101 protein-coding genes, 1 other RNA gene and 1 pseudogene (1 of these 103 only partly in view) are annotated in these 114,538 nt (G+C 67.5%); 68 read left to right on the top strand and 35 right to left on the bottom strand.

The window, feature by feature from the left end; genetic code table 11:
• Positions 1–21: 21 nt before the first annotated feature.
• The 5 genes and pseudogenes from C1930_RS16350 (at position 22) to C1930_RS16330 (ending at position 2,757) form a co-directional block, all read left to right on the top strand.
• Positions 22–483, top strand: coding sequence for a YbaN family protein (locus C1930_RS16350; RefSeq protein WP_108757088.1), 462 nt, complete (start codon positions 22–24; stop codon positions 481–483).
• Complete coding sequence (exbB, locus tag C1930_RS16345; RefSeq protein WP_108757087.1) at positions 470–1,180, top strand: tonB-system energizer ExbB; 711 nt, start codon at positions 470–472, stop codon at positions 1,178–1,180. Before C1930_RS16350 ends, exbB begins: the two co-directional genes overlap by 14 nt.
• A 7-nt stretch (positions 1,181–1,187) precedes the next feature.
• On the top strand, positions 1,188–1,613 hold the full coding sequence (gene exbD / locus C1930_RS16340) for a TonB system transport protein ExbD (RefSeq protein WP_108757794.1): 426 nt from the start codon (positions 1,188–1,190) through the stop codon (positions 1,611–1,613).
• Positions 1,610–2,330, top strand: a pseudogene (locus C1930_RS20660) (energy transducer TonB). Before exbD ends, C1930_RS20660 begins: the two are co-directional and overlap by 4 nt.
• A gap of 160 nt (positions 2,331–2,490) precedes the next feature.
• Positions 2,491–2,757, top strand: coding sequence for a hypothetical protein (locus tag C1930_RS16330; protein ID WP_234412683.1), 267 nt, complete (start codon positions 2,491–2,493; stop codon positions 2,755–2,757).
• Positions 2,758–2,855: 98 nt separating this feature from the next.
• Here the strand turns inward: C1930_RS16330 and C1930_RS16325 are convergent, their stop codons facing one another.
• On the bottom strand, positions 2,856–4,883 hold the full coding sequence (locus C1930_RS16325) for a sodium-translocating pyrophosphatase (protein ID WP_108772200.1): 2,028 nt from the start codon (positions 4,881–4,883) through the stop codon (positions 2,856–2,858).
• A gap of 294 nt (positions 4,884–5,177) precedes the next feature.
• Here C1930_RS16325 and C1930_RS16320 point away from each other — a divergent pair, with 294 nt between their 5' ends.
• Positions 5,178–5,681: a hypothetical protein gene (locus tag C1930_RS16320; RefSeq protein WP_108750626.1), complete on the top strand. Its 504-nt coding sequence runs from the start codon at positions 5,178–5,180 to the stop codon at positions 5,679–5,681.
• Between the two features lie 59 nt (positions 5,682–5,740).
• Here C1930_RS16320 and C1930_RS16315 read toward each other — a convergent pair whose 3' ends face one another.
• Positions 5,741–6,997, bottom strand: coding sequence for a 6-phosphofructokinase (locus C1930_RS16315; RefSeq protein WP_108757084.1), 1,257 nt, complete (start codon positions 6,995–6,997; stop codon positions 5,741–5,743).
• Between the two features lie 136 nt (positions 6,998–7,133).
• Between C1930_RS16315 and C1930_RS16310 the strand changes: the two genes are divergently transcribed.
• From C1930_RS16310 to C1930_RS16300, 3 genes are all read left to right on the top strand, one after another.
• Complete coding sequence (locus C1930_RS16310) at positions 7,134–7,697, top strand: adenylate kinase (RefSeq protein ID WP_108750628.1); 564 nt, start codon at positions 7,134–7,136, stop codon at positions 7,695–7,697.
• A gap of 329 nt (positions 7,698–8,026) precedes the next feature.
• Complete coding sequence (mpl, locus tag C1930_RS16305) at positions 8,027–9,391, top strand: UDP-N-acetylmuramate:L-alanyl-gamma-D-glutamyl-meso-diaminopimelate ligase (RefSeq protein ID WP_108757083.1); 1,365 nt, start codon at positions 8,027–8,029, stop codon at positions 9,389–9,391.
• Positions 9,388–9,966 carry an LON peptidase substrate-binding domain-containing protein gene (locus C1930_RS16300; RefSeq protein WP_108772199.1) on the top strand — a complete coding sequence of 193 codons (579 nt, stop codon included), beginning with the start codon at positions 9,388–9,390 and terminating at the stop codon, positions 9,964–9,966. Before mpl ends, C1930_RS16300 begins: the two co-directional genes overlap by 4 nt.
• Before the next feature lie 558 nt (positions 9,967–10,524).
• Here C1930_RS16300 and C1930_RS16295 read toward each other — a convergent pair.
• On the bottom strand, positions 10,525–12,519 hold the full coding sequence (locus tag C1930_RS16295) for a bifunctional DedA family/phosphatase PAP2 family protein (RefSeq protein ID WP_108757081.1): 1,995 nt from the start codon (positions 12,517–12,519) through the stop codon (positions 10,525–10,527).
• Positions 12,520–12,604: 85 nt separating this feature from the next.
• On the opposite strand from C1930_RS16295, the gene C1930_RS16290 reads away from it, so the two are divergent.
• Together C1930_RS16290 and C1930_RS16285 are read left to right on the top strand one after the other, a co-directional pair.
• Positions 12,605–13,267 (top strand): serine/threonine-protein kinase, encoded by a 663-nt coding sequence (locus tag C1930_RS16290; protein WP_108757080.1) that lies wholly within the window; start codon positions 12,605–12,607, stop codon positions 13,265–13,267.
• The gene (locus C1930_RS16285; RefSeq protein ID WP_108757079.1) at positions 13,264–13,770 is read left to right on the top strand and encodes a DUF2867 domain-containing protein; all 507 of its coding nucleotides are present in this window, start codon (positions 13,264–13,266) and stop codon (positions 13,768–13,770) included. Before C1930_RS16290 ends, C1930_RS16285 begins: the two co-directional genes overlap by 4 nt.
• A gap of 201 nt (positions 13,771–13,971) precedes the next feature.
• Here the strand turns inward: C1930_RS16285 and C1930_RS16280 are convergent, their stop codons facing one another.
• Positions 13,972–14,652, bottom strand: a complete 681-nt coding sequence (locus tag C1930_RS16280) for a hypothetical protein (protein ID WP_108772198.1) — start codon at positions 14,650–14,652, stop codon at positions 13,972–13,974.
• Positions 14,653–14,759: 107 nt separating this feature from the next.
• On the opposite strand from C1930_RS16280, the gene C1930_RS16275 reads away from it, so the two are divergent.
• The 3 genes from C1930_RS16275 to C1930_RS16265 all read left to right on the top strand — a co-directional run bounded on the left by C1930_RS16275 (position 14,760) and on the right by C1930_RS16265 (position 17,796).
• Positions 14,760–15,578: an NAD(P)-dependent oxidoreductase gene (locus C1930_RS16275; protein WP_108763472.1), complete on the top strand. Its 819-nt coding sequence runs from the start codon at positions 14,760–14,762 to the stop codon at positions 15,576–15,578.
• A gap of 97 nt (positions 15,579–15,675) precedes the next feature.
• Positions 15,676–16,683, top strand: a complete 1,008-nt coding sequence (locus tag C1930_RS16270; protein WP_108772197.1) for a YiiG family protein — start codon at positions 15,676–15,678, stop codon at positions 16,681–16,683.
• Between the two features lie 162 nt (positions 16,684–16,845).
• Entirely contained in the window at positions 16,846–17,796 is a 951-nt protein-coding gene (locus C1930_RS16265; protein ID WP_108772196.1) for a YiiG family protein, read from the top strand.
• 42 nt (positions 17,797–17,838) lie between these two features.
• On the opposite strand, the gene C1930_RS16260 is transcribed toward C1930_RS16265, so the two are convergent.
• Entirely contained in the window at positions 17,839–18,711 is an 873-nt protein-coding gene (locus C1930_RS16260) for an ion transporter (RefSeq protein ID WP_108757076.1), read from the bottom strand.
• A gap of 63 nt (positions 18,712–18,774) precedes the next feature.
• On the opposite strand from C1930_RS16260, the gene C1930_RS16255 reads away from it, so the two are divergent.
• Positions 18,775–20,001: an acetylornithine transaminase gene (locus tag C1930_RS16255; RefSeq protein ID WP_108772195.1), complete on the top strand. Its 1,227-nt coding sequence runs from the start codon at positions 18,775–18,777 to the stop codon at positions 19,999–20,001.
• Positions 20,002–20,226: 225 nt separating this feature from the next.
• Here the strand turns inward: C1930_RS16255 and C1930_RS16250 are convergent, their stop codons facing one another.
• On the bottom strand, positions 20,227–20,835 hold the full coding sequence (locus C1930_RS16250; RefSeq protein WP_108772194.1) for an HAD-IA family hydrolase: 609 nt from the start codon (positions 20,833–20,835) through the stop codon (positions 20,227–20,229).
• A gap of 103 nt (positions 20,836–20,938) precedes the next feature.
• On the opposite strand from C1930_RS16250, the gene azu reads away from it, so the two are divergent.
• Entirely contained in the window at positions 20,939–21,388 is a 450-nt protein-coding gene (gene azu / locus C1930_RS16245) for an azurin (RefSeq protein ID WP_108750995.1), read from the top strand.
• A gap of 110 nt (positions 21,389–21,498) precedes the next feature.
• On the opposite strand, the gene hemL is transcribed toward azu, so the two are convergent.
• Both hemL and thiE read right to left on the bottom strand, forming a co-directional pair.
• Positions 21,499–22,788: a glutamate-1-semialdehyde 2,1-aminomutase gene (hemL, locus tag C1930_RS16240; protein WP_108757073.1), complete on the bottom strand. Its 1,290-nt coding sequence runs from the start codon at positions 22,786–22,788 to the stop codon at positions 21,499–21,501.
• Positions 22,789–22,804: 16 nt separating this feature from the next.
• Positions 22,805–23,431: a thiamine phosphate synthase gene (gene thiE / locus C1930_RS16235; RefSeq protein WP_108757072.1), complete on the bottom strand. Its 627-nt coding sequence runs from the start codon at positions 23,429–23,431 to the stop codon at positions 22,805–22,807.
• A 34-nt stretch (positions 23,432–23,465) separates the two neighbouring features.
• Between thiE and C1930_RS16230 the strand changes: the two genes are divergently transcribed.
• The gene (locus C1930_RS16230; protein ID WP_108757071.1) at positions 23,466–23,690 is read left to right on the top strand and encodes a rubredoxin; all 225 of its coding nucleotides are present in this window, start codon (positions 23,466–23,468) and stop codon (positions 23,688–23,690) included.
• A gap of 35 nt (positions 23,691–23,725) precedes the next feature.
• On the opposite strand, the gene C1930_RS16225 is transcribed toward C1930_RS16230, so the two are convergent.
• The 8 genes from C1930_RS16225 to C1930_RS16190 form a co-directional block, all read right to left on the bottom strand.
• On the bottom strand, positions 23,726–24,571 hold the full coding sequence (locus C1930_RS16225) for a SirB1 family protein (protein ID WP_108757070.1): 846 nt from the start codon (positions 24,569–24,571) through the stop codon (positions 23,726–23,728).
• Between the two features lie 365 nt (positions 24,572–24,936).
• On the bottom strand, positions 24,937–25,383 hold the full coding sequence (locus tag C1930_RS16220; protein ID WP_108750990.1) for a DUF192 domain-containing protein: 447 nt from the start codon (positions 25,381–25,383) through the stop codon (positions 24,937–24,939).
• A 21-nt stretch (positions 25,384–25,404) separates the two neighbouring features.
• The gene (rpiA, locus tag C1930_RS16215; protein WP_108754044.1) at positions 25,405–26,052 is read right to left on the bottom strand and encodes a ribose-5-phosphate isomerase RpiA; all 648 of its coding nucleotides are present in this window, start codon (positions 26,050–26,052) and stop codon (positions 25,405–25,407) included.
• 22 nt (positions 26,053–26,074) lie between these two features.
• The gene (locus C1930_RS16210) at positions 26,075–26,554 is read right to left on the bottom strand and encodes an EVE domain-containing protein (protein ID WP_108754043.1); all 480 of its coding nucleotides are present in this window, start codon (positions 26,552–26,554) and stop codon (positions 26,075–26,077) included.
• Positions 26,551–27,144, bottom strand: a complete 594-nt coding sequence (locus C1930_RS16205; protein ID WP_108754042.1) for a 5-formyltetrahydrofolate cyclo-ligase — start codon at positions 27,142–27,144, stop codon at positions 26,551–26,553. Before C1930_RS16205 ends, C1930_RS16210 begins: the two co-directional genes overlap by 4 nt.
• Positions 27,145–27,227: 83 nt before the next feature.
• Positions 27,228–27,413: non-coding RNA, 6S RNA (ssrS, locus tag C1930_RS16200), on the bottom strand.
• A gap of 97 nt (positions 27,414–27,510) precedes the next feature.
• On the bottom strand, positions 27,511–27,807 hold the full coding sequence (locus C1930_RS16195) for a cell division protein ZapA (protein WP_108750986.1): 297 nt from the start codon (positions 27,805–27,807) through the stop codon (positions 27,511–27,513).
• Positions 27,804–28,025 carry a TIGR02449 family protein gene (locus tag C1930_RS16190; protein WP_079223080.1) on the bottom strand — a complete coding sequence of 74 codons (222 nt, stop codon included), beginning with the start codon at positions 28,023–28,025 and terminating at the stop codon, positions 27,804–27,806. The genes C1930_RS16195 and C1930_RS16190 overlap by 4 nt, the downstream gene beginning before the upstream one ends.
• Before the next feature lie 151 nt (positions 28,026–28,176).
• Between C1930_RS16190 and C1930_RS16185 the strand changes: the two genes are divergently transcribed.
• Both C1930_RS16185 and C1930_RS16180 read left to right on the top strand, forming a co-directional pair.
• Positions 28,177–28,725: a UPF0149 family protein gene (locus C1930_RS16185; protein ID WP_108750985.1), complete on the top strand. Its 549-nt coding sequence runs from the start codon at positions 28,177–28,179 to the stop codon at positions 28,723–28,725.
• A 5-nt stretch (positions 28,726–28,730) separates the two neighbouring features.
• A complete protein-coding gene (locus C1930_RS16180; protein ID WP_108757791.1) occupies positions 28,731–30,053 on the top strand; it encodes an aminopeptidase P N-terminal domain-containing protein in 1,323 nt (440 codons plus the stop codon).
• 508 nt (positions 30,054–30,561) lie between these two features.
• Here C1930_RS16180 and pepQ read toward each other — a convergent pair.
• The 7 genes from pepQ to rph form a co-directional block, all read right to left on the bottom strand.
• The gene (gene pepQ, locus C1930_RS16175; RefSeq protein ID WP_108772193.1) at positions 30,562–31,893 is read right to left on the bottom strand and encodes a Xaa-Pro dipeptidase; all 1,332 of its coding nucleotides are present in this window, start codon (positions 31,891–31,893) and stop codon (positions 30,562–30,564) included.
• A 75-nt stretch (positions 31,894–31,968) separates the two neighbouring features.
• Entirely contained in the window at positions 31,969–32,343 is a 375-nt protein-coding gene (locus C1930_RS16170) for a PilZ domain-containing protein (protein ID WP_108754040.1), read from the bottom strand.
• The gene (locus C1930_RS16165) at positions 32,340–34,625 is read right to left on the bottom strand and encodes a DUF1631 family protein (protein WP_108772192.1); all 2,286 of its coding nucleotides are present in this window, start codon (positions 34,623–34,625) and stop codon (positions 32,340–32,342) included. Before C1930_RS16165 ends, C1930_RS16170 begins: the two co-directional genes overlap by 4 nt.
• A gap of 105 nt (positions 34,626–34,730) precedes the next feature.
• Positions 34,731–35,963: a radical SAM family heme chaperone HemW gene (gene hemW / locus C1930_RS16160; RefSeq protein WP_108754038.1), complete on the bottom strand. Its 1,233-nt coding sequence runs from the start codon at positions 35,961–35,963 to the stop codon at positions 34,731–34,733.
• Between the two features lie 27 nt (positions 35,964–35,990).
• Positions 35,991–36,587, bottom strand: a complete 597-nt coding sequence (rdgB, locus tag C1930_RS16155) for an RdgB/HAM1 family non-canonical purine NTP pyrophosphatase (protein WP_108772191.1) — start codon at positions 36,585–36,587, stop codon at positions 35,991–35,993.
• Complete coding sequence (locus C1930_RS16150) at positions 36,584–36,973, bottom strand: VOC family protein (RefSeq protein ID WP_108772190.1); 390 nt, start codon at positions 36,971–36,973, stop codon at positions 36,584–36,586. The genes rdgB and C1930_RS16150 overlap by 4 nt, the downstream gene beginning before the upstream one ends.
• Positions 36,970–37,695: a ribonuclease PH gene (gene rph / locus C1930_RS16145; protein ID WP_108750979.1), complete on the bottom strand. Its 726-nt coding sequence runs from the start codon at positions 37,693–37,695 to the stop codon at positions 36,970–36,972. Before rph ends, C1930_RS16150 begins: the two co-directional genes overlap by 4 nt.
• 128 nt (positions 37,696–37,823) lie before the next feature.
• On the opposite strand from rph, the gene C1930_RS16140 reads away from it, so the two are divergent.
• From C1930_RS16140 to recG, 6 genes are all read left to right on the top strand, one after another.
• On the top strand, positions 37,824–38,684 hold the full coding sequence (locus tag C1930_RS16140) for a YicC/YloC family endoribonuclease (protein WP_108750978.1): 861 nt from the start codon (positions 37,824–37,826) through the stop codon (positions 38,682–38,684).
• Positions 38,681–39,346 carry a guanylate kinase gene (gene gmk, locus C1930_RS16135; RefSeq protein WP_108772189.1) on the top strand — a complete coding sequence of 222 codons (666 nt, stop codon included), beginning with the start codon at positions 38,681–38,683 and terminating at the stop codon, positions 39,344–39,346. The genes C1930_RS16140 and gmk overlap by 4 nt, the downstream gene beginning before the upstream one ends.
• A 110-nt stretch (positions 39,347–39,456) precedes the next feature.
• Positions 39,457–39,756: a DNA-directed RNA polymerase subunit omega gene (rpoZ, locus tag C1930_RS16130; RefSeq protein WP_108750976.1), complete on the top strand. Its 300-nt coding sequence runs from the start codon at positions 39,457–39,459 to the stop codon at positions 39,754–39,756.
• Between the two features lie 105 nt (positions 39,757–39,861).
• A complete protein-coding gene (locus C1930_RS16125; protein ID WP_108750975.1) occupies positions 39,862–42,018 on the top strand; it encodes a bifunctional (p)ppGpp synthetase/guanosine-3',5'-bis(diphosphate) 3'-pyrophosphohydrolase in 2,157 nt (718 codons plus the stop codon).
• A gap of 150 nt (positions 42,019–42,168) precedes the next feature.
• Entirely contained in the window at positions 42,169–42,555 is a 387-nt protein-coding gene (locus C1930_RS16120; RefSeq protein WP_108772188.1) for a RidA family protein, read from the top strand.
• Between the two features lie 7 nt (positions 42,556–42,562).
• Positions 42,563–44,674, top strand: coding sequence for an ATP-dependent DNA helicase RecG (recG, locus tag C1930_RS16115; protein ID WP_108757065.1), 2,112 nt, complete (start codon positions 42,563–42,565; stop codon positions 44,672–44,674).
• Between the two features lie 414 nt (positions 44,675–45,088).
• On the opposite strand, the gene C1930_RS16110 is transcribed toward recG, so the two are convergent.
• Positions 45,089–46,417, bottom strand: coding sequence for a Fic family protein (locus C1930_RS16110; protein ID WP_108772187.1), 1,329 nt, complete (start codon positions 46,415–46,417; stop codon positions 45,089–45,091).
• A gap of 219 nt (positions 46,418–46,636) precedes the next feature.
• Positions 46,637–47,047 (bottom strand): hypothetical protein, encoded by a 411-nt coding sequence (locus tag C1930_RS16105; protein ID WP_108772186.1) that lies wholly within the window; start codon positions 47,045–47,047, stop codon positions 46,637–46,639.
• A 701-nt stretch (positions 47,048–47,748) separates the two neighbouring features.
• Between C1930_RS16105 and C1930_RS16100 the strand changes: the two genes are divergently transcribed.
• From C1930_RS16100 to C1930_RS16055, 10 genes are all read left to right on the top strand, one after another.
• Positions 47,749–48,687, top strand: coding sequence for a nucleoside hydrolase (locus C1930_RS16100; protein WP_108754032.1), 939 nt, complete (start codon positions 47,749–47,751; stop codon positions 48,685–48,687).
• An 88-nt stretch (positions 48,688–48,775) separates the two neighbouring features.
• Positions 48,776–49,018 (top strand): type B 50S ribosomal protein L31, encoded by a 243-nt coding sequence (locus C1930_RS16095; protein WP_079223041.1) that lies wholly within the window; start codon positions 48,776–48,778, stop codon positions 49,016–49,018.
• 296 nt (positions 49,019–49,314) lie between these two features.
• Entirely contained in the window at positions 49,315–50,592 is a 1,278-nt protein-coding gene (locus C1930_RS16090) for a citrate synthase (RefSeq protein ID WP_108754031.1), read from the top strand.
• A gap of 344 nt (positions 50,593–50,936) precedes the next feature.
• Positions 50,937–52,001, top strand: a complete 1,065-nt coding sequence (locus C1930_RS16085) for a hypothetical protein (RefSeq protein ID WP_108757062.1) — start codon at positions 50,937–50,939, stop codon at positions 51,999–52,001.
• A 428-nt stretch (positions 52,002–52,429) separates the two neighbouring features.
• Positions 52,430–52,933: a CS1 type fimbrial major subunit gene (locus tag C1930_RS16080; protein WP_108757061.1), complete on the top strand. Its 504-nt coding sequence runs from the start codon at positions 52,430–52,432 to the stop codon at positions 52,931–52,933.
• Between the two features lie 55 nt (positions 52,934–52,988).
• Positions 52,989–55,709 (top strand): TcfC E-set like domain-containing protein, encoded by a 2,721-nt coding sequence (locus tag C1930_RS16075; protein ID WP_108772185.1) that lies wholly within the window; start codon positions 52,989–52,991, stop codon positions 55,707–55,709.
• The gene (locus C1930_RS16070) at positions 55,706–56,839 is read left to right on the top strand and encodes a CfaE/CblD family pilus tip adhesin (protein ID WP_108772184.1); all 1,134 of its coding nucleotides are present in this window, start codon (positions 55,706–55,708) and stop codon (positions 56,837–56,839) included. The genes C1930_RS16075 and C1930_RS16070 overlap by 4 nt, the downstream gene beginning before the upstream one ends.
• Positions 56,840–56,856: 17 nt before the next feature.
• Complete coding sequence (locus C1930_RS16065) at positions 56,857–57,555, top strand: pilus assembly protein (RefSeq protein WP_108772183.1); 699 nt, start codon at positions 56,857–56,859, stop codon at positions 57,553–57,555.
• Positions 57,556–57,622: 67 nt separating this feature from the next.
• On the top strand, positions 57,623–62,536 hold the full coding sequence (locus C1930_RS16060; RefSeq protein ID WP_108772182.1) for an ESPR-type extended signal peptide-containing protein: 4,914 nt from the start codon (positions 57,623–57,625) through the stop codon (positions 62,534–62,536).
• Positions 62,537–62,539: 3 nt separating this feature from the next.
• Complete coding sequence (locus C1930_RS16055; RefSeq protein WP_159093627.1) at positions 62,540–63,343, top strand: hypothetical protein; 804 nt, start codon at positions 62,540–62,542, stop codon at positions 63,341–63,343.
• Between the two features lie 38 nt (positions 63,344–63,381).
• Here C1930_RS16055 and C1930_RS16050 read toward each other — a convergent pair whose 3' ends face one another.
• The gene (locus tag C1930_RS16050; RefSeq protein WP_108754023.1) at positions 63,382–64,026 is read right to left on the bottom strand and encodes a hypothetical protein; all 645 of its coding nucleotides are present in this window, start codon (positions 64,024–64,026) and stop codon (positions 63,382–63,384) included.
• Positions 64,027–64,656: 630 nt separating this feature from the next.
• Positions 64,657–67,077 (bottom strand): penicillin-binding protein 1A, encoded by a 2,421-nt coding sequence (locus C1930_RS16045; protein WP_108772180.1) that lies wholly within the window; start codon positions 67,075–67,077, stop codon positions 64,657–64,659.
• Positions 67,078–67,296: 219 nt separating this feature from the next.
• Here C1930_RS16045 and C1930_RS16040 point away from each other — a divergent pair, with 219 nt between their 5' ends.
• The 16 genes from C1930_RS16040 (at position 67,297) to C1930_RS15965 (ending at position 84,343) form a co-directional block, all read left to right on the top strand.
• The gene (locus C1930_RS16040; RefSeq protein ID WP_108754021.1) at positions 67,297–68,355 is read left to right on the top strand and encodes a pilus assembly protein PilM; all 1,059 of its coding nucleotides are present in this window, start codon (positions 67,297–67,299) and stop codon (positions 68,353–68,355) included.
• Complete coding sequence (locus C1930_RS16035; protein ID WP_108772179.1) at positions 68,355–69,257, top strand: PilN domain-containing protein; 903 nt, start codon at positions 68,355–68,357, stop codon at positions 69,255–69,257. Before C1930_RS16040 ends, C1930_RS16035 begins: the two co-directional genes overlap by 1 nt.
• Entirely contained in the window at positions 69,254–69,919 is a 666-nt protein-coding gene (gene pilO, locus C1930_RS16030) for a type 4a pilus biogenesis protein PilO (RefSeq protein WP_108757055.1), read from the top strand. Before C1930_RS16035 ends, pilO begins: the two co-directional genes overlap by 4 nt.
• On the top strand, positions 69,916–70,452 hold the full coding sequence (locus C1930_RS16025) for a pilus assembly protein PilP (RefSeq protein ID WP_199911376.1): 537 nt from the start codon (positions 69,916–69,918) through the stop codon (positions 70,450–70,452). Before pilO ends, C1930_RS16025 begins: the two co-directional genes overlap by 4 nt.
• A gap of 21 nt (positions 70,453–70,473) precedes the next feature.
• The gene (locus tag C1930_RS16020; RefSeq protein ID WP_108772178.1) at positions 70,474–72,450 is read left to right on the top strand and encodes a type IV pilus secretin PilQ family protein; all 1,977 of its coding nucleotides are present in this window, start codon (positions 70,474–70,476) and stop codon (positions 72,448–72,450) included.
• A gap of 164 nt (positions 72,451–72,614) precedes the next feature.
• Positions 72,615–73,640 (top strand): MoxR family ATPase, encoded by a 1,026-nt coding sequence (locus C1930_RS16015; protein WP_108757053.1) that lies wholly within the window; start codon positions 72,615–72,617, stop codon positions 73,638–73,640.
• Positions 73,641–73,648: 8 nt separating this feature from the next.
• A complete protein-coding gene (locus tag C1930_RS16010; protein ID WP_108757052.1) occupies positions 73,649–74,563 on the top strand; it encodes a DUF58 domain-containing protein in 915 nt (304 codons plus the stop codon).
• A complete protein-coding gene (locus C1930_RS16005; protein WP_108757051.1) occupies positions 74,560–75,009 on the top strand; it encodes a DUF4381 family protein in 450 nt (149 codons plus the stop codon). The genes C1930_RS16010 and C1930_RS16005 overlap by 4 nt, the downstream gene beginning before the upstream one ends.
• Entirely contained in the window at positions 75,006–76,010 is a 1,005-nt protein-coding gene (locus C1930_RS16000) for a VWA domain-containing protein (RefSeq protein WP_108750954.1), read from the top strand. The genes C1930_RS16005 and C1930_RS16000 overlap by 4 nt, the downstream gene beginning before the upstream one ends.
• Complete coding sequence (locus tag C1930_RS15995) at positions 76,007–77,809, top strand: VWA domain-containing protein (RefSeq protein WP_108772177.1); 1,803 nt, start codon at positions 76,007–76,009, stop codon at positions 77,807–77,809. Before C1930_RS16000 ends, C1930_RS15995 begins: the two co-directional genes overlap by 4 nt.
• Positions 77,806–79,503: a BatD family protein gene (locus C1930_RS15990; RefSeq protein WP_108772176.1), complete on the top strand. Its 1,698-nt coding sequence runs from the start codon at positions 77,806–77,808 to the stop codon at positions 79,501–79,503. Before C1930_RS15995 ends, C1930_RS15990 begins: the two co-directional genes overlap by 4 nt.
• A 57-nt stretch (positions 79,504–79,560) precedes the next feature.
• The gene (locus C1930_RS15985; RefSeq protein WP_108772175.1) at positions 79,561–80,880 is read left to right on the top strand and encodes a dicarboxylate/amino acid:cation symporter; all 1,320 of its coding nucleotides are present in this window, start codon (positions 79,561–79,563) and stop codon (positions 80,878–80,880) included.
• A gap of 77 nt (positions 80,881–80,957) precedes the next feature.
• A complete protein-coding gene (locus tag C1930_RS15980; protein WP_234412681.1) occupies positions 80,958–81,380 on the top strand; it encodes a hypothetical protein in 423 nt (140 codons plus the stop codon).
• 126 nt (positions 81,381–81,506) lie between these two features.
• Positions 81,507–83,504 (top strand): transketolase, encoded by a 1,998-nt coding sequence (gene tkt, locus C1930_RS15975; RefSeq protein ID WP_108772173.1) that lies wholly within the window; start codon positions 81,507–81,509, stop codon positions 83,502–83,504.
• Between the two features lie 330 nt (positions 83,505–83,834).
• A complete protein-coding gene (locus tag C1930_RS20580) occupies positions 83,835–84,026 on the top strand; it encodes a type II toxin-antitoxin system RelE/ParE family toxin (protein WP_325051537.1) in 192 nt (63 codons plus the stop codon).
• Between the two features lie 11 nt (positions 84,027–84,037).
• A complete protein-coding gene (locus C1930_RS15965; RefSeq protein WP_108750948.1) occupies positions 84,038–84,343 on the top strand; it encodes a HigA family addiction module antitoxin in 306 nt (101 codons plus the stop codon).
• Between the two features lie 24 nt (positions 84,344–84,367).
• Here C1930_RS15965 and C1930_RS15960 read toward each other — a convergent pair whose 3' ends face one another.
• The 3 genes from C1930_RS15960 to C1930_RS15950 form a co-directional block, all read right to left on the bottom strand.
• On the bottom strand, positions 84,368–84,916 hold the full coding sequence (locus tag C1930_RS15960; RefSeq protein ID WP_108772621.1) for an NADAR family protein: 549 nt from the start codon (positions 84,914–84,916) through the stop codon (positions 84,368–84,370).
• Positions 84,917–85,043: 127 nt separating this feature from the next.
• A complete protein-coding gene (locus tag C1930_RS15955) occupies positions 85,044–86,996 on the bottom strand; it encodes an acetyl-CoA hydrolase/transferase C-terminal domain-containing protein (RefSeq protein ID WP_108772172.1) in 1,953 nt (650 codons plus the stop codon).
• 34 nt (positions 86,997–87,030) lie between these two features.
• The gene (locus tag C1930_RS15950; RefSeq protein WP_108772171.1) at positions 87,031–87,588 is read right to left on the bottom strand and encodes a flavin reductase family protein; all 558 of its coding nucleotides are present in this window, start codon (positions 87,586–87,588) and stop codon (positions 87,031–87,033) included.
• A 118-nt stretch (positions 87,589–87,706) separates the two neighbouring features.
• Between C1930_RS15950 and C1930_RS15945 the strand changes: the two genes are divergently transcribed.
• Genes C1930_RS15945 through C1930_RS15935 form a run of 3 tightly spaced genes read left to right on the top strand, consistent with a single transcriptional unit; the run spans position 87,707 to position 89,890 of the window.
• The gene (locus tag C1930_RS15945) at positions 87,707–88,072 is read left to right on the top strand and encodes a BlaI/MecI/CopY family transcriptional regulator (RefSeq protein WP_108757042.1); all 366 of its coding nucleotides are present in this window, start codon (positions 87,707–87,709) and stop codon (positions 88,070–88,072) included.
• Entirely contained in the window at positions 88,065–89,318 is a 1,254-nt protein-coding gene (locus C1930_RS15940; RefSeq protein ID WP_108772170.1) for a TonB family protein, read from the top strand. Before C1930_RS15945 ends, C1930_RS15940 begins: the two co-directional genes overlap by 8 nt.
• A gap of 8 nt (positions 89,319–89,326) precedes the next feature.
• Positions 89,327–89,890, top strand: a complete 564-nt coding sequence (locus tag C1930_RS15935; RefSeq protein WP_108772169.1) for a hypothetical protein — start codon at positions 89,327–89,329, stop codon at positions 89,888–89,890.
• A gap of 57 nt (positions 89,891–89,947) precedes the next feature.
• Here C1930_RS15935 and C1930_RS15930 read toward each other — a convergent pair whose 3' ends face one another.
• Together C1930_RS15930 and C1930_RS15925 are read right to left on the bottom strand one after the other, a co-directional pair.
• Positions 89,948–90,748 (bottom strand): MBL fold metallo-hydrolase, encoded by an 801-nt coding sequence (locus C1930_RS15930; protein ID WP_108772168.1) that lies wholly within the window; start codon positions 90,746–90,748, stop codon positions 89,948–89,950.
• 9 nt (positions 90,749–90,757) lie between these two features.
• The gene (locus tag C1930_RS15925) at positions 90,758–91,576 is read right to left on the bottom strand and encodes a S1/P1 nuclease (protein WP_108757789.1); all 819 of its coding nucleotides are present in this window, start codon (positions 91,574–91,576) and stop codon (positions 90,758–90,760) included.
• 126 nt (positions 91,577–91,702) lie between these two features.
• Here C1930_RS15925 and C1930_RS20345 point away from each other — a divergent pair, with 126 nt between their 5' ends.
• Positions 91,703–92,830: a GGDEF domain-containing protein gene (locus C1930_RS20345; RefSeq protein WP_159093626.1), complete on the top strand. Its 1,128-nt coding sequence runs from the start codon at positions 91,703–91,705 to the stop codon at positions 92,828–92,830.
• Between the two features lie 288 nt (positions 92,831–93,118).
• Here C1930_RS20345 and C1930_RS15915 read toward each other — a convergent pair whose 3' ends face one another.
• Positions 93,119–93,748: an OmpW family outer membrane protein gene (locus C1930_RS15915; RefSeq protein WP_108757037.1), complete on the bottom strand. Its 630-nt coding sequence runs from the start codon at positions 93,746–93,748 to the stop codon at positions 93,119–93,121.
• A 193-nt stretch (positions 93,749–93,941) separates the two neighbouring features.
• Between C1930_RS15915 and gap the strand changes: the two genes are divergently transcribed.
• From gap to C1930_RS15875, 8 genes are all read left to right on the top strand, one after another.
• Positions 93,942–94,946 (top strand): type I glyceraldehyde-3-phosphate dehydrogenase, encoded by a 1,005-nt coding sequence (gap, locus tag C1930_RS15910; RefSeq protein WP_019660012.1) that lies wholly within the window; start codon positions 93,942–93,944, stop codon positions 94,944–94,946.
• A gap of 128 nt (positions 94,947–95,074) precedes the next feature.
• A complete protein-coding gene (locus C1930_RS15905; RefSeq protein ID WP_108757036.1) occupies positions 95,075–97,729 on the top strand; it encodes a DUF2339 domain-containing protein in 2,655 nt (884 codons plus the stop codon).
• The gene (locus C1930_RS15900) at positions 97,726–99,102 is read left to right on the top strand and encodes a DUF3999 domain-containing protein (protein ID WP_108772166.1); all 1,377 of its coding nucleotides are present in this window, start codon (positions 97,726–97,728) and stop codon (positions 99,100–99,102) included. Before C1930_RS15905 ends, C1930_RS15900 begins: the two co-directional genes overlap by 4 nt.
• Positions 99,103–99,736: 634 nt before the next feature.
• Positions 99,737–100,912, top strand: a complete 1,176-nt coding sequence (locus tag C1930_RS15895; protein ID WP_108772165.1) for a phosphoglycerate kinase — start codon at positions 99,737–99,739, stop codon at positions 100,910–100,912.
• Positions 100,912–101,580, top strand: a complete 669-nt coding sequence (locus C1930_RS15890) for an HAD hydrolase-like protein (RefSeq protein ID WP_108772164.1) — start codon at positions 100,912–100,914, stop codon at positions 101,578–101,580. Before C1930_RS15895 ends, C1930_RS15890 begins: the two co-directional genes overlap by 1 nt.
• Before the next feature lie 263 nt (positions 101,581–101,843).
• The gene (pyk, locus tag C1930_RS15885; protein WP_108753995.1) at positions 101,844–103,310 is read left to right on the top strand and encodes a pyruvate kinase; all 1,467 of its coding nucleotides are present in this window, start codon (positions 101,844–101,846) and stop codon (positions 103,308–103,310) included.
• Between the two features lie 199 nt (positions 103,311–103,509).
• Positions 103,510–104,514 carry a class I fructose-bisphosphate aldolase gene (locus C1930_RS15880; RefSeq protein WP_108753994.1) on the top strand — a complete coding sequence of 335 codons (1,005 nt, stop codon included), beginning with the start codon at positions 103,510–103,512 and terminating at the stop codon, positions 104,512–104,514.
• 124 nt (positions 104,515–104,638) lie between these two features.
• Positions 104,639–105,679: an ABC transporter substrate-binding protein gene (locus tag C1930_RS15875; RefSeq protein WP_108772163.1), complete on the top strand. Its 1,041-nt coding sequence runs from the start codon at positions 104,639–104,641 to the stop codon at positions 105,677–105,679.
• Positions 105,680–105,685: 6 nt separating this feature from the next.
• Here the strand turns inward: C1930_RS15875 and C1930_RS15870 are convergent, their stop codons facing one another.
• On the bottom strand, positions 105,686–106,282 hold the full coding sequence (locus C1930_RS15870) for an O-acetyl-ADP-ribose deacetylase (RefSeq protein ID WP_108753992.1): 597 nt from the start codon (positions 106,280–106,282) through the stop codon (positions 105,686–105,688).
• An 890-nt stretch (positions 106,283–107,172) separates the two neighbouring features.
• Entirely contained in the window at positions 107,173–108,132 is a 960-nt protein-coding gene (gene cysK / locus C1930_RS15865; protein WP_108757031.1) for a cysteine synthase A, read from the bottom strand.
• 207 nt (positions 108,133–108,339) lie between these two features.
• On the opposite strand from cysK, the gene C1930_RS15860 reads away from it, so the two are divergent.
• The 5 genes from C1930_RS15860 to C1930_RS15840 all read left to right on the top strand — a co-directional run.
• Positions 108,340–109,323, top strand: a complete 984-nt coding sequence (locus tag C1930_RS15860; protein WP_108751644.1) for a LysR family transcriptional regulator — start codon at positions 108,340–108,342, stop codon at positions 109,321–109,323.
• 673 nt (positions 109,324–109,996) lie between these two features.
• Positions 109,997–110,434: a DUF2946 family protein gene (locus tag C1930_RS15855; protein WP_108772162.1), complete on the top strand. Its 438-nt coding sequence runs from the start codon at positions 109,997–109,999 to the stop codon at positions 110,432–110,434.
• 71 nt (positions 110,435–110,505) lie between these two features.
• The gene (locus C1930_RS15850; protein ID WP_108772161.1) at positions 110,506–112,572 is read left to right on the top strand and encodes a TonB-dependent copper receptor; all 2,067 of its coding nucleotides are present in this window, start codon (positions 110,506–110,508) and stop codon (positions 112,570–112,572) included.
• Between the two features lie 298 nt (positions 112,573–112,870).
• Positions 112,871–113,977: an efflux RND transporter periplasmic adaptor subunit gene (locus C1930_RS15845; RefSeq protein WP_108772160.1), complete on the top strand. Its 1,107-nt coding sequence runs from the start codon at positions 112,871–112,873 to the stop codon at positions 113,975–113,977.
• Positions 113,974–114,538 carry the beginning of an efflux RND transporter permease subunit gene (locus tag C1930_RS15840; RefSeq protein ID WP_108772159.1) on the top strand. It continues 2,561 nt past the right edge of the window, so only the first 565 of its 3,126 coding nucleotides appear in the window; its start codon is at positions 113,974–113,976; its stop codon lies off the right edge, out of view. The genes C1930_RS15845 and C1930_RS15840 overlap by 4 nt, the downstream gene beginning before the upstream one ends.

The raw sequence follows: 114,538 nt of genomic DNA, 5'->3' as shown, positions 1-114,538 counted from the left end.
GCCTCTGCAGGCCAGCGCCTGATGCGCTGGCTGTGGTTCGCACTGGGCTGGCTGATGGTGGGCCTGGGGGTGATCGGCGCGCTGCTGCCGGTGATGCCCACCACCATCTTCCTGATCCTGGCGGTGGGCTGCTTTGCACGCAGTTCGCCGAAGTTCGAGCAGCGCCTGCTGGCCCACCCGCGCTATGGCCCGTCACTGCGCCTGTGGCGTGAACAGGGCGCGGTGTCGCGCAAGGGCAAGGCCTTTGCCAGCGCCGGCATGGCGGTGGGCTTTGCCGTGTTCTGCTGGGGTGCACACCCCTCCTGGCGCCTGCTGCTGGGCGTCGGCCTGTTCTTCGCGGTCAGCGCGGGCTATGTGCTCAGCCGCCCGGCGCCGCGCCCCGATCCCACGCCGCGCCTGCAGATGGACGCGGCCGACCTGCGTGCCGGCCGCCGCCGCGCCGCCCCTGCTGCTGATGGACGTAACGACGATGCTGCCTGCTGACCTGGCCCCGATGGCCCCCACCGCGCTGACTCCCTGGGCCATGTATCTGGCCGCCGATGTGGTGGTCAAAGCGGTGATGATCGCCCTGGCGCTGGCCTCGCTGGCCACCTGGACCGTGCTGCTGGCCAAGGGCTGGGAACTGCAGCGCCAGGCCCGCGCGCTGCGCGCCGCGCGCACTCAGCTGCTGTCTGCGCCGCAGCTGCCTGCAGACCCGCATGACGACGCCACGCTGGGGCAGGGCACGGCCGCCGCCATGCTGCTGGCCGCCCGCACCGAACTGCAGTTGTCCGCCGGGTTGGCGGACCGCGCAGGCATCAAGGAACGCGTGGCCTCGCGCCTGGATCGCATCGAACTGGACACCGCGCGCGTGCAGCGCCGCGGTATCGGCGTGCTGGCCAGCATTGGTGCAGTGGCCCCCTTCGTGGGGCTGTTCGGCACGGTGTGGGGCATCATGAACAGCTTCATCGGCATTGCCCACAGCAACACCACCAACCTGGCCGTGGTGGCACCGGGCATTGCAGAGGCCTTGCTGGCCACCGCGCTCGGCCTGGTGGCCGCGATCCCGGCGGTGCTGGTCTACAACCACTTCAGTCGCGTGCTGGCCGGCCTGCGCGGCCTGCTGGGCGATCTGTCGGCGGGCGTGCAGCAACTGGTCTCGCGTGATCTGGACCGCGCTGCGCAGCGCGGCATCGGTTGAGGCGGGCATGGCGATCAGGACCGCGTCCGAGCGTGACGATACGCCGGAAGAAGCACACGAAATCAACGTCACGCCCTTCATCGACGTGATGCTGGTGCTGCTGATCATCTTCATGGTGGCCGCACCGCTGGCCACCGTGTCGGTGCCGGTGCAGTTGCCGACCAGCAGCGCGCAGGCCGCGCCCAGCGAGCAGGCGCCGGTGTATGTGACCGTGCAGGCCGATCTGTCGCTGCGCGTGGGCGAGCAGGCGGTCACGCGCGAGGGTCTGGCAGCGGCGCTGCAGGCCGCGACCGAGGGTGACACCGGGCAACGCATCCATCTGCGCGCCGACACGAAGGTGGCCTACGGTGAACTGATGGCCACGCTGGATGCGCTGCGCGCTGCCGGCTACCTGAAAGTGGCGCTGGTCGGACTGGAGCACGGCGCGCGATGAGCGGACTGCGGCGCTGGGCGACCAGCCTGGCGATCGTGTTGCTGGTACATGCGCTGTTGATCGGCGTGGCCTGCTGGTGGGCGGCACGCGCATCGGTGCAGCCCAGCGTGGCGGCGCCGGCGGCATTGATGCTGGAACTGGCGCCGATGGCACAGGCCCCGCCCGTGCCGCCGCGCGAGGTGGCCAGCGGGCCGCTGCAGCAGCAACAGCAGCGGCAGGCAACGAAGCCGGTGCAGCACGAACAACCCCCAGGTGCCTGTGCAGCCGCAGGGCGATCTGCCGCCGCCGCGCGTGCCGCAGCCGCGCCCGTCGCCGGACACCGCCGATGCCAACGTCGCCCAGACCAGCGCGCCGCCGCAGGTCGCCGCCGATGCGGGGGCGCGTTACGCCGCGCCGCAGACCACCGCGGGGCAGCCCAGTACCGCCAACGCGACCTGGCAGGGTCTGCTGCTGGGCCACCTGCAGCAGCACCGGCGCTACCCACGGCAGTCCGAACGGCTGCGCCAGCAGGGTGTTGCGTATGTGCGTTTCGCGGTGTTCCGCGATGGCCAGGTGACCGCGGCGCGTATTGAACGCAGCAGTGGCCACGCGCTGCTGGACCAGGAAACGCTGGACACCGTTGCGCGCGCCAGCCCGGTTCCGGCGCCGCCGGCGGACGTGGCCGGCGACCCGGTGCAGGTGATGGTGCCGGTGTCGTTTTTCCTGCGCGGCCGGTAGCCGCATCCACGCATGGCGTGGATCTACTACGGGGTCGGATCCCTTTCCGCAGGAAAGGGCTCTGACCCCATCCGGAACCACTATCATCGCCCCGACCGTCAACGGATGACCGGAGGCTGCAATGACAACACGGACGCTGCGGGTACTTGCCTGGTGCAGCGTGGTCTTGGCCGCCTGCGTGGCCTTTGTTTCGCTGGCACCGTTCACGCCCGCCGTCATCTTTACCTGGCCGCTGCTGGTGTTTGCTGCGTTCTGCATCTGGCGCGGCGCGCGCCTTCCCGGCGTGCTCTGTGCGTGGCTGGCGTCGCTGGCCTTCATCTCCAGCCCGCACAGCACCTATGACGGGTGGGACAAGCCCATCTATCTGTGCTGGGGAATTGCCGTGGTGGTGATTGTTGCCATGCGGTTGCGAAGGACCGGGTCGTAGAATCGAGCTTGATCGACGCTGCCGGGCGTGGATCGACGGCGGGGTCGGAGCCCTTTCCTGCGGAAAGGGATCCGACCCCATCCACGCATGGCGTGGATCTACAGCAGCGGCACCAGCAGCAGCGCCACGATGTTGATGATCTTGATCAGCGGATTGATCGCCGGCCCGGCGGTGTCCTTGTACGGGTCACCCACGGTATCGCCGGTCACTGCGGCCTTGTGTGCCTCGCTGCCCTTGCCGCCGAAGTGGCCATCTTCGATGTACTTCTTGGCGTTGTCCCAGGCGCCGCCGCCGGTGGTCATCGAAATGGCCACGAACAGGCCGGTCACGATGGTGCCGATCAGCAGCCCGCCCAATGCGCGTGGCCCCAGCAGCAGGCCGACCACCACCGGTACGGCCACCGGCAGCAGCGAGGGCACGATCATTTCGCGGATGGCCGAGCGGGTCAGCATGTCCACCGCCTTGTCGTACTGCGGCTTAGCGGTGCCCTGCATGATGCCGGGGATGTCGCGGAACTGCCGGCGCACTTCCTCCACCACCGCGCCGGCTGCGCGGCCGACTGCCTCCATCGCCATCGCGCCGAACAGGTAGGGAATCAGGCCGCCGATCAGCAGGCCGATGATCACCGTGTGGTCGCTCAGGTCGAAGCGGAATTCCTGGCCCGGATTGGCTGCCTGCAGGTTGTGGGTGTAGTCGGCGAACAGCACCAGCGCGGCCAGTGCCGCCGAGCCGATCGCATAGCCCTTGGTGACGGCCTTGGTGGTATTGCCCACCGCATCCAGCGGATCGGTGATGTCGCGGATCTCCGAGGGCAGCTCGGCCATTTCGGCAATGCCGCCGGCGTTGTCGGTGATCGGACCGTAGGCGTCCAGGGCCACGATCATGCCGGCCATGGACAGCATCGCGGTGGCGGCGATGGCGATGCCGTACAGGCCGGCCAGCGCGTAGGCGCCCCAGATCGCGGCACAGACGGCCACCACGGGCAGGGCGGTGGATTTCATCGAAATGCCGAGGCCGGCGATGATGTTGGTGCCATGGCCAGTGGTCGAGGCCTGCGCCACGTGCTGCACCGGCTTGTACTGGGTGCCGGTGTAATACTCGGTGATCCACACGATCAGGCCGGTCAGCACCAGGCCGATCAGCGCGCAGCCGTACAGGGCGATCGGCCCGTGCACGTTGTCGCTCATCAGCCCGGTGGTGATCGGATAGAACGCGATGGCTGCCAGTACGCCGGACACGATCACGCCCTTGTACAGCGCGCCCATGATCGAGCCGCCGGGCTTTACCTTCACGAACAGCGCACCGATGATCGACGCGATGATCGACACGCCGCCCAGCACCAGCGGGTACAGCACCGCATTGGCGCCGGCTTCGCTCAGCATCAGGCTGCCCAGCAGCATGGTGGCGATGACGGTGACCGCGTAGGTTTCGAACAGGTCGGCGGCCATGCCGGCGCAGTCGCCCACGTTGTCGCCCACGTTGTCGGCGATCACCGCAGGGTTGCGCGGGTCATCCTCGGGAATGCCGGCTTCCACCTTGCCGACCAGATCGGCGCCGACGTCGGCGCCCTTGGTGAAGATGCCGCCACCCAGCCGCGCGAAGATCGAGATCAGCGACGAGCCGAAGGCCAGGCCCACCAGCGCGTGCAGGGCCTGGTCCATCGGCAGCCCCAGCCGCAGCAGCAGCGCGTAGTAACCGGCCACGCCCAGCAGGCCCAGGCCGACCACCAGCATGCCGGTGATCGCGCCGCCACGGAACGCCACGTCCATCGCCGCGCTGATGCCGTGGCGCGCCGCTTCGGCCGTGCGCACGTTGGCCCGCACCGACACATTCATGCCGATGTAGCCGGCCGCACCGGACAGCACCGCACCGACGGCAAAGCCGATCGCCGTGTACCAGCTCAGGAACACGCCCACCAGCACGAACAGCACCACGCCGGCCACGCCGATGGTCAGGTACTGGCGGTTCAGATAGGCGCGTGCGCCTTCCTGGATCGCCGTTGCAATGGCGACCATGCGTTCGTTGCCGGTGGGTTGGCGCAGGATCCAGCGCGCCGAGACGATGCCAAACAGGATGGCGAGGACAGCGCAGCCCAGCGCCAGTGACAGCCCATGACGTTCCAGCATTAGACCCCTCCGCAGATTGGATGATGAGCATCCAGTGGCGATGAACTTCACCACGAAGGGGACGACGGGCTGCAGCCTGGAACCAACCCGTGCCGACCATGGCGGTCGTCCAACGTATGGCGGTGTTCAGCATTCCCTGGTGCCCGCAGTATGCGTCCCTCTGCGCCCGGATGGTAGCGCCGGGCCATGCCCGGCGAGCGCAGCGGCGCGCGTTGTGACCCGCAGGCCGCCGCCCTTTGCACCCCGTTAAGCCACGCTCTGCAAGCCTGCGCACAGTCCCGTAGGAGAACTTCCATGCGCCTTCCCCTGTTGATGATCGCCGTGCTGGCCCCTGCATTGCCGGCGCTGGCGGCCGAAACCCCGGAACTGCAGCGCGCCGTGGGTGCACCGCAGGCCGTGGGCGCCACGCACACGCTGCGGCAGATTCCCGAAGCCTGTGCGCGGCTGGAAGGCGCCTTCACCGGGCAGGCGGCCGAGCCGTACCGCTTCGCCGCGGTGCGCACCAGCGAGCAATGCCAGCCGCGCGCGCGCTTCGTCGATTACGCCAAGGCCCAACCCAGTGCGGACAAGGGCTGGAAGCTCAATGATGTGATCCGCGTGCCCAATGCCGCCTGCCCGGCGCAGCAGGCCGTGGTGCGGGTGTGGCGTCTGCCGGTGAACAACACCCAGGCGCTGGATGGCCAGGGCCAGTCGCGCATCTATCTGGAAGAGGCAAAGAAGCAGGCGGCCGCCGGCAAGATTCCGCAGGTGACGATGTTCGCCGCGCAGCTGCAGATGGAAGGCAAGGCCTGCCCGTAGACCGCGGGGTCAGAGCCCGTTGCAGGCAACGGGATCCGACCCCGGTTCGGTACGGGTTTCTAGCCTTCGAACGCGGGCAGCTTCTTCTTCACCGCCACGTTCTTCAGCGTTACGTACTTGGGCAGGCCATCGCTGCCATAGGGCAGCGGCGCTTCGCCCTTGATCAGCGGCGACAGGTAAGCGCGCGCCTTGGCGGTGATGCCGAAGCCATCGCGGCGGATGAAGCCGGCCGGCATCTTCTTTTCATGGTTGGCGATCTTCGACAGCGGCGCTGCTTCGATCTTCCAGCGGTACGGCGCATCGCTGCTGCGCACGATCACCGGCATCACCCCGTTCTGGCCCTTCAGCGCCAGCTGCACGGCCGCCTTGCCCACCGCCTGCGCCTGTTCCCAGTCGGTCTTGCTGGCCAGGTGGCGGGCCGAACGCTGCAGGTAGTCGGGCAGTGCCCAGTGCACCTTCAGGCCCAGCTGGTCCTTCACCCGGCCCGCCAGGTGCGCGGCCACGCCGCCCAGCTGTGAATGCCCGAACGAATCCTTGCTGCCGCCGGCATCGGCCACGAAGCGGCCGTCGGCGGTGGCGATGCCTTCGGAGGCCACCACCACGCAGTAGCCCACCCGTTCCACCACCGCCTTCACCTTGGCCAGGAACGCGGCCTCGTCGTAGGCGCGCTCGGGCAGCAGGATGATGTGCGGGGCTTCGTCCTCGCCATTGCCGGCCAGGCCGGCAGCGGCGGCCAGCCAGCCGGCATGGCGGCCCATCGCCTCGTAGATGAACACCCGGGTGGAGGTCTCGGCCATGGCCGCCACGTCCAGCGCCGCCTCGCGCACCGACACGGCGGTGTACTTGGCCGCCGAACCGAAGCCGGGGCAGGTATCAGTCACCGCCAGATCGTTGTCGATGGTCTTGGGCACGCCGATGCAGGTCAGGTCATAGCCCGACGCCTTGGCCAGCTGCGAAACCTTCAGCGCGGTGTCGGCCGAATCGTTGCCGCCGTTGTACAGGAACCAGCGCACATCGTGGGCGCGCAGCACCTCCAGCAGGCGGTCATAGCGGGCGCGGTCGGCGTCGAGGGATTTCAGCTTGAAGCGGCACGAGCCGAAGGCGCCGCCCGGGGTATGGGCCAGCGCGCGGATGGCCGCGGCACTTTCCTTGCTGGTGTCGATCAGCTCTTCGCGCAGGGCACCGAGGATGCCGTTGCGCGCCGCCAGGACCTTGATGCCCTTGGCCCGGGCCTGCTCGATCACCGCCGCCGCCGAGGCGTTGATGACGGCGGTGACACCGCCAGACTGGGCGTAGAGGAGGGTGCCGTTGCGCATGCTTCTACCTGCTGGTACGAGGGGACATTGCAGGGACATTACCCGGATGCGGTAAAGTGGCGCTATTGCGGTGCAGCGATACCGGCCCGTCCGGTGCGCGAACCTTCTTTGTTTTCAACACGTTGGAGTCAGGTCAATGCGATTGGTTCTGTTGGGACCGCCCGGTTCGGGCAAGGGGACGCAGGCGACGCGCCTGAAGGAAAAGCTGGGCATCGCCCACATTTCGACCGGTGACATGCTGCGCGCTGAAATCGCCGCGGGCTCGGAACTGGGCAAGCAGGCCAAGGCGGTGATGGATGCCGGCAACCTGGTGTCGGACGACATCCTGCTGGGCATGCTCGAATCGCGCCTGACCCAGGCCGATGTCGCCAAGGGCTTCATCCTGGACGGCTACCCGCGCAACGTGGCCCAGGCCAACGCGATGGACGGCCTGCTGGCCAAGATCGGCAAGCCGCTGGATGCGGTGGTGCAGCTGGACGTGGCCACCGAGCTGCTGGTCGAGCGCATTGCCGGCCGTGCCCAGGAGCAGGGCCGTGCCGACGACAACCCCGAATCGGTGCGCCAGCGCCTGCAGGTCTACAACGACCAGACCGCCCCGGTGGTCGACTTCTACGCCGGCCGTGGCACCCTGGCCCGCGTCGATGGCGTGGGCGAGCTGGACGAGATCGAAGCCCGCATCCTGGCAGCGATCCAGCACTGAATCCGTCGGGCCGGCCATGCCGCCGGCTCCTTCGGGTACAAAAACACAGGCCTGATCCTTGCGGATCAGGCCTGTGTCGTTTCATAGGCGCCAGCGGAAGGCTTGCTCAAGGCCCCGCAGCATGAGCTCCCTTGGGGATGGCCTCTTGGGGAGTAGGACCGGTTCGGGTACTGCGGCTGGCGTTCTGAATTGTGTACGGGTTCACATAACATCGCTATCAGGAATTCCCCGACAGACGATTGGACTTTTCTCATAGTGGATGTAGGACTTGTCTGACCCTGATGCTGACAATGGCCCGATACAGCCGTGATCGGTCACAATCCCCGCTCATGAGCAACGTACATATCCTTGCAATCGCCGGCACCTTCATGGGCGGCGTGGCCGCGCTGGCGCGGGAACTGGGCCATGCGGTCAGCGGCAGCGACCAGGCCATCTACCCGCCCATGTCCACCCAGCTGGAACAGCTGGGCATCACCCTGGACCAGGGCTACCGGGCCGACAGCGTGCCCGCGGGCACCGACCAGGTCGTGGTCGGCAACGCCCTGTCGCGTGGCAACCCGGCCGTGGAAGCGGTGCTGGACCGGGGCCAGCGCTACATCTCCGGCGCGCAGTGGCTGGCCGAACAGGTGCTGCCGGGCCGTGACACCCTGGCCGTGGCCGGCACCCACGGCAAGACCACCACCACCACCATCCTCACCTGGCTGCTGGAAAGCGCCGGTCGCGCGCCGGGCTTCCTGATCGGGGGCGTGGCCGAGGATTTCGGTGTATCGGCGCGGGTAGGCCAGGGCCGCGAGTTCGTGGTCGAGGCCGACGAGTACGACACCGCCTTCTTCGACAAGCGCAGCAAGTTCGTGCATTACCGGCCGCTGGTGGCGATCCTCAACAACCTTGAGTACGACCACGCCGACATCTTCCCCGACGTGGCCGCGATCCAGCGCCAGTTCCACCATCTGGTGCGCACCGTGCCCGCGCGCGGTCGCCTGATCGTGAACGGCGAGGACCGCTACCTGGCCGAAGTGCTGGCGATGGGCTGCTGGACCCCGGTCGAGCGCTTCGGCTTCGAACCGTCGCTGGAATGGCATGCCGAACTGCTGGCCGCCGATGGCAGCGCCTTCCGCGTGCACCACCGCGGCCAGCCGCTGGGCGATGTGCAGTGGTCACTGCTGGGCCGCCACAACGTGCTCAACGGGCTGGCCGCGCTGGCCGCCGCGCATGCCGTGGGCGTGGCCCCGGCCGAGGTCATTCCGGCCCTGGCGCGCTTCAGCAGCGTCAAGCGCCGCATGGAAGTGATCGGCAGCCACGACGGCATCACCATCTACGACGACTTCGCCCACCACCCGACCGCGATCGCCACCACCCTGGAAGGCCTGCGCGCCAAGGTCGGCGATGCACGCATCGTGGTGGCCATGGAGCCGCGCAGCAATTCGATGCGGCTGGGCGCCCATGCGCAGGCGCTGGCGCCGTCGCTGGCGCTGGCCGACGAAGTAGTGTTCCTGCACCGCCCGGAACTGGCCTGGGACGCCGCCGCGGTGATCGCTGCGGTGCGTGGCACGGCGCACGCGGTGCCCGATACCGATGCGCTGCTGGCCCGCCTGCAGGCCGACGTGCGCAGCGGCGACCACGTGGTGTTCATGTCCAACGGCGGCTTCGACGCCGCGCCGCGCCGGCTGCTGGCCGCGCTGCAGGGCCGATGAGCACCGATACCGCGCTGCCGCTGTTCCCGTTGCACACCGCGCTGGTGCCGGGCGCGGTACTGGGCCTGCGCGTGTTCGAACGGCGCTACCTGGACCTGGTGCGCGACTGCGGGCGCAGCGGCGAAGGCTTTGGCGTGTGCCTGATCCTGGACGGCCAGGAAGTGGGTGAGCCGGCCACCCCGGCCGCCTACGGCGTGCAGGTGCGCATCGAGGATTTCGACGTGGGCGCCGATGGCGTGCTGCAGCTGCGGCTGCGTGGCACCCGCCGCTTCCATGTCGAGCGCACGCGGGTGCGTGACAATGGCCTGGTGGTGGCCGACGTGCGCTGGTGCGACGAGGATCCCGATGACGAGCTGCGGCCGCAGCACGCGCTGCTGGCCACCGTGCTGGGGCACATCATCGAGCAGGCCGGCGAGACCTATGCACCGGCCACGCCGGCGCTGCTGGACCAGGCCAGCTGGGTGGGCTGGCGCCTGGCCGAACTGCTGCCGCTGGCCGAACAGCAGCGCCTGCAGCTGCTGCAGCTGGACGATCCGCACCAGCGCCTGCAGCAGTTGCTGGGCTGGATGCCGTAAAGCCCTGCATTTGGTAGGTGCGCACCTTGGTGCGCACGCTCTGCGTGCCATCCACGCATGGCGTGGATCTACCGGATGCCGTAATGCCCTGCATTTGGTAGGTGCGCACCTTGGTGCGCACGCTCGGCCTGCCATCCACGCATGGCGTGGATCTACCGGATGCCGTAAAGCCCTGCGTTCGGTAGGTGCGCACTTGGTGCGCACGCTCGGCGTGCGATCCACGCATGGCGTGGGCCTACCGGATGCCGTAAAACCTTGCATTTGGTAGGTGCGCACCTTGGTGCGCACGCTCGGCCTGCCATCCACGCATGGCGTGGATCTACCGGATGCCGTAAAGCCCTGCGTTTGGTAGGTGCGCACCTTGGTGCGCACGCTTGGCCTGCCATCCAGGCAAGGCGTGGATCTACCGGATGCCGTAAGCCCTGCATTTGGTAGGTGCGCACCTTGGTGCGCACGCTCTGCGTGCCATCCACGCATGGCGTGGATCTACGCCGCCGGGCATGGCCCGGCGCTACCCCGCAGAACCGCGGTAGCGCTGGGCCATGCCCGGCGGATGCATCACGGCTGCGTCTGCAACCTCAACACCGGCAACCCGGTTTCGCTGTGCACGTCTTCGCGCTGCGGCAGGCCCTGCACGGCATCCTTCACCGCGTTGAACGCCGGATCGACGCCGCGCACCGGGTGCCACATGCCGATCCACTCGAAGTGCCGTTCATAGCGCAGCGTCTGCGCACTGCCCAGCCACAGCGGCACCGCGCCAGGCTGCAGCTGCATCGGCGCCGGCCACAGGCGCAGCACGTAGCGCTCTTCCGGGCGCGCGCCCTGGCGCACCATCAACAGCGCTTCCACCCGCGTATCCAGCGTGGCCGGCAGCACCGGCAGCTGCTCGGCGCCGGTGTTCTTGTCCAGCATCAGCAGTGCTTCTTCCCAGCCGGCCTGCGCCTGCACCCGCCAGCCGCGGGCTTCAAGCTGGGCCTGCAGCGGTGCCAGCGGGCCAGCCACCTGCACATCCAGCGGCCAGCGCTGGTCATCGTCGAATTCATTGCGGCGCGCCGGCAGTGTCGCCCAGCCCTGTTGCCACCAGGCCTGCCGATCCATCGCCAGCGGTGCCGGCAGCGCCGGTTCAAAGCGCTGCAGCTTCACCGGAATATTGCGCGGCGCGTACCACATGGCCGCCAGCGCGAACACGCCGTAGAACAGCCAGGCCACCGGCTTCACCCAGAACGAGCGGTTGAAGCGGCGGCGGTAGGCGATGCCCAGCACCAGCAGCCAGAACGTGCCGAACAACATGCCGCCGATCACATCGCTCAGCCAGTGTGCGCCCAGGTACAGGCGGGCAAAGCCGATCAGGCTGACCACGATGCCCGACACCAGGTAAGGCCACACGCGCGTGCGCCCGGGCATTTCGCGTGCGATCAGCACGGCGAAGAAGCCGAAGGTGATGGTGGCCATGGTGACCGACACTGACGGGAAGCCGAAGCCACTGCTGGCATCCAGCGGGCGCACCACGTCCACCGTGGCGCCCAGCAGCATGGTCAGGGCCAGGCCGAAGGCCAGCGCCGCCAGCCAGTGCGCGGCGGCCATCCAGCGCCGGCGCCACACCAGGTAGCCCATGCCGGCGGCGGTGGCCGGCAGCAGTACCTGCCAGGCACCCAATGAAGCCAGTGCGGCCATCGGGTAGTCGGCCAACGGGTTGCGCAGGGCCAGCATGGCCTGGTGCACCCACAGATCGACGGCAAGCGGCTCGCCGTGCGCCACCACCACCGTCAACAGTGCGAACCAGCCCCAGCCCAGCACCAGCAGCATCAGTGCCAGCATGGCCAAGGGCACCGATTCGCGGCGCTTGGGGTCCAGCACGCCCACGGTGTAGCGGCCCAGGGTGGGATGGCGGTTGGACCAGTCCAGCAACCGGGCCAGCCAATGGTCCATGCGCGCGGCCGACCAGCGGTAGCCATACAGCACCAGCGCCCAGACCACGCCCATCAGCACCACCAGCAAGCCGATGACCACCACCAGCCGGCCGGCGACGGCGGCCACCGCGTCATAGGCTTCACCCAGCACCCAGCCGGGCGCCAGGAACAGCAGTGCCCAGGAAATGCTGGCGATGCCGCTGGCCTGCACGTAGCGGCTGGCCGGCATGTTCATCATGCCGGCGATGGCCGGCACGAATGGCCGGATCGCGCCGACGTAGCGGGCCACCAGGATGCTTTTGAACGCATTGCGGCGGAACAGGTTCTCGCCGCGATCCAGCAACTGTGGGTAACGGCTGAACGGCCACACGCCGCGCAGGCGGTCGCCCCAGCGGCGGCCGATCCAATAGCTGATGCCGTCACCGGCGAAGGCACCCAGTGCCGCCGCCGCCACCGCATACGGTCCTGAGATCTGCCCCAGGCCGATGAACACACCCACCGCGAACAGCAACGGCAGCGCCGGCACGATCGCGCCCAGGATGATCACCGCATCGCAGAAGGCGATCAGAAAAATGACCGCGCCCGCCAGTACGGGGTGAGCGGCAATCCACGCAAGCGTGGCGTCGATCCATGAAGAGTCCATTGCACGATTATAGAGGCGTGAAGGTGACTGGTTCCCAGCCGCTTCGTGACCGTTTGCAACCACCGCCATCGCCTAGAATGGCAGCATGCCGTACACGCCCGACGCTCCATCACACGCTTTGAAGGCCGACAGCTTCGGCCGCATCCTGCTGGTTGAAGGGCCGCAGGGCCGTTTCGTACGCCGCGATCTGCGCGCCACGCCGCTGTGGCTGCGGCTTCCCGCCTGGTGGTTGGCCCGTCGCGAAGCGCGCGCGCTGCAGTACATTCACGGCATGGCCGACGTGCCGCAGCTGCTGGCCTGGAACGGCCACCACCTGGACCGCAGCTTCATGGCCGGCGATGCCATGTACCAGCGCCCGCCACGGGGCGACGTGGCCTGGTTCCATGCCGCGCGGCGCCTGCTGCAGCAGCTGCACCGCCGTGGGGTGGCGCACAATGACCTGGCCAAGGAAGCGAACTGGCTGGTGACCGAGGACGGGCGACCGGCGCTGATCGACTTCCAGCTGGCGGTGATCGGCCACCCGCGCTCGCGCTGGATGCGCCTGCTGGCCCGCGAGGACCTGCGTCACCTGCTCAAGCACAAGCGCATGTACTGCCGCCAGTCGCTGACCCCAGTGGAAAAGCGCGTACTGAAGCGCACCTCGTGGGTCCGCGAGCTGTGGTTCGCCACGGGCAAACCGGTCTATCGCTTTGTGACCCGGCGCATCCTGCATTGGGAAGACAACGAGGGGCAGGGGCCCAAGCCGTGAGCGCGGCGCGTGTACGGACCACCGTGCCCGGTGCAGGCAGCGTGCTCGGTGGGCAGTTGGCCGGCGCCGATTTCGTACATGCCTGCCAGGCGCACACCCGGCGCGACGGGCGCACGGCCCTGCAGGCCTACCGCGACATGGCCGCGACCATTCCCGCCTGGTTCGATGGGCTGATGGCCCTGCGCAACCGCGGCATGGCCCTGCTGGGCATGAAGGACCTGGGCTCGCTGCGTGCGGTGCAGGCCGCCGCAGCCCCGCGGCCGGGCCAGCGCCTGGGCATCTTCACCCTGCAGTCGCTGGATGACGATGCCATCGTGCTGGAAGACGACGACCGCCACCTGCGCGTGCAGCTGGCCCTGCAATGGCAGGGCGATCTGCTGGAAGTGGCCACCGTGGTGCATACCCACAACGCGTTCGGGCGTGTGTACATGCTGCCGGTCGCACCGGTGCACCGCCTGATCGTGCCGTACCTGCTGCGCCGGCAGGTGCAGGCGTACCGCTGACGACGCACTCCGGTAGCGCCGGGCCACGCCCGGCGTCACTGTAGATCCACGCCATGCGTGGCGGTTCGGTAGATCCACGCCATGCGTGGATGCAGTAGTAGATCCACGCCATGCGTGGATGGTTCGGTAGAACCACGCCATGCGTGGATGGTGCAGCAGTCGAGCAAGCTCGACTCTACCGCCTGTCGCGGCCCGGCGATGTCATGGGGTGGCAGGTACCAGCTGCTGGCCGATGAAGTTGCGCTGCCCGTCGAAGTCGTAGCCGATCTGCAGATGGCCCACGTCGGGGCAGGCATGGCAGTCGCGCAGTGGCGTGCGGTACAGCAGACGGATGCCGCCGCCGTCCAGCGGCGCGGTGCCGGCGGCCTGTGCCGGCGGGAACGGGGTGGCCTGCGGGTTGGCCTGCAGCACCGCCTGCACGCCTGGGTCGGCACGCAGCGCATCATCCAGCTGCACGGCATCCACATCGATCCGCTTGCCGGACGCATCGACCAGGCGCGTGCCTTCGTTGGTATTGGCGCGGAACGGGTAAGCCACCGTGGCCACGCCCAGGCCATCGTGCTCATGCCAGGCGGTCACGTAGGCCAGCTCGCCGGCGCTGGACAGCTGGCCGGCTGCGGCAACGGCATCGGCACTGGCCCCGCCATCGCGCATGGCCTTGGCCAGGCAGTCGCGGGTGGCCGCGGTGTCGCCCTGGCGGCAGGCATTCAGGTCACCATCCCACACCACCGCTTCGCTCCAGCGCAACGACCCATCGGCGGCCTTGGCGGCAGCAGGCGCGTCGTCGCCGGCCGATGCAGCGCCGGATTCCGGCGGGCGACCCTGGCAGGCGGCAAGCAGGGCCAGGCCCAGGGCAGGCAGCAGCAGACGGGAACGGCGCATGGCGTACACCTCGTGCGTTGACCGGGGCGCCAGTATCGTCAACGTGCGGTGAACTCCGCGTCGGCGCGGCATACTAGCGGCTCATTGCATACGCTGGAGTGTGGAACGTGGGCAGTCTGCAGGGCAAAACCCTTTTCATCACCGGCGCCTCGCGTGGCATCGGCCTGGCCATCGCACTGCGCGCGGCGCGTGACGGCGCCAACGTGGCCATCGCCGCGAAGTCGTCGGTACCCAACCCGAAGCTGCCGGGCACCATCCACAGCGCCGCCGAAGCGGTCACCGCCGCCGGTGGCCAGGGCCTGGCGCTGAAGTGCGACATCCGCGAAGAAGACCAGGTGCAGGCCGCCGTGGCCGCGGCCGTGGATACCTTTGGCGGCATCGACATCCTGGTCAACAACGCCAGTGCCATCTGGCTGCGCGGCACCTTGGACACGCCGATGAAGCGCTTCGACCTGATGCAGCAGGTCAATGCACGCGGCAGCTTCCTGTGCGCGCAGGCCTGCCTGCCGTACCTGCTGCAGGCGCCCAATCCGCACATCCTGACCCTGGCGCCGCCGCCCAGCCTGGACCCGAAATGGTGGGCGCCGCATACCGGCTACACCCTGGCCAAGATGGGCATGAGCTTCGTCACCCTGGGCCTGGCCGCCGAGTTCGGCCCGCAGGGCGTGGCGGTGAATGCGCTGTGGCCGCGCACCGTCATCGCCACCGATGCGATCAACATGATTCCCGGCGTGGATGCGGCCGGCTGCCGCACGCCGCAGATCATGGCCGACGCCGCGCATGCGGTGCTGGTGCGGGAAGCGGCTGGTTTCCACGGTCGCTTCCTGCTCGATGACGAGGTGCTGGCCGAAGCGGGCGTGACCGATCTGTCCGGCTATGCGGTCGATCCATCGCGCGCCCTGCTGCCGGACCTGTTCCTGGACTGACCCGCGGCAGCCGATCTGCGGCAGGCGTCAAGGATCGCGCCTGCCACGCGTCGCTAGAATGTTCGGCTGGAACCGATTTCAACAAGGATGTGATTGCATGAAAACGCCACTGCGCTCTGCGGCGCTGGTCGCTGCCCTGTCGCTGGCACTGGTCGCCTGCGGCAAGTTGCCCGGCGCTGCAGGCCCTGCCGAACACAACGGCCATGCCGATGCCGAGGACGCGTCGGCCGATGTATCGGACGCCGACGCGGCCGAGCTGGCAATGACCACCAAGCTCAACGCCTATATCGACTGCTACAACGATGTGGACAGTGGCCTGCACCAGGGCATCGACTACTACACCAGCTGGATGGCCGACCCGAAGGCCGGCCCCAGCGGTCGCGAGGATCGCCCGATCGGCCCGCCGGACCTGACCGCCGCCGATCTGAAGAACTGCGACACGAAGATCGCCAGCGCACGGGCTGCGCAGCCGCCGCTGCCGGTGCTGGATGCCGCCGCCCAGCAGTACCTGGACAGCCTGCATGCGCTGCAGCCGCTGGCCCATGCAGGCCACGACTATTATTCGCGCGAGGACTACCAGGACGATGACTTCGCCCGTGGCAAGGACATGCATGCGCCGCTGATGACCGCGCTGATGACCTTCGCCGAACACAGCCAGGCGTTCAGCAACGCGCTGGAAGCGCAGAACATGGCCGAGCAGAACGCAGCGCTGGAGGCAATGAAGCAGCGCGGTGAACTGACCCGCGAGTACTACCGCATGGCGATGATGCGCGACGCCAAGGCGCTGATCGACGTGATGGCCGAAGACCGCTTCGACGTCGCCCAGGCACAGACGTTGCTGGATGCGTTCAACCGCATTTCCGACGAAGCACATGCCGCCGTTGGCGAACAGGAGCCGGGGCGCATGCAGTGGAACAGCTTCGAGCATGAGGCGGAAGTGTTCCGCCGCGATGCGAAGTGGCGCCTGGAGCGCGTGTCCGGCAAACGTCCCTTCACCGACATCGAAAAGAAGTGGCTGGCACAGGGCTCGGACATTCCCAGCGGCTCGCCGGGGAAACTGCTGCAGACCTACAACACGCTGGTGGACGAGAGCAACCGGCAGTAATCGGTTTCCAGTTGACGTATATGGCACAGCCAAATGCGTCAGCTCCATGCGTGATCCCCGCAGCGCCCGCGTTTGCGAGCAATCGGGTGCAATCCAGGTGCAGCGCAGCCCGCGACCGGGCACGCTGGCGCCTCGTTTTTCTGTGTTGCCTGAGGAGTTTCCATGCGTGTTTCCCGTGTTTCCGTCCCCGTGCTGCTGGCTGGCGCGATGATCGGTCTTGCTGCCTGCAGTCCCGGCGGCGGCGCTCTGGTTGCCGATTCGAGCGTGGACAAGATCAATGCCTACATTGCCTGCTACAACGGCGTCGAAGCACCCGTGCGCGAGGGCTTCCAGACCTACACCGGCTGGATGGCCGATGCCGCCGCCGGCCCCACCGGCAAGGAAAAGCAGCCCCGTTCGCCGGGCAAGGTGCCGTCGCACCGGGTGGAGTACTGCGCACAACCGCTCACCGCCGCATTGGCGTTGACCCCGGCCACGCCGATGGACGCATTGGTGCGTGACTACCAGCAGTCGTTCCAGGCGCTGAACGTGCTGGTCGAACAGGCCGATGGCTACTTCAGCCGCGAGGAGTACCGGCGCGACGGTGGCGAGGGCCTGCGCACCCAGCACGGGCCGTTGATGCAGGCTTACGCAGGGTTCTTCGAGGCCAGCGACGCGCTGGATGTTGCACTGGAAAAGAGCGAGCAGGAGCGCCGTGCCGTGCAGCTGCAGCAGATCGAAGACAGCGAAGGCCGGTCGTTGGCCTACTACCACCTGCGCATCGTCGGCGACGGCAAGCAGCTGGCGCTGGCCTTCCAGACCGAGGCGCCCGACCTGCCGGCGCTGCGCACGCGCCTGGCCGAGTACCAGAGCCTGATCAAGGAAATCCAGGCGGCTGGGGTGGGCAAGGACAACCCGATGTGGGGCCATGTGCAGCGTTCGGCTGACAAGCTGGTGCGCAGCGCCGGGCGCGGGGTGGAGCGCCTGAGCGAAGGCAAGCCGATCACCGCCGAAGCGCTGGCCGCCGAGCGCAAGGCTTCCGGCAGTTGGCTCACCTCTGATCCGGAAGGTGCGCAGTCGACCATCATGGACGCGTACAACGATCTGGTCACCACCGGCAACCGCATGCGCTGACCAGAACGAGGGGCAGCGCCGGGCCATGCCCGGCGGCTGCGATCAACTGTTGAAGGTATCGGGAATGGCGTGGCCGCAACGGCGGCAATGCCGCGCATCGGGTTCATGGCCTTCCAGCCCGCAGTGCGGGCAGCCACGGGCGTCGCGGCGCGCGGCCAGTTCGGCTTCGCGCATGCTGCTGGCCAGTTCGGCGGTGTAGATGCCGGTGGGCACGGCGATGATGCTGTAGCCGATCAGGATCAGCACCGAGGTGACGAAACGGCCCAGCACGGTCTGCGGCACGATGTCGCCGAAACCGACCGTGGCCATGGTCACCACCGCCCAGTACATGCTGGCCGGGATGTTGCTGAAGCCGTGCTCAGGGCCTTCGATCACGTACATCAGGGTGCCGGCGATGATGGTGATGGTGATGACCGTGAACAGGAACAGCAGGATCTTGCGCCGGCTGCGCCACAGCGACTGCAGCAGGATGCCGCTTTCTTCAATGTAGCGGGTCAGCTTCAGGATGCGGAACACGCGCAGGATGCGCAGCGCACGCACCACCAGCAGGCTCTGCGCGCCGGGCACGAACAGCGACAGATAGGCGGGCAGGATCGACAGCAGGTCGATGATCCCCCAGATGCTGACCGCATAGCGCAGCGGGCGTTTCACCACCGCCAGGCGCAATAGGTACTCGATCGTGAACAGGGCGGTGAACACCCATTCGATCACGTACAGCCCATCGGCCCAGGCCACGTGCAGGTGCTGCACGCTGTCGATCATCACCACCAGGATGCTGGCGATGATCGCCACCACCAGGATCAGGTCGAAGTTGCGCGAGGGCCGGGTGTCGTGCCGGTAGATGATGTCGAACCAGGTGCGGCGCCAGCCGGACGCGGTGGCGGGGTTCAGTTGGGGGGCGGAAAACGGTCGCATCGGTGCATTGTGCCGCAGGGGCTGGGGGGCGAGAATGGGGGTTCCTGAATCGTGCCCACTGCCATGACCGCCGCTACCGATCCGCTGATCTCCCTTTCGCACTACTACCTGCCGGTCTACAAGCCCCGCCAGGTGGTGTTGGAGCGAGGCCAGGGCGCCCGCGTGTGGGACAGCCAGGGCCGTGAATTCATCGACCTGGCCGCCGGCATTGCCGTGTGCGGCCTGGGCCATAACGACCCGGACCTGACCGCCGCCCTGGTGGAACAGGCCAGCAAGCTCTGGCACACCAGCAACGTGTTCTACAGCGCACCGCCGCTGCACCTGGCCGAAGAACTGGTGAAGGCCAGCCGCTTCGCCGAGCGCGTGTTCCTGTGCAATTCCGGCGCCGAAGCCAATGAAGTGGCGATCAAGATGGTGCGCAAGTGGGCGTCCAGCCAGGGCCGCCCGGCCGACAAGCGCGTCATCATCACCTTCCGCGGCAGCTTCCACGGCCGCACCCTGGGCGCGGTGACCGCCACCGCCCAGCCGAAGTACCAGGAAGGCTACGAGCCGCTGCCCGGTGGCTTCCGCTACATCGATTTCAACGATGAAGTGCAGCTGGAAACCGCGATGGCCGCCGGCGACGTGGCCGCGGTGATGCTGGAGCCGATCCAGGGCGAGGGCGGGGTGATGCCGGCCAAGTCTGGTTTCCTCAAGCGCGTGCGCGAGCTGTGCGACCAGCACAACGCGCTGCTGGTGCTGGACGAGATCCAGGCCGGCATGGGCCGCACCGGTACCCTGTTCGCGCATTGGCAGGACGATGTGGTGCCGGACATGGTCACCCTGGCCAAGGCCCTGGGCGGCGGCTTCCCGATCGGCGCCATGCTGGCCGGCCCGAAGGTGGCCGAAACCATGCAGTTCGGCGCCCACGGCACCACCTTCGGTGGCAACCCGCTGGCCGCTGCGGTGGCGCGGGTGGCGCTGCGCAAGCTGGGGTCGGCCGAGATCGCCGCCAACGTCAGCCGCCAGTCGAAGGCGCTGCGCGATGGGTTCGCCCGCATCAACGAAGAGTTCAACATCTTCAGCGATGTGCGCGGCCGTGGCCTGATGCTGGGCGCGGTGCTGAACAAGGATTTCGCCGGCCAGGCCGGTGCCATCCTGGACCACGCCGCCGACCAGGGCCTGCTGACCCTGCAGGCCGGCCCGGACGTGCTGCGCTTCGTGCCGTCGCTGAACATCACCGATGAAGAAGTGGCCGAAGGCCTGAAGCGGCTGCGCGCGGCCATCGCCGCGTTCGTCGCCACGCGCTGAGCTGCACGTCCTGATGATGGGGTCAGAGCCCTCTCGTACGAGAGGGATCTGACCCCGGATCATCGCAGTGCAGGGGGCGGATCCCTCTCCAGCGGAGAGGGCTCTGACCCCGGATCATCGCAGTGCAGGGGTCGGATCCCTCTCCAGCGGAGAGGGCTCTGACCCCGGATCATCGCAGTGCAGGGGTCGGATCCCTCTCCAGCGGAGAGGGCTCTGACCCCCGGATCAGCGCACCCCGTAGCGCTTCAACACCTTCCCCAGCCCGCGCCCGTCGCGCACGGTTTCGGCATGCAGCCCGGCCGCGCGCGCGCCGCGCACGTTGACGAACAGGTCATCCACGAACAGCGTGTGGCCTGGATCGGCATCCAGCCGCTGCAATGCGCGCTTGAACACCGCCGGGTCCGGCTTGCGGCCGCCCAGCATGCCGCTGCACAGCACCCGCGGCTGCAGGCGCGGGTGCAGGTCCGGCAGCAGTTGCGGCAGCACCTGCGCCATCAGGGGTCCGTTATTGGTCAGCACCGCCAGCGGCAGGGCGTCATCCAGGGCCAGCAAGCGCTGCACCACCGCCACCTGCGGCCGGCACGCGGCCCGGCGTGCGGCGATCCAGGTCGGCACATCCACGCTGACATCCAATGCGTGGCCCAGCTGTGCCAGATAGTCCTCGGTGCTGACCTGCCCGGCGTCGTAGGCGGTTTCCAGCCCACTGTCGAACAACGCGGCCTGCACCTGCGCGGTGCTGCGCTGCAGGGTCTGCGCCAGGTACAGCACGCGGCGCGCGCGCTGGTACTGCAGCAGCACGCCATCCACATCCAGCAGCAACAGTCGAATCTCCATGCCTGCAGCATGCCTCAGCGTGTGCACGGCATGCGACACCCTGTCGCAGCTCGTGCGCGCGGTCACTGCCTAGAATGAAGGTGAACCTGCAGGAGACGTGTTGATGAAAGCTTGGGGCGTGGCAATCGGACTGGGTGCGCTGCTGTTCGCACCGGCGGCAATGGCGCGGGTGTGTGCGGTGAGCATCGACAGCACCGACCAGATGACCTTCAGCAGCCGGCAGATCAAGGTGGCAGCCGACTGCAGCGAAGTGGACCTGACCCTGCGCCACACCGGCAAGCTGGCGGCCACCGCCATGGGCCACAACTGGGTGCTGACCCGCACGGCCGACTACCAGCCGGTGGCCCTGGCCGGCATGCGCATGAGCCTGGCCGACAGCTACCTGCCCAAGGCCGACAAGCGGGTGCTGGCGCATACCAAGGTGATCGGTGGCGGCGAGACGACGCGCGTGCGGTTTTCCACCAAGGGCCTGCAGAAGGGCGGTGATTACACCTTCTTCTGCTCGTTCCCGGGGCACTTCGCGATGATGAAGGGCAGCTTCGTCTTCGGTTGATATTCTTCGTGCCAACCAAGGTTGGCACCTACCAGGCCCAGGTAGATCCACGCCATGCGTGGATGGGTGCCCAAGGGTGCCAACCAAGGTCGGCCCCCACCCGAGACCGCTTACCCCTTCGCGGCCTTGAACGCCACGCGTGCGGCGGCCAGCGTGGCCTCGATCACCGCATCGTCGTGCGCGCTGGACATGAACCCGGCTTCGTACGCCGACGGCGCCAGGAACACGCCCTGTTCCAGCATGGCGTGGAAGAAGCGGTTGAACGCCGGAATATCGCAGGCCGTGGCCTGGGCATAGGTCTCCACCTTTTCGCTGGTGAAGAACAGACCGAACATCGCGCCCACCTGGGTGGTGGTCACCGCCACGCCGGCTTCGGCGGCCGCCGCTTCCAGGCCGGCACACAGGCGCGCGGTGCGCTCGGCCAGGTCGGCATGGAAGCCCGGCTGCGATACCAGGTCGAGCATGGCGAGGCCGGCGGCCATCGCCACCGGATTGCCGCTGAGCGTGCCGGCCTGGTAGATCGGGCCGGCCGGTGCAATCTGCTGCATCAGGTCGCGGCGGCCACCATAGGCACCCACCGGCATGCCGCCGCCGATGATCTTGCCGAAGGTGGTCAGGTCCGGGGTGATGCCGTAGTGCGCCTGCGCGCCGCCCAGGGCCACGCGGAAACCGGTCATCACTTCATCGAAGATCAGCAGCGCACCGTGCTGCGTGCACAGCGCACGCAGGTGCTGCAGGTAACCCTCGCGCGGCGGAATGCAGTTGGCGTTGCCCACCACCGGTTCGATGATGAGCCCGGCAATCTCGCTGCCCTGCGCCTCGAACAGCGCGGTGGCCGCTTCGAAATCGTTGTAGGGCAGGGTCAGGGTCAGTTCGCTCAGGCCCGCCGGTACGCCCGGCGAGGTCGGCACGCCCAGGGTCAGCATGCCGCTGCCGGCCTTGACCAGGAACGAATCGCCGTGGCCGTGGTAGCAGCCTTCGAACTTCACGATACGGTTGCGGCCGGTGGCGCCGCGCGCCAGGCGGATGGCCGACAGCGTGGCTTCGGTGCCCGAATTGACCATGCGCACCATTTCGCACGACGGCACCAGCCGGGTGATGGTCTCGGCCATGGTCACTTCTGCCGCGCACGGCGCACCGAAGGACAGGCCGTTGTCGATCGCCCGCTTCACCGCCTGGCGCACGGCCGGGTGGTTGTGGCCGACGATCATCGGGCCCCACGAGCCCACGTAGTCGATGTAGCGGTTGCCGTCCACGTCGTACAGGTAGGCGCCGTCGGCGCGTTCGACGAAGAACGGTTCGCCGCCCACCGACTTGAACGCGCGCACCGGCGAATTGACGCCGCCCGGCAGCAGCTGCTGGGCGCGGGAGAACAGGGCGTGGGACTGGTCGTGGTTCATGGGGCTTTCCTGGGCATTACGCGAACTGGGCGAGGAAGGCGCGCTGGATCGCGACCGGGTCCGGTGCGGCATAGATGCCGCTGACCACGGCCACCAGGTCGGCGCCGGCGTCGATGATGGGACCCACATTGTCCGGGGTCAGGCCACCAATGGCCACCCGCGGCACGCCCAGTGCGGCGGTTTGCCGCAGCAGGTCGGTGTGGGCGCGGCTGCTGGTGATCTTCGTGGTGGTGGGGAAGAAGGCGCCGAAGGCCACGTAGCTGGCGCCCGCGGCCACGGCCTTTTCGGCGTTGGCCACCTGGTCGTAGCAGGACGCACCGATGATGGCGGCCGGGCCGAGCAGGGCACGCGCGCTGGGAATGTCACCGTCGGTGCCGCCCAGGTGCACGCCGGCCGCGCCCACGGCCTGCGCCAGCGCCGGGTCGTCGTTGATGATCAGCGGCACGCCGTGTCCGGCGCACAGCGCCTGCAGGGCGGTGGCCTGTTCCAGCCGCAGCGCATCGCTGGCGGTCTTGTTGCGGTACTGCAGCCAGGTGGCGCCGGCGGCCAGCAGCGGCGCGGTGCGTGCCAGCAGGCGCGCGGTATCGGCCTCGTCCGGGGTGATCAGGTAGACGCCGCGGGGCGCCGGGGAAGCTGCGTTCATGGATGGCTACCGGTAGAAGGGCCGCGGTGGGACAATGACGGCCAGTGAATCCAGCCTTGATTATCCGATGAGCGATGCCACCCCCACCACCTTGCGCACCTGGATGTGCGTGGTCTGCGGCTTCATCTACCGTGAGGCGGACGGGCTGCCGGAAGAGGGCATCGCCCCGGGCACGCGCTGGGAGGACATTCCCGAGACCTGGACCTGCCCCGATTGCGGGGTGACCAAGGACGATTTCGAGATGGTCGAGATCGATTGATTGAGGCGCCGCCGGGCATGGCCCGGCGCTACCGGTCAATGCAACCGCGGCATCGGCCCGCCCAGGTCGATCAGCTTCTCGCGCAGCCACTGCGCATCGCTGGCGTCCGGGTTTCGCTTCAGGTATTGCCCCAGGTCATGCCGGGCGCCGGCCAGGTACTCCAGCTGCAGATAGGCCAGGCCACGGTCGCGCAGGGCATCGTCCTGTTCCGGGGCCAGTTTCAGCAGTCGGTCGGCGCTGCGCGCGGCACGGTCCCATTCGCCGGCTTCGGCATAGACGCCATGCAGGTTGCGCAGCATGCGGATCAGGATCGCCCGGCTCGGCGCCGGATCCAGGATCTGCGCCAGCACCTGGTCATCCGGCGCCTGCCCGCCCAGGTGTGACTTGGCGCGTTCGCGCAGCTCGTCCACGTCCAGCGGGCGACCGCCATTGAACGGGTCCATCACCAGCACCCCGTCGTCCACGGGCAGGCGCACCAGGAAATGGCCGGGGAAGGACACCCCGTCCAGCGGAATGCCCAGCCGCCGGGCCACTTCCATCTGCACCAGGGCCAGCGAAATGGGATTGCCCAGGCGCCGTTCGAACACCTGGTTGAGGTAGCTGTTGCGCGGGTCGTAGTACTGCTGGTGGTCACCGCTGTAACCCAGCTCGTCGAACAGGTGGCGGTTCACCGCGGCCATCTTCATCGGCCAGCGCTCGATCGTGTCCACTTCGGCGCGCAGGTGATCGACATGGCTCTGCACCAGCGCCTCGTACACGCCGGGTTGAAGATCGGGGTATTCATCGCGCGCGATCAGCAGCGCGGTCGGCAACAGTGGCAGCGCCTCGTCATCGAGGTCGGCCAGTGCATCCCAGTCGGGGAGTGTGATCCGGTCCTGCATGGCCACAGACTGGCGGCAATCGCAGGCGGTTTCAAGCGGTGCGGCGTGAATTCCGCATGTCGTTGTTCCCCATCCACGCATGGCGTGGATCTACCGTCAGATATCGAAATCAATCTGGGGTCGGAGCCCGTTGCGCAGCAACGGGGTCCGACCCCGTGCCGTTCCAACAGATCGCGGGAACCTGTCGAAGGCGGGGTGGGTCCGGTGGCGGGGGTGTCCGCGGCATGGATGCCGCGGCCAAGGCTACAGGGACGTACTTGCGCCGTCCCCCGCCACCGGACCCACCCCGCATCCCTCGAAATGCACGAATTTGACGTTGCCGTTGATGTTGATTCGGCGGGTGCCGGGCGCAGCCCGGCGGTCCGTCAGTTCTCGATGCCCGGGCCGAAGGTCAGTGCGGTGCCGTCCTTCAGCTTCAGCTTTTCCGCCTGGCCCGCATTGAGCTCCAGCACGTAGCGGGCCGGGCCGCTGCTGGGGTAGGGCGGGCAGCGGTCGCCGGCCGAGCAGGGCGGCACATCGCGCTGCTGGCTGACCAGCCGGCGCTGGCTGTCGAAGTACAGGATGTCCAGCGCGATCCGGGTGTTCTTCATCCAGTACGCCTGCATCTCCTCCTGCTCGTGCACGAACAGCATGCCGTGGTCGGCCGGCATCTGGTCGCGGAACATCAGGCCGCGGGCGCGGGTGTCATCGTTGGTGGCCAGCTCGACTTTGTAACGGGCGCCGTCCAGCTCCACCCAGTGGCGGGCGGCATCGGTGGCACAGCCGGTCAGGGCCAGCAGCGGAAGCATCAGCAGCGAACGCAACAGCGACATCATCAGAGTCCTTCGCAGGGGTCAGAGCACGACCGGCGGTTCACCGCCGACAATCACCACATCGGCGCGGCGGCGCGCGAACAGGCCCACGCAGACCACGCCCGGCAGCTGGTTCAGCTCGCGCTCCAGCTTTTCCGGATCGGTGATCTGCAGGTTGTGGATGTCCAGGATCTGGTTGCCGTTGTCGGTCACCACGCCCTCGCGCCAGGTCGGCTGGCCGCCGGTCATGTCGCGGATCTGTCGGGCCACCAGGCTGCGCGCCATCGGAATCACTTCCACCGGCAGCGGGAAATTGCCCAGTACCGGCACCTGCTTGCTGGGATCGACGATGCAGACGAAACGCTCGCTGGCCTCGGCGATGATCTTTTCGCGGGTCAGCGCCGCGCCACCGCCCTTGATCAGGCACTTGCCCGGATCGCACTCATCGGCGCCGTCCACGTACAGCGACAGGTTGCCGGTGTGGTTCAGCTCGATCACCTCGATGCCGTGCTGCTTCAGGCGCGCGGTGCTCTGTTCCGAACTGGACACCGCGCCCTTGATGCGGTGCTGGATGCGGGCCAGCGCATCGATGAAGTAGGCCACGGTGGAACCGGTGCCGACCCCGACGATCATGCCGTCTTCGACGTATTCGATGGCTTTTTCAGCGGCCAGGCGCTTGGCTTCGGACATGGGAAAACTCTCAGGCAGGGAATCAGGATTTCTTTTCCAGCGACAGCAGCAGCTTCCACTGCGGGGCCGTCACCGGGAACACCGACAGGCGGTTGCCCTTGGCAACCAGCGGGAAACCTTCGCCAAGTTCGTCGGCGTGCAGCTTGATCTCGTCCAGCGCGATCACCTGCGGCAGCTTGCGGTCGAAGGCCACGTCCACCAGCATCCAGCGCGGGTTCTCGCGCGTGCTCTTGGGGTCGTGGTAGTCGGATTCCGGGTCGAACTGGGTGTCGTCCGGGTAGGCCGGGCTGGCCACGGTGGCCAGGCCGACGATGCCGGGCACCTTGGTATTGGAGTGGTAGAACAGGATGCCGTCGCCCACCTGCATGCCGTCGCGCATGAAGTTGCGCGCCTGGTAGTTGCGCACGCCGTTCCAGGGCTCGACCTTCACCTTGGCCAGGTCATCGATGGAAAAAGCGTCCGGTTCGGACTTCATCAGCCAATAGCGCTTGCGGGCGGTCATGCGTTCACGGGGGCAGCGGAGGGGAACAGGGTGCCGTCTTCGGTGCAGATCGCATCCACCGGCACGTCCCACGACGCCACCGGCAAGGACTCGACCTGCTGCGCGGCGAACGCGGCACCCACCAGCCAGGGCGGTGCCGGCCGGTCGTGGCGGAAGGCGAAGCTGCGATCATACCAGCCGCCCCCCATGCCCAGCCGCCGGCACTGCGCGTCGAAGCCCACCAGCGGGGTGACCACCAGCGCCATCTGGCTGGCGTCCAGGGTGTCGGCCACGGCCACATCGGGCTCGGGAATGCCGTAGCGGTTGCTGGTCAGGGGCTGGCCCGGCCGCCACGGCGCAAAGCGCAGCACATCGCCGGCCAGCACCGGCAGGCAATAGGCCACGGTGTCAGGCAGCTGCAGTTGCCAGCGGTGCAGGGCGATCTCGCCATCCAGCGCCCAGTAGCCGGCCACGGCGCCTTCGCGCGGGGCGAAGGGCAGGGCCAGCAGGGCGTCGGCCAGCGATTCGGCAGCCGCAATGCGGATGGGCGCGGAAAGTGCGCGGCGGCGTTGCCGCAGGTCGTGGCGCAGGGCCTGGCGCGGGTCGGTCATGGCAGGTGGCGGCAGGAAACAGCGGCCATTGTGCCGGAAAGAACAAGGGCGACGCCCGAAGACGCCGCCCTTGCTGGAATATTGCATTCTCCGCAATGTCGATGCATGCGAAACGACCTTGAACCCGGGGGCTCAAGTGGGAACGCTGGAGAACCATCGGGCTTCCCGCTACAAGGCGGACCTGCACTCCCGGCGCTGTCGCGCTCCCGGTGTCGTTCTTAAGGGACAAGGCGAATGTTTGCACATGCCGTCGAGTACCGCAGAGAACGCGTGGCCATTATAGCCAGCGTGCACGATCTGGATAGGCCGTTCGTCGGCAACAGTCCGTGCCAATTCAGATATGAGAAGACGCGTTGTGCGCGTTGCTCACACGCTGCTATCGATCGCGCGGTCCAGGCGCCGGTTCAGATCGGCCAGGGTCTGCTGCAGGGCCACCGCTTGGCGCGCGTTCTCGTCGCGCAGCAGTTGCAGCTCGTGGGCCAGATTCAGTGCGGCCAGCACCGCCACCCGATCAACAGCGGCCATGCGGTTGCTGCCGCGGATTTCGCGCATGCGTGCATCCAGCAGGCGCGCGGCGGCCATCAGGCTGTCGCGTTCATCGCCGCCCACGCCCACGGTGTATTCACGATCGAGGATGCGGACACTGACCGGTTCTGCGCTCATGTGTGCTGCTCCAGGGATTTGAGCCGGCTGATCATCGCTTCCACCCGCGAGCGGGCCTGTTCGTTCTTGGCCAGCAGGGTGGACCGCTCGGCCACCAGCTGTTCCTGCTGGTGGCGCAGGCTGCGGTTCTCCTCGGCCAGGCGCTGGTTGCGCTCCAGCAGCGCTTCCACGCGGGCGGCAAAAGCCTGCAGCTGGGCAAGGGGGTCGGCGGGTTCCATGCCGCACGATAGGCAAGCCGGGTAAGGGCGGTCAAGCGTTGTCGCAGCAGGGCCGGACTGCCACGAGGACGACCCGGTTGGGTTGCTACACTACAGGGCTCACGGGCGCGCGCGTGCGCGCCCCGGGTTTCCCTTACGAACGAGCCGCACGATGACCGAACTTCCCTCCGTCGACGACGTTTCCCGCGCCAGCCAGGAACTGGGCCTGGGCGCCACCGCTGCCGAGCTGCATGGCGGCCTGTGCGGCTGGCTGGCCGCCGGCGGCGCCCCCGGCAACGACTGGCCGGCCCGCGTGCTGGCCGACGACAATCTGGCCCCGGTCGCCCCCGGCAGCGCGCTGGCGCAGCTGCTGGAAGCCACCATCAAGCAGCTGGAAGACCGCGATTTCGCCTTCGAGCTGCTGCTGACCGACAACGACGACGTGGCCGCGCAGGCCGATGCCATGTTCAGCTGGACCCGTTCGTTCCTGGGTGGCTTCGGCCTGGGCAGCGGCGGCCGCCGTCCCACCCTGTCCGAAGAGGGCGAGGAAGCGCTGACCGACATGGCCAGCCTGGCGCGTGCCTCCAGCGAGGATTTCGAAGCCGGCGGCGAGGACGATGACGAGGCGCTGTCGGAAATCGAGGAATTCATCCGCGTGGCAGTGCTGCTGCTGCACGGCGATGTGGTGCTGGCCGCGCGCCACCGCCAGCGCCTGAACTGATGGATATCAAGCAGCGCACCGGCATTGCCGCCGGCGAGTACAAGCGCCGCCGCCGCCAGCTGATGGACATGGCCGGCGACGATGCGATCCTGGTCCTGCCGGCGGCCTCGGAGAAGGTGCGCAGCCTGGATACCCATTTCCCGTTCCGCCAGGATTCGGATTTCCAGTACCTGAGCGGCTTCCCGGAACCGGAGGCCGTGCTGGTGCTGATTCCCGGCCGCCGCCACGGCGAGGCCATCCTGTTCTGTCGCGAGCGCGATGCCGAGCGCGAGGCGTGGGATGGCAGCCGCGCGGGCCAGGACGGGGCGGTGGCGCACTACGGCATGGACGATGCCTACCCGATCGATGATCTGGACGACATCCTGCCGGGGCTGCTGGAAGGGCGCTCGCGCGTCTATTACCACTTCGGCCGCGAAGCGGATTTCGACCTGAAGCTGATTGGCTGGGTGAACCGCGTGCGCTCGCAGGTGCGCCACGGCGCGCAGCCGCCGCACGAGTTCCTGGAACTGGGGCACCTGCTGCACGAGCAGCGCCTGTTCAAATCCGGTGCCGAAGTGGCGTTGATGCAGCATGCGGCGCAGATCAGCGTGCGTGCGCACCTGGCGGCAATGCACGCGGCCAAGGCGGGCATCCACGAGTACGAACTGCAGGCCGAACTGGAGCGGGTGTTCCGCGCCAGCGATGCCGTTCCCGCGTACTGCAGCATTGTCGGTGCCGGTCGCAACGGTTGCATCCTGCATTACCGCGACAACAATGCGCGCTCGCGCGACGGCGAACTGGTGCTGATCGATGCGGGCGCCGAATACCGCGGCTACGCCAGCGACATCACCCGCACCTTCCCGGTGAACGGCCGCTTCACTGCCGAACAGCGTGCACTGCACGATCTGGTCGGCCAGGCGCAGGCCGCCGCCATGGCGCAGGCGCGCCCGGGCGTGGCCTACGAGACCGGCCACCTGGCCGCCGTGCAGACCCTGACCGAGGGCCTGCTGCGGCTGGGCCTGCTGAAGGGCACGCTGGAAAAGAACCTGGCCGAAGGGCTGTACCAGCGTTTCTACCGGCACAAGACCGGGCACTGGATCGGCCTGGACGTACACGATGTGGGCGACTACCGGCTGGCCGGCGAATCGCGCCTGCTGGAGCCGGGCATGGCCTTCACCATCGAGCCGGGCCTGTATATCGGCGTGGACGACACCACGGTGGAGCCGCGCTGGCGCGGTATCGGCATCCGCACCGAGGATGACGTGCTGATCACCGACGACGGTCATCGCGTGCTGACCGAAGGCCTGGCGCGCAGCGCCGACGAGATCGAAGCGGTGATGGCGGGTTGAGCGGGACTGCGTAGAGTCGAGCTTGCTCGACTGAAGCAACGGCAACGGCCAAAGCAAGAGCGGCATTCCGTGGGATGGCGGGGCACTGCGGGTTTGCGGGGACGCCGCAAACTCGCAGTGCCCCGCCTTCGACAGGTGCACGCGGCTGTTGGTAGGTGCCGACCGTTGATCGGCACATCTGTCAGGTATCGAATGAATCATCCACGCATGGCGTGGATCTACTGGCGACGGCAGTTGTTGGTAGGTGTCGACCTTGGTCGACACAGAGCGAGCGCAGCGAGCGACCCGCTTCTGCTCTTCTTTTTTCTTTTCCGTGGCTGGACGCGCACGGAAACTGTCAGAGGTGGGGCGGGGTGGGTTCGCGGGGGTGTCCGCGGCATGGATGCCGCGGACAAGCCTCCAGGGATGGATTCACGGCGTCCCCCGCGAACCCACCCCGCCCCGCCAAGCGCGCATGACGCCAGTCGACTGACAGTCGACTTTACCTGTGAGGTCAGCCACGAGGGGCTCAGCCGTTGGCTGCCGCAAACGCCGGGCGGGTCAGGTTGTCCGCGTCGCCTTCGGTGCACAGCACTTCGTCTTCGATGCGGATGCCACCGTAGGGGCGGAAGAAATCCACGCGGTCCCAGTTGATCGCATCGCCATGGCCGGCCGCCTTCACTTCGTTCAACAGCATGTCGATGAAGTACAGGCCCGGTTCGATGGTCACCACCATGCCCGGCTCCAGCACGCGGGTCAGGCGCAGGTAGGGGTGGCCGGCCGGGCGCTCGATGCGGCCGCCGTCTTCGCCGGCCGCGAAACCGGCCACGTCGTGTACCTGCAGGCCGATCAGGTGGCCGATGCCGTGCGGGAAGAACGCGGCGCTGACGCCGGTTTCCAGCGCGGTCTGCGGCGAAACCTTGATCACGCCGAAGTCCTTCAGCACGCCCATCAGCGACAGGTGCGCGTCCACGTGCAGCTGCTTGTAGTCGAAGCCGGCACGCACGGCCGCGCACATCTGCTGCTGGGCCGCGTCCACCGCTTCGATCATCGCGGCGAACTCGTCGTGGCCGTGCGCGGCGTAGGTGCGGGTGATGTCGCTGGCGTAGCCGAGGGCGCTGGCACCGGCATCGATCAGGAAGCTGCGCAGCGGCTGCGGTGCCTTGCGGCCCAGCTCGGTGTAATGCAGCACGGCCGCGTGTTCGTTCAGGGCCACGATGTTGCCGTAGGGCAGCTCGTTGGCATCCTGGCCGACGGCCTGGCAGTACGCCATGTGGATGTTGAATTCGTCGGCACCGTTGCGGAAGGCGGCCTCGGCCGCGCGGTGGCCGCGCACGCCCAGCACCTGCGCCTGGCGCATCAGGGCCACTTCATACGGCGTCTTGTAGGCGCGGTGCCATTCCAGGTAGTTCACCACCGGCGCCGGGTTGTTCGGCACGTAGGCGCCCAGCGCGCTCTGCGGCTCACCCAGTATCGCGCAGCGGGCCGGGTTGGCCGGCAGCAGGGCCAGCGCCTCGTCCGGCGTGCGGATGATGTGGATGTCGAAGTGCTCCACCCACCAGCCGCTGGGGGCATCGGGCACCACGTGCCAGTAGTCGAAGGGCTGGTGGAAGATCACCGCCGGGCGCTTGCCCGGGGTGAACACCACCCAGCTGTTGGGCACGCGGGTGAGCGGCAGCCAGGCCTTGAACTGCGGGTTCACCGCATAGGGGTAATCACGATCGTCGAACACCTGGTAATGCAGGGTGCCGCTGGGCACCACCAGATGGTCGAAGCCGCCGCGCGCCAGCGCCTGTTCGGCGCGTCGGCACAGCACGGCCAGGTGGTCGGAATACAGGGCGCCGGGGTCTTGCTGGATCATTGCGGTGGCTCGACACGGAAAACGGCCTTAGATTCTGCCGCATACGGCGAAAAACCGCTGTGCCGGAACCGGCACTCAGCCTGTCGAAACCGGCGCCTGATCGTTGTCCTCGCCGATCCAGCCGCGCAGCAGCTGGCGGTGCTCGCGCGACAGGGTCAGGAAACGGAAGCCGGCCCAGTGCTGGCCCGGCACGTGCGCCGGTTCGCTCCACAGCAGGTGCACGCCTACGTCGATCGTTTCATTGCGGCCATCGCCCAGCGCCAGCGGGAAGCGCAGCTGGTACAGCGCATCCTCGCGCAGGCCGGTGCTGGCCAGCATCAGCATGCCGGTTTCGGAAACATTGCCCAGCCGGCCGATCACGGCGTCGCGCATCTGGTCGGTGACCGGCACCAGGTCGGCTACCTGCCGGCGCGGGGCGCGGCGGGTATCCACGGGCGGTTGCGTGCTCATGCCTTGGGCTCCGGGTTCAGGCGGCTGGCCAGCGAACGCAGCGCCGACAGGCTGGCCTGCCAGGCGCGGTCCACCAGACGGCCCTTTTCTTCGGTGACCAGCTGGGCCTGGCCGCCGGCCATCTGTCGCGCCAGCGTATCCAGCGTGGTTTCGCCGATCTTCTGGCCACGGGCGTTCACCAGCAGTACGTGCCCGGTCAGCAGGCTGTACCAGGACAGGCGCTGGCGCCGTTGCGCACCGTCGCCCACGTCGATGTCGAACCAGCTGCCGAAGGGCAGGGTGACCAGCTGCTGGTAGCAGGCCTCCTCGCTGTCGCTGCGCGCGCTGCGCCCGGCGTCGGCCTGGCTGTCGGCGCTGCCGTCGTTCTGTTCGCCCAAGCGAGCACGTGCCTTCAGGCGCGCGCTCAGTTCCGTGCGCGAGGTGCTTTCGTCTTCGCCGCCCGGGGTTGCCAGGCGACGGGCCACGGCGGCGGCTTCGTCGGCGTGGTAGCCCACCTGCAGCAGCGCCGCTTCCACATCGGCGGCCAGCGGTGCGTCGGTGATGCCGGCCGCGCTGGCCGGTGCGGCGGTGACCGTGGCGATGCGCTCGGTCTGCTGCAGGCGCTCGCGCCATTGCGGCGAATCTTCGCCGTGGCGCAGCCGGGTAAGGGTGAGGGCATCGGCCCAGGCCTGGCGCAGCAGGGTCTGCACGAAGCGCGGCGGCTGCGTGGCCTGGCACCACTGGTCGATCTGGGTGGTGGCTTCGCGCCGGGCCAGTTCCAGCCGTTCCTTGCCGCGTGCGGCTTCCACGTGGCGGCGTTCGGCCAGTTCGGCGCGGTGTGCGGCGGCGCGCTGGTGCTGCTGGATTTCTTCGTTGGCGGCGGCAAACGCTTCCGGCGTGCGCGCATCCTGGCCCAGCAGGCCCTGCACGCTCTGCGCCAGCCGCTGCAGCAGCTGCGGGTCCACGTCGTCGTCGCCCAGCCAGCGTGCGCCGGCTTCGGCCACGGTGTTCAGCAGTTCGCGCGCCGGGTGTTCGTCGCGCACGAAGAAGGCCGGGTCGGCCATGGCGGCGCGGGCAAGCGGTACCTGCAGGCGCGCCAGCAGGGCCGCCGGTACCGGGTCGGGCCGTTGTTGCTGCTGCACCTGCTGCAACAGCAGCCGCAGCAGGTCCAGGTTGTCGCGGTCGTGCCCGGCCAGTTGCGCCTGCGCGCCATGTTCGCTGCGCAGTTGGGCCAGCAGGGCGCCCTGCAGGTCGGTCACGCTGGTGGCGGCGCTGGCCTGCCCCTGCAGGCGTGCCAGCACGGCATCCACCGCGGCGGTGGGCAGCGCGGCCGGTTCCAGTGCCAGCGGCTGCGCCGGCAGGCGGCGGGCCTGCTGCAGCAGTTCGTGCAGAACGGTGTTGGCCGGCACGGTCAGCCCGGCGGCCGCCGCATCGGCGCCGGCAAAGGCGTCCTGCATCAGGTTCGACCACGAACCGGCCGGTGCCGACCCACCCCAGCCGGTCATCGGGGTCACCGTGCGCGGGGCAGGGCGCCCACTGCGTTCGTGACCGACCGAACGGGTGATCACCCGACGGGTGGCCGACGAACGCGCCAGGTAGGGGGTGTAGACCAGGCCGGGCAGCACGCCGTGCTGGGCCAGCAGCGCGTTGGCGCGGTCCAGGGTATCGCCCAGCCGTTCCAGGCACTGCCGCTCGAAACTGCGGTACAGCGCCAGCTGCACCTCCATGCTCAGGCCATCGCGTTCAGCCAGGCGGCGCACCATCGCGCACAGCGCCTGCGGTGCCAGCGGCAGCGTTTCCGCATCGAAGGCCGGCGCTGCGGCCAGCACGCCCATGCGCTGGCCCAGCAGGTTCAGCGCATTGGCCGAACGCAGGGTTTCCCTGCGCACCATTTCAACCAGCAGCAGGTCGCGGTCCACCTCGTGTTCGGCAACCAGCGACAGGCCCATCATGGTCGGCAGCGGTGGCGGCGTTGCCGCCGACGCGGGCGCGGCGGCCGGTTCGCGCAAGCGCACCAGCGCATCGGTCAGGGCATCGAGCATGCGCTCGCTGAAGTGCCCGGCGAAGGCGTGCAGTTGCCCGCGCTGGGCCAGCAGGTCGGCCTGCTGCTGCGGATTGCGCGCGTGGTCGGCGTCGTGCAGCAGGGTCTGTTCCAGCGCCTCCACCGTCAGGATCAACGGCGCGGTGAGGGTGTGGTGGCACAGGCCGATCAACGCGCCCAGCACCTCGCGTACCCGCGGTGGCAGGTCGGCGGCGGCCAGGCGCGCGGTGTCCGCGCTGGACAATGAAAAAACGGCAGACATCAACGAGGGGTTCCGGATTCCCGCGGATCGTTACGGCAATCTACCGTGTCGGCAGGGCAGGGCGCCAGCCGCCGGGCATGGCCCGGCGCCATCCAGGGCGCCCGATCAATCTTCCAGGAACAGACTCACCACATCGTTGGTGAAGCGCCGGCCCAGCTCGGTGGGCTGCACATGGCCGTCGGCCACCTGCAGCCAGCCGCGCTGGCGGGCCTGCGCCAGCGGCGCGTCCAACACGCTGCGTGGCAGGCCGGTACGCGATTCGAAATCGCGCAGGCTGAAGCCTTCGTGCAGGCGCAGCAGGTTCAGCATGTACTCGAACGGCAGGCGCTCGGCAGCGATCACCTCGTCACCGCCGAACGAGGCCGGGGTGCCGGCGCTGTCCAGGTACGCCTGCGGGTGCTTGACCTTCCAGCGCCGCAGCACGTGTTCTTCGGCGCCGGAACTGATCTTGCCGTGTGCGCCGGCGCCGATGCCCAGGTAATCGCCGAAGCGCCAGTAGTTCAGGTTGTGCGCGCTCTGCCGGCCGGGGCGGGCGTAGGCGCTGACCTCGTACTGGCCGTAACCGGCCTGGGCCAGCAAGGCCTGGCAGTGCTCCTGCATGTCCCAGGCATTGTCTTCATCGGGAATGCCCTGCGGCGGCCGCGCGAAGAACACCGTGTTCGGTTCCAGGGTCAGCTGGTAGTGCGAGATGTGCGCCGGCTGCAGGGCGAACGCGCGTTCCAGGTCGGCCTCGGCACCGGCCAGGGTCTGTTCCGGCAGCGCGTACATCAGGTCGATGTTGAAGTTGTCGTAGCCCGCGTCCTGGGCCATCTTCACCGCGCGCTCGGCCTCGCCACTGTCGTGGATGCGGCCCAGCCGCTTCAGCGCGGCATCGTCGAAACTCTGGATGCCGAAGCTGAGGCGGTTCACGCCTGCCGCGCGGTAGCGGTCGAAGCGCCCGTGTTCGGCGGTGCCCGGGTTGGTTTCCAGGGTGATTTCGGCATTGGGCGCGAAGCGCAGGCGCGCGCTGGCCTGCTGCAGGAAGCGGTCGATGGCCTCGGGCGGGAACAGGCTGGGCGTACCGCCGCCGAAGAACACGCTGTGCACCACCCGGCCCCAGACCAGCGGCAGATCCTGGTCCAGGTCGCGCAGCAGGGCGTCGATGTAGGCCTCGAACGGCAGCTCACCCTTGGCCTGGTGCGAGTTGAAATCGCAGTACGGGCATTTGCGCACGCACCAGGGCAGGTGCACGTACAGCGACAGCGGCGGCGGCACCAGCCGCACCGGTGCGGGGTGGCCGTGGTCGCCGTCGCAGGCTTCGCCGGGCAGGTGGTTGCAGTGATCGTGGGCGTGGGACATGACGGCAGAACTACGTGCGGGTGTAGGTCAGAGAGCGGCAGCCAGCTGCAGCTTCAGCTGCTGCAGGGCCAGTGCGCGGTGGCTGATCGCGTTCTTCAGCGCCGGCTCCATTTCCGCGGCGGTCAGGCCGTGGGTGGTGTCCAGGAACACCGGGTTGTAGCCAAAACCATTCGTGCCGCGCAGTTCACGGACGATCTGCCCTTCCCAGCGGCCTTCGCAGATCAGCGGCTGCGGGTCGGTGGCGTGGCGCAGCAGCACGATCACCGCATAGAAACGCGCGCTGCGCTGGCCATCGGGCACATCGGCCATGGCCTGCAGCAGCTTGGCGTTGTTGGCCGCCGCGTTGGTCGGGTGGCCGGCATAGCGCGCGCTGTACAGGCCGGGCGCGCCGCCCAGGGCATCGACGATCAGGCCCGAATCATCGGCCAGCGCCGGCAGGCCGGTGGCCTCGCAGGCGGCGCGTGCCTTCAGCAGCGCGTTCTCGACGAAGGTCAGGCCGGTTTCGTCCACATCGCCCAGGCCCAGCTCGGCCGCCGAGGTGATCTGCAGCGGCAGGTCGGCCAGGATCTCCTGCATTTCCAACAGTTTGCCGGCGTTGTGGCTGGCAAGCACGAGCGTCTTCATGCGCGGGGCTCCAGCAGGTCCCAGGTGTTGCCGTACAGGTCGCGGAACACTGCAACGGTGGCATAGGGTTCTTCGCGCGGGGCTTCCTGGAATTCCACCCCGGCGGCCAGCATGGCGGCGTGGTCGCGGCGGAAATCATCGGTGTTCAGGAAGAAGCCGACGCGGCCGCCGGTCTGGTTGCCGATGCGGCTGCGCTGCTCCTCGTTGCTGGCGCGGGCCAGCAGCAGGGCGGCGGCGCTGCCGTCGGTCGGGCCGACCACCACCCAGCGCTTGCTGCCCTGGTCGATGTCCTCAAGCAGGGCAAAGCCCAGCTTGCCAGTGTACCAGGCAATGGCTTCGTCGTAGTCGGCCACCACCAGGGTGGTCAGGGCGATGCGACGGTTCATGCCGACAGCGCCGCCTGCTGCGCGGCCAGCAGTTCGCCCACGCCCTTTTCGGCCAGGCCCAGCAGCGCATCCAGTTCATCGCGGCGGAAGGCATGGCCTTCGGCGGTGCCCTGCAGTTCGATGAAGCCGCCGCCATCGTTCATGACCACGTTCATGTCGGTGTCGCAGTCGCTGTCTTCGGCGTAATCCAGGTCCAGCACCGGGGTGCCGCGGTACACGCCCACCGACACGGCAGCCACCGCGCCCAGGATCGGGTTGCGCTTGATGTCGCCGCGCTTCATCAGCACGTTCACCGCGTCGACCAGGGCCACGTAGGCGCCGGTGATGGCCGCGGTGCGGGTGCCACCGTCGGCCTGCAGCACGTCACAGTCCAGGGTGATGGTGCGTTCGCCCAGCGCGTTGCGGTCCACGCAGGCACGCAGGCTGCGGCCGATCAGGCGCTGGATTTCCAGCGTGCGGCCGCCCTGCTTGCCGCGCGCGGCTTCACGGTCGCTGCGGGTGTGGGTGGCGCGCGGCAGCATGCCGTATTCGGCGGTCACCCAGCCTTCGCCCTTGCCGCGCAGGAAGCCGGGCACGCGGTTTTCCACGCTGGCGGTGCACAGCACGCGGGTTTCACCGAAGCAGACCAGCACCGAGCCTTCGGCGTGGCGGGTGAAACCGCGTTGGATGACGACCGGGCGAAGCTGGTCGGGCTGGCGGCCACTGGGGCGGGCATCGGACATGGTGCGAATTCCCTGAAGGGTAAGACAGGCAGGTACGCCGCCATGCCCGCACCCGTCAGGGGCAGGCAGGGAGGCTCGAATAGGGCCGCTAGGGTACCATTCCCCCTTTGAGAGCATCGGAAACGCTGATGATTCGAAGCATGACGGCCTATGCCGGTGGCGAGCGCGCCACGGCCTGGGGCACGCTGGGCTGCGAGCTGCGCTCGGTCAACCACCGCTTCCTGGAAGTGGGCACCCGCCTGCCCGAGGAACTGCGTGCGCTGGAACCGCAGCTGCGCGAACGCATTGCCGCGCGCCTGAGCCGCGGCAAGCTGGACCTGGTGATGCGCCTGCGCGCGCCCGAAGCCGCTGCCAGCCTGCAGGTGAATGAAGCGCTGCTGGGCCAGCTGGGCCAGCTGGCGCACCGCCTCACCTCGGATTTCCCCAACCTGCAGGTCAGCTTCACCGAGCTGCTGCAGCTGCCGGGCGTGACCCAGGGCGAGGCCACCGATGCCGCCGCCCTGCAGGTGGAAGCGCTGGCCCTGCTGGAGCAGGTGCTGGACGGCTTCGTGGCCGCCCGTGAGCGCGAAGGCGACAAGCTGGCCACCGCCATTGCCGAACGCGTGGATGCGATCGAACGCATCGCCGCCGAGGTGCGCACGCTCATTCCGGCCATTCGCGACGGGCAGCGCGCCAAGCTCGCCGCCCGCCTGGCCGACCTGCCGCACCCGGTCGACCCCGGCCGCGCCGAGCAGGAACTGGTCATGTGGCTGCAGAAGCTGGACGTGGATGAAGAGCTGGACCGGTTGGGCAGCCATATCGTGGAAATCCGCCGCGTGCTGAAGCAGCGCGAGCCGGTCGGCCGCCGCCTGGATTTCCTGTTGCAGGAATTCAACCGCGAAGCCAACACCCTGGGTTCCAAGTCGGTGGACAGCCGCACCTCCAACGCGGCGGTGGAACTGAAGGTGCTGATCGACCAGATCCGCGAACAGGTGCAGAACATCGAATGAGCAGCCAGCCCACCCCGATCGGCGCGCCCGCGCGCGGCACCCTGTACATCGTGGCCGCGCCGTCCGGCGCCGGTAAGAGCAGCATCGTCAACGCCACTCTGGCGCGCGACCCGCAGATCGCGCTGTCGATCTCCTTCACCTCGCGCGCCATGCGCCCGGGCGAAGTGAACGGTGAGCACTACCACTTCGTCAGCGCGGAGAAGTTCGAGGAAATGATCGCCGCCGGCGATTTCTTCGAACACGCCTGGGTGCACGGCGACTGGAAGGGCACTGCCCGGCAGTCGGTGGAGCCGCAGCTGGCCGCTGGCCAGGACGTGCTGCTGGAAATCGACTGGCAGGGCGCCCAGCAGGTGCGCCAGCTGGTGCCCGGCACGGTGACGGTGTTCATCCTGCCGCCGTCCAAGCAGGCCCTGCAGGACCGCATGCGCAAGCGCGGCCAGGACAGCGAGGCGGTAATCGCCCAGCGGCTGGGCGCGGCGCGCGAGGAAATGCTGCACTTCAACGAGTTCGACTACGTGATCGTGAACGAAGTCTTCGATACCGCAGTGAACGAGCTGTGCGCCATCTTCACCGCCAGCCGCCTGCGCCGGGAAGCCCAGAAGGTCCGCCATGCCGGCCTGATCCAGGCCCTGCTGACCCCGGATTCGGGCGCAACTGACTGATTCCAAAAGGCTCCGCCAGGGGTTGGCTTGATTTTGTCCAGCCCCTGGCCGTACACTCCGTCCCCTTTCCCTCATTCGACTGAGCGGCCGACCGGTCGCCGGGAGCCCGTATGGCCCGCATTACCGTAGAAGATTGCCTGGAAGTCGTTAACAACCGTTTCGACCTGGTCATGATGGCCTCCAAGCGCGCCCGCCAGCTCGCCAATGGCGTGCAGGCCACGCTGGACAACAGCGAAACCGAAGACAAGCCGACCGTGCTGGCGCTGCGCGAAATCGCTGCCCGCAAGATCGACAACGCGCTGATCGACGAAGTCGAGAAGGCCGAGCGCGAGCGTGCCGAGCGCGAAGCGCTGGAATGGGCCGCCGCCGAAGTGGTTGCCGACGAAGACATGTCCAAGAACGACGATTGATCGCATCGATCAAGGTCATTGCTGGACAGCCGAACAGCCCGCCCCGTGCGGGCTGTTTCGCATTCAGGGTTTGCCGTAAACGTCGCGCTGGAATAGGCTTCGGGCATGAACCCAGGCCCCACTGCCAAGGTAGCCGCGCCCACCGCCGCGGCCGTACCTGATTACGTCCTCCAGCTTGAACGCGCCGCCCACTACCTGCCCCCCGAGCAGCTGCCGCTGCTGCGCCGGGCTTGGGAAGTCGGTGCGTCGGCACATGCTGGGCAGACGCGCAAGTCGGGCGAACCCTACATCACCCACCCGGTGGCCGTGGCCCAGGTGCTGGCCGAGCTGGGCCTGGATGTGGAAGCGCTGATCGCTGCGATCCTGCACGACACCATCGAAGACACCCCGCTGACCCGCGAGGAACTGGCCGCCGAGTTCGGCGAAGCCGTGGCCGAGCTGGTCGATGGCGTGACCAAGCTGGACAAGCTGAAGTTCCGCGACCGCCAGGAAGCGGCCGCCGAAAGCTTCCGCAAGATGCTGCTGGCGATGTCGCGCGACCTGCGCGTGATCATGATCAAGCTGGCCGACCGCCTGCACAACATGCGCACGCTGGGCGCGCAGAGCCGCGAAGCGCGCGGCCGCATCGCCCGCGAAACGCTGGAAATCTACGCGCCCATCGCCCAGCGCCTGGGCATGAGCCTGGTCAAGAGCGAGCTGCAGAACCTGGGCTTCAAGGCGCTGTACCCGTGGCGCCACGCGATCATCGAAAAACACATCCGCAGCCAGCCGGTGGTGCGCCGCGAGGCCATGGCGCAAGTGGAAGTGCAGCTGTCGCAGCGGCTGGCCAAAGAAGGCCTGGAACACCGCCTGGTCAGCCGCATCAAGACTCCGTGGAGCATCTACAACAAGATGCGCGACGAGAACAAGTCCTTCGACCAGGTGATGGACGTGTTCGGCTTCCGCCTGGTCGTGCGCAGCGTGCCCAGCTGCTACCACTCGCTGGGCGCGGTGCACGCCACCTTCAAGCCGCTGGACGGGCGCTTCCGCGATTTCATCGCCATTCCCAAGGCCAACGGCTACCAGTCGCTGCACACCGTGCTGTTCGGGCCGTACGGTTCGCCCATCGAAGTGCAGATCCGCACCGAGGAAATGGACCTGATCGCCGAACGCGGCGTGGCCGCGCACTGGACCTACAAGTTCGGCGGCGACACCCCCAACAGCGCGCAGAGCCGGGCCCATGCCTGGATCGTGGAACTGATCGATTCGCAGCGCGCCGCCGGTTCGTCGCTGGAATTCCTCGACAACGTGAAGGTCGACCTGTTCCCGGACGAGGTCTACCTGTTCACCCCGAAGGGCAAGATCCTGGCCCTGCCGCGCAACGCCACCGCACTCGATTTCGCCTACGCCGTGCACACCGACGTGGGCAACATGGCCGTGGCCTCGCGCGTGGACAAGAAGCTGGTGCCGCTGCGCACCAAGCTGGTGTCGGGGCAGTCGGTGGAAATCATCACCGCGCGTTCGGCCACGCCCAAGCCGCAGTGGCTGGAATTCGTGGTGACCAGCAAGGCACGCACCGCCATCCGCCACCAGCTGAAGCAGCTGGAACACGAAGACGCCGTGCAGCTGGGCCATCGCATGCTGGACCGCGCGCTGGAAGCGATGGATTCGTCGCTGGAACGCCTGCCCAAGGGCCGCCTGGACGCCTTCCTGGCCGAGCACCGCTACCCGCGCCTGGAAGCGCTGCTGGCCGAAGTGGCGCTGGGCAACTGGATGCCGACCCAGGCCGCGCAGGCGCTGATGTCCTACGCCGAACTGCGTGGCGGCCCGCGCCACCATTCGCAGGAAAAGATCCTGATCAACGGCAGCGAACGCGGCGTGGTCACCTTCGCCGGCTGCTGCCAGCCGATTCCCGGCGACGAGATCATGGGTTACCACACCGCCGGCAAGGGCATCGTGGTGCACCGCATGGATTGCCCGAACCTGGCCGAGCTGCGCAAGTCGCCCGAACGCTGGGTGCCGATCGGCTGGGACACCACCGTGTCCGGCGATTACGACACCGCCCTGGTGGTGGAAGTGGAGAACGGCACCGGCGTGCTGGCGCAATTGGCCGCCGCGATTGCCCAGAGCCACTCCAACATCGAACGGGTGGACTACCTGGACCGCGACTTCAACGCCGCCGTGCTGGCGTTCAACATCCAGGTACGCGACCGCAACCACCTGGCCGAAGTGATGCGCCGCCTGCGCCGCCTGTCGGTGGTGCAGTCGGTACGCCGGCAGTAGATCCACGCCACGCGTGGATGCTGGCGCGGTAGCGCCGGGCCACGCCCGGCGAGCGCGCAGCGCGGCATTCATCAACGCTCGCCGGGCATGGCCCGGCGCTACCGGGTTGCTACAATCACCGCTCTGTTTTCCCAAAGCACCGGAGCGACCATGTCCCGCCAGATCATCAACACCGAAAAGGCACCCGCCGCCATCGGCCCGTACTCGCAGGCCGTGCGCGCCGGCAACGCCGTGTACTTCTCCGGCCAGATTCCGCTGGACCCGGCCACCGGTGACATCGTCGGTGCCGGCGATATCGAAGCGCAGGCCCGCCGCGCCTTCGACAACCTGAAGGCCGTGGCCGAAGCCGCCGGTGGTTCGCTGGACAAGGTCGTGCGTCTGGGCCTGTACCTGACCGACCTGGGCGAGTTCGCCAAGGTTAACGCGGTCATGCAGGACTACTTCCAGGCCCCGTTCCCGGCCCGTTCCACCATCGAAGTCTCGGGCCTGCCGAAGGGCGCCAACTTCGAGGTCGACGCGGTGATGGTCATCGACTGACCGCCACGTGGCACGCAAGGCGGCGGTCACCCCGGCACTGTCACCGTCCGGCGAAGCATCCTTGGCGATGCTGGCCGGCGTGGGCCCGGCCGTGGCCGCCAAACTTCAGGCGCGTGGCCTGGCCACCCTGCAGGATCTGTGGCTGCACCTGCCACTGCGCTATGAAGACCGTACCCGCCTGACCCTGATCGAAGACCTGCGCAACGGCGTGCCGGCGCAGGTGGACGTGCGCGTAGTGGCGGTCGAACGCGGCATGCGCCACCGGCCCATGCTGAAGGTGGCGGTGGAAGACGAAGGCCGCGGCACGCTGGTGCTGCGCTTCTTCCACTTCCGCCAGCAGCAGGTGGGCCAGTTTGCGGTGGGCAACCGGCTGCGCTGCTTCGGCACGCCGAAACCGGGCCACCTGGGGCTGGAAATCGTCCACCCCAGCTACCAGGTGCTGGGCCGCCACGACGACCCCGACCTCGGCGATCGTCTGGACCCGGTCTATCCCACCGTGGAAGGCGTGGGGCCGATGACGATGCGCAAGCTGATCGGCCAGGCCTTGGACCGCCTTCCCGAAGAAGACACGCTGGAGCTGCTGCCCACTGGCTGGCTCGATGGCCTGGGCCTGCCGTCGTTGCGCAGCGCGCTGCTGACCGTGCACCGGCCGCCGCCGGATGCCGATCTGGCCGCGCTGGCCGCTGGCACCCACCCGGCGCAACGGCGGCTGGCGATGGAAGAGCTGCTGGCCCACCACCTCAGCCTGCGCCGCCAGCGCATTGCCTTGCAGGCGCACCATGCGCCGCCGCTGGCGGGTCCGGGCAAGCTGGCCAAGGCCCTGCTGAAGCAGTTGCCGTTCGCCCTGACCGGCGCGCAGGCACGGGTGTTCAAGCAGATCCGCGAAGACTTGGCGCGGCCCAGTCCGATGCTGCGGCTGGTGCAGGGCGACGTCGGCTCGGGCAAGACCGTGGTGGCCGCGCTGGCCGCCATGCTGGCGGTGGAGCAGGGCAAGCAGGTCGCGCTGGCCGCGCCCACCGAGCTGCTGGCCGAACAGCACCTCAACAATCTGCGCGGCTGGCTGGAACCGCTGGGCGTGCGCATTGCCTGGCTGGCCGGCAAGGTGACCGGCAAGGCCCGCGCCAAGGTGATCGAGCAGGTGGCCAACGGCGAGGCGCAGGTGGTAGTCGGCACCCACGCTTTGATGCAGGAGGCGGTGGTGTTCCAGGACCTGGCATTGGCCATCGTGGACGAACAGCACCGCTTCGGCGTGCACCAGCGCCTGGCGCTGCGTGACAAGGGGGCCGGCGCGCACAGCGTGCCGCACCAGTTGGTGATGACCGCCACGCCCATTCCGCGCACGCTGGCCATGTCCGAGTATGCCGATCTGGATGTCTCGGCCATCGACGAACTGCCGCCCGGCCGCACCCCGGTGCAGACCGTGGCGCTGAACAACGACCGCCGCCCGGAACTGATCGAGCGCATCGCTCTGGCCTGCCAGGAAGGCAGGCAGGTGTACTGGGTGTGCACCCTCATCGAGGAAAGCGAGGAGCTGGATGCCACGCCGGCGCAGGCCACCTACGAGTCGCTGCAGGCGCTGCTGCCGGGCGTGCGCGTGGGGCTGGTGCATGGCCGGCTGAAGGCCGCGGAAAAGCTGGCGACGATGGTCGCGTTCAAGGCCGGCGAGATCGATCTGCTGGTGGCCACCACGGTGATTGAAGTGGGCGTGGACGTGCCCAACGCTTCGCTGATGGTGATCGAGAACGCCGAGCGACTTGGCCTGGCCCAGCTGCACCAGCTGCGCGGGCGGGTAGGGCGTGGCTCGGCCGTGTCGCGCTGCGTGCTGCTGTACCAGGCACCGCTTTCGCAGATGGCGCGCGAGCGCCTGCAGACCATGCGCGAAACCAACGATGGCTTCGTCATTGCCGAAAAGGATCTGGAACTGCGTGGCCCCGGCGAACTGCTGGGCACCCGGCAAACCGGCCTGGCCGGGTTCCGCATTGCCGACCTGGCCCGCGACGCCGGCCTGCTGCCGGGCGTACACGACCTGGCCGAGCGCCTGCTGGCCCAGCAGCCCGCGCTGGCCGACCGCGTGGTGCAGCGCTGGATCGGCACCGCCGTACGCTACGCCTCGGCATAAGCCTCGGGGTCAGATCCCTTTGCACAGCAAAGGGCTCTGACCCCATGGCTCGCAATACCCATCCACGCATGGCGTGGATCTACCAGGCAGCGCCGGGCCGCGCCCGGCGGCGCGGCGCGCAGGATTCTGCCGCATGCCCTGTAGAGCCAAGCCATGCTTGGCTGCTGTTCGCGTGGCGGGCGTCAGTCGAGCAGGGTTCGCGATGCCCATTCACGCATGGCGTGGATCTACCGGGTAGCGCCGGGCCACGCCCGGCGGCGCGGCGCGCAGGATTCTGCCGCATGCCCAGTAGAGCCAAGCCATGCTTGGCTGCTGTTCGCGTGGCGGGCGTCAGTCGAGCAGGGTTCGCGATGCCCATCCACGCATGGCGTGGATCTACCGGGTAGCGCCGGGCCATGCCCGGCGTGGATCAACCTACAGGGCGAGCCGTTCTGACAGCCCTGGCAGCACGAAATACTCCGATGCTTTGCCGACGCGTTCCTTGCTGACCAGCCCCGCTGCCACCAAACCATTCAAATCCTTCAATGCGGTCGGATAGGTAATGGTGTGCGCCGCCTGGTGGCTGGCGACCGTGTAGGTCCGGTCGGGGTCTTTCAGTGCATTGGCCAAAAGCGCGCGCTGTCGATGATTGAGCAGCACGCCGCCCAGCCGTGCGGTACGCAGCATGCGTCGCGCGGCTTGATCCTCTGCATGCTTCCTGGCGATGTAGGCATGCAGTCCTTGGATCGACTGCTCGATTGCCTCCAGTTGCTGGGAGACGAAGTAACCCAGATCCTGGTTGTCACTTTCGGTGTACAGGTAGGCGCGCATGTATTTGCCGGGTGACTTTTTCAACACGCTGGAAATGGAGAAGTACTCGGTCATCCAGTAGCCAGCGTTCATCATCGCCCAGTAGAACAATGCGCGCGCGGTGCGGCCGTTGCCGTCCACGAAAGGATGGTCGTAGCCGATCTGGAAGTGCACGGCGATGGCTTTGGCGACCGGGTGAATGAAGGGCGTACTTTCTTCGTTGATGAACTGGCAAAGCCGCTCGATCCGCGCCGGCACTTCTTCGGCCGGGGGAGGAATGTGCAGCAGCGTGGGGGGAGAGCCACGGTCGAAGACTGCAACGTTGTCTTCTGCAGTCCTGAAGCGTCCACTGTCGCTTGTCAGCTCCAGCGTGCCGTCCGTGAGGATGCTATGCAGCTCCAGAATCTCGGTTGCTGTGATGGGGCGTACGCCGCGTTCGCGGATGACGTTCATCGCGACGTAGTTGTTGTAGATCATCCGCTCGGATGGGTCGCGCGGGGCGCGACCGGTGCTCAACATCTCCTTCGCCACGGCCCGCGTGGTTGAAGCACCTTCCAGCTGCGACGAGGTCATCGCTTCTTCGATCAGTGAGCGCATCAGGAAACGCCCTTGGCCGCTGGCGGCATCCACCCCCTGCACGGAGCCTGCAGCCTCGCGGTCAATGAAGTGCAGTCGGCGCTGCATCGAATCGGTGAGCGCAAGCTTGAAGGGTTGTTGCGTCTTGTCCAGCAACAGCGGCAGGGGCTTGAGCAAAGCCGCGCGCGTCCAGGCGATGCCCAGCCACCATTGCTCGGCGCTAAGACCCGGCGGGGGAGCCCTGTGACGCTGCTTGTCCCAGTGCTCGTAGGCGCCATTCACCTCTGGTCCGATGCGCGCATCAAGAATGCGGCCGAGGCTCTCGCCGTACTTGCGGGTCAGGGTGACCAGATCCGGCGCCGGGGCGGGCAGCTTCATGGCGGTTTTCTATAAAATATGTATTGGTTTTTATAGCAAATGGTGTCGAGCGCTCCAAGGGTGTGCCCGGCGACAATGAATTCATGTTTGTGATGGTTGCGGCCAGGGCATGCCCATCCACGCACGGCGTGGATCTACCGGGTTGGTAGCGCCGGGCCATGCCCGGCGGCGTTTCCCGCGGCGCGCGTTGTTCCAGATCCGTATCCGCGTGGCGGGGGTTTACCCGGTTGGCAGTTGCGTGCCCATGTACTCGCACAGACCGCGGCAGGCCAGCAGCAGGCCTTCGCGCACGTCATCACCCACCTGCTGGTCCGGCTCGCCGTCCACACGCACGCGCTCTGCGGCATGCAGCACTTCCAGCAGAACACTCATGCCGGCCGTAGCCCGGTCCAACCGGGCCAGCGCCGAACGCTGGCTGGCAGAACGGCCCCGGCCCGGCACCGGCTGGCCATCGGCGCCATCGCCCTGACGGATGTGGCGCAGGCACGCGAGCAGGGTAGGACCGTCGCCGCTGTTGGCAGGCTGTGTAGCGGCCAATGTGGATTCCAGCGTACGCGCCAGATCATCCGGCAACCGACCCGCCGCCTCACCCAGCGTGGCGACAAGAAACGGATAGTGGGTAGTGCTCATCGTGGTGTCCTCAATGGATGACCACCGACGCGGCAGCGCAGGTGGCAGGCGGTGCGTGGCTCCAATACCGGTGATCTGAAGAAAGCCGGTGGGCATGACGCCCTCCACGCACCGCCCGCCGTAGCGCACAGACGGATTGCCTGCCGACGCCGTCCGGACCAGAACGAACGACGCCGACAGGCAAGCGTAAACAACCCTCAGATCAATCGGGATTGGAGTCCCGTGCCATCCGTTGTCGATGGCCCCTCATGTTTTGCACGAAGACCCTGCCACCTCAATGAGGAAAGTTTGAAACCTCGAATTCCGTGCAAGCGCATGACATCCATTTCAAAGCAGGCATTCGCGACACATCGAATGGCTCCAGAACGGGGTCGGAGCCCGTTGCAACGCAACGGGATCCGACCCCATCGCCGTACCGACAGTTCGCGAATAACTGTCGAAGGCGGGGTGGGTCCGGTTGCGGGGGCGTGAGCGCCATGGATGGCGCGACCGAGGCTACATGGACGTACTTGCGCCGTCCCCCGCAACCGGCCCCCCCCGCCATCCCACGGATAGCCCGCTCTTGCCGTTGCCGTTGCCGTTGCCGTTGCCGTTGCCCGTAGCAGGTGCAGGGCGCAGCCCTGCCAGACCTCCCCCACCCCCATACTTGCAACGGTCATCAACCCGGTCCACACTTCGTTGCCGATCTGAAGACGGCAACGATGACCCACAAGATCCCGCTGTTGATCGACACCGACCCCGGTGTGGACGACGCCCTGGCCCTGCTGATGGCCTTCGCCGACGAACGGCATGACGTGGTCGCCCTGACCATCGCCGCCGGCAATGTCGGCCTCGACTACACCGTCCGCAACGCCCTCAAGCTCTGCGACATCGTCGGCCGCACCGACGTGCCGGTGTTCGCTGGCAGCCCCGACCCGCTGCTGCACCCCTCGGTGGATGCCGCCCACGTGCACGGCCGCGACGGCTACGGCGACGTGGACCTGCCGCCGCCCAGCCGCCAGGCCGAAACCGAGCACGCCGCGCTGGCCATCCTGCGCCTGTCGCACCAGTACGCCGGCGAGCTGATGCTGGTCATGCTGGGCCCGCTGACCAACCTGGCCCTGGCACTGAAGCTGGACCCGACCCTGCCCCAGCGCATCAAGCGCATCGTGGTGATGGGCGGGGCGGTCACCTGCCACGGCAACATCACCCCGGCAGCCGAATTCAACATCGCCTTCGATCCGGAAGCGGCGCACGTGGTGTTCACCTCGTTCAAGCACCTGCTGGTGTCGGACTGGGAAGCCACCGTCGCCCACGGCCTGCCGCTGGAGCAGGCCGAGCAGTGGCTGCAGGCCGATTCCGACCGCGCGCGCTTCTACGAACTGATCTCGCGCAAGACCCGCGCGCTGTCCGAAGACGCCAAGGGCGGCCGCTGGTACACCGCCGACGCGGTGGCCATGGCTTGGGCGCTGAACCCGGAAGGGCAGCTGCAGGTGGAATCGCGTCCGCTGAACGTGGAGCTGAACGGAACGTTCAGCCGCGGCGCCACCATCGTCGACTGGAACCGCCAGACCGGCCAGCCCGACAACTGCGATCTGCTGATGGCCTACGACCAGGCCCGTTTCGAGGCCCTGGTACGCCAGGCCCTGGGCGCGGTCTGAGGCCAATGCCCACGCACCGGTTGCCCCGCGCGGCAACCGGTGCTTATAATGCCGCTCTTGACCACCAGCCCATTTACGGTGTGAGCCCATGAAGGCCGATATCCATCCGAACTACCGCGACGTCGTCTTCGAAGACGTCACCTCCGATTTCAAGATCCTGACCCGCTCGACCATGGCGACCAAGGAAACCACCACCTGGACCGACGGTAACGAATACCCGCTGGTCAAGGTCGAAATTTCCTCGGCTTCGCACCCGTTCTACACGGGCAAGCACAAGGTCATCGACACCTCGGGCCGTATCGACAAGTTCCAGAAGCGCTACGCGCGCTGATACGTCGTTACTGCTTGGAACCGACGGCCGCGCATTGCGCGGCCGTTTGTTTTTGTCCGGCGCCTGCCCAACGGGCGTTTGGATGGACGGAACAGTGCGTTCAGCCCCTGGCCGCTTTGCCCATCCGGGCCGCTTGTCGGCAGGCCTGCGGCTGCCTGCTGTCTACGACTTCTGTCTAGCACCCGGCAAATGCTGCTGTGCGATAATGGCGTGATCCCCGGCACAGGCCGAGGACGTCATTCACGTGCCTGACCAATGCGCTTGGGCAGGCGCCTTCCCATGAAGGAGCGCACACAGTGTCCGATCTTGATCAGGTCACGCTCAACGCCGGCGACAAGTCGGTCGTTCTGCCCGTCATCAAACCCACCCTTGGCAACGACTGCGTCGACATCGCGAAGCTGACCAAGGAAACGGGGTTCTTCACCTACGATTCCGGCTTCACCGCCACCGCCAGCTGCAAGTCGGCCATCACCTACATCGATGGCGACAAGGGCGTGCTGCTGTACCGCGGCTACCCGATCGAACAGCTGTCGGAAAAGTCGAGCTACGTCGAAGTGGCCTACCTGCTGATCAACGGCGAGCGTCCCAGCGCCGAGCAGCTGAAGGCCTTCACCGATGAGCTGACCGCCGAAGCCAACGTCGACGATTCGGTCAACGCGCTGATCGCCAGCTTCGCCAAGGATGCCCACCCGATGGCCATCCTGGCAGCCGCCATCGCGCAGCTGTCGGCCATCTACCACGACTCGCTGGACCTGTCCGACGCCGAACAGCGCCGCCAGGCCGCCGTGCGCCTGATCGCCAAGGTGCCGACCCTGTCGGCGCTGATCTACCGCCACGGCAAGGGCCTGCCGGCCAACAAGCCGGACACCTCGCTGGATTACGTCAGCCGCTTCCTGAAGCAGACCTTCGAGTCGGCTGACGGCCAGTACGATCTGAACCCGGACGTGGTGAAGGCGCTGGATCTGCTGTTCATCCTGCATGCCGACCACGAGCAGAACGCCTCGACCTCGACCGTGCGCCTGGTCGGTTCGACCGGTGCCAACCCGTACGCGTCGGTCGCCGCTGGCGTGACCGCGCTGTGGGGTCCGGCCCACGGCGGCGCCAACGAAGCCGTGCTGAAGATGCTGGAAGAGATCGGTTCGGCCGACAACGTCGAATCGGCCGTGGTGAAGGCCAAGGACAAGACCTCCGGCTTCCGCCTGATGGGCTTCGGCCACCGCGTGTACAAGAACTTCGACCCGCGCGCCAAGGTCATCGGTGAAATGACCAGCAAGGTGCTCAAGCAGCTGGGCGTGCAGGATCCGCTGCTGGACGTGGCCGTGAAGCTGGAACAGGCCGCGCTGCAGGACGAGTACTTCGTGGCCCGCAAGCTGTACCCGAACGTCGATTTCTACAGCGGCATCATCTACAAGGCGCTGCAGATCCCGACCGAAATGTTCACCGTCATGTTCGCCCTGGGCCGTACCTCCGGCTGGGTGGCGCATTGGCTGGAACAGCAGGTTGACCCGGAAATGAAGATCGGCCGTCCGCGCCAGGTCTACACCGGCAGCGACGTGCGCGACTACCAGGGCTGATCGCCCCGGCAGGTTGCAATGAAGACGCCCCGCCATTGTGCGGGGCGTTTTTTTTTCGGATTGGTAGGTGCCAACCTTGGTTGGCACGATGCGCTTGGTAGGTGCCAACCTTGGTTGGCACGATGCGCTTGGTAGGTGCCAACCTTGGTTGGCACGATGCGCTTGGTAGGTGCCAACCTTGGTTGGCACGATCCTGGTGTCAGCGATCACCATCCACGCCTCGCATGGACTTACCGCCACGCGCCAAGACCGTGTGATTCCAGAGTCTCGCCAGCTTCACGCCTGCACGCGCAGCCTCAGGACGCCAGCTGCACCCGCAGCACTGCATACGGAGCGTCCATTCCATGAATACCCGTTTTGATCCACCCGAGCGCGGACCGCTCGGGCCCGATGTAGCCACCGTCGTCACCGCGCCCATCGTGGCACCGCCCAGCGAAAGTGCCGTTTCCTGGGGCGCCATCTTTGCCGGCGCTGCAGCCGCTGCGGCGCTGTCACTCATCCTGCTGATCCTGGGCGTTGGCCTCGGCCTGTCGTCAGTTTCACCGTGGTCGTTCGAAGGCGTCAGCAAGGAGACCTTCGGCTGGTCCAGCATCCTCTGGCTGACATTCACGGCGCTGGCTGCTTCTGGCCTGGGCGGTTATCTGGCAGGGCGCCTGCGCATCAAGTGGACACAGATCCACGGCGATGAAACCTACTTCCGCGATACCGCACACGGCTTTGTTTCGTGGGCGGTGGCTACGCTTCTCACTGCCGGCCTGCTGACCTCGGCCATCGGCGGCGTGCTGGGCGCCGGTGCAAAGGTGGCGGGCGCGACCGCAGGGGCGGCGGCGTCCACGGCGGGTGTTGCGGCTGCCGGTGCTGGCAGCGCCGCCGCAGCTGCACCGGAAGGCGACCTCAACTACTGGGTGGATTCACTGTTCCGCAGCGCCACCAACGCCGGTGCAGCCGATCCCTCGGCGCCGCCACCGCCGGGTGCACCCATGGATCCGAACGCTGCTCCGCCGCCGGCAGCGAATGCGGGCCCGCGCGAGGCCGGTGTGGCGCCGCCGCGCCCGATGCCGGGCCGTGGCCCGATGGGCGACCGCCGCGAAGTGCGCGCCGAAGTGAACCGCATCATCGTCAACAGCCTGCAGGGCGATGGGCTGGACCCTGCCGACACGCAGTATCTGTCGCAGCTGATCGCGCGTGAGACCGGCATGAGCCCGGCGGAAGCGCAGGCCCGCGTGACCGATGTGCAGACCCGCATGCGTGCTGCGCTGGAAAAGGCCAAGAACACGGCCAAGCAAGCGGCTGACGATGCCCGCAAGGCCACTGCCTACGCCGCACTGTGGCTGTTCATCACCCTGCTGATCGGCGCGTTCTTCGCCAGCCTCAGCGCCACCTGGGGCGGTCGTCGCCGCGACCTCTGAACAAGGAGACCTGACATGAAAATGATCCTGCTCTGGCTGCTGGGCGTACCGATTCCGTTGCTCATCCTGTACGCGATTTTCTTCTGAAACCGCGGGTTCAATCCCCACCCAGCGCCCCGCACCTGCGGGGCGTTTTTTTGCGCGCCCTTTGCGGTTGTACAGCCGATCCATGCTCGATTGCGCGATCTTTGCAATGAGGATTCTTGCAAACCCAACCTGAGGAAACTTGCATAACTCTCGAACATTGAGCGAGTTCAAAAATTCCACTTAACGTTCAACGTTTTAGGAATGCTTGAATAGCCGCCGGGGTGTATGGATTCCTACCATTCTCTCCGTCGCCCACCCCCACCCAGGCGGGCGGCGCTCCCCTCCCTTATCTCCGTTCGGGAGGGGAGCTTTCCCTATTTCATTGTCCGAGAGAGACACCCATGCACATCTTCAAGAAGGCCGCGCTGGCTGCAGCGCTGGTCACCGCTTCGCTGTCCGCGAATGCCGCCGAAACCCACATCACCATCCTGGCCGACGTCGACCCGACCCTGGCCCTGTTGCAGGCCGACGGCAGCCCGCTGCCGGATGCCGTCAAGCTGGACCACGCGCCGGGCCGTGGCCTGATTCCGTGGTCGCAGCAGGTGCGCATCTATTCCAACGACATCGATAAGGACATCGAAGTGCGCCTGATCAATGAGCCGGTGCTGGTTGGCGATGCCGCCGGTACGCCGTCGGTGCCGCTGTCGGTCAGCCTGAACAGCCGTGAGCTGGGCCTGGCCGCCACCGACTATCTGGCCGTCGATCTGTTCGACGGCGCGCTGCCGGGCGCGTCGGTCGCCATGCCGCTGCAGATCGCGCAGAAGACCCCGGGCGCCATCACCGTGGCCGACCGCTTCCAGGGCATGGTCAGCATCGCCATGAAGCAGAAGACCGCCAGCCCGTAAGTTCCGCCCCGCGCCGGCCCGCTTGCCGGGCCGGCCGCTTCTGGTTGCTCCCCCCATGAACGTTCCCGCCCCCGCCGTTACCCGGCTGGCGTTCGCGCTTGCCTTGTCGCTGGCTGCGCCCATGGTCGCCGCGCGCGGCGTTCCCGCCGGCTTCGAGGATCTGGTTGAAGGCCAGACCGAGCAGCTGGACGTGCGCCTGTTCGGCCGCTCCAGCGGCCTGCTGCCCGTGCGCGTCACCCTGGACCACGTGCAGCTGGAAGCGCCCGCCGAGGCACTGCAGGCGTTGCAGCTGCCCGCCGAAGCGCAGGCCGCGCTGCTGCCGGCGCTGTCGCAGCCGCTGCCACGCAACAGCCACCTGGCCTGCCGCTATGGCGGTGCCGCCGCCGGTTGCGGCTATCTCGATCCCCCGGAGGACCCCACCGCCGTGCGCGCACTGTATGACGAGGGCGAGGGCGCCGTGCGCCTGTTTGTCGCCCGCCAATGGATTCCCGGCGAACCCGCCGCGCAGCGCCACCACCAGGTCAGCGCGAATGCCGAGAACGCCTTCCTGCACCAGCAGACGGTGAACCTGAGTGGCGGCCGCGATTACCAGGCGCTGGCCGCACAGGGTACCGGCGTGCTGGGCCTGTTCGAGCGCGGCCACGTCTCGGCCAACTGGACCTTCAGCCACCAGCGCTACCGCAACCAGCGCACGCGGCACGACTTCCAGATGGACAACGCCTATTACCGGCATGACATCGGCCCCGAGCACTACCTGCAGGCCGGGCGCATGGACCGCCGCAATCTGTCCAGCCCGCAAGGCGGCACCTTCAGCTTCAGCATGCTGCCGCTGGACCGCTTCCAGGGCCTGCGCATCGGCACCACCCAGGCCTACGTGGACAGCGAGGCGGCCGTGCAGGCCACGCCGCTGACCGTGCTGCTGGCGCGCGATGCACGCGTCGATGCCTTCGACGGCCAGCGCCTGCTGCAGACCTATTACTTGCAGGCCGGCATCAACCAGATCGATACGCGCCGCTTCCCGTTCGGCAACTACACCGTCACCCTGCGCATCTACGAAGACGGCGTGCTGGTGCGCAGCGAAGACGCGCCCTTCGACAAGGGCGGCGACTGGGCCGACAGCAGCGTGCAGTGGTTCCTGCAGGGCGGCCGCCGCAGCGAGCGCCGCAGCGCCCAGTTCGACGGCGAGATGTCCGCAATGGGCGGCGTGCGCGTGCCGCTGGGGCGCAGCGCCACTGTCACCGCCGGTGTGGCCGACCTGGGCGGCTTCAGCTACGGCGAGCTGCGCGTGGACCTGCGCCGGTTGTTCGCCACGCAGGAAATCCGCGCCAGCTTCAGCGGCATGCACGGCAGCGATGGCAGCAGCGGGCAGCAGTATCAGCTGTCCTACCGCCGCCGTGCGTCGTGGAATCTGTACCAGCAGCGCATGCGCGGCAAGGCATGCGAATTCCGCGACGATGCACGCGACCAGTTGGGCTGCGTCGATTCGCTCAGCGCCTCGGTGGCGCTGCCGGTGGCCGGGGGCAATGCCTACCTGGCCTATACCCGGCGCCAGAGCTGGCGGCAGGGCGTGGGCGTGCCCGGCGATATCGACGATCCGCTGTATGGCCTGGACCCGCTGCTGCCGCCGTGGGCGCCGCAGCCCAGCCGCGAACCGCAGCTCAGCCGCACCTGGCAGGCCAGCTACAACCGCAGCCAGCGCTGGGGCGATTTCAGTGCGTCCACCCGCTTGGGCGTGTGGCAGCAGCACAACGACGGCAGCCTGCGCAGCAGCCGCGATCGCGGTGTGTTCCTCACCCTTACCCTGACCCGCCTGCAGCAGGGCGAGCGCGGCAACGCGCAGCGCCGCTACGGGCTGGATCTGCGCCAGCCGCAGCACCAGCGCCCGGACCTGACCTACAGCGTGGCGCAGAGCCTGCGCCAGGACCACGATGACCAGTTCCGCGAACTGTCCGCCGAACTGCGCGGCAACAACAGCGACCGCTACAGCGCCACGTTGAGCGCGCAGGTGCAGAACCGCATCGGCCACACCGGCGCGACGGTGTCGCGCTACCAGCAGCGCGGCCGCGACGAGATGGCCTACAGCGCCACCCACAGTTCCGGCGTCGCGCTGGGCTCGCGCGGGCTGTACTGGGGCGGTGGCCTGGGTGCCGACGCGGGGCTGGCCGTACAGGTCGATGGCACCGACGATCTGGAGCTGACCGGCGTGGCCGCCGAGCTGCAGGTGGGCGGCCTGCGCCGCCAGCGCCTGCAGCTGGGCGAACGCCGCCTGCTGCCACTGCCGGCTTACCAATCGCACCGCGCCGAAGTGCAGGACGCCAGCGCGCTGGACAGCATCGCCTCCATCCGGCTGAGCGGCGCGGGCGGCGCACGCCCGCTGTTCCTGCCGCCGGGCAAGCTGATGCGCATGCCAGTTCCGATTGAAGTGACCTACACCTTCATCGGCAACGCGCAGGACCTGGCCGGCACGCCGCTGCGCGGCGCCCGCATCCTCAACGCACCGGTGCCGGGCACCGGCAGCAACGGCGGCTTCGTGGCCGACTTCCCGCGCCGCGAGACGGTGCTGTACCTGCTGCAGGACGACCGCCTGCTGCAATGCCCGCTGCAGATACGCGAACGCCGCCAGGTGGTGCTGCTGGTGGGAGCCGTGCGGTGCGAACCGCTGAACGTGGCGCAGCTGCCGGCGGACATCCGCCAGCAGGCGCGGGTGACGCGGTTGCTGCAGGAAAAGGCGTTGATTGCCAGCAGCCAGCAGGCCGCAGCGGGAGGTGCGCGATGAGCCGGCGGCTGTGGTGGTGGCTGGTGCTGTTCTGCGCGCTGGTGGTGATGGTGCCGCGCGCGATGGCGCAACGGCCGCCGGAGACGCACCCGACTGATGAGCATCGCGACATCGTGATGACGTGGGATCGGTCTGCGATGCCGGGGGACATTGTGTTGTGGGCTCCGCGCACGCTGTTGGCGTACGACCATGTGGATCTGGGCAAGCGCTACGGCGAGCTGCATCTGACGTGTGTTTCTGATAGCAGCGCGGAGAGGGGGCGGTGCCCTGTGGAGGGGATTAGAGATCAGAACCTCGGGCTGAAGCCAATTGCTCTTACGTTCGTGGAACAGCGCTCACAGATGCATAAGGAAGTGCGCATCAGTGGCGGCCTTTCCCGCGCAATGGACAACAGAGCCTGTTTGGGCGACTTCTGGCAATCGGGGATCTTCGCGCCTTGGTCGACCTACTTCACTGTCTGTCCGGGGGCTAACGCTGCGGGAACCGGTGCTCAGCTTGCTCTTGAAATGCCGGAGCTAATCGAACTTGTCGCAGGCATCTGGACCGCAACGCTCGAACTCCGCGCGAACACCCCCGACGCCCGCAACCTCGCCACGTACACCTACCGTTTCACGCTCACCATCACCGACTACGACGCGGTCTCCATCTACCTGCCTGAATTCCAGGAAGCCGCGCCCACCGTAGGCCTCAATCTCAGCTACGACCCCATTGCCCGAACGGTCGGTGGCCGCGCGCACCTGGAGATGTGCCTGTATGACGGCCTCGGTTCGCAGAGCGAGTACCTCGGCGTCACCGTGCGCGACAGCGGCACGCGGCCTCCCGGTCCCACCGGCTATTCGGTCTGGCACACCGACGGCGCCGGTGGTGACAGCCAACGCATGGACTACACCGTCACCCTCGATCACAACGGCGCACGCATTCCATTGCGCAACGGGGTGGAGGAACAACTCCGCAACATCGATACGGCGCGGCTGCGTCTGGTGATGTTGCCCGGGATGTCGCAGCCGGTGTTCTGCGTGCCCACGCCGCTCACCCTCGATACCCCACGCGTGCCCATCGACGAGAAACGCTCTGGTGCCTACCAGGGTGATCTGAAGGTCGAACTGCGCCTGCCCACCTCCCGCCCTTGAAGTTGATGGAGCCTCCTATGCATCCTGTTTTGTCCTGCCTGTTCGCCTGCGCGCTGTTGCTTGCCGTCGCGCCCGCCCACGCCAACCTCACCGTGCATCCGATGCGTACCTCGGTCGAGGCCCGGAAGGGCGCGCAGATCCGCGTGTACTCGCAATCCACCACGGCGCAGTACGTGCAGGCCACCGTTCGCCGCATCGACGATCCGGCCAGCACTGACGAGCAGGAAATCGAGATCGAGCCAGCCGACGCTGCCATTGCCATCACCCCGGGCAAGTTCGCCCTGGCCGGTGGCGGCAATCGCCTGATCCGGGTCATTCCGCTGCAGCCGGTGGAGAAGGAGACCGCCTACCGCGTCTACTTCGAAGGTGTGCGCGGTCCTGATGACGCCGAGCCGGACGATCCGGCTACCCGCGCTGCCGTGGGCATGAGCCTGATCTGGGGGGCGCTGGTGAACGTGGTGCCGGCCAACGGGCACGTAGACGTGCGCGTGCAGGGCAACAACCTGGTCAATGCCGGAACCCTGCGCGTGGGCCTGACCAGCGTGGCCGACTGCGATGCGGCCGGCGCCTGCACCGCCCATGACGTCTCACGCAGCCTGTACCCCGGTGCATCCCTGCAATTGCCCTTTACCCCGAAGCCCGGCCATCGCCTGCAGCTGCGCTATCGGTTGACCCGCGATGGCTATCGCGAACACGTGCAGGCCCTCGCGCTCTGAAGCGCTCGACCCGTCGCGGCGGCGTGCAGCGACGGGCTTCTTTTCCCTTGTCTGTTAAGGAAAAACCATGAACAGAATCTATCGTCGTATCTGGTGCACTGCGCGGCAGTGCTGGGTCGTGGCCAGTGAGTTGGCCGCGGCGCGTGGCAAGCGTGCTGCGGGTCCGCGTGCACTGGCCAGCGTGCTGCTGATGCTGCTTGGTACACCCCTGCTGTCTGTTGCATCGGAGCGTGGCAGCGAGAATGAAGATGGTGAAGCACCACTGGAAATCGTGGGCAATGACCTGGGGGCACCCGCCACCCAGCTTGCCATGCAGGAGGCGATGCGCTCGGCGGCACATGCGGGGTATGAATCCAGGGCAGGTGTAATGGGCCAGATGCCGAGGGCCAATAGATCCACGCTCGGCAGCGGCTATGCCATGTTCAACGAATCCTGTAGCGGGGAACTGGGCGGGACCTATTACCGGTGCACACCGTCATTCGGGAGCGTTGACGATTATGTGCACTCCGTTGTCGCTCCCAGTTCGAGAAATGTGCTGTTTACGGGTGTCGGCATGAATGCAAGTGGAAAGTTCTCCACTGCGTTCGGGCATTCGATCAACATTTATGGAGATTTCAGTACGGTCTTTGGTTATGGTGCCCAATCATGGCAGGGCTACAGCACTGTCATAGGAGCAACCGCGATCGGCGATGGCGTGGGCACCACCGTTCTTGGTAACGACGCGCGCGCCTACTCGGAGAACTCCATTGCAGTAGGTAGTGGTTCCAGAACAGTGAACAGCTCCGGCGGAAACTCGCGTATCGCCATTGGTGGCAATGCGTTTGCCGGAACCGCGGGGTACACTGGGGCAGTAGCGTTGGGTGGCGCTGCTCGTGCAGAGTACGACGGCATCGCACTTGGCTACGAAGCCAAAGCGCGTCGTATCGGGAGTGTTGCGCTCGGGGCGCATTCAGATGCCAACGAGAACAATTCGGTTTCAGTTGGCAATTCAAGTCTGAAGCGCCGGATCATTAATGTGGCAGACGCTCGTCTGTCCACCAACAGTACCGATGCGGTAACTGGCCAGCAGCTCTACGCGACCAACCAGAACGTCATCACCGCGACCAATACGGCCAATGCCGCGAAGACCGCTGCCGACCAGGCACTGGTCAACACGCGACTGGTCACCCAGACCTCGGCCAGCAGTGCCGTACGCGTGGGCGGTGACAACACCGGCACCCAACTGGACATCCGCAACAAGTCCAACGCCAACCGCAAGCTGACCGGCGTGGCCGACGCCGCCCTTAGCGCCACCAGCACCGAAGCGGTAACCGGCAAGCAGCTGCATGCCACCAACACTGCAGTGACCACGGCGCAGACCACGGCAACGGCAGCGAAGAGCGCGGCGGACACTGTTGCGGCGCGCGTGGATGCGCAGGCGCTGGCGCTGGGCCGTTCGGCCGTGGCCGGTGGCAGCGGCACCTCCGCGAGTGTCGCATTGGGCAACACATCGATTGCGCATGATCGCGACAGCGTGGCATTGGGCCCGAAAGCGCGTGCCGGTGTGGGTGCCGACGGGGAGAATAATGGAGGGGTAGGTGCCACATCCGTTGGATCAGGAGCCTGGAGCGCCAACGCAGCAACCGCAATCGGCTATCGTGCCAAGGCGGTAGGCGGTCGTTCCGTAGCGATTGGATTGGATGCAATGGCATCTGATTCCTACGGCGTAGCATTGGGCAACGAGGCGTCATCTACACATAGTGGCAGCGTTGCGTTGGGCTTCCGCTCGCAGACCACTGGCATGAATCAGATTTCCGTGGGAAATGAAACGCTCAAGCGGAAGATCGTCAATGTCAACGATGGCACTCTCAGCGCAACCAGCAGCGATGCCGTTACCGGCAAGCAGCTGCACGCGACAAACACCACACTGACCAGCGTGAGTAGCACCGCTACTGCGGCCAAGGCGGCCGCCGACAATGCCCTTGGTCAGGTGACCACGGTGGCAGGTCTGGTCGGGCAGGTCTCCGCCACCGGCAATGTGCGCCTGGGTGCGCAGAACACCGGCACCGTGCTGGATGTAGCCAACAAGAATGGTGCCGCACGCCGTATCAGCAATGTGGCCAACGCCACGCTCAGTGCATCGAGCACCGATGCCGTGACTGGCCAGCAGCTGCATGCCACCAACACGGCGGTGACCACCGCGCAGTCCACTGCAACTGCCGCGAAGACGGCGGCCGACAGCGCCCTCAGCCAGGTGGGTACCGTGGCCGGTCTGGTCGGGCAGGTGTCGGCCAGCGGCCAGGTTCGCCTGGGCGCCGAGAACACCGGCACCGTACTGGACGTGTCCAACAAGAACGGCGCGCGCCGCCGCATCCAGAACATCGCCAACGGCATCCTGGGCGCATCGAGCACCGATGCAGTGACCGGTCAGCAGCTGTTTGCCACCAACGAGCGCGTAGGTGCGACCGAGGTGCGGAACGAGGCCCAGGATCTGCAGTTGGTGGATCACGCTGATCGTCTGGCTGACCATCGCACGGATCTGGACCGCCTGCGCGCCGACTTCGATGGCTTCGAACCGGATCTGGAAGGCGTGGTGAAGTTCAATGCTGACCGGACCCTGGTTGACCTTGAAGGTGCCGTGGTGAAGGGTGTTGGTCCGGGAGATATCAGCTCGGCTGCCAGTACGGATGCGGTGAATGGTGGGCAGTTGTTTGCCACCAATGCCCGGATCGAGCAGATGGAGCAGGGAAGTCGTTTCTTGCAGGTTGGCTACGACGAGTTCAGCGAGGATGCGTCGGCGGGGTGGTTGGGTGTCGCCATCGGGGATTCCGCAGAGTCGTCACCAACGGGTGAGGGTGGCACCGCTGTGGGCAGCTTCTCGAAGGCGCTTGGTGTCAACTCGGTGGCGTTGGGACGTGCTGCATACGTTGCGACTGAGGCAGAAGAGGGCTTTGCACTTGGTGCCAGCTCCCGCGTGGAAACAAGCGGTGGTGTTGCACTTGGAGCGCTAGCTATCGTTGAGGCGACCGCAAGCAACAGCGTTGCTATCGGGTACGGATCGATTGCTACTGAGGACAACACGGTATCAGTTGGCACGAACGGCGGGTTGCGAAGAATTGTCAATGTGGCGCGGGGGCGCGCCGGCACCGATGTGGCGACTGTGTCTCAGGTGACCGATAGCCTCGCCACCCTTGGAGGAGGTGCAGATCTCGACGCCAGCGGCAACATCATCGCGCCCACCTACGCGATTCAGGGGAGCAACCACAACACTGTCGGCGATGCGCTGACCGCGCTGGATGGCGCGGTGGTCGTGACCGATGCACGGGTCGGCTCGCTGGAAGGCAAGCTGCGCTCGGTATTCCAGGACACCGGGATCCGCGCTGATGGTTTGAACCAACTCACGCTGTCCGGCGCACAGGGCGCGGTGCTGACCAATCTGGCTGATGGTCGAATCGCAGCGGGCAGTCGCGATGCAGTGACGGGTAGCCAGTTGCACGATGCCAAGCAGGAGATCGCCCGCAATCGCAGCGATCTGGATGCGCTACGCGATTCTCACGTGACGAACAACGATCTTGCACGCTTGTCTGCGGCGGAGGTAGGGAACGTAATTGACTTCGGCGGCGCGACACTGACTGGTGTGGCGGATGGCGAGCTGTCCGCTGGGAGCAAGGATGTTGTGAATGGCCGGCAGCTGTACGCCACCAACCAGCGCATGGATGGCCTTGAGCAGGGAAGCCGCTTCATGAAGGTCGGCTACGACGACCTGAGCATTGATGCATCGGCGGGTTGGCTGGGTGTGGCTATCGGCGATTCTGCGGAATCTTCTCCGACCGGCGAAGGTGGCACTGCGGTTGGTAGCTTCTCGAAGGCTCTGGGAACGAACTCTGTGGCGCTTGGACGTGCTTCGTGGGTAGTGGAGGGCGCCACGGAGGGTTTTGCGTTGGGTAGCAGTTCACATGTTCAGGCCAATGGAGGAGTCGCCCTTGGTGCGAGGGCTGTGGTGGAAGCCAGTGCTGAGGGAGCCGTTGCGCTGGGTCACGCTTCCATTGCGGATGAAGCCAATACTGTGTCCGTGGGAACCAAAGGACGGCAGCGCCGCATCGTAAACGTAGCCAACGGCCGTAACGCCCAGGACGCCACCACCGTCGCCCAACTCAACGCCACTCTCGCCACCCTAGGCGGCGGCGCTCACATCGACAGCAACGGCAACATCATCGGCCCGCACTTCACTGTCCAGGGCCAGCAGCAGTCCACCCTCAGCGATGCCCTGCAGTCGCTCGATGGTGCGGTCACCACCCAAGGCTCGCGCATGGACCAGGTGGAAACCCAGCTCCGCTCGGTCTTCCAGGACACCACCACCCGCAGCGATGGCCTGAACCAGCTCACCCTGGCCGGTGCGCAGGGCATGGTCATTTCCAACGTGGCCAACGGTCTGGTGGCTGCCGGTAGCCGTGACGCGGTCAATGGTGGCCAGCTGCACGACGTGCAGCAGCAGCTCAACGGGCGCATGGATGGGCTGGAACAGCGCATCGACGGCCAGCCGCAGGCACGCGTCGCCAGCACGCCGGAAGCCCCGCAGCCGCCAGCCGAAACTCCGACCGTGGCCGACACCGGCAAGGCCCCCAACGCCACCCCGGAAACGCCGAAGGAGCCCACCCCGCAGGTCGACACCGCGGAACTGGAGAAGATGCTAGCCCGCGCCAACGAGTACAGCGATGGCATCTCCCGCGAGGTGGATGCGCGCCTGGACAAGATGGACAAGCGCTTCAACCGCATGGCGGCCATGAGCAGCGCGCAGAGCGCGATGGCGATGAACACCGCGGGCCTGAACACCTACAACCGCCTGGGCGCGGGCGTGGGCTACAGCGATGGCGAATCGGCCATGGCGGTGGGCTACCAGCGTGTCCTCAACGAAAAAGGCTCGGCCACCTTCAGCCTCAATGGCGCCTTCACCAACAGTGGTGAACGCACCATGGGCGTGGGCCTGGGCATTGGCTGGTGAACCATGAGCACTGACAAGCAGAACCCCGAACCGGGGCGGCGTTCCAGCAGGCTGGAACAGGAAATGCGCAGCTATCGCTACGTGAGCCGCTTCATGAGCTACCGGCGCTATTACACGCTGCGCGCGAAGTTCCACTACTACCGGCGTTACCTCAATTCGGTCACGCTCATGGTGGTCTTCATGGGCGTGTGTCTGGTCACGACGGTCTGGGTAGGCTGGCGCGCGATGAACCCCACGGTGCCGCGCGTCCACCCGCAGGCGGCGCAGGTGCGCATGGAGATGCTGTCCTACGAGGCGCATCGGCGGATGGGGGCCGTGCGCCATGCCGATGGCCGCGGGCTGACGCCGTTCACTACCCATGCGCGCATCGTGGCCGGTGCGCAGCGGGCCATGCAGGTGCGGCAGGCCCTGCAGGTGCCGGTGTCGCTGCAACTGCAGTCGGACATGCTGGCTGACATTGCCGATTACATCGGCATGGCTGGTGTGTGCGCGCCGTACCCCTGCGAGAAGGTGAGCGAGTACATCCAGACCCTGCACGAGGCGAGCGAACGCAGCATGCAGGTGCACCAGGCACTGCAGCCGGTACTGGAGGTGCCGGAGGACGTGGTGCCGGAACTGGAGGGGGAGCGCAGTCGCCTGGCCCACGGCTGGGCGGACGACTTCGGCGATGTGCACGCACACCTGTGGATACTGCATGACCTGCGGCGCATGCACGCCAACATGATGTACCAGTCCAGCTATCGGGAGCCGTGGCCGCTGATGGGGCGGGTGATGTATCGCGACCAGCTGCCGCACAGCCACTGGTAGGTGGGCGAGGGGGGGCGCCGGTCGCGGCCGGCGCTACCTCATGTGCCGAAGTAGCTGCTGGCTTCATCTTCGGCCAGCAGCTGCCGCACCTGCGCCGCCGAAGCGCGCCGCATCGGCTTTTCATCCACCGGTGACAGCGGCGCCTGGCGCAGGGCGTCGTAGGGCAGTACGGCCAGGTCGAAGGTCAGTTCTTCGGCACTGAATACCCAGACCGGAACGTCCAGGCTGCGCTCGCGGTCCAGCCGCAGGCGGCGCGTGCGCGATTCGGCGGGGATGCGGTGTTCGTCCAGGAAGCGGTGCACGGCCTCGGCATCGTCGCTGTGCAGGTGCAGCTGCACGGGGCTGTTGGCATCGGCGGTGCCGTCCAGCACGGGGCCGACCAGGCGCGGGGCAAAGCCGTGCAGGAAATCCAGCGCGTTGACCGCAGCCTCGCGGCGGCGCTGCAGCTGGCTGCTGTGCTGGGGGCCGGCGAACAGCCGCTGGTGCTCGCGCAGGGCGTCTTCGATCTCGGAATTGCGGGGCAGGGAGGCATCGTCGTGGATGCCGAGCCGGCTGGCGGCCTTCAACTTGGCCTGGTGGTAGTCGCGGATGCCGCCTTCGGCCATCAGGCGGGCGGCTTCGTGGGCGAGGCGATGGCGTCGCTCGCGGGTCTGGCTGGCAGCATGCTGGCGTGCGCGATGCATGCGATGACTCCTGTTGCGACCTGGGTACAGAGTAGCGCAGGGATGTGACATGCGCGTGCTCGGTCGGCACTTGCTCTGGCGGGTGCCGACCAAGGTCGGCCCTTGCTCTGGTAGGTGCCGACCTTGGTCGGCACGAAGGGCCAACCAAGGTTGGCCCGCTACCGGGCTGCATGGGGCCAACCAAGGTTGGCCCGCTACCGGGCTGCATGGGGCCAACCAAGGTTGGCCCGCTACCGGGCTGCATGGGGCCAACCAAGGTTGGCCCGCTACCGGGCTGCATGGGGCCAACCAAGGTTGGCCCGCTACCGGGCTGCATGGGGCCAACCAAGGTTGGCCCGCTACCGGGCTGCATGGGGCCAACCAAGGTTGGCCCGCTACCGGGCTGCATGGGGCCAACCAAGGTTGGCCCGCTACCGGACTGCGTGGGGCCAACCAAGGTTGGCCCGCTACCGGACTGCGTGGGGCCAACCAAGGTTGGCCCGCTACCGGGCTGTGTGGGGCCAACCGAGGTTGGCCCGCTACCGGACTGTGTGGGGCCAACCAAGGTTGGCCCGCTACCTTGCTCTGGTAGGTGCCGACCTTGGTCGGCACGCAGAGCCAACCAACGGTTGGCTCCCACCCATGCCTTCCTTAGAAGATATCGAACGCGGCGGCGTCGGCCTGCGGGGTGCTCTGCAGGTCCAGGTCGTAGTCGGTCAGGCGGTCCATGTCTTCCACCTTCACCCACTCGGTGGCACCGTTCAACGTGGTCTGCACCATGCCCGCCGGCGGCTCGTTCTGGGCGATCGGGGTGTCCTTCAGCGCAACGCGCATGTAGTCGATCCAGATCGGCAGGGCGGCCTTGCCGCCGTACTCGCGGTAGCCCAGCGAACGGAAGTCGTCGCGGCCCACCCAGACGGTGGTGGCGTAGGGACCGCCGAAGCCGGAGAACCAGGCGTCGCGGTGGTCGTTGGTGGAACCGGTCTTGCCACCCACGTCCTCACGGCCCAGCACCTTGGCGGCGGTGCCGGTGCCGCGCTGCACGACGTCGCGCATCATCGACACCAGCTGGTAGGCGGTGCGGGCATCGATCGCACGCGGGGCGGTGCGGGCATCCGGGTTGGCCGGCGCGGCCGGGGTTTCGGTGGCCGGCTTGGCGGCAGCGGTCGGGTCCACCTTCGGCGCCGGGGCACCGAAGTTGAAGCCGTCCACCACCTGGTTCACCGGCTGGTCGCTGCTGCCGGCGCACTCGCGGCAGGCCAGCGCCGGGTTTTCCTTGAACACCAGGTTGCCGTCGCGGTCGTTCACCTGGTCGATCAACCAGGTGTCCACGCGCGAGCCGCCGTTGGCGAACACGGCATAGCCGCGGGCCACCGACAGCGGGGTGAGCGAGGCGGTACCCAGCGACATCGACAGGTTCGGCGGCAGCTCCGATTCGGCAAAACCAAACTCACTGATGTACTTGCGTGCGTAGTCCACGCCCATGCCGTCGAGCAGGCGCACCGACACCAGGTTGCGCGACTGCACCAGCGCTTCACGCAGACGCATCGGGCCGCGGAAACCGCCACCGTCGTTCTGCGGCGCCCAGGTCTTGCCACGACGGTCGCGGAACACCACCGGGGCGTCCAGCACGATCGAGGCCGGGTTGTAGCCCTTGTCGAAGGCGGCGGCATAGACGAACGGCTTGAAGCTGGAACCGGGCTGGCGACGGGCCTGGGTGGCACGGTTGAACTTGTTGCCCGAGAAGCTGAAGCCACCCACCAGCGCCTTCAGCGCGCCGCTGTGGGCGTCCAGCGAGACCAGCGCTGACTGGCCGCGCGGAATCTGGTCCAGCAGCCACTCGCCTTCCTTGGCGCCGGCACGCACGCGCACGATGTCACCGCGCTGCACCAGCTTGCCGGGGGTCTTGTTGGTCCACTTGGCGGCACCGGCCGGCAGCACGATCTCGCTGCGGTTGGCCAGGACCACCGTGGCGCTGCCATCGGCGCCGGTGCTGGCCACGATGGCCGGCAGCAGGCCGGCCTGGCCGTACATGCCGCGCAGGTGCTCGGCCAGGACCGCGGCATCGTCGCCGGCGCCCAGCGTCACCTGCTTTTCCACGCCGTGCCAGCCGTGGCGATGGTCGTACAGCAGCAGGCCGTCACGCACGGCCAGGTTGGCCGCGGTCTGCAGGGTGGCATCGATGGTGGTGGTGACGTGGTACCCCTTGTTGACCACGTCGCCGCCGAAGCGGGCGATCATTTCCTGGCGCACCAGTTCGGCCACGTAGGGCGCTTCCACCTGCACCGGCGGTTCGTGCGCGGTGGCGTGCATCGGCACGGCCTTGGCCGCGTCGGCCTCGGCCTGGGTGACGAACTTCAGGTCGGCCATGCGCTGCAGCACGTAGTTGTCGCGGCGCTGGCGGGCACGTTCCGGGTTGGAGATCGGGTTGCCCGAGGAGGGGAACTTGGGGATGCCGGCCAGCGAGGCCATTTCATCCAGGTCCAGCTCGTTCAGCTTCTTGCCGTAGTAGAACTCGGCCGCGGCGGCCACGCCGTAGGCGCGGTTGCCGAAGAAGCTCTTGTTCAGGTACAGCTCGAAGATCTCGTCCTTGCTCAGCTCCGACTCGATCTTGCGGGCCAGCAGGATCTCGGCCAGCTTGCGGGTGTAGCTGTATTCGGAACTGAGGAAGAACTGGCGGGCCACCTGCTGGGTGATGGTGGAACCACCGGGCACGCGCTTGTCGTTGGTGGTGGCCAGCAGCCACACCGCACGGCCGATGCCCTTGTAGTCCACGCCGCCGTGTTCATAGAAGCGGGCGTCTTCGGTGGCCAGGAAGGCCTTCTTCAGCTTGTCCGGCACGTCCTTCATGGTGATGGGGGTGCGCCGGGTCTCGCCGAACACCGCCATCAGCTTGCCGTCGGCAGCGTAGACGTACATCGGCTCCTGCATTTCCACGTCGCGCAGGGTCTGCACGTCGGGAAGCTTGGAGGACACAGCGTAGTACAGGCCGCCCACGGCGGCCGCTCCGACCAGCGCCAGGACCAGTACAACAAGGAAGATCCAGCGCAGCCAGCGGCGGAGTCGAGTCATCGGGTTCAGATTCCGATTGCGAATTTCGTGGTCGCAGAGTATAGATTACGCACGGTGGCGGCTGGGGTCGCTACCAGGGGACGCAACGACAAACGCCAGGGGCTGCATCGTGAACCTGTGAGGGACTTCACAGCAGGGTGGTTGCCATTTGCTAAGAATACGTTATTAATGCGCGGACACAGTTCTTGTGTCCAAGTGCCCGTCGGCAGGGGAGAAACCGTGGGGCTTATCCCAAAAAGTCAGTCGCCACTCATAGGCGTCGACATCAGTTCGACTGCGGTGAAGCTCTTGCAGCTTTCCCGCAGCGGTAGCCGTTTCCGCGTGGAACATTACGCCGTGGAACCTCTTCCGCCGAATGCGGTGGTGGAGAAGAACATCGTGGAAGTGGAGGCCGTGGGTGAGGCCATCCGCCGCGCGATGAACCGCTCCGGCAGCAAGGCCAAGCTGGCCGCCGCTGCCGTGGCCGGATCGGCAGTGATCACCAAGGTGATCCCGATGCCCGCCGATCTGGACGAAAACGACATGGAAGCCCAGATCGAGCTGGAAGCGGTCAACTACATTCCGTACCCGATCGAGGAAGTGAACCTGGACTTCGAGGTGATCGGGGCGATCCCGAACAACCCGGAAATGGTCCAGGTGCTGCTGGCCGCGTCGCGATCCGAGAACGTGGAACTGCGCCAGTCGGCGCTGGAACTGGGCGGCCTGCAGGCCAAGGTGATGGACGTGGAGGCCTTCGCGGTCGAGAACGCCTTCGCCCTGGTGGCCAGCGAACTGCCGGTGTCCAGCGATGGCGTGGTGGCCCTGGTGGACATCGGCGCCACCATGACCACCCTGAACGTCCTGCGCGGTGGCCGCAGCCTGTACAGCCGCGAACAGGTGTTCGGCGGCAAGCAGCTGACCGACGAGATCATGCGCCGCTACGGCCTGAGCTACGAGGAAGCCGGTCTGGCCAAGCGCCAGGGCGGGCTGCCGGAAAGCTACGAAATGGAAGTGCTGGAACCGTTCAAGGAAGCCACGGTGCAGCAGATCAGCCGCCTGCTGCAGTTCTTCTACGCGGGCAGCGAATTCAACCGGGTTGATCACATCGTGCTGGCCGGCGGCTGCGCTGCGCTGGCAGGCCTGCCGGAAATGGTCGAAGAACAGCTGGGCGTGCCGACTGTGGTCGCCAACCCGCTGGCACAGATGACCCTGGGCCCGAAGGTACAGGCCCAGGCGCTGGCCCAGGATGCCCCGGCGCTGATGATCGCCACCGGTCTGGCACTGAGGAGCTTCGACTGATGGCACGCATCAATCTATTGCCCTGGCGCGCCGAGCGGCGCAAGCAACGCCAGCGCGAGTTCGGGGTCATGCTGGGCATGGCCGCACTCGGCGGCGTGCTGCTGTCGCTGCTGGTGTGGTTCTACTACGACATGCAGGTGAGCGGCCAGATGGACCGCAATGCCTACCTGCAGGCCGAGATCACCAAGGTGAAGGCGCAGAACGCCGAGATCGACCGCTTGGACGAGCAGAAGAACCGTCTGCTGGCCCGCAAGGCGGTAATCGAACAGCTGCAGGCCAAGCGCTCGCAGATGGTTCACCTGTTCGACGCCCTGGTGCGCACCATTCCCGATGGCGTGGTACTGACCGCCCTGCAGCAGGATGGCGACACCCTTACCCTGGAAGGCCGCACGCAGTCCAACGCGCGCGTGTCCGCCTACATGCGCAACCTGGAAGTGTCCGGCTGGATGACCAACCCGGAACTGTCGATCATCAAGGCCAGCGAGCCTGAGAAAGACAAGGACGCCGCACCGGTGGGTCCGGTGGCTGACATCAAGGCCCTGCCGTATGTGTTCAAGGTGACGGTGAAGCTGCCGGCACAGAGCGAGGAGTCGACCACTCCGGGCCTGAACGCCGACGGCAGCGTGGCAACCGGCGCACCGGCCGCGCCCACCGTGGCCCCGCTCAGTGCGGGCCCGGATGCCGCGGCACCGGTTGCTCCGGCCGCACCGGGCGCAGCCCCGGCGCCGGCCAATGCACCGGCCCCGGGCAGCGCACCGGCGCCTGCACCGCAGGCCCCGGCCGCACCGGCCACCCCCGCAGCGCAACCGGCACCGCCGGCCGCCGCACCGAAGAACGAGGGTAGCCGCCTGGCCCAGCCGCCGCAGGCCTTCCATGCCCTGCCGCAGGGGGACCGCGCATGAGCAAGAAAGTCGAACTGAAGAACCTGGATTTCAACGACATCGGCAACTGGCCGCGCAACGCCAAGATTGTCTTCTGCTCGCTGATCGCCCTGGTCATCATCTTCGTGCTGTGGATGCTGCTGATCAGCGGCAAGCGTGAAGAGCTGCAGACCCTGGAAAGCCAGGAAACCACCCTGCGCCAGGAATTCACCAAGGAACAGGAACGCGCGGTCAACCTGGAACCGCTGAAGCAGCAGCTGGCACAGATGGAGCAGGTGCTGCAGCAGATGCTGCGCCAGCTGCCCAGCAAGACCGAGATGCCCGATCTGATCATCGACATCTCGCAGACCGCGCTGTCCAGCGGCCTGGCCAACCAGCTGTTCGAGCCGGAAGAAGAGCAGGTCAAGGAGTTCTACGCCGAAAAGCCGATCAAGCTGAGCATGGTGGGCAGCTACCACCAGTTCGGTGCGTTCGTCAGCGGCGTGGCCTCGCTGCCGCGCGTGGTCATCCTGACCATGCACGACATCAACCTGAAGCCGGCCGACAAGACCAACGGCAACATCCGCGCCGGTGCGCTGGTGCTGTCCGGTACGGTCAAGACCTACCGTTACCTGGATGAAACCGAGGTGGCGGAACAGCAGAAGGCTGAGGCAGGCGAAGCAGGCAAGGAGGCGCAGAAGTGATCCGTTCCTTCATTGCACGGGGTGGCATGGCGATGGCGGTACTGCTGCTGGCCGCCTGCGGCCGCGGTGTGACCAGCACGCCGGGCGATGCCCCCAACCTTGAGAAGTGGGTCGAGAGCGAACGCGCCCGACCGGCGCAGCCGCTGGAGCCGCTGCCCGTCATGCAGCAGTTCGAGACCTTCGAGTATTCCGCGCAGGGCATGCGCGATCCGTTCACCGATGCCTGGACCAATCCGCAGCAGGGGACTGGCGGATTGCGCCCGGATCCGAACCGGCGCAAGGAACCCCTGGAAGGGTTCCCGCTGGATGCACTGGACATGGTCGGCACCATCGGCACCGGCGGCGGTACCGTCGCGCTGGTGATGGGGCCGGACAAGGTGACCTACCGGGTACGCCCGGGCGGTTACCTGGGGCAGAGCGACGGGCGGGTCACCGCGGTCTTCGAAGACCGCGTGGAGCTGATCGAACTGGTGCCGGATGGCGCGGGTGGCTGGCTGGAACGTCCGGCTACGCTCGCGCTGGAAGATCAATGATCGTTTACTGGGGATAGCACGATGACTTTTCACCAAGCCAAGGGGCTGCGACCCATCCGGCGCTCTACCTTGAACCGCATCGGCGCGCTGGGAGTCGCGTTGATGCTGGCCTGCGCTCCGGCGCTGGCTGCCGCACCGGCTGCAAAGCCGGCCAGCACCACCGCTGCTGCACCGGCCACCGCGCCGGCCAGCCTGGCGGTGTCGCGCATCGACTTCAAGCGCGGCGATGACGGCAGCGGCCGCCTGATCGTGCAGTTCGACGGCCAGGGCGCCATCCCGGATCTGCGCACGCAGGACAACAGCGTGATCGTGGACGTGGGCAACGCACGCCTGCCGGCGAACCTGCAGAAGCCGATGAACGTGACCGACTTTGCCACGCCGGTGCAGCGCATCGACGCCAAGCCGTCCGGTGCCGGCACCCAGCTGGTGCTCAGCACCGGTGGTGCGGTCGAATCGCTGGCCTACCAGAGCGGCAACGAATACGTGGTCGAGATCACCCCGCGCAAGGCCCCGGCCGCGGTGGGTGCGGTCACCGCCGGCAGCGTCAGCCAGGCCGCCAAGGGCGTGCCGCAGCGCGGCTACAGCGGCAAGCCGGTCACCTTCAACTTCCAGGACATTCCGGTTCGTACCGTCCTGCAGTTGATCAGCGACGAATCGAACCTGAATATCGTGGCGTCCGATTCGGTGCAGGGCAACGTGACCCTGCGCCTGGTCAACGTGCCGTGGGACCAGGCACTGGACATCGTGCTGCGTGCCAAGGGCCTGGACAAGCGTCGCGACGGCAGCGTGATCTGGGTTGCGCCGCAGGCTGAACTGGCCAAGTTCGAGCAGGAAAAGGAAGACGCGCGCATTGCGATCGAGAACCGCGAAGACTTGGTGACCGATTACGTGCAGATCAACTACCACAGCGCCACGCAGATATTCAAAGCGCTGACCGAAGCCAAGGGCATCGGCGGCGGCGGCAGCGGTGGCCAGGGTGGCGGTGGCAGCGGTTCGTCGTCGCAGGAAGAGAGTGGTTTCCTGTCCTCGCGCGGCCGCATCGTGGCCGACGAGCGCACCAACACGCTGATGATCAGCGACATTCCGAAGAAGATCGCGCGCATGCGTGAGCTGATCGGGGTGATCGACCGCCCGGTCGACCAGGTGCTGATCGAAAGCCGCATCGTGATCGCCACCGATACCTTCGCCCGCGAACTGGGTGCGAAGTTCGGCATCAGCGGCAGCCGCGACAACGTGTACTTCAGTGGTGATCTGGATGCCAATGCCGCGACCCGCAAGTCGCAGGTTGACGCAGCGGAAACCAATGCCAAGGCCGTTCGTGACTGGGTTGCGGGCGGAAGCGTGGGCCCCCGTCCTGTCGCGGTCGGTTCGTCCATCACCCGCGGCCTGAACTGGAACCTGCCGGTGGCCTCTACCAGTAACCCCGGTTCGCTGGCACTGTCGATCCTCAACGCCGGCTACCTGCTGGACGTGGAACTGTCGGCCATGCAGGAAGAGTCGCGTGGTGAAGTCATTTCCAACCCGCGCGTGGTCACCACCAACCAGCGCGAAGCCCTGATCAAGCAGGGTAAGGAAATCGGCTACGTCACCATCAGCGGTGGTGGTGTCGGTGCTGCAGCCACGCCGAATGTGCAGTTCAAGGAAGTGGTGCTGGAACTGAAGGTCACCCCGACCATCACCGACGACAACCGCGTGTTCCTGAACATGGCGGTGAAAAAGGACGAGGTCGAAAGCTACATCGTGCTGGAAGGCTACGGCCAGGTGCCGAACATCAACCGTCGCGAGGTCAACACCGCCGTGCTGGTGGAAGACGGCCAGACCGTGGTGATCGGCGGCGTGTACGAGTTCACCGACCGCAACAGCGTCAGCAAGGTGCCGTTCCTGGGCGACGTGCCGTTCCTGGGCAATCTGTTCAAGAAGCGCGGCCGCAACAAGGACAAGGCGGAACTGCTGGTGTTCGTGACCCCGAAGGTGCTGCGCGTGGCCAAGCGCAGCTGATCGGTGCCACCGGATGTAGGAGAAGGGGCCGCCATGTGCGGCCCCTTTTCGTTGTGGATGCACGCCCTGCGTGCAGGGCCGTTCATCCATCCTTGATCCAATCCCCGGACCAGCCTGCGATGATGTGGGGAACCCGTGCCGTCCTGCGCCGGTCAAAGGCCCCCATGAACCTGCCACCGCCGATGCCCGAATCCATCTCCCCGCCGCCTGCGCCGGCCACCTCGCGGCTGCATGCCGCCTTCACCGCCCTGCGCGACGCGCTGTCGGCGGAGATCGTCGGCCAGGCCGCACTGGTCGAGCGGCTGTTGATCGCGCTGCTGGCCGACGGCCATCTGCTGGTGGAAGGCGCGCCCGGCCTGGCCAAGACCACCGCCATCCGCGCGCTGGCCGCCCGCCTGGAAACCGAATTCGCGCGCGTGCAGTTCACCCCGGACCTGCTGCCGGCCGATCTGACCGGCACCGAGATCTGGCGCCCGCAGGAAGGCCGTTTCGAATTCGTGCCCGGCCCGATCTTCCATCCGATCCTGCTGGCCGACGAAATCAACCGTGCCCCGGCCAAGGTGCAGTCGGCGCTGCTGGAAGCGATGGGCGAACGCCAGGTGACCGTCGGCCGGCACACCTACGCCCTGCCGTCGCTGTTCCTGGTGATGGCCACGCAGAACCCGATCGAGCAGGAAGGCACCTTCCCGCTGCCGGAAGCGCAGCTGGACCGTTTCCTGATGCACGTGCGCATCGGCTACCCCGACCAGGCCGCCGAGGCAGAGATCCTGCGACTGGCGCGCGAACGTGCGCGCGGCGCGCTGGGTGAAGCGCCGCCGGCGCCGGACAAGCTGCCGATGCAGGATGTCTTCGATGCGCGCCGCCAGGTGCTGGACCTGCACATGGCGCCGGCGCTGGAGCGCTACCTGGTGGAACTGGTGCTGGCCTCGCGCGATCCCGGCCGCTACGACCCGGCATTGGGCCGTCGCATCGCCTGGGGCGCCAGCCCGCGCGGGTCCATCGCTCTGGAACGCTGCGCGCGTGCGCGCGCCTGGCTGGCCGGTCGCGATTTCGTCACCCCCGACGACGTGCGGGCGGTGGCTGCCGACGTACTGCGGCACCGGGTGCTGCCCAGCTATGAAGCCACCGCCGAAGGCTGGGACGGCGAGCGCCTGGTGCAGGAACTGCTGGCCCGCGTGCCCGCGCCCTGAGCCTGCGCATGACCGATCATTCCACGCCCAGCGCCGGTGACGGCCTGCGACCGCAGTTGGCCGAACTGGTGGCCCTGCGTGGCCTGGCGCAGCGCCCGCCGGCACCGCGTCGCGGTCGCACCGGCCTTGCCGGTCAGGCACCGTCGCCGCTGCGCGGCCGAGGCATGGAATACGCCGAATCGCGCGAGTACGTGGCCGGTGATGACGCGCGCCATATCGACTGGCGGGTGACCGCGCGTAGCGGGCGAGCGCATACCAAGCTGTTCCAGGCCGAGCGCGAACGGGTCACGCTGATCGTGGCCGATACCGCGCCGGCCCTGTACTTCGGCACCCGCGTGCGCTTCAAGTCGGTGCAGGCCGCGCGTGCCGGCGCCATTGCGGCGTGGTCGGCGCAGCGCCGTGGCGACCGCATCGGGGCGTTGCGCGGCAGCGACCGCGAACCGCCGGTAGCCCCTGCTGGCGGGCCGCGCGGCGTGCTGCGCGTGCTCGACGCGCTTACCCGCTGGTACGCGCAGCCGCCCGCCGACGATCTGGGCCTGGAGCGCGCGCTGGACCACGCCAGCCGCGTGCTACGCCCCGGTGCGCGGCTGCTGGTGCTGGCCGATCCGCAGCAAGCCCTGCGCATCGCCCCTGCGCGCTGGGGCGCGTTGGCGCAACACCACGACGTGACGCTGCTGCTGCTGGTGGATCCGCTGGAAATGCAGCCGCCATCGGCCGCGCTGCAGTTCCTCTCGCCACAGCAGCGGGTCAGTCTGGACCTGCGCCGCAGCGATGTGCAGGCGCACTGGCATGCCCATTTCGTCGCGCCGGTGGACGCGCTGCGACGGCACCTGGTGGCGCGCCGCGTCGATGTGCAGTTGCTCTCGACCGATGCCGCCAGCGATGCCTGGTTGGCCCCGGCGGCCACCGAGGTGCCGGCATGAGCGCCGCGCTGCCGCTGCGCGACGTCGCGCTGCCGCCTGCACCGGCCTGGTGGCCGCCTGCGCCGGGTTGGCTGATGGTGATCGCCGCCGTGGTGCTGGTGCTGGCGGTCATCGTGGTGATCGTGGTCCGGCGTCGCCGTCGCCGCCAGCGCTGGTTGCACGCCTTCGACCAGGAGCTGCGGGCCGCCGGCACCGGTCCGGCCGAGCTGGCGGTGATTGCCGGTCTGTTGCGGCGTGCGGCACGCCAGGCGCAACCGGGCAGCGAAGCGCTGCAGGATGCGGCCTGGTGGGCGCGCATCGATCCGCAGGACGCGTTGCCTGATGCGCAGCGCACCCTGCTGACCGAAGGCCCGTACCGCCCGCAGATGGAAACCTCGCAGCTGGACGACATTCGCACGTGGGCGCGGCAGCGCTATCTGCAGCTGCTGCAGGAGCGCCGCCGATGAACCTGCTGGCCTCCTACTGGCCCTGGCCGGATCTGCAGCTGGCGTGGCCGCTGGCGTTGCTGGCACTGCCGCTGCCGCTGCTGATGCATTTCTGGCCGCGCCGCGCATTGCCGGGCGCGGCGCTGCGCGTGCCGTATGCCGCCGCCGAACTGCAGGCTCTGGCCGGCGGAGGGCGGGTGGATGCGTCGTGGCTGCGCACCCTGCTGTTGTGGCTGGGCTGGGCCGCGTTGTGCGTGGCGATGGCCCGCCCGCAGCAGCTGGGCGAAGCCATCACCCCGCCGCAGCAAGGCCGGCAGATGATGCTGGCCATGGACGTATCCGGCAGCATGAGCGAACCGGACATGGTGCTGGGCCCGCAGGCGGTGGAACGCCTGACCGCTGCCAAGGCGGTGCTGGCCGACTTCCTGGACCGCCGTGCCGGCGACCGCGTCGGCCTGCTGGTGTTCGGCGACCGCGCGTACACGCTTACCCCCATCACGGCCGATCTGGCAAGCGTGCGCGACCAGCTGCGCGACAGCGTGGTCGGCCTGGCCGGCCGCGAGACGGCCATCGGCGATGCCATCGCACTGGCCGTCAAACGCCTGCGCGCGCAGCCGGAAGGGCAGCGGGTGCTGATTCTGCTCACCGACGGTGTCAGCAATGCCGGCGTGCTGGAACCGCTGCGCGCGGCCGAGCTGGCCAAGGCCGAAGGCGTGCGGGTGCACACCGTGGCCTTCGGTGGCGACGGCAGCATGCGCCTGTTCGGCATTCCCATCGCCGCCGATCGCGACCCGGTGGACGAGGCGACGCTGCGGCGGATCGCCGAGCAGACCGGCGGCCGCTTCTTCCGTGCGCGCGATACCGACGAACTGGTGGGCATCTATGCCGAACTGGACCGGCTGGAGCCGATCGCCGGCAAGGGCCCGAGCACGCGCCCGCGCGACGAACGCTACGCCTGGCCGCTGGCACTGGCGCTGTTGCTGGGTTCGCTGGCCTGGCTGTGGCCGGAGCGCCGCCGATGATCGCCCTGTCGCTGGCCCTGCCGGACTGGAACGCGCTGCATTTCCTGCGGCCTGATTGGCTGTGGGCGTTGCTGGCGCTGCCGGTGATCATCGCCTTCGCCCTGTGGCGGCAGCGCCGCAGCGAAGGCTGGCGGCAGGCGGTGGATGCGCATCTGCTGCCGCACCTGCTGGCGGCCGAGGGGCGCCGACGGCGGCGGTTGCCGTGGGCCATCGTGCTGGGCTGGGCGCTGGCCGTGCTGGCCCTGGCCGGGCCCAGCTGGCGGCAACAGGCACAGCCCTTGTTCCAGTCCAGCGCGCCTCTGGTGGTGGTGCTGGATCTGTCCAGCCGCATCACCGCGACCGACCTGCCGCCGTCGCGCCTGCTGCAGGCACGGGCCAAGATCGGCGGTCTGCTGCGGGCGCGTCAGGGCGGGCAGGTGGGCCTGGTGGTCTACGCCGACGATGCCTATACGGTGGCGCCGTTGACCGACGATGTGGCCAACGTGGCGCTGTACCTGGACGCGCTGGCGCCGGATGTGATGCCGCGTGATGGCCAGCGTGCCGACCGCGGCATCGATTGGGCCACGCAGTTGCTGCGGCAGACCGGTGCGCTGCGCGGGCGCATCCTGCTGATCAGTGACCAGGCCAACGGCGAAACAGCACTGGCTGCGGCGCAGGCGCGCGCACTCGGCCTGCAGGTGTCGGTGCTGGGCCTGGGCACGCCCGCCGGTGCCGCTTACCGCGACAGCAGCGGCCAGATCGCGCAGGCCGCGTTGGACGAAACCGGGCTGCGCGCAGTGGCCACGGCCGGCGGCGGTCGCTACCAGCGCATTGCCGCCGATGATCGCGACCTGCAGGCGCTGGATGTGTTGGACGGCAGTGGCGCGCAGGCACAGGCGCGTCCCGGCCAGAGCCGGCAGTGGCAGGACGAAGGCTACTGGCTGCTGCCGCCGGTGATGCTGCTGGCGCTGCTGGCGTTCCGTCGCCGCGCGCTGCTGGCCGCCGTGCTGGCCGTGGGCCTGTTGCCGCTGAGCGGGCAGGTGCAGGCCGCGCCGCCAGCCGCGGCCACCAGCCCAGCGCACGGTACGCTGTGGCAACGCGGTGACCAGCGCGAACACGAGCGCCTGGCCGAAGGCGTGCAGGCGTACCACAACGGCGATTTCGCGGCGGCCCGACAGAAGTTCGAAGGCATCGACAGCGATGCCGGCTGGTACAACCTGGGTAACGCGCTGGCACGCCAGGGCGACTATGACGGCGCCATCGCCGCCTATGACAAGGCGCTGGCCAGGCACCCGGGCATGGCCGATGCCGTGGCCAACCGCGCGGTGGTCGATGCCGCGCGCAAGCGCAAGCCGCCACCGGGCAAGAACGAAGGGCAGGGCAAACAGCCGCCGAAGTCGCAGAACCCATCGCAGCAGCCCAAGCCGTCGCAGGGCCAGCAGGGTCAGGGTCAACAAGGGCAGCAGGGTCAACAAGGCCAGCAGGGCCAACCGCAACGTCCGCAGGACGGCAAGCCGGGTGAGCAGCAGGACGGTTCGGGCGCGGGCGATTCGCAGCAACCGCCACAGTCCGCCGACGCCAAGGCGCAGGCGCAGGCCGATGCCCAGCAGCGCCAGCGCATGCAGCAGTCCCTGCAGCAGGCGCAGCGTGCCGACCAGGCCGGCAAGGTGGCCGCACGCACCGACGGCCGCACCCCGCAGCAGCGCGAGGAACAACAGGCCGTGGAAGCGTGGATGCGCCGCGTTCCCGATGATCCGGGGGCGCTGCTGCGCACCAAGTTCCAGTTGGAAAACGAACGCAGAAAGAGGGAAGGGCGATGAAGCGCAAGGCACGCGTGCATGAACGTTGGGCGTTGCCTGCGCTGGCCCTGTGGCTGTTGTGGCTGCCGCTGGCCGCGATGGCACAGACCCGTGCATGGCTGGAACCGGACACCATCGCCGCCGGCGACTCGGTCACCCTGAATGTGGAAACCGACCAGGGCGCGCCCGACTACACGCCGCTGAACGTCGATTTCGCGCTGGGCGCACAGAGCAGCAGCCGTCAGGTGCAGTGGAGCAATGGCGGCATGCAGCGCCGCGATGTGTACACGGTGCTGCTGACGCCGCGCCGCACCGGCGTGCTGCAGGTGCCTTCCCTGCAGGTCGGCGCCGCACGCACGGTGCCGCTCACCCTGCAGGTGAACGCCGCGGCGGTGGCGACGGCGCAGACCCATGCCGCCGCCTTCGTCGAAACCGAGGTGGACGATGACACGCCTTACGTACAGCAGAGCGTAGGCGTGGTGGTGCGGCTGTACTTCGCCTCGCAGCTGGCCTCGGGCGAGCTGGTGCTCGATACGCCGCAGGGCGCATCGCTGCAGCGGGTGGGCGAGGACCGCACCGATGTGCGGCAGATCAATGGCCGTCGCTACAACGTGGTTGAACGGCGCTTCCTGCTGATTCCCGAACGCAGCGGTGCGCTGCGCCTGCCGGGCGCACGCTTCAGTGGCCGCAGTGCCGGCGGCTTCTTCGACGATTTCTTCGGCAACGGCGGCGATGGCCGCATGAATGCCGTCGCGCCCGAGCGCACCCTGCAGGTGCGCGAGCAACCGGCGCAGGCGCCACAGCCGTGGCTGCCGTTGCACGGCCTGCAGCTGCGCTATACCAGTGCGCCGAACACCGCGCGTACCGGCGAGGCCGCCACCGTGGTGGTCGAAGCGGTGGCCAACGGGGCCACGCGCGCGCAGTTCACCGACCTGCCGGTGCCCGATCTGGGCGATGCGGCGCAGGTGTTCGCCGAGCCGGCGCAATACGATGAAACCTTCACCGGCAGCACGCCGCGGCTGAAGATCACCCGGCGCTATTCGATCGTGCCGCGCACGCCGGGCGACCTGGTGGTGCCCGGGCCCAGCGTGGCCTGGTGGAACGTGGACAATGGCACGGCGCAGCAGGCGCGCCTGCCCGAACTGCGCCTGGCGGTCAGCGCCGGGCGTGGCGGGGTGCCTGCACCGCAGCCGATCGACACGCAATCGGCCTTGCCCGGCCAGGATGCGACCCCGGCAGCGCAGACGGCACTGGCCGCGACGGCGCGCGCGGTACCGGTATGGCCGTGGGTGGCCGCCGTGGTGGGGCTGGTCGTGCTGTGGCTGCTGACCCTGCTGTGGGGCTGGCGGCGTGGCCGCAGGGCAGCGGCGCCGGCCGGTGCCGCGGCGGGCACGGCAGCACCGGTCCGCCGCGGTGGCGGCAGCACCGCCGACCTGCGCCGCGCGCTGGATGCCGACGGCTTTGACCAGGTGGAGGCACAGCTGTGCGCGATGGCCGGTGTGGACCGCTTGGAGCAGGTGATCGAACGCCTGGCCGACGCCGAACAGCGCCAGGTGCTGCGCGACCTGCAGCAGGCGCGCTGGGGCGTGCAGGGCGAACTGGGCGCGCTGCGGGCGCGCCTGCGGGTGGCCTTCCGTGACGGACCGCACTGGTCGGCCCCGCAGGCGGCCGGCGACACTGGGCTGGCGCCGCTGTACCCCACGCGGCAACCCTGAACCAGCGCGGCCTGCGCGCTTTGTTAGAGTAGATTCATTTTTCGAGGAACCCCGCATATGACAGCAGCTGCTGCCGGCAAGAAGAAGTTGCCCCTGCACTGGAAGATGGGCATCGGCTTCGCGATCGGCCTGGTCCTGGGACTGATCGTGCACGCCCTGGGTGGCAGCGTGGAAGGCCTGCAGACCGGCGCCAAGTGGGTGATGGACTACATCACCACGCCCGCCTCGGGCCTGTTCCTCAACCTGATCTTCATGCTGATCGTGCCGCTGATCTTCTCGGCACTCATCATGGGTGTGTCGGAAATGGGCGATATCCGCGCCCTCGGCCGCATCGGCTGGAAGACCCTGGCCTACACCGTGCTGCTGTCCGGCATTGCCGTGGGCATCGGCCTGGTGCTGGTGAATGTGCTCAAGCCTGGCGCCGGCGTGGACCCGCAGACGGCCGCGCTGATGCTTTCGGAAAACGCCGAGCGCAGCAAGGAAATCGTGGCCGGCATCCATGGCACGCCCAAGGGCATGGACATGCTGCTGTCGATCGTGCCCAGCAACGTGCTGCAGGCCGCTTCGGACAACGGCGCCATCCTGTCGCTGATGTTCTTCGCCCTGATGTTCGGCATCGGCATGGTGCTGACCGACGATGAGAAGGTTGCGCCGCTGCGCCGCGCCATCGAGGGCGTGTTCGAAATCTCGATGACCCTGATCAACCTGGTCATCCGCCTGGCCCCGTATGCGGTGGCCTGCTTCATGTTCAACCTGGCCGCACTGTTCGGCTTCGAGCTGATCATCCGCCTGGGCGCCTACGTGGGCGTGGTGGTGCTGGCCCTGGGCCTGCACATGGTGGTGACCTACGGTACCGCCGTGTGGCTGTCGGGCCGTTCGCCGCTGTCGTTCTTCCGCGATACCCAGGAAGCGACGGTGATGGCCTTCTCCACCGCCTCCAGCAACGCGACCCTGCCCACCGCCCTGCGCGTGGCCGACCAGATGGGCCTGCCGCAGCGCGTGTCGCGCTTCGTGCTGACCGTGGGCGCGACCGCCAACCAGAACGGCACTGCGCTGTTCGAGGGCGTGACGGTCATCTTCCTGGCCCAGTTCTTCGGCGTGGACCTGAGCATCGGTCAGCAGATCATGGTCATGGCCGTGTGCATCCTGGGTGGCATCGGTACGGCCGGCGTGCCGTCCGGCTCGCTGCCGGTGGTGGCCATGATCTGTGCCATGGTCGGGGTGAACCCGCTGGGCATCGGCCTGATCCTGGGCGTGAACCACTTCCTGGACATGTGCCGCACCGCCCTGAACGTGACCGGCGACCTGGCCCTGACCACCCTGGTGGCCAAGGGCGAAGCGCACGATCGCCCGGAGCCGGCTGCGCCGCGCGATTGAACGCGCCCTGAATGCCATGGATACTATCCCGACGCATGGAAGGCGTCGGGATTGGCGCCGTGCGAACGGGAGCAGAAATGAGGATTTCGTACGTGATGGTCGCCGCCCTGGGCCTGCTGGCCTTCGACGCCAGTGCCCAGAAGGCCTGTGAAACCAACTACACCAAGACCGGCAGCTTCTTCGCCGGGCGCACCTTCACCACCTGGGACGTAGTGCCCAACGCGAGCCCGGCTGACGCGCTCAAGCGCATCCAGATCGAAGGCGTGAAGTCGGGCCTGAAGGTGGCCACCGTGGACAAGGACCTGGGCATGCTCACCATGGAGCAGAACGTCCAGTTCAACGGCGGCCAGACCACCCTGCCGTGGAACGTGCTGATCGAGGCCGAGGGCAAGGGCTCGAAGATCACCGTGACCAAGACCACTCCGGCCACCTACGCCACCGGCGAGGACTTCCAGAAGAAGTCGATGTGCGCCGTGATCGAGGCCGCCGCCCCGAAGTAAGCGGCGGGCGGGGCCAGATCCCTTTCTCTGGCAAGGGATCTGGCCCTACGCCTGAACCCGGCCCCGGGTCTGTGGGACAATGGGGGGCCCGCACGTCCGCGGCCGCCTCCCGATTCCGACAGAACCATGACGCAGCCTACCCGTCGCCAGTTGGCCAACGCCATCCGCTTCCTTGCCGCCGATGCGGTTGAAACCGCAAAGTCCGGCCACCCCGGCATGCCCATGGGCATGGCCGATATCGCCGAAGTCCTCTGGAACGACTATCTCCGGCACAACCCGAACAACCCGCAGTGGTTCAACCGCGACCGCTTCGTGCTGTCCAACGGCCACGGCTCGATGCTGCAGTACGCCCTGCTGCACCTGAGCGGCTACGACCTGCCGATCGAACAGCTCAAGCAGTTCCGCCAGCTGGGCAGCCACACCGCTGGCCACCCGGAACGCCACGAGACCCCGGGCGTGGAAACCACCACCGGCCCGCTGGGCCAGGGTTTTGCCAACGCCGTGGGCTTCGCTCTGGCCGAGAAGCTGCTGGCACAGCGCTTCAACCGCCCGGAGCTGGAAATCGTCGACCACCGCACCTGGGTGTTCATGGGCGATGGCTGCCTGATGGAAGGCGTTTCGCATGAATCCGCTTCGCTGGCCGGCACCTGGGGCCTGCACAAGCTGGTCTGCTTCTGGGACAACAACCACATCTCCATCGACGGCAACGTCGAAGGCTGGTTCACCGACAACACCCCCGAGCGTTTCGAGGCCTACGGCTGGAACGTGGTGCGCGATGTCGATGGCCACGATCCGGAAAGCATCAAGGCTGGCATCGAAGCGGCCCTGTCGCAGGACGACAAGCCGACCCTGATCTGCTGCCGCACCACGATTGGTTTCGGTTCGCCGAACAAGGCCGGCAAGGAATCCAGCCACGGCGCGCCGCTGGGCAAGGACGAACTGGAAGCCACCCGCAGGCAGCTGGGCTGGAACTACGGTCCGTTCGAGATCCCCGAAGAGATCTACGCCGGCTGGCGTGCCGGCGGTACCGGCACCCTGCGCCAGGCCGAATGGGAACAGCAGTTCGACAAGTACGCCGCGCAGTTCCCGGCCGAAGCGGCCGAACTGACCCGTCGCTCGCACGGCGAACTGCCGGCCGACTTCGTCGCCAAGGCCGATGCCTACATCGCCCAGGTGGCCGCTGAAGGCCCGACGATCGCTTCGCGCAAGGCCTCGCAGCTGGCCATCGAAGCCTTCGCCCCGCTGCTGCCGGAAATCGTCGGCGGTTCGGCTGACCTGGCGCACTCCAACCTGACCCTGTGGAAGGGCAGCAAGTCGGTCGCCAGCGACGACGCCAACGCCAACTACGTGTACTACGGCGTGCGCGAGTTCGGCATGACCGCCATTGCCAATGGTCTGGCCCTGCACGGTGGCTTCATTCCGTTCGATGCCACCTTCCTGGTGTTCAGCGACTACGCCCGCAACGGCGTGCGCATGAGCGCGCTGATCCCGGCCCATGCCATCCACGTCTACACCCACGACTCGATCGGCCTGGGCGAAGACGGCCCGACCCACCAGCCGGTGGAACATCTGGCCTCGCTGCGCTACATCCCGAACAACGATGTGTGGCGCCCCTGCGATGCGGTGGAATCGGCGGTGAGCTGGAAGGCAGCGATCACCCGTCAGGACGGTCCGAGCTGCCTGGTGTTCAGCCGCCAGAACCTGCCGCACCAGCCGCGCGATGCCGGGCAGATCGCGCAGATCGAACGCGGCGGCTACGTGCTGGCCGATGCGGTCGGCACCCCGGACGTGATCCTGATCGCCACCGGTTCGGAAGTGTCTCTGGCCACCGAAGCCAAGGCGCAGCTGGATGCCGCCGGCCTGAAGACCCGCGTGGTGTCCATGCCGTCCACCGACGTGTTCCTGCGCCAGGATGCGGCCTACCGTGAATCGGTGCTGCCCAACGCCGTGCGCAAGCGCGTGGCGGTGGAAGCCGGCGTGACCGGCTTCTGGCGCCAGTTCGTTGGCCTGGACGGTGCGGTGATCGGCATCGACACCTTCGGCGCTTCGGCCCCGGCCGACAAGCTGTACCAGCACTTCGGCATCACCGCCACGCACGTGGTGGAAGCAGCCAAGGCGCTGTAAGCCGCGTCGCGAAGCAGAAAGGGAAAGGCCGGCGCAAGCCGGCCTTTCTTGTTTTCCGATCGGCACTGACCGCCGTGTCGATGTCGATGACGCTATGGCCTCTTCCGCCGGTACGGCATTCCCTGCGACAACAGGATCCTCGGGTGGCCGCAGCAAGAGCCAGCCAGCTTCTGGGCCTGGAGGCGCGTGTGCACAATGATTGCGCAATTGCAGGGTGTAAGGTGATGCCTTACAGTGTGCTGGGGTGATCGTCAGCTTCCAGCACAAAGGACTGAGGACACTTTATGAGCGGGGGACGCATCGGGTGTCCGCGCCGATCATGTTGCACGCTTGCGGCGCCTGCTTCACCAGTTGGACCAGGCCCATACGCCTGGAGACATGGGGCTGCCAGGCAATCGCCTGCACCCCTTGCGTGGCAGCTACAAGGGATACTGGACGGTAAGCGTGTCAGCGCATTGGCGACTGGTTTTTCGCTTCCGCGGTCTCGATGTTGAACTGGTCGACTACCTTGATTATCACTAGGAAGCTATCCGATGCCGCTGCATGATCCGCCCCATCCTGGGGAAGCGCTACGCGAAGACATCCTGCCGACGATCAAGATGTCCATCAGTGCGCTCGCGCACCACCTCGGGTACTCACGTGGGCAATTGTCGACGGTCATCAACGGCCATGCAGGCATTTCTGCCGAGCTGGCGTACCGCTTGGAACTGGCCGGTCTGGGAAATGCCCGGATGTGGTTGGCGATGCAAGCGGCCTACGATCTCTGGCAGGCAGAACATCGCGAGCATCCTGCGATCGCGCGTCTCGATCTCCCCGAAGCCTTGAACCGCCCGCAGTAGATCCACGCCATGCGTGGATGAGCGCTACATCGCCTCGCGCACATCCATCAATGCAAAGCCCAGCAGGTTCAGCCCGCGCCATTGCGCCGGGTTGTGCGCGTCGGCGTGGTCCTTGGCCAGGCCGATGCCCCAGATGAAATCCACCGGGCTGGCTTCCACCAGCACCCAACCCGCCGTGGCGCGCAGGAAGGCGCCCAGTTCCGGGTTCTGGCTGAACTTGGCGCGGTTGCCGGCCACCACCAGGTCGTAGCGCGCCTGCACCCAGCGCGCTTCATCGAAGCCTTCGATCTGGCGGCCCAGCGCCTTGGCCTTGTCCGGCGTGGCGCTGGCGATGATCTTGTCGAGCAGGACGGTTGCGCCGAACAGCCGCGCCTTGCCGGCCATCATGTAGTGCTCGGCGGTGCGGTAGTGCACGCCCTCAATGTCGAAGCCGGCGTCGTACCACTGGCTGAAGCAGGACGCAGACACACCGCTGCGCGGCGGCTGGTGGCCCCAGAAACACAGATAGCGCAGGTCATCGCCTGCGGCCTGGCGTTGCTGCAGGTCGTGCAGGAAACGGGAATCGTCGTTCATCGGCACAGCATAGCGTGCCGCGATGCTCTGGTAGGTGCCAACCTTGGTTGGCACAGAAGCTGTTGCGCCGGGCATGGCCCGGCGCTACCGTTCCGCCGGGCATGGTCCGGCGCTACCATCGCTGCGATTACGCGGTGCGCGCCAACGCCAGCCGCAGCAGCCGCGCGTTCAAGCGCTCGCCAAAATCCTTCGGCGCCTGCAGCCCCATGCGCTGCAGATACACCGCATCGCCATCGCCGGCCGGCTGGCGCAGCGCATCCCACACCGTGCGCAGCGTCGCGCCGCGTGTCTGCGTATTCGCCTTCAGCCAGCCCAGCGCCTTCACCAGCACCTGTTCAATCTCGTTGAAGTCACTGCCCAGCGGGTAGTCGGGCAGGGTGCCATCACTGCGGAAGGGAGCCAGCGCCGCTATCAACGCGGCAGGCGTGTTGCGCTGCAGACGCTGCGGATCCGGCTGCTGCGCGACACGCAGTTTGCGCGCGGCGTGCGCCTGCTCCAGCAGTGCGGCCTGGAACGGCGCTTCGGTAATGGCGGTCATCGCCTGCACGCAGTCCTCGTCGGTCAAACCGCGCAGATCGGCAATGCCGTACTCGTTCAGATAGATATCGCGCAGGTGCCGCGGAATGGTGGTGTGGCCGTAGTTCCAGCGCACGTTCGAGGCGCGCTGGCCCTTGTCGTCGCGTGCGGCACGGAACATCAGCACGCTGCGTGCTTCCGGCAGGGCATGGGCCATGGCCACGAAGTTGTACTGCCCACCCACGCCCGAGACCACGCGCCCATCATCCAGCGCGTCCGACACTGCCGCGCCCAGCGCGGTGGCCATCATGCAGGAATTGAAGAAGCGCGCATGGCGGCGCTGCAGGCGCTCCAGCGTCTCGTTGCCACCATAGAGCTGGTTGATCTCGCTGATGCGGCGCATGCCGATCGCGCGGCATTCGTCTTCGGGCAGGGTGCGCAGCCATTCGTAGAATTCCGGCGAACCCAGGTAGAACGCGCCGTGCAGGTATTCACCCTCGGCGGCCAGGGTGGCGTGGTCGATCGACAGCGTACTGCCGTTTTCGATGCGCTGCATCAGGGCCAGATCGTCGTGCACCTTGCGCTTGATCACCCCGGTCTGCACCAACCGGCGGAAGCCTTCGTTGAGCATTTCGCTGCAGCCGTACAGGCCGACCTCGAACGGCTCCAGCCCGCCGATTTCCTGCACCAGCGGATGGCTGGCCAGCTGCGGGTCCAGCGCATGCAGCACGCGGCGGTAGCGCGCGTTGTCGGTATGGCGCAGCACCAGCGCGTGGCTGAGCGCATCGGCCAGGGTGCCGATGCCGATCTGCAGCGTGCCGCCATCGCGCACCAGAGTGCTGGCGTACAGGCCGATGGCGTAGTCGGCGTCGGCCACCGGCTGCCGCGGCAGGCCGAACAGCGCGGGGTAGGGCGGCGGCGGGGTGATCACCAGGTCGAAGAAGGACACATCCACCGTGGCCGAACCGCCCAGGTAGGGCAGCTGCGGGTCGATCTCGGCCACCAGCAACGGGCGCGGCAGGCCGCGTGCGGCAATCGCATCCAGCGTGTCCTGGGTGATGTCGTTGTTGCATGACAGCGACAGCCGGCGATCATCCGGGCGCATGGCCACCTTCTGCACGATCACCTGCGGCGCGCGCTGGGCCACCGCATCGGCGGCGTGCGTGTAGTTCAGGCTGGTGTAGCTGGACTGCGCCTGCCGCGAACCCAGCAGCGCGCCGGACTGCATGTAGAACTCTTCCACCTGCACATGCGCCGGCAGCGCATCGCGGGCGATGGCATCGGCATAGGCCAGGCGCGGGAAATCCTCGCCGAAATGGCGCTGCACGAACGGCGCCATGAAGCGCGCCTCCAGCCCATCGCCGCGCGCCTTGGGCGGGTTCAGCGACAGCGCGGTGTACAGCTGCAGCGGCCGCGACGGATCCGCTTCCACCCGTGCATACAAGGCATTCAACAGCCGGTGCGGCTTGCCCAGCGCCAGCGGCGCACCCACCCGCAGCGGCCCGTCCACGCGCGCGAACAGCCAATCAACGGCGGCGTCCAGGTCGGTCAGGTGTTCGGTCATGCGGCAAGGTCCTGCGTGCGGGGGAGTGCGGGCATTACAGCATGTCGGGCTTGAACCGCCGTCGACGCGAGACTTCGGCGCCGGACAGCATGAACTGGCCATCGCCGCGATAGTGGAACGTGCGCGGCAGCTTCGGCCGCGGCGCCACGTGTGCGCGCACGATTTCCCAGATGAAGAGATTGCTCGACTGCACCTGGCTGTCGTCGTACAGGCGGCACTCGAAGCAGGAATGGCACTGGCCCACCAGGGGCGCGGCCACGTCGCGCGCCGGCAGCGCGTCCAGGCCGAAGTGGGCGAACTTGTCGACATCCCGGCCGCTGCAGTTGCCGATGTCCACTACCGTATCCAGCAGCTCCACGCCGGGCACATTGATCACGCATTCGCCGCTGTCCCGGGCCAGTGCGAAGCTGTGGTTCTCGTTCCACAGATAAGTGGCCACCAGCGACGGCGAGAAGCCCATCACCATGTGCCAGCCCATCGTCATCAGGTTGCGCTGGCCCTGCGCCGCCGTGCTGACCAGCACGATCGGGCCCGGTTCCAGGAACCGGCGTGCGTCCTCGACGGGGTAGTCCTTCTTGCGCAGCGGCTTCATGCAGGCTCCGTGGGCGGTGGCTTCGATGCTGGTCCGGGGCAGATGAACCGCATGTCGAGGGGCTTGACAGCGCGTTCGATTACGCGCGTAATCGAACTGTCGATTACGGATGTAAACAATGAGCGCGATCAGTGAAGCCGAAGCCATCGTGATGGAGGTGCTGTGGCAGCAGTCGCCGCGCAGCGCAGACGACGTGGTCGCCGCGCTGGCCCACCGCAACTGGGCCGAGCCGACCATCAAGACCCTGCTCAACCGCCTGCTGACCAAGGGCGCCATTGCCGCCGAACGCGACGGCCGTCGCTACCTGTACCTGCCGCTGCTGCAACGCCAGGCATGGGTGGACATGCAGAGCCAGGACTTCATCGGCCGCGTGTTCGATGGCCGGGTGGCGCCGCTGGTGGCCCACTTCAGCGAGCGCGGGCAGCTGACGGCACAGGACATTGCCGAACTGAAGAAGCTGATCCAGGAGATGGACGATGAATGAGCTGCTCGATGGACTGTGGCAGGCCAGCCTGGGGCTGGCGTTGGGTGTGCTGCTGCTGGCGGCCGTGCGGCCCGTGCTGGTAACGCTGGGCGGTGCGGAACTGGCCTATCGCAGCTGGTGGCTGTTGCCGCTGCTGCTGCTGGCCCTGCTGCTGCCCGTGCCGGCATTGCCGGTGCTGCAGCACGTGCCCACGCTGCCATTCAAAGTGGTGCCAGGCACCGTGGAAGGGCCTGCCGCGCAGTTGCCGCTGTGGCCGTGGTTGCTGGCCGTGGCCTGGGCGCTGGGGGCCGGCCTGCAGCTGCTGCGCGCGCTGCGTGCGCAACGCCGTTTCGAGCAGACGCTGGGCCCCCTGCAGGCGCGTGACGATGGCAGCTGGCAGGCCAGCGCCGACCCCGGCCTGCCCGCGCTGGTGGGGCTGTGGCGGCCGCGCATCGTGGTTGGCCCGCACTTCGACCAGCAGTTCGATGCCCATGAGCAGGCGCTGATCCTGCTGCACGAACGCAGCCATCGCCGCAACGGCGATCACTGGGCCAATGGCGGCCTGCTGCTGGCGCGCACGGTGTTCTGGTTCCACCCGTTGCTGCCCTGGGCCGCGCGCCGTTTCCTGCGCGACCAGGAACTGGCCTGCGATGCACGCACCGTCGCCACCCAGCCCTCGCAGCGCCGTCTCTACGCCAGCACGCTGCTGAAGGCGCAGCTGGTCCACCCGGTTGCGCCGATGGCCTGCCATTGGCGCAGCCAACCCGAGTTGAAGGAGCGTATCGCCATGTTGAAGCAGTCGAAGCGGAAGGCATTGTCGAAGGTGTCGGGCCAGCTGTTGCTGGTGGGTCTGTGCATGGGTGGGGCGGCGTTGGCGTGGGCCAGCCAGGGGGCGGTGACGGGCACGCCGTCGGTCAGCGCCGAACCGTTCCAGCACGCCGCGGCGGATGCTGCCAAGGCCGGCCTGGACAGGCCGATCCAGGCCCAGAAGATGTCACCGCCGAGCTATCCGGCCGACGCCATCGAGAAGCGCCAGACCGGCGTGGTGAACCTGATCGTGGCCGTCGATGCCAAGGGCATCGTCACCGACGTGAAGGTGGAAAGTGCGACCAACCCCGGCGTGTTTGAAGCGGCCTCGATCGCAGCGGCGCGCAAATGGACCTACACGCCGGCGATGAAGAATGGCAAGGCGGTGGCGGGCAAGCTGCGCATCCCGATCACCTACGCCATGGACAACACCGAAGCTGCCGGCGGACAGGCGCAGTGAGGGGAGCGATGAAGGGCGCACCGCTCTGCATCGCAGCCGCGCTGCTGGCCGGGTGCGCCAGCCATGAACGCCTGACCACGGTCGATACCCGCAATGAGAGCGTCGGCCACCAGCGCCTGCAGCCCGATGCGGCCGGTGGTGCGGGGCAGGTCCAGCCGTACGCGCTGGCCGCCAGCGAGGGCTACCGGATGCCGCAGTTGTATGCGGCACCGGACCCGGTGGTGGGCGAGCGCGATCCACGCACCGCGTTGCCGCCAACCACGGTCTGCCTGCAGGTGGTGGTGGACGCGCAGGGCGGGGTTGAACGCAGCACGCCGCTGACCGACCGCACGGAATGCAGCGCGGGCGCAGCGACGGAGAATGCCCCGCTGCTGCAGGCCGCGCAGGACGCGGTCGCGCAGTGGAAGTATTCCCCGGCGGCGGTCTGTCGTTTCGCCGCCGGCAACACGCCCGAAGACCGCAGCGACTGCAAGGGCGCCGACAGCATCGAACCGGTGGCGGTCACCCTGCAGTACGCCTTCACCTTCGAAATCGTGAAGGGCCAGCACGTGGTGCGCACGCAGGGCCGATAGCGCCTGACAGGAACACGGTAGCGCCGGGCCATGCCCGGCCGACCCTGGCCGCTGCTCTCAGGCCCCGCCCTGGATATTGGCCTTCACCGCCGGCTGCATCAGCTTCGGTTCGGCCAGGGTGGCATCGCGTGCCTGCCGCACGCTGACAAACGCGGCTTCATCCACGCCGTCATGCACGTGGATGTTGTGCGCACGCTGCGCGCCGATGGTGGTTTCATTGGCAATCGCACGGCCACCCGGGCCGTAGTCGTGGCAGACGAACACGCGGGTGGCATCGGGCAGCGCCAGCAGGCGCTGGATGGAGCGGTACAGCTGCGCCGCGTCGCCGCCCGGGAAATCACAGCGGGCGGTGCCGCCATCGGGCATGAACAGCGAGTCGCCGGTGAACAGTGCATCGTCGATCAGATAAGCGATGCTGTCGCTGGTGTGGCCCGGCACCGCGATGATGCGGCCCTGCAGCGTACCCAGCGCGAAGGTTTCGCCATCGCTGAACAGATGGTCGAAGTGCGCGTGCTGCGCCGCCATGTCCAGGCCGTAGCGCGGCGCGAAGGTAGCCTGCACGGCGCGGATGCCTTCGCCGATGGCCAGCGTGGCCTGCGGGAACCGTGCCTTCAACTGGCGCCCGGCCGACACGTGGTCGGCGTGGGCGTGGGTTTCCAGCAGCCAGCGCAGCTGCAGGCCCTGCTGTTCGATGGCCTGCAGCAGCGGGCGCACGGGCGCGTCGCTGCTGGCGTCGGTGTCCGGGTCGTAATCCAGGACCGGATCGATCAACGCCGCCTCGCCACTGGCCGGATCACTGACCAGATAGCTGAAGGTATTGCTGTCGCGGTGGAAGAAGGATTGGACCTGGACCGACATGGAACCTCCTCAGCGTGTGCCCAGCACGCGGTTCAGCAGCTGGGCCAGGTTTTCACCGGCCAGCCGCAGCTGTGCCTCGGCCACCGGACGGTAGCGCGCGGTGTATTCATCGCCGATCTTGCGCGAAGCGGGGTAAACGCCGGGTTGCACCGAAATGCGGCAGCTGGCTTCGGCCCAGCGCTGCGGATCCTGCTGCGGGTTGGATTGGCGCGCCAGCTTCGGCGCCGGCAGTGCGCGCAGCACCGGCAGGTAGCCGCTGTCATCCAGCTTGCGGGTGTTGAGCATGCCGCTGTCCCACAGCGAATGCAGGTTGGTACCGCGGTTGCCGAACTGCAGCTGGAAATCGTTGCCGCCCTTGTCGTGGCCGTAGCCGGCGTGCATCGGCTGGTGTACGTCACCCACCAGGTGCACCACGAACTTCAGCGCCTGCAGGCGCTCGCCATCGGTCAGCTGGCGGTCGCCCAGGATCGCGCTCTGTGCCTTCAGGGCTTCCACGATGCAGTTGCCGTTCTTGCAGTGCTTGGGGGCTTCGTAATGGCAGCCGTCTTCGGCGATGTTCACGTAGTGCCAGCCGGCCGAGCGGCGGCCCAGACCGGGGTCCTTGGCGCGCAGCTGGTCGGCCCAGGGCGCGATGCTGGCCAGGGTGGCGCCGGGTTCGGTGGCCAGCAGGCGGTCCACTTCGGCACGGGCCGTGGGGTTCAGGCGGGTTTCGGCCACCTCGGCCACCAGGCGGTGGCCTTGTGCGCCCCAGGCATGGGCGGGCGCGGACAGGGTCAGCAGGGCCGGGGCGAGCGCGGCGGCGAGGAACAGGGAGTGCAGGGCTTTCATCCGCCCATTCTAGCGGCGCCGCCGGACAGGGAATTGACGCAACGCGGCGCGTCGCCGGCGGCCCGCTGCCGACGCCGCGTTGATCCGGTTGCCGATAGGCTGGCGCGGCCACGCATGGGGACGGCGATGACCAGCACCGACAGGCGCGTTACCGCAGTACCGATCGACGAATCCGGGTTTGCCGCCGCGTTTGATGCACAGGTGCTGTGGCGCATGCGCTGGGCCTGCGCCGTGGCCGCCTGTTTCTCGCTGCTGTTCATCGCGCTGGACCAGCAGTGGTTGCCGCCCGACATCGGCGCCGTGGTGCTGCGCTGGCGCTTGGGCGTGCTGCTGCCGGCATTGCTGGTGGGCGTGGTGATGACCTATCTGCCGGCGTGGCGCCGCTACCAGCAGTACATCGGCGGGGCCATGGTGCTGTGCAGCGGGCTGGCCCTGGTGGCCATGGTGTGGACCGCGCACCACGCCGAAACCGGCTATCCCTATGAAGGGGTGAGCCTGTTCCTGCTGTTCAACTACTTCCTGTGCGGGTTGCGCTTCAAGGTCGCCACGTTCAATGGCACGGTCATCAGCGCCGCCTTCGTGCTGGCCGAAGTGAACGTATTGCCGGCCGGGCCGGCCCTGGCCGAGGCGCTGATGTTCGTGCTGGCCACGCACGTGGCGGGCATGGTGGGCTGTTACATCTCCGAACGCCAGGCACGTGCCACCTTCATTGCCGAACAGCGGCTGGACGCACTGGCCAACCACGATGGCCTGACCGGCCTGCTGAACCGCCGGGCCTTCGACCGCCGTGCCCGGCAGATCTTCCAGCACTACCTGCGCACGCCACACCCGCGCGGTGCGCTGCGCATCGCGATGATCGATATCGATTACTTCAAGCGCTACAACGACCACCACGGCCACCCCGCCGGCGACACCGTGCTGCATGCCGTGGCCGCGGCATTGTCTGCACAGCTGCGCGACGTGGATTCGGTGGTGGCGCGCTATGGTGGCGAAGAGTTCGTGGCGCTGGGCCATTGGCAGCCGGGCCAACCGCAGTCGGCACCGTTCGAACAGCTGCGCCAGCAGGTGCAGGCACTGGCGATCGCCCATGCCGATTCCGATGCGGCGCCAGTGGTCAGCGTCAGCATCGGCGTGGCGCGCTGGCATGACGACGGCGGCGACACCCTGGAACAGGCGCTGGCCAGGGCCGACCAGGCGCTCTACCGCGCCAAGGCCGCCGGCCGCAACCGGGTGGAAGTGGCCGCAGACCAATGAAACCCAATGCCCACTCAACTCATGCGCGCGGATTTTGACTTCGCTTGCACGCGCGCGGAAATGGGAAGGGCGGGGCGGGTGGATTGCTCGGGACCGCAGGCGCCATGGATGGCGCCTACGAGCCTACACGGACGTACTTGCGGCGGGTCCTGAGCAATCCACCCGCCCCGCCCAATCAAAAAAGCCCCGGCACACACACCGGGGCAACATGCTGCGAGCGTTTTTGCTTGGTCGGTTGCTGCTCGAGACGGGGGAGCGGGGGCGTAGCCCCCGCACTCAGAACATTCCTCAGAACTTGAAGACGTACGACACGCCGTACACCAGCGGATCGATGTTCACCGTGCCGATCTTCTCGCCATCCAGCTTCACCTTGCTGTCGATGTCGATCCAGCGCATGTCCACGCGCAGGGCGCCCTTTTCGCCAATGGCGAAGTCCACGCCGGCATGCGCGGCCAGGCCCCAGGAGTCTTCCAGCTTCAGCTTGCTGCCGGCCAGCGCGCCGGTAGTGTCTTCGCTGAAGAAGGTGGTGTAGTTCAGGCCGGCACCCACGAACGGGGACACCTTGCCCTTGCTGTTGAAGTGGTACTGCAGGGTGACCACCGGCGGCAGCTGCTTGCTGCTGCCCACCCGGCCCAGGCCGTTGATGTTGATGTCGTGCTTGAACGGCAGGGCGGCCAGCACTTCGATGCCCAGGTTGTCGGCAATGAAGTATTCGCCGGTAATGGTCGGCTTCACGTCATTGTCCACGTCCACCTTCAGGGTGCCGCCGGCCAGCGAGCCGTTGTTGGACTTCGGTGCGACCTGGTGGACGCCGGCCGAAACCGTCCAGTCGCCCTTGGACTGGGCCATGGCCGGAGCGGCAGCCAGCGACAGGGCGGCGGCCAGGCTGGCCAGGATCAGGGGGGAATGCGTGCGCATGGGGGTGTTCTCGTTGCGGGGTTGATGGGGCCAGTGTCGGCCTCACGCCGCGCTAACGCTTTGATCCGGATCAAATCCCCCCGGCGGCCCCTGCCAGCAGGGGGTCTGGCCCACGGTGGTCAGGCCCGGTTTGCTAGACTTGGGGGCCCTATCCATCCCGCCGCACCCGTCGCGGCCGCAGGAGCTTGAGAACATGGCAATCAAGGTTGGTATCAACGGTTTCGGTCGCATCGGTCGCAACGTCCTGCGCTCGGCGGTGCTGAACTTCGGCGACGACATCGAAATCGTGGCCATCAACGATCTGCTGGAGCCGGACTATCTGGCGTACATGCTCAAGTACGACTCCGTGCACGGCCGCTTCAAGGCCGACGTGGCCGTGCAGGGCAACGACCTGCTGGTGAACGGCAAGAAGATCCGCCTGACCCAGGAACGCGATCCGGCCAACCTGAAGTGGGACGAAGTCGGCGCCGACGTGGTGCTGGAAGCCACCGGCCTGTTCCTGACCAAGGAAACCGCGCAGAAGCACATCGATGCGGGCGCGAAGAAGGTGATCATGTCGGCCCCGTCCAAGGACGACACGCCGATGTTCGTGTTCGGCGTGAACGACAAGACCTACGCCGGCCAGGCCATCATTTCCAACGCGTCGTGCACCACCAACTGCCTGGCCCCGCTGGCCAAGGTCATCAACGACAAGTGGGGCATCAAGCGTGGCCTGATGACCACCGTGCACGCGGCAACCGCCACCCAGAAGACCGTTGACGGCCCGTCCAACAAGGACTGGCGCGGCGGCCGTGGCATCCTGGAAAACATCATTCCCTCGTCCACCGGTGCGGCCAAGGCCGTGGGCGTGGTCATTCCGGAACTGAACAAGAAGCTGACCGGCATGAGCTTCCGCGTGCCGACCTCGGACGTGTCGGTGGTCGACCTGACCGTCGAGCTGGAAAAGGAAGCCACCTACGCCGAGATCTGCGCCGAAGTGAAGGCACAGAGCGAAGGCGCGCTGAAGGGCATCCTGGGCTACACCGAAGACAAGGTGGTGGCCACCGATTTCGTTGGTGAAACCCACACCTCGGTGTTCGATGCCGACGCCGGTATCGCCCTGGACGGCACCTTCGTCAAGCTCGTGTCGTGGTACGACAACGAGTGGGGCTATTCCAACAAGTGCCTGGAAATGGCCAAGGTCGTCGCGGCCAAGTAAGGCCTGCGAAGATCGCCGCACGAACCCCGGCCTGGCCGGGGTTCGTCGTTTATGGGGTCCGGGCATGCCGTAGCATGGGCGGGGTCGACCGCTGCCGTTGGGGCGCGGGTGCGGAGGAAAGACACGCAATGGAAGCCTTGATTGTTCTGGCGGTACTGGCCCTGCTGGCCGTTCCGCTGCTGCTGGTGGTGGCCCTGGTGATGATTGCCGGGCTGCGCCGCCGCGTGGCGGCACTGGAACAGGCCGTGGCCGCGGCGCCCGCCGTGTCGCCTGCGGCCCCGCCGGCGGTCGCGCCCGTCGCTGCGCCGCTGCGCGCACCTGCGGCCGATCTGACCGAGCCGGTGCCCGAGGCGGCGGCTGAAGTCGCTGCCACGGCCGCACCCGCGCCGGCGCCCGCGCCGCCGCCGCGCAGGCCCGCACCGCCGCCGCCGCTGCCCCCTGAACCCGTGCTGCCGCCACTGCCGGCCGAGCCTGCGCTGCCGAACGTCATCGAGCGCGCTGCCGCCGCCGTCAAACGCTGGTTCACCGAAGGCAACGTACCGGTCAAGATCGGCATGCTGGTGCTGCTGGCCGGCGTTGCCGCGCTGCTGAAGTACGTCAGCGACCAGGGCTGGCTGGTGGTGCCGATCGAACTGCGCCTGGCCGGCATTACCGTGGCCGCGCTGGGCCTGCTGGGCTTTGGCTGGCAGCAGCGCGAACGGCGGCGCATGTTCGCGCTGGCACTGCAGGGCGGGGCGATCGGCGTACTGCTGCTGACCGTGTTCGCCGCATTCAAGCGCTATGAACTGCTCAACGCAGGGTTTGCCTTCGGCAGCTCCATCGCCCTGGTGGCCGGGCTGTGCGTGCTGGCCGTGCTGCAGAATTCGCGCACGCTGGCGGTACTGGGCATCCTGGCCGGCTTCATGGCGCCGCTGTGGCTGTCCACCGGCAGCGGCAACCACGTGGGCTTGTTCAGCTACTACGCGGTACTCAATGCCGGCATCTTTGCCATTGCCTGGTTCCGTCCCTGGCGCGCACTGAACCTGCTCGGCTTCGCTTTCACCTTCGGCATCGGCACGTTCTGGGGCGTGCTGCAGTACCGGCCGGAGCAGTTCGCCAGTACTGAACCGTTCCTGCTGCTGTTCTTCGCCTTCTACCTGCTGATTCCGCTGCTGTACGCGCGGCGCCAGCCGGCGGCGCGGCGTGACCTGGTCGATGGCAGCCTGGTGTTCGGCACGCCGCTGGTAGCGTTCTCGCTGCAGGCCGGCATGCTGCACACCCAGCCGATGACCCTGGCCCTGTGTGCGCTGGGCCTGGCGGCGATCTATGCGGTGCTGGCCCGCGCGTTGCTGGCGCGGGCGTCGTACACGGTGCTGGCGCAGTCGCACGCGGTGTTGGCGGTGGGCTTTGCCACGCTGGCGGTGCCGCTGGCGCTGTCGGCGCGTGCCACCGGCGCGGTGTTCGCGCTGGAAGGGGCGGGCCTGGCCTGGCTGGGCCTGCGCCAGCAGCGTTGGCTGCCGCAGGTGGCCGGCGCGCTGCTGCAGCTGGGCGCGGCCTTCGCCTTCGTGGTGGGCGCCGATTACTGGCACGGCGATGGCCGCTTCCTGTTGAACCCCACGGCCATTGGCGCGCTGCTGCTGGCGCTGGCCGGGTTTGCCTCGGCATGGAGCTACCAGCAGCGCAGCCGCCATGACATGGCCCTGGTCTATTACCTGTGGGGCCTGCTGTGGTGGTTCGGTGGGTTCGCCCATGACATCGCGCGCTTCCTGCCGCTGCTGTCGCAGGCCGATGCGTTGCTGGTGCTGGTGGCGGTGACCGGCTGGCTGGCCGCCGAACTGCAGCACCGTCGCCCCGCGCGCGCGCTGGGGCTGACCGCGCTGGGCATGCTGGCGTTGGCCTTCCCGGTGGCGCTGTGGCAGAACGAGGCCCATCCGCAGCCGTTTGCCGGTTACGGTGCGCTGGCCTGGGCGGTGTTTGCGGTGCTGGGCGTGCGTACCCTGCTGTGCCTGCGCCGCAGCAACGGCTGGGTGGCCAGCATCGCGCAGTTCCTGTGGCTGCTGCTGTGGCCCTGCCTGTTGTCACTGCTGGCCCTGTGGGGCGGCGATGCCGCCGCGCTGGCGCAGGGCTGGACCACCTTGCTGGTCACCCTGCCGTGGCTGCTGCTGGCGGCGCTGTCGCTGTGGCGCTGGAACGCGGTGAGCTGGCCGCTGGGCGAGCGCTTTGCGGCCGCACGCGCGCCGTTGCAGACCACGCTGTTCGCAGCACTGGCCCTGGCTTGGTTGGCCGCACTGCTGCAACCGGGCGACGCGGCGCCGTTGGCCTGGCTGCCCGTGCTGAACCCGGCCGAGCTGACCCAATGGCTGGCACTGCTGCTGGGGGCTTACTGGCTGTACAGCGCCGAAGGGCCGATGGAACTGCGCAGACTGCGGGTTCCGCTGCTGGCCGTGGTCGGCTTCGTCACGCTTACCAGCACCGTGCTGCACGCCGTGCATCACTGGGGCGGCCTGCCGTGGAACGCCGGCATGGCCCGTTCCAGCCTGGCCCAGACCAGCCTGACCGTGCTGTGGAGCGTGCTGGGCGTGATCGCCTGGGTGTGGGGCTCCAAGCGCGGCCAGCGCGTGCTGTGGATGGTGGGCGCGGTGCTGATGGGCGTGGTGCTGGCCAAGCTGGTGCTGATCGACCGCCAGCACCTGGGCAACCTGCTGGGCATCGCATCGTTCATTGCCTACGGCCTGCTGTGCACGGTCGTGGGCTATCTGGCGCCGGCCCCGCCGGCGGCGCCAACCGTGGAGAAAAACGCATGAAAACCTGGAGCGCGGTGGTCCTGCCGCTGCTGATGGCCGTCACCGGCAGCGTTGCCGCACAGGCAACCGATTACCGCCAGCACTACGCCGAACAATGGCCGTTGAGTCTGTCCAGCGCGCAGTCCGGTGCGTACCGGGTGGTGCTGGAGCCGGCCATCTATCGCCGCGCAGGAACAGCCGACCTGGCCGACCTGCAGGTGTTCAACGCGGCCGGGCAGGCCCTGCCGTCGGCGCTGCTGGCGCCGGACCAGCCACTGGCGCAGGCACCGGTGCAGCGCGAACTGCCCTGGTTCGCACTGCCGCCGCTGGCCGACGCACAACGCAATGATCTGCAGCTGCTGACCGAGCGTGACACCGATGGCCGCGTGCGTCGGGTCGAGGCGCGCGTGGGTGCCGGCACAGCCGCAAGCGGGCAGGGCGGCTGGCTGGTCGATGCCAGCGTGCTCGGCCAGCAGCCGCTGGCGGCGCTGGTGCTGGACTGGGCCGACAGCGGCCAGCCGCTGCAGGCGCAGGTGCAGGTCGATGCCAGCGACGATCTGCAGCATTGGCGTTCGGTTGCCCGTGACGTGCCCCTGGTGGACCTGCAGCGCGCCGGCAAGCGCCTGCTGCAGCGTCGCCTGCAGATTGATGGCACCACCCGCTACCTGCGTATCCTGCCGCAGGGCAGTGCCGCACTGCCGGCGCTGCGCAGCGTGCTGGCCGAACTGCCACCGGCACCGGCCACCGTGCCCTGGGAATGGGTGCCGCTGCAGCCGCGCACGCAGGGCAAGGGCGAATTCACCTTTGAACTGGATGGCCGTTTCCCGGTGTCGCGCGCCGATGTGGCCAGCACCGGCAACAGCCTGGTGCAGTGGACCCTGTACAGCCGCGATGATGCCGATGCCGATTGGCAGCGCCGCAGCGCGCCGTGGATCGCCTATCAGTTGCAGCAGGGCGCGGCGGGGCAGCGCCAGCAGTCGGCCTCGCAGCCGCTGGCGGGCACCTGGCGCGATCGCTACTGGAAGCTGGTGGCTGACCCCGCGCAGACCGGCGGCACGCCGACGCTGCGCCTGGGTTACCAGCCCGAAGTGATGGTGTTCCTGAGCCAGGGGGCTGCGCCGTATGCGCTGGCGGTGGGCAGCGCCACGGCGCGTCGTGCCGAAGCGCCGATCACCGTGTTGATCGAAGAACTACGGCAGCGCAACGACCCGGCATGGCAGCCCACGCTGGCGCGTTTCGAAGGCAGCCCGGAAGTGTTGGCCGGTGATGCGGCACTGCAGCCGCAGCGCGACTGGAAGGCATGGTTGTTGTGGGCATTGCTGGGGCTGGGCGTGCTGGTGGTCGGTGGTCTGGCGATCAGCCTGCTGAAGCAGAAGCCCGCGCCTTCGGCGTAGTGTCCTGCGAACGGCGCAGCCCCTCGTGGGTGGTCGGTTGGTCGGGTAAAAGCCGCGCATGGCCGGGCGCGGTGGGGCCGCGGGGGACGCCGTGAATCCGTCCGTGGAGGCTTGGCCGCCGCATCCATGCGGCGGACACCCCCGCGGCCCCACCCCGCCCGGCCTCTGACAGTTTCCGGGGGCGGCCACCCACGGAAAAGAAAAAAGAAGAGCAAAAGCCGGTCGCGCGCTGCGCGCGCTCGCTGCGGGGTCGGATCCGTTTTCCGCAGGAAAACGGATCCGACCCCTTCTTCCCAACCGACATCACAGACCGCTCTTGCTTCGGCCGTTGCCGTCCGCTCCGCCCCTGAACCTGTCGAGGCCGGGGCGGTGTGGGCTGGCAGGGGTGTCCGCGGCATGGATGCCGCGGCCAAGCCTACAAGGACGTACTTGCGGCGTCCCCTGCCAGCCCACACCACCCCGGCCCACCCACAGCACCAGGAAGCGCCATCGTTTCGGCTCTGGCTCTGGCTGTGGCTCTGGCCGTTGCTGTTGCCGTGCGCTTCTGCCTGCCGCAGGCATCGGCCCCCCACCACCCGATACAATGGCCGTCTGCCGTACACCGGCATCCCGTCCCTGAGCCAAAGAGTTGCCCATGTCCATCGTCCGCATGACCGACCTCGACCTCTCCGGCAAGCGCGTGCTGATCCGCCAGGATCTGAACGTGCCGATCGAGAATGGCCGCATCACCTCCGAACAGCGCATCACCGCCTCGCTGCCGACGCTCAAGCGCGCGCTGGAACAGGGCGCCGCCGTGATGGTCACCTCGCACCTGGGCCGTCCGAAGGAAGGCGTGTGGAGCGAAGCCGATTCGCTGGCACCGGTTGCTGCGCGCCTGTCCGAACTGCTGGGCCGTGAAGTGCCGCTGGTGCGCGACTGGGTGGACGGCGTGGACGTGCAGCCGGGCCAGCTGGTGCTGCTGGAAAACTGCCGCATGAACGTCGGCGAGGGCAAGGATGACGAAACCCTGTCCAAGCAGTATGCCGCCCTGTGCGATGTGTTCGTGATGGATGCCTTTGGTACCGCGCACCGCGCGCAGGCCTCCACCCACGGCGTGATCCGCTTCGCCCCGGTGGCCGCCGGCGGTCCGCTGCTGATGGCCGAACTGGACGCACTGGCCAAGGCGCTGGATGCCCCGGCCAAGCCGCTGCTGGCCATCGTGGCTGGCAGCAAGGTCAGTACCAAGCTGGAACTGCTGGCCAACCTGGTCAACAAGGTGGACCAGCTGATCGTGGGCGGCGGCATCGCCAACACCTTCATCGCCGCGGCCGGCTACAAGGTCGGCAAGTCGCTGTACGAACCGGACCTGCTGGATACCGCCAGGAAGATCGTGGCCGACGCGCAGGCCCGTGGCGCAGCCATTCCGCTGCCGGTGGACGTGGTCACCGCCAAGCAGTTCCTGCCCGACGCCGCGGCGGAAGTGAAGGCCGTCGATGCCGTGGCCGAAGACGATCTGATCCTGGACATCGGCCCGCAGACGGCCGCGCAGTACGCGCAGCTGATCGAGCAGGCCGGCACCGTGGTCTGGAACGGCCCGGTGGGTGTGTTCGAATTCGAAGCCTTCAGCAAGGGCACCGAAGCGCTGGCCCGCGCCATCGCCCGCTCCAAGGCGTTCTCCATCGCCGGTGGTGGTGACACCCTGGCGGCAGTGGACAAGTTCGATATCGCCGGCGATGTCAGCTACATCTCGACCGGCGGCGGTGCGTTCCTGGAATTCCTGGAAGGCAAGACCCTGCCTGCCGTGGCCGCCCTGGCTGCGCGCGGCAACTGATGTCGGTCCAGCCGCAACAGATCGAGGAAGGGCGTGCCACGCTCTTCTTCGACATGGATGGCACGCTCATCGATTCGGAAGTGGGCATCACCACCTGTATTGCCTATGCGCTGCAGAAGATGGACCAGCCGGTACCACCGCAGGAAACCCTGCTGGGGTGGATCGGCCCATCGCTGCGCACCACCTTCACCCCGCTGTTCGGCGACGCGCAGCGGGTGGAGCAGGCGGTGGCGCTGTACCGCGAGCGCTTCGATGTGCAGGGCTGGCGTGAGCACACGGTCTATCCGGACATCGAAGACACCGTGCGTGCGCTGCATGCGCGGGGCCATCGCATGGCCGTGGTGACCGCCAAGAACGAGGTACATGCCCGCCGTATCGCCGAACATCTGCCGTTTGGCCACCTGTTCGACGATGTGATCGGCTCTACCCCCGATGGCTCGCGCAGCAGCAAGCCGCAACTGGTGGGCGAGGCCCTGCAGCGGCTGCAGCTGGACCCGGCACAGTGCTGGATGATCGGCGACCGCCGCATGGATATCGAAGGCGCGCGCTTCCATGGCGTGCGCAACGTGGGCGTGCTGTGGGGGTTTGGCGGCGAAGCCGAGCTGACCGAGGCCGGCGCCGGCCATCTGGCCCGCGAACCGGCGCAGCTGCTCACCCTGCTGGCCTGACCCACCCAGGGGTCGGATCCCTCTCCAGCGGAGAGGGCTCTGACCCCGATGACCGCGAGGGGTCGGACCCCTCTCCAAGGGAGAGGGCTCTGACCCCGCTGGCCGGGCGAGTACAAGCGCGGGAACCGATTACATCCGCCCCCCTGTCCGGAGCATGTCCGCTCCATGTCCCGAAGAGTCAGGCGCCACAAGGGTGTAACCGTATACATGGGGCGTGAAGGATGTGCTAATTTCCCCCCTTTCACGGGAGAGGCCCATTCACCATGTTCGAGCGTCAGCGTCGCACCAAGATCCTTGCCACCCTCGGTCCGGCGACCGACCCGCCGGGCGTGCTGGAGGATCTGTTCCGCGCCGGCGTGAACGTGGTGCGCCTCAACTTCAGCCACGGTGACCCGTCCGGCCAGGCCAAGCGCGCCGCCGACGTGCGCGCCGCCGCCGCCCGCGTGGGCGTGGAAGTGGGCATCCTGGCCGACCTGCCGGGCCCGAAGATCCGCATCGAGCGCTTCGCCGAAGGCAAGGTCTTCCTGAAGGCCGGTGACCGTTTCGACCTGATCGCCAATGAAAACGCCGGCCCCGGCGATGCCAGCCAGGTAGGCGTGAGCTACCTGGGCCTGCCGCAGGACGTGGGCCCCGGCGACGTGCTGCTGCTCGATGACGGCCTGATGCAGCTGCAGGTGGTGGAAGTGCAGGGCGAGCGCATCATCAACACCGTGCTCAACGACGGCGCACTGTCCGACCGCAAGGGCCTGAACAAGCAGGGTGGCGGCCTGTCGCTGGGCGCGTTGACCGAGCGCGACAAGGAACTGATCGGCATCGTTGCCAAGATCGGCGTGGATTTCATCGCGGTTTCGTTCTGCCGCAACGCGCAGGACATGAACGACGCGCGTGACATCGCCCGTTCGCACGGCTGCGATGCTGCCCTGGTGTCGAAGATCGAGCGCACCGAAGCCATCGAGAACCTGGAAGAAATCGTCGAGGCCAGCGATGTGGTGATGGTGGCCCGTGGCGACCTGGGCGTGGAAATCGGCGATGCCGAACTGCCGGGCCTGCAGAAGAAGATCATCAAGGCCTCGCTGGCGCAGAACAAGGTGGTGATCACCGCCACGCAGATGCTGCAGTCGATGGTGGAAAGCCCCATTCCGACCCGCGCCGAAGTGCTGGACGTGGCCAACTCGGTCATCGACGGTACCGATGCGGTAATGCTGTCGGCCGAAACCGCCGCCGGCGCCTACCCGGTGAAGGCCGTGGAGGCCATGGCGCGCATCTGCCTGGGTGCCGAACGCCAGTTCCAGACCGAAACCGACTTCAATGCCTCGCCGCGCAACCTGGAACGCGCCGACCAGGCCATCGCCATGGCCACCATGTTCCTGTCCCAGCACGTGGGCGTGCGCGCCATCGTGGCGATGACCGAATCCGGTGGCACCGCCCGTTACCTGTCGCGTTTCCGCGCCAAGGCGCCGGTGTTCGCGGTCACCCGCCACGACGGCGCCCGCCGCCAGATGGCGCTGATGCGCGATGTCTACCCGATCAACTTCGACAGCCGCGGCCTGACCCCGCGCGAAGCTGCACGTGGCAGCATCCGCCTGCTGGTGGAATCGGAACTGCTGCAGGCCGGTGATCGTGTCGTGTTCACCAGTGGCGAGCACATGGAAACCCTGGGTGCCACCAACACCCTGCGTCTGCTGGAAGTGGGCGAAGACGGCCGCGCCAGCGGTCTGGGCGACCTGTAAGCGCAGCCGCCGGGCCAGGGTCAGAGCCCCTTCGGGGATCTGACCCCGGGGTCGGATCCCCGCAGGGGCTCTGACCCCATCGCGCAGGACATGTTTTGTCCTGCGCACATCTGGAATCGTTTCCATCCTGTCCTCCACGTCGGGGCAACGGGTGGCGGGGCTATAATTGCGTTTTTCCCGCACCCGCCACAGGAAATACATGAGCATCGAACAGCTGGCCGAAACCGCCCAGGCCATGGTCGCCCCGGGCAAGGGCATCATCGCGATCGACGAATCCACCGCTACCATCGCCAAGCGTTTCGCCGGCGTGGGTATCGAGAACACCGAGGAAAACCGTCGCGCCTACCGCGAGCTGCTGCTGACCACGCCGAAGCTCAACGAGCACATTTCCGGCGCCATCCTGTACGACGAAACCATCCGCCAGGCCACCAAGGACGGCGTGCCGTTCGCCAAGTACATGGCCGACCACGGCATGATTCCGGGCATCAAGGTGGACAAGGGTGCGCACCCGCTGGCCGGCTGCCCGGGCGAGCTGGTCACCGAAGGCCTGGACGGCCTGCGCGAGCGCCTGCAGGAGTACTACAAGCTGGGTGCCCGCTTCGCCAAGTGGCGCGCGGTCATCAACATCGGCGACAACACCCCGTCGGGCACCTGCATCGAATCCAACGCCCACGCGCTGGCCCGTTACGCCGCCCTGTGCCAGGAATGCGGCCTGGTGCCGATGGTCGAGCCGGAAGTGATCATGGACGGCGACCATGACATCGAAACCTGCTACGAAGTGACCGAAGCCACCCTGCGTTCGCTGTTCGATGCGCTGTACCAGCAGAACGTGCTGCTGGAAGGCACCATCCTGAAGGCGTCGATGGTCATCTCGGGCAAGGGCTGCGACGAGCAGGCCGACGTGGAAGAAGTGGCCGAATCGACCGTGATGTGCCTGAAGAGCACCGTGCCGGCCATCCTGCCGGGCGTGGTGTTCCTGTCCGGCGGCCAGAGCGACGAGCAGTCCACCGAGCATCTGAACGCGATGAACCAGCTGGGCAACCTGCCGTGGCCGCTCAGCTTCTCCTACGGCCGTGCCATGCAGCAGGCCGCGCTGAAGCTGTGGGCCAAGGACATGAAGGGCAACTACGCCGCTGCACAGAAGACCGTGTACGAGCGCGCCAAGGACAACGGCCTGGCCGCCCTGGGCAAGTGGAACGGCTGAGCCGCGCCATCGCCTGAGCAGTTATGGACGCCGGCCCTGTGCCGGCGTCTTCATTTGCGGGTATCGTTGCGCTGCAGCGGGTGCCGTGTCGGCGCCCGGTTTCCAGGGAAAGGAGCAGCAGCACATGCGCAAGGCCGCCATCGTGATCGTTATTGCCACCGTCGTGGCCTTGGCCGGTTGCAATCGTCTTCCCGGCAGCAGTGCAGAGGCCGGCAAGGCCCCGCCGCTGGCGCTGGACAAGCCGCTGTCCGGTGAAATCACCGCACGCAGCGCACTCAACTACAACGATGGCAGCCACTACCAGGTCTACGCGCTGGCCCTGCAGGACAAGCAGCGGGTCGGCATCAAGCTGACCGGCACGCTCAACGGCTCCATCAGCGTGTTCGACAACGGCACCCTGGTGGCCAGCAGCCGCAGTGGCTATGAAAGTGGCGACGAAGTCTCGGTGGCGTTCCGCGCCGACGGCAGCGGCACCTACCAAGTGGCGGTGAACGCCGAAGGTCCCGATGCGTTCGGGCCGTTCCGGCTGCGCGCCGAAACCCTGCAGCCCTATGACGGCACGCCGATCGTCGGCGCCGGCCGCATCAACGACCTGCTGCTGGACGAAACACAGGACTACACGCTGAAGGTCGACAGCCCCGGCCTGTACGAGATCCAGCTGCGCTCTGACGCCTTCGATACCCTGTTGTCGCTGAAGGGCAACGGCCAGGAAAGCGAGAACGACGACGGCGGCGAGGGCACCGATTCGCGCATCACCCTGCCACTGCAGCCCGGCGAGTACACGCTGACCGTGCGCGGGCTGGGCGACGGCGACCAAGGCGCCTTCAGCCTGGAGGCCACGCGCAGCGCCATGCCGGACAACCTGGTCGATACCGATGGCACAGCGCTGCCCCGCAACGGCAGCGTCTACACGCTGCTGGAAGGCGAAGGTCGCCGCCGTTTCCTGCTGACTCTGGACGAACCGGCCGAGGTGCAGCTCGATGCGCTGTCCAGCCAGGTCGACACCGTGCTGCGTCTGGTCGGTGGCGAGATCGAGCGCAGCGATGACGACGGTGGCAACGGAACCGACGCACGCCTGCAGGAAACCCTGCCGGCCGGCCACTACACGGTGGACGTGAGCAACCTGAGCGAAACCAGCGGCCTAGTGGAAATCAAGGTGCGCTGATCGCGCTCAGTGCGCGGCCGCAAAGCCGGCATCACCCACCGGCGGCAGCGGCAGGATACGCTCGGCCTCCACCGCCTGGCCGGCGGCGGCCAACGCCTGCTGGTAGGCCTTGGCGGTGGCGGTATTGAAGGCCACCAGCACGATGCGCATCGGCTGCGCGTGGCTGCGCTGCCACGCCAGCGTTTCAGTCACGGCCACCTGCGCGGCCTGGTATAGCGGGTAGCCGTACACGCCGCAGCTGATGGCGGGAAACGCAATGGACTGTACGCCCAGCGATTCGGCCATCTGCAGCGATTTCCAATAGCAGTTGGCCAGCAGCGCCGGTTCGTCGCGCTGGCCGTCGTGCCAGACCGGGCCTACGGTGTGCAGCACATGCTTGGCCGGCAGTGCATGGCCGGCGGTGGCGCGCACTTCGCCGGTGGGGCAGCGCACGCCGGGGCGCAGCTGCGGCAGCTGCTCGCATTCCTGCAGCAGGCCCGGGCCTGCCGCGCGGTGGATCGCACCATCCACGCCGCCGCCGCCCAGCAGCGATTCATTGGCCGCGTTGACGATCGCATCCACCGCCAGGGTCGTGATGTCGCCCTGCCACACTTCGATCTTCATGCGTCCGTCTCCTGCCTGTCGGTTGTTCCGCGCATCCTCCGCGCTGGCTGTACCCACGGTAGGGCACAGGGCATGGATGCTGCGTCATGACCGTCTCACAACCTGCGATCCGGTCTTCACGCACGATGGCGGCAATTAGCTTCACGCAGGCTGAAGCAGAAAGGGGTCAGATCCTTTTCCGCATGGAAAAGGCGCTGCCCCCCATCATTGCGCCACGTCGGTGGGGTCAGAGCCCTTTCCCTGCGGGAAAGGGATCCGACCCCGTGTGTGGTTACGGCAGTAGAAAGGGGTCAGATCCTTTTCCGCATGGAAAAGGCGCTGACCCCTGTCATTGCGACACACCGGTGGGGTCAGAGCCCATTCCCTGCGGGAAAGGGATCCGACCCCGTGCGTGGTTACTGAAGCAGAAAGGGGTCAGATCCTTTTCCGCATGGAAAAGGCGCTGACCCCTGTCATTGCGACACACCGGTGGGGTCAGAGCCCATTCCCTGCGGGAAAGGGATCCGACCCCGTGTGTGGTTACGGCAGTAGAAAGGGGTCAGATCCTTTTCCGCATGGAAAAGGCTCGGACCCCCGTCATTGCGCCACGCCGGTGGGTTCAGAGCCCTTTCCCTGCGGGAAAGGGATCCGACCCCGTGTGTGGTTACGGCAGTAGAAAGGGGTCGGATCCTTTTCCGCATGGAAAAGGCTCTGACCCCCATCATTGCGCCACGTCGGTGGGGTCAGAGCCCTTTCCCTGCGGGAAAGGGATCCGACCCCGTGTGTGGTTACGGCAGTAGAAAGGGGTCAGATCCTTTTCCGCATGGAAAAGGCTCTGACCCCCGTCATTGCGCCACGTCGGTGGGGTCAGAGCCCTTTCCCTGCGGGAAAGAGATCCGACCCCGCACCGCTTACGGCAGGCCGGCCAGCCAGTCGTCGTCGGAGCCTTCGTTCACATCGGCAAACAGCGGCGTGGAGAAGTAGCGTTCACCGGTATCGGGCAGCATCGCCAGGATGACCGAGCCCGCCTCGGCACGGCTGGCCACATCCAGCGCGCTGGCCACGGTGGCGCCGGCCGAGATGCCCACGAACAGACCTTCCTCGGCGGCCAGGCGGCGCGCGGTGGCAATGGCGCGTTCGTCTTCCACGGTCAGCAGTTCATCCACCACGTCGCGGTTCAACACATCGGGCACGAAATCCGGGGTCCAGCCCTGGATCTTGTGCGGCTTCCAGTCATCGCCCTTCAGCAACGCGGCGCCGGCCGGTTCGGTGGCCACGATGCGCGTCTGCGGGCGTGCCACCTTCAGCACTTCGCCCACACCGGTGAGCGTGCCGCCGGTGCCCCAGCCGCTCACGAAGTAATCCAGGCGCTTGCCAGCGAAGTCGCGCAGGATCTCGGCCGCAGTGGTGTTGCGGTGGTAGGCCGGGTTGGCCGGGTTGGCGAACTGGCTGGCCAGGAACCAGCCATGCTGTTCGGCCAGCTCGCGCGCCTTGCGCACCATGCCGCTGCCGCGTTCGGCGGCCGGGGTCAGGATCACCTTGGCACCGTAGGCACGCATCAGCTTGCGGCGTTCGATGGAGAAGGTTTCCACCATGGTGGCCACGAACTTGTAGCCGCGGGCGGCGGCGACCATGGCCAGGGCCACGCCGGTATTGCCCGATGTGGCCTCCACGATGGTGTCGCCGGGCTTGAGCAGGCCGCGCGCTTCGGCGTCCAGGATGATGGCCAGGGCCAGGCGGTCCTTCACCGAACCGCCCGGATTGAACGATTCGACCTTGGCGTACAAGGTCACGCCCTGCGGCGCCAGGCGCTGCAGCTTGACGATGGGGGTATTGCCGATGGTGTCCAGGATGGAGTCGTACAGGGCCATGGAAGCGCTCCAGAAGCAGGCCGCGCCGGGCTGCGGCGGGCGGAAGAGGGGAGGGCTGGCCGTCCAGGCCAGCGGCTGCCGGCTGACCGTAGCGCCGGCATATGACACCCGGAAATGACCAGATACCTTTCTTAAACAACCTTTGGTTATAAGCTGGTGACGGGAATTGACCCTAGAGTGGACCTCCGCCCCCGCCGCCTGCCCGCCATGACGCTCACCCAGCTGCGCTACCTGGTCGCCATCGCCGATGCCGAGCTGAACATCACGCTCGCCGCCTCGCGCGTGCACGCCACCCAGCCCGGTCTGTCCAAGCAGCTCAAGCAGCTGGAGGACGAGCTGGGTTTCCTGTTGTTCGTGCGCAAGGGGCGCAGCCTGGAATCGGTCACCCCGGCCGGAACCGAGGTCATCACCCGCGCCCGCGCGGTGCTGGCCGAGGCCAACAACATCCGCACCTATGCCGCCAACCAGCGCCGCGAAAGCCAGGGCCAGCTGATCCTGACCACCACCCACACCCAGGCGCGCTTCGTGCTGCCGCCGGCGGTGGCGGCGATCAAACAGGCGTACCCGCAGGTAAGCGTGCATCTGCAGCAGGCCGGCGAAGCCGATGCGCTGGACCGGCTCAACCAGGGCGATGCCGATATCGCCATCATCAGTACCGCCGGCAGCGAACCAACCGACGGCATTGCCGTGCCGTTGTTCCGCTGGCGCCGTCTGGTGGTGGTGCCCAAGGGTCATCCGCTGGACCGCGCCGGCCGCGCGCCGGACCTGGCCGCGTTGGCGCGCCAGCCGTTGATCAGCTACGAATCGTCCACGCGCCCGAATTCGTCGCTGCAGCGTGCGTTCGCCGCGCAGGGGCTGGTGCCCGATCTGGCACTGACGGCGCTGGATGCGGACCTGATCAAGACCTATGTGCGCACCGGTCTGGGCGTGGGCTTGCTGGCGGAGATGGCGGTCAGTGCCTACGACGAAGATCTGAAGTCGTGGCCGGCGCCGGAGCCGATCACCGAATGCATTGCGTGGGCGGTGCTGCCGCGCGATCGCGTGCTGCGCGATTACGCGTTGGAACTGGTACACGTGCTGGCCCCGCAGATCGATCCGCGCGACCTGCGCCGGGTGCTGGACGGCAACCAGGCCGCCGCGTGGCCGCAGCCGCCCACCTGGGAATCGCTGACCCAGACCATCACGGTCTAAGGGGAGGGGCGTTGCAGGGCTGCGCCCTGCACCCGCTCAACGTCAACGTCAACTTCAACGTCAAAAGCGGCATTCCGTGGGATGGCGGGGCGGTGTCGGAGTGCGGGGACGCCGCAAGTACGTCCCTGTGGCTCGTAGGCGCCATCCATGGCGCCTGCGGTCCCGCCCACCCACACCGCCCCGCCTCTGACAGTCCCCCGCGATCTGCCGGAACCGCATCTTGCTCTGGTAGGTGTCGACCTTGGTCGACACATCTGTCAGATATCGAATGGATTCATCCGTGTCGACCAAGGTCGACACCTACCGGGGCAGAGCGCCGTGCCGTTCCGCCAGATCGCGGCCAACTGTCGAAGGCGGGGTGGGTCCGGTTGCGGGGGTATCCGCGCCATGGATGGCGCGGCTAAGCCCCCATGGGTGAGGGCGCTTTGCTTGCGAAGCACTGCTTCGCAAGCGCCCGAACGCACAGCCGCCAGCGGCTGGGCCGGACTGGGGGTTTACGGCGTCCCCCGCAACCGGACCCACCCCGCCATCCCACGGAATGCACGCTTTTGACGTTGACGTTGACGTTGACGTTGCATTGAGCGGGTGCAGGGCGCAGCCCTGCCAAAACACCCCCAACACCTGCGACGGTTCGTCGCACGGCCAACCCTGGACCGGGCTCTACACTAGCGCGGTGAACCGCTTGTCGCGCCCGCAATGCCTCCTGCTGCAGCTTGCCTTCGTGGCAACGCTGCTGATGGTGCTTGCGCCGCTGGTCAGCCGCGCGCTGCAGGCGCCTGAGCATCATGCGCCTGCGCATGCGCAGATGGATCAGATGTCGCCGGCCATGCACGCTCATATGCATCACGGCAGCATGGCTGAAGAACACGGCGCGCTGCATGCGCAACCGGATTCAACCCCGCCGGCCGATCCGCATGCCATGCACGGCGAGGCCTGCGAGTACTGCGTGCTTGCCATGCGCCTGCTGCCGTGGCTGGCCGTGGCGCTGCTGCTGGTGCCGCTGCTGTGGCGGCCGCGCGTGCTGTTCGCGCCGCTGCTGCCCCTGCTGCCCCCCCAACACTGGCCCGCGCATGCCGCGCGTGGCCCACCGCTGCGCTCCATCGTCCGCTGAGTTCCCATTCAATCCGCCGCACGACGCCTGACCGGGCGCCGTGCGCGCGTGCGTACCCTGGAGTTGTCTGCATGAAAAACCTGTCCCGCCCCGCGGGCGCGTCCGCGCGCCTGCCGGTTGCCCTCGGCCTCGCCGTGGCCGCTTCGCTGGCCCATGCCGCGCCCGCTGATGAAGCGCGCACCCTCGATACCTTGGTGGTGACTGCCGCCGCCCCGTCTTCGCCACTGCACTGGGTGACCGATCCGCGGCTGCCGCGGCAGCCGGTGCCGGCCAGTGATGGCGCCGATTACCTGAAGACCGTTCCTGGTTTCTCCGCCATCCGCAACGGCGGCACCAATGGCGACCCGGTGCTGCGCGGCATGTTCGGGTCGCGCCTGAACATCCTCAGCAACGATGGCAACCTGATCGGCGCGTGCCCCTCGCGCATGGACAATCCGCTGTCCTACATCGCGCCGGAAAGCTTCGACCGGCTGACCATCATCAAGGGCCCGCAGAGCGTGCGCTGGGGCGCGGGTGCCTCGGCCGGCACCATCCGTTTCGAACGTGATACGCCGCGCTTCGAGGCGCCGGGCCTGCGCGCCGATGCCAGTGCGCTGGTCGGCTCGCGCAACCGCAACGACCAGGTGCTGGACCTGACCGTGGGCAATCCCAGCGGCTATGTGCGCGCCAGCGGCAACCGTTCAGAAGCGGACGACTACAAGGACGGTCATGGCGATGTCGTGCCCTCGAAATGGCGCAAGTGGAACGGCGATGTGGCGCTGGGCTGGACGCCCGATGCCGATACGCTGCTGGAAGTGTCCGCCGGTGCCGGCGATGCCATCGCGCGCTATGCCGGTCGTGGCATGGACGGTGCTGCCTTCGAACGCACCACCTTCGGTGCGCGCTTCGAGAAGCGCAACCTGCCCGGCGCGTGGGACACGTTGCAGGCCAACGTGTACTACAACGAAGCCGACCACGTGATGGACAACTACACGCTGCGCACGCCCAATCCGCACAGCAGCATGCCCATGCCGATGGCCTCCAATGTCGACCGGCGTACCCAGGGTGGGCGCATCAGTTCCGAATGGCGCTGGCAGGACGTGCAGCTGGTGGCCGGCGTGGATGCCGAAGACAGCCGCCACCGCGGCCGCGTGGGCATGGGCCGCAACACCTACCAGAACGCGGCCTGGAGCCGTGATGCCGACTTCGAGCGGCAGGGCGTGTTCACCGAACTGACCCTGGGCGCCGACACCGCGCAGCGCTGGATCAGCGGCCTGCGCATCGACCGTGCGCGCGTGCGCGATACGCGCGCGCAGATCAGCGGCATGATGATGGACATGCCCAACCCCACGGCCGGGCAGCAACGCCGGCAGTGGCTGGGCAGCGGCTTCCTGCGCTACGAACAGGACCTGGCCCAGGGCCTGACCGCCTACGCGGGCCTCGGCCACAGCGAGCGCATGCCGGACTACTGGGAGCTGTTCTCGCCCGATGCCGGGCCGGCCGGCAGCGTGAATGCCTTCGCTGGCATCCAGCCCGAACGCACCACTCAGCTCGACGTGGGCCTGCAGTACAACGGGCCGCGGGTGCAGGCCTGGGTGTCGGCCTACGCCGGGCAGATCCAGGACTACATCCTGTTCACCTACCGCAGTGGCGGCATGATGGGCAGCAGCAGCCAGGCCGACAACATCGACGCACGCATTGCCGGTGCCGAAGCCGGGCTGAAACTGCAGTTGGACGAGCAGTGGTCGTTGGGCAGTACCCTGGCGTATGCCTGGGGCGAGAACCGCGATGCACACCGCCCGCTGCCGCAGACGCCGCCGCTGGAAGCGCGCCTGAGCGCCGACTGGCAGGGCCAGCGCTGGAGCGCGGGCGCCCTGCTGCGTGCGGTCACCGCCCAGCACCGGGTGGCGACAGGGCAGGGCAATGTGGTGGCGCAGGATCTGGGCCCCAGCGCGGGCTTTGCCACCTTCGCGCTCAATGCGGCCTATCGCTTCAGCACGCAACTGCAGCTCAGTGCCGGCGTGGACAATCTGTTTGATCGCGCCTACAGCGAACACCTGAACCTGGCCGGCAGCGCCGACTTCGGTTTCCCGGCCGATCCGGTACGCATCAACGAGCCCGGGCGCAGCCTGTGGATGAAGGTGAACTACCGGTATTGATCCGCAGGGAATGCCCGGCGCTACCCATGCACCGGGCAAAAAAACGGGGTCGGACCCCGCCAGGGCCGACCCCCGCCTGGCGCCCTCAGCCAGGCAGGTTTGACTGTACGATGGCGCCGGCAGGTGCGGGCGCGCTGGATACATCCCGACATACGCCGACACCACGGCGGCAACCCTTGCATGGAACGGGTTCCCGGCGCTATCGCGCGGCAGGTTTCACGCCGGTAAACGCTTGGCACATACCGATTTCATGGGGCGGTGCCTACACTCGGCGGCCGTGGATCAATCAGGACTGTGCATGTTGGCTCGTATCGCTTCCCCCCTGGCCCTTGGCCTCGGCCTGGCCCTTCTGGCCGGCTGTGCAGGCAAGCCGGAGGCTGCCGCACGCCGGCAGGGTGAAGCCGTACCGGTCACCGCGCAGGTGGTGCAGCCCACGCAGTGGAACGACACGCTGCAGGCACTGGGCACGGCCAAGGCGCGCGAATCGATCAGCGTGACCGCCAAGGTCAGCGAGATCGTGGACCGCGTGCATTTCGAAAGCGGCCAGCAGGTGGCCGCCGGTGCGCCCATCGTCACCCTGCGCGGCCAGGCCCAGCAGGCTGCGCTCAGCCAGGCCCAGGCCACGTTTGCCGAAGCCGACCAGCTGTACAAGCGCCAGCGTGAACTGGCCACCCAGCGCCTGGTGTCCAGTGCCACGCTGGACACGCAGAAAGCGATCCGCGATGCGGCCGAAGCGCGCGTGGCGGAAATGCAGTCGGAAATCGGTGACCGCCGCGTGCGCGCACCGTTTGCCGGCGTGCTCGGCATCCGCCAGGTCAGCCCCGGCTCGCTGGTCACGCCCACCACGGTCATCGCCACGCTGGATGACATCGAGCGCATGCACGTCGATTTCCAGGTGCCGGAAGTGGAGCTGGCCGCGCTGTCCACGGGCGACAAGGTCAGCGCCACCAGCGTGGCCTGGCCCGGTCGTACCTTCGAAGGCGAGGTGAGCACCATTGATGCGCGCATCGATCCGGCCACCCGTGCGGTGACCGTGCGCGCCGATTTCGCCAATGCCGACCACGCGCTGCGTCCCGGCATGCTGCTGGATGTGCGCCTGTTCCGCCCCGAGCGCCCGGCACTGGTGGTGCCGGAAATCGCCGTGGTGCAGGTCGGGCGCGATTCGTACGTGTACCGGCTGAAGAACGACGACACGGTGGAACGCGCCGACGTGGTGATCGGTGCGCGCCGCTCGGGCGTGGTGGAAATCCGCCAGGGCCTGCAGGCGGGGCAGCGCATCGTGGTCGATGGCACCGGCAAGCTGCGCCCGGGTCTGAAGGTGGCGGCATCCAACGCGGCCGCCGCCAACGATGCGCAGGCGCCGTCTGAAACCACCCCGGCCGCCGCCGAGGGCCAGGGCGGATGAAGCTTTCCGACATCTCCATCCAGCGGCCGGTGTTTGCCGTGGTGATGAGCCTGCTGCTGCTGGTGCTGGGCATCATGTCCTTCACCCGCCTGACCCTGCGTGAACTGCCGGCCATCGATCCGCCCATCGTCTCGGTGTCGGTCGATTACACCGGCGCCTCGGCGGCGGTCATCGAAAGCCGCATCACCCAGGTGCTGGAAGACGCGCTGGCCGGTATCGAAGGCATCGACACCATCAACGCGCGCAGCACCAATGGGCGCTCGCAGGTCAGCATCGAATTCACCTCCAACCGCGATATCGAAGCGGCCGCCAACGACGTGCGCGATGCGGTCAGCCGCGTGGCCGACCGCATGCCCGAAGAGGCGCGCCCGCCGGAAATCGCCAAGGTGGAAAGCGATGCCGACCCGATCATCTGGTTCAACATGTCCTCCACCACCATGGACACGCTGGAACTGAGCGATTACGCCGACCGCTACGTGGTCGATCGCTTTTCCAGCCTGGACGGCGTGGCCCAGGTACGTATCGGTGGCCGCCAGCGCTATGCCATGCGCATCTGGCTGG

Source organism: Stenotrophomonas sp. SAU14A_NAIMI4_8 (genome assembly GCF_003086695.1).
Classification (GTDB): domain Bacteria; phylum Pseudomonadota; class Gammaproteobacteria; order Xanthomonadales; family Xanthomonadaceae; genus Stenotrophomonas.
The sequence above is the reverse complement of the archived record's forward strand: the minus strand, read 5'-3'. Positions and strand labels throughout refer to the sequence as shown.

Coding starts and splice junctions, on each gene's coding strand:
- C1930_RS16350 (WP_108757088.1), top strand. CDS start 22: ATGCGCTGGCTGTGGTTCGCACTGGGCTGGCTGATGGTGGGCCTGGGG.
- exbB (WP_108757087.1), top strand. CDS start 470: ATGCTGCCTGCTGACCTGGCCCCGATGGCCCCCACCGCGCTGACTCCC.
- exbD (WP_108757794.1), top strand. CDS start 1,188: ATGGCGATCAGGACCGCGTCCGAGCGTGACGATACGCCGGAAGAAGCA.
- C1930_RS16325 (WP_108772200.1), bottom strand. CDS start 4,883: ATGCTGGAACGTCATGGGCTGTCACTGGCGCTGGGCTGCGCTGTCCTC.
- C1930_RS16320 (WP_108750626.1), top strand. CDS start 5,178: ATGCGCCTTCCCCTGTTGATGATCGCCGTGCTGGCCCCTGCATTGCCG.
- C1930_RS16315 (WP_108757084.1), bottom strand. CDS start 6,997: ATGCGCAACGGCACCCTCCTCTACGCCCAGTCTGGCGGTGTCACCGCC.
- C1930_RS16310 (WP_108750628.1), top strand. CDS start 7,134: ATGCGATTGGTTCTGTTGGGACCGCCCGGTTCGGGCAAGGGGACGCAG.
- mpl (WP_108757083.1), top strand. CDS start 8,027: ATGAGCAACGTACATATCCTTGCAATCGCCGGCACCTTCATGGGCGGC.
- C1930_RS16300 (WP_108772199.1), top strand. CDS start 9,388: ATGAGCACCGATACCGCGCTGCCGCTGTTCCCGTTGCACACCGCGCTG.
- C1930_RS16295 (WP_108757081.1), bottom strand. CDS start 12,519: ATGGACTCTTCATGGATCGACGCCACGCTTGCGTGGATTGCCGCTCAC.
- C1930_RS16290 (WP_108757080.1), top strand. CDS start 12,605: ATGCCGTACACGCCCGACGCTCCATCACACGCTTTGAAGGCCGACAGC.
- C1930_RS16280 (WP_108772198.1), bottom strand. CDS start 14,652: ATGCGCCGTTCCCGTCTGCTGCTGCCTGCCCTGGGCCTGGCCCTGCTT.
- C1930_RS16270 (WP_108772197.1), top strand. CDS start 15,676: ATGAAAACGCCACTGCGCTCTGCGGCGCTGGTCGCTGCCCTGTCGCTG.
- C1930_RS16265 (WP_108772196.1), top strand. CDS start 16,846: ATGCGTGTTTCCCGTGTTTCCGTCCCCGTGCTGCTGGCTGGCGCGATG.
- C1930_RS16260 (WP_108757076.1), bottom strand. CDS start 18,711: ATGCGACCGTTTTCCGCCCCCCAACTGAACCCCGCCACCGCGTCCGGC.
- C1930_RS16255 (WP_108772195.1), top strand. CDS start 18,775: ATGACCGCCGCTACCGATCCGCTGATCTCCCTTTCGCACTACTACCTG.
- C1930_RS16250 (WP_108772194.1), bottom strand. CDS start 20,835: ATGGAGATTCGACTGTTGCTGCTGGATGTGGATGGCGTGCTGCTGCAG.
- azu (WP_108750995.1), top strand. CDS start 20,939: ATGAAAGCTTGGGGCGTGGCAATCGGACTGGGTGCGCTGCTGTTCGCA.
- hemL (WP_108757073.1), bottom strand. CDS start 22,788: ATGAACCACGACCAGTCCCACGCCCTGTTCTCCCGCGCCCAGCAGCTG.
- thiE (WP_108757072.1), bottom strand. CDS start 23,431: ATGAACGCAGCTTCCCCGGCGCCCCGCGGCGTCTACCTGATCACCCCG.
- C1930_RS16230 (WP_108757071.1), top strand. CDS start 23,466: ATGACGGCCAGTGAATCCAGCCTTGATTATCCGATGAGCGATGCCACC.
- C1930_RS16225 (WP_108757070.1), bottom strand. CDS start 24,571: ATGCAGGACCGGATCACACTCCCCGACTGGGATGCACTGGCCGACCTC.
- C1930_RS16220 (WP_108750990.1), bottom strand. CDS start 25,383: ATGTCGCTGTTGCGTTCGCTGCTGATGCTTCCGCTGCTGGCCCTGACC.
- rpiA (WP_108754044.1), bottom strand. CDS start 26,052: ATGTCCGAAGCCAAGCGCCTGGCCGCTGAAAAAGCCATCGAATACGTC.
- C1930_RS16210 (WP_108754043.1), bottom strand. CDS start 26,554: ATGACCGCCCGCAAGCGCTATTGGCTGATGAAGTCCGAACCGGACGCT.
- C1930_RS16205 (WP_108754042.1), bottom strand. CDS start 27,144: ATGACCGACCCGCGCCAGGCCCTGCGCCACGACCTGCGGCAACGCCGC.
- C1930_RS16195 (WP_108750986.1), bottom strand. CDS start 27,807: ATGAGCGCAGAACCGGTCAGTGTCCGCATCCTCGATCGTGAATACACC.
- C1930_RS16190 (WP_079223080.1), bottom strand. CDS start 28,025: ATGGAACCCGCCGACCCCCTTGCCCAGCTGCAGGCTTTTGCCGCCCGC.
- C1930_RS16185 (WP_108750985.1), top strand. CDS start 28,177: ATGACCGAACTTCCCTCCGTCGACGACGTTTCCCGCGCCAGCCAGGAA.
- pepQ (WP_108772193.1), bottom strand. CDS start 31,893: ATGATCCAGCAAGACCCCGGCGCCCTGTATTCCGACCACCTGGCCGTG.
- C1930_RS16170 (WP_108754040.1), bottom strand. CDS start 32,343: ATGAGCACGCAACCGCCCGTGGATACCCGCCGCGCCCCGCGCCGGCAG.
- C1930_RS16165 (WP_108772192.1), bottom strand. CDS start 34,625: ATGTCTGCCGTTTTTTCATTGTCCAGCGCGGACACCGCGCGCCTGGCC.
- hemW (WP_108754038.1), bottom strand. CDS start 35,963: ATGTCCCACGCCCACGATCACTGCAACCACCTGCCCGGCGAAGCCTGC.
- rdgB (WP_108772191.1), bottom strand. CDS start 36,587: ATGAAGACGCTCGTGCTTGCCAGCCACAACGCCGGCAAACTGTTGGAA.
- C1930_RS16150 (WP_108772190.1), bottom strand. CDS start 36,973: ATGAACCGTCGCATCGCCCTGACCACCCTGGTGGTGGCCGACTACGAC.
- rph (WP_108750979.1), bottom strand. CDS start 37,695: ATGTCCGATGCCCGCCCCAGTGGCCGCCAGCCCGACCAGCTTCGCCCG.
- C1930_RS16140 (WP_108750978.1), top strand. CDS start 37,824: ATGATTCGAAGCATGACGGCCTATGCCGGTGGCGAGCGCGCCACGGCC.
- gmk (WP_108772189.1), top strand. CDS start 38,681: ATGAGCAGCCAGCCCACCCCGATCGGCGCGCCCGCGCGCGGCACCCTG.
- rpoZ (WP_108750976.1), top strand. CDS start 39,457: ATGGCCCGCATTACCGTAGAAGATTGCCTGGAAGTCGTTAACAACCGT.
- C1930_RS16125 (WP_108750975.1), top strand. CDS start 39,862: ATGAACCCAGGCCCCACTGCCAAGGTAGCCGCGCCCACCGCCGCGGCC.
- C1930_RS16120 (WP_108772188.1), top strand. CDS start 42,169: ATGTCCCGCCAGATCATCAACACCGAAAAGGCACCCGCCGCCATCGGC.
- C1930_RS16110 (WP_108772187.1), bottom strand. CDS start 46,417: ATGAAGCTGCCCGCCCCGGCGCCGGATCTGGTCACCCTGACCCGCAAG.
- C1930_RS16105 (WP_108772186.1), bottom strand. CDS start 47,047: ATGAGCACTACCCACTATCCGTTTCTTGTCGCCACGCTGGGTGAGGCG.
- C1930_RS16100 (WP_108754032.1), top strand. CDS start 47,749: ATGACCCACAAGATCCCGCTGTTGATCGACACCGACCCCGGTGTGGAC.
- C1930_RS16095 (WP_079223041.1), top strand. CDS start 48,776: ATGAAGGCCGATATCCATCCGAACTACCGCGACGTCGTCTTCGAAGAC.
- C1930_RS16085 (WP_108757062.1), top strand. CDS start 50,937: ATGAATACCCGTTTTGATCCACCCGAGCGCGGACCGCTCGGGCCCGAT.
- C1930_RS16080 (WP_108757061.1), top strand. CDS start 52,430: ATGCACATCTTCAAGAAGGCCGCGCTGGCTGCAGCGCTGGTCACCGCT.
- C1930_RS16075 (WP_108772185.1), top strand. CDS start 52,989: ATGAACGTTCCCGCCCCCGCCGTTACCCGGCTGGCGTTCGCGCTTGCC.
- C1930_RS16070 (WP_108772184.1), top strand. CDS start 55,706: ATGAGCCGGCGGCTGTGGTGGTGGCTGGTGCTGTTCTGCGCGCTGGTG.
- C1930_RS16065 (WP_108772183.1), top strand. CDS start 56,857: ATGCATCCTGTTTTGTCCTGCCTGTTCGCCTGCGCGCTGTTGCTTGCC.
- C1930_RS16060 (WP_108772182.1), top strand. CDS start 57,623: ATGAACAGAATCTATCGTCGTATCTGGTGCACTGCGCGGCAGTGCTGG.
- C1930_RS16055 (WP_159093627.1), top strand. CDS start 62,540: ATGAGCACTGACAAGCAGAACCCCGAACCGGGGCGGCGTTCCAGCAGG.
- C1930_RS16050 (WP_108754023.1), bottom strand. CDS start 64,026: ATGCATCGCGCACGCCAGCATGCTGCCAGCCAGACCCGCGAGCGACGC.
- C1930_RS16045 (WP_108772180.1), bottom strand. CDS start 67,077: ATGACTCGACTCCGCCGCTGGCTGCGCTGGATCTTCCTTGTTGTACTG.
- C1930_RS16035 (WP_108772179.1), top strand. CDS start 68,355: ATGGCACGCATCAATCTATTGCCCTGGCGCGCCGAGCGGCGCAAGCAA.
- pilO (WP_108757055.1), top strand. CDS start 69,254: ATGAGCAAGAAAGTCGAACTGAAGAACCTGGATTTCAACGACATCGGC.
- C1930_RS16020 (WP_108772178.1), top strand. CDS start 70,474: ATGACTTTTCACCAAGCCAAGGGGCTGCGACCCATCCGGCGCTCTACC.
- C1930_RS16015 (WP_108757053.1), top strand. CDS start 72,615: ATGAACCTGCCACCGCCGATGCCCGAATCCATCTCCCCGCCGCCTGCG.
- C1930_RS16010 (WP_108757052.1), top strand. CDS start 73,649: ATGACCGATCATTCCACGCCCAGCGCCGGTGACGGCCTGCGACCGCAG.
- C1930_RS16005 (WP_108757051.1), top strand. CDS start 74,560: ATGAGCGCCGCGCTGCCGCTGCGCGACGTCGCGCTGCCGCCTGCACCG.
- C1930_RS16000 (WP_108750954.1), top strand. CDS start 75,006: ATGAACCTGCTGGCCTCCTACTGGCCCTGGCCGGATCTGCAGCTGGCG.
- C1930_RS15995 (WP_108772177.1), top strand. CDS start 76,007: ATGATCGCCCTGTCGCTGGCCCTGCCGGACTGGAACGCGCTGCATTTC.
- C1930_RS15990 (WP_108772176.1), top strand. CDS start 77,806: ATGAAGCGCAAGGCACGCGTGCATGAACGTTGGGCGTTGCCTGCGCTG.
- C1930_RS15985 (WP_108772175.1), top strand. CDS start 79,561: ATGACAGCAGCTGCTGCCGGCAAGAAGAAGTTGCCCCTGCACTGGAAG.
- C1930_RS15980 (WP_234412681.1), top strand. CDS start 80,958: ATGAGGATTTCGTACGTGATGGTCGCCGCCCTGGGCCTGCTGGCCTTC.
- tkt (WP_108772173.1), top strand. CDS start 81,507: ATGACGCAGCCTACCCGTCGCCAGTTGGCCAACGCCATCCGCTTCCTT.
- C1930_RS15965 (WP_108750948.1), top strand. CDS start 84,038: ATGCCGCTGCATGATCCGCCCCATCCTGGGGAAGCGCTACGCGAAGAC.
- C1930_RS15960 (WP_108772621.1), bottom strand. CDS start 84,916: ATGAACGACGATTCCCGTTTCCTGCACGACCTGCAGCAACGCCAGGCC.
- C1930_RS15955 (WP_108772172.1), bottom strand. CDS start 86,996: ATGACCGAACACCTGACCGACCTGGACGCCGCCGTTGATTGGCTGTTC.
- C1930_RS15950 (WP_108772171.1), bottom strand. CDS start 87,588: ATGAAGCCGCTGCGCAAGAAGGACTACCCCGTCGAGGACGCACGCCGG.
- C1930_RS15945 (WP_108757042.1), top strand. CDS start 87,707: ATGAGCGCGATCAGTGAAGCCGAAGCCATCGTGATGGAGGTGCTGTGG.
- C1930_RS15940 (WP_108772170.1), top strand. CDS start 88,065: ATGAATGAGCTGCTCGATGGACTGTGGCAGGCCAGCCTGGGGCTGGCG.
- C1930_RS15935 (WP_108772169.1), top strand. CDS start 89,327: ATGAAGGGCGCACCGCTCTGCATCGCAGCCGCGCTGCTGGCCGGGTGC.
- C1930_RS15930 (WP_108772168.1), bottom strand. CDS start 90,748: ATGTCGGTCCAGGTCCAATCCTTCTTCCACCGCGACAGCAATACCTTC.
- C1930_RS15925 (WP_108757789.1), bottom strand. CDS start 91,576: ATGAAAGCCCTGCACTCCCTGTTCCTCGCCGCCGCGCTCGCCCCGGCC.
- C1930_RS20345 (WP_159093626.1), top strand. CDS start 91,703: ATGACCAGCACCGACAGGCGCGTTACCGCAGTACCGATCGACGAATCC.
- C1930_RS15915 (WP_108757037.1), bottom strand. CDS start 93,748: ATGCGCACGCATTCCCCCCTGATCCTGGCCAGCCTGGCCGCCGCCCTG.
- gap (WP_019660012.1), top strand. CDS start 93,942: ATGGCAATCAAGGTTGGTATCAACGGTTTCGGTCGCATCGGTCGCAAC.
- C1930_RS15905 (WP_108757036.1), top strand. CDS start 95,075: ATGGAAGCCTTGATTGTTCTGGCGGTACTGGCCCTGCTGGCCGTTCCG.
- C1930_RS15900 (WP_108772166.1), top strand. CDS start 97,726: ATGAAAACCTGGAGCGCGGTGGTCCTGCCGCTGCTGATGGCCGTCACC.
- C1930_RS15895 (WP_108772165.1), top strand. CDS start 99,737: ATGTCCATCGTCCGCATGACCGACCTCGACCTCTCCGGCAAGCGCGTG.
- C1930_RS15890 (WP_108772164.1), top strand. CDS start 100,912: ATGTCGGTCCAGCCGCAACAGATCGAGGAAGGGCGTGCCACGCTCTTC.
- pyk (WP_108753995.1), top strand. CDS start 101,844: ATGTTCGAGCGTCAGCGTCGCACCAAGATCCTTGCCACCCTCGGTCCG.
- C1930_RS15880 (WP_108753994.1), top strand. CDS start 103,510: ATGAGCATCGAACAGCTGGCCGAAACCGCCCAGGCCATGGTCGCCCCG.
- C1930_RS15875 (WP_108772163.1), top strand. CDS start 104,639: ATGCGCAAGGCCGCCATCGTGATCGTTATTGCCACCGTCGTGGCCTTG.
- C1930_RS15870 (WP_108753992.1), bottom strand. CDS start 106,282: ATGAAGATCGAAGTGTGGCAGGGCGACATCACGACCCTGGCGGTGGAT.
- cysK (WP_108757031.1), bottom strand. CDS start 108,132: ATGGCCCTGTACGACTCCATCCTGGACACCATCGGCAATACCCCCATC.
- C1930_RS15860 (WP_108751644.1), top strand. CDS start 108,340: ATGACGCTCACCCAGCTGCGCTACCTGGTCGCCATCGCCGATGCCGAG.
- C1930_RS15850 (WP_108772161.1), top strand. CDS start 110,506: ATGAAAAACCTGTCCCGCCCCGCGGGCGCGTCCGCGCGCCTGCCGGTT.
- C1930_RS15845 (WP_108772160.1), top strand. CDS start 112,871: ATGTTGGCTCGTATCGCTTCCCCCCTGGCCCTTGGCCTCGGCCTGGCC.